The sequence below is a fragment of the Curtobacterium sp. MCBD17_032 genome (assembly GCF_003234855.1).
In the GTDB taxonomy this organism is placed as follows: Bacteria; Actinomycetota; Actinomycetes; order Actinomycetales; family Microbacteriaceae; genus Curtobacterium.
Genome location: NZ_QKTO01000003.1, coordinates 173,015 through 285,345, shown reverse-complemented (window position 1 = coordinate 285,345; position 112,331 = coordinate 173,015). Strand labels below are relative to the sequence as shown.

The window sequence follows — 112,331 nt, the reverse complement described above, 5'->3', positions numbered from 1 at the left end:
GGCGGCGTCTCGACGTGCTGGGGGAGTCTCGGCGTGGACGCCAGTGTCTGCGGGTACGCGCGGCTCGTGGCTTCCGAGACGCCCCTGTCTGCACTGGACGCCGCGCTGTCGTCGAGACGCCGCCGGATGTGGCGGCGTCTCGACGTGCTGGGGGTGTCTCAGCCGGACGCCGGCGTCTGCCGCCGCGCCGCCGTCAGCGGGGGAGCAGCGACGCGAGGTGCGCCACGGCCAGCCGGTACCCGTCGGCACCCGCGCCGACGATGACGGCGGTGGCGGCCGTCGCGACGTGGTCGACGTGCCGGAACGGCTCGCGCTTCCACGTGTTCGACAGGTGCACCTCGACGACCGGGACGCTGAGCGCCTCGACGGCGTCGTGCAGCGCGACCGAGGTGTGCGCGTACGCGGCGGGGTTGACGACGACGCCCGCGAAGTCGTCGATCGCCTCGTGCAGCCACTCGACGAGCTCGCCCTCGCGGTTGCTCTGTCGGAAGTCGGCCTCGAGCCCGTGCACGGCGGCCTCGGTGTGGACGATCGCCTCGATCTCGGCGAGCGTCACCGTGCCGTACTGGTCCGGGTCCCGGCGGCCGAGGATGTCCAGATTCGGGCCGTTGAGGACGAGGATGCGCATGCCCCGAGCCTAGCGAGCAAGCGTGCGAGCGTCGCTCGGGCGGTTCCGCCACGGAACGGTTGCGCGAGCGCGGACGAGGGGTCAGGGTCGGTCTCGACGAAGGGACCCCACATGTCGACCATGGTGTTCATCAACCTGCCCGTCTCCGATCTGGACCGGGCCACCACGTTCTACCAGGCACTCGGCTACCCGCTGAACCCGGTGTTCAGCGACGACACCGCCTCGAGCATCGTGATCAGCGACACCGTGTACGTGATGCTCCTCACGCACGCGAAGTTCGCCGAGTTCACGGACAAGACGATCGCCACGCCGGACACGATCGAGGTCATCAACTCCCTCAGCGCCGAGACGAAGGACGAGGTCCACCGGATCGTCGACGCCGCGGTCGAGGCCGGCGGCACCGAGGACCGACCGGAGATGGACCTCGGCTTCATGTTCCAGCGGAGCTTCGTCGACCCGGACGGCCACCGCTGGGAGTACGTCTGGATGGACCCGGCCGCCGCCGAGGAGGGCCCACACGCCGACTGACCCACCCGTCGCAAGAGGCAACCCGGGTGGTTCCTCGCAACGGAGGAGCGCTGCGAGGAGTCGCCGACGTGACGTGTTGCGGAGGGGCGTCCGCCAGGATGGGACGATGACGGATCTCGTGACGGGGGAGGACGGCCGCGCCCGACCGCTGTGGGCATCGGTCGACCCGATGCTGCGTGAGTACTACGACACCGAGTGGGGGATGCCCGTCCGCGACGAGCGGGGCGTCTTCGAGCGCCTGTCACTCGAGGCGTTCCAGTCCGGCCTGTCCTGGCGGACGATCCTGGCCAAGCGCGCGGCCTTCCGGTCCGCCTTCGCCGACTTCGACCCGGACGTCGTCGCCGGCTTCGGGGAGGACGACGTCGCACGGCTGCTCGGCGACGCCGGGATCGTCCGCAACCGGGCCAAGATCGCCGCGACGATCACGAACGCCGGGGCGACGATCGCACTGCGGGCCGACGGCGGGCTGGCGGACTTCGTCTGGTCCTTCCGGCCCGACGACACCCCGCGGCCACGGACCGCCGCCGAGGTCCCGACCACCAGCCCGGAGTCGACCGCGCTGTCGAAGGCCCTGCGGAAGCGCGGGTTCGCCTTCGTCGGGCCGACCACCTTGCACGCGCTCATGGAGGCGCTGGGGATCGTCGACACGCACCTGGTCGGGAGCCACCGCCGGGGGACGTCGGGCGTCTGGCCGGACTGACCGGTCCTGGACCCCGGCGGTCAGGTGAGCGGGAGCCGCATCTGCAGCGAGGCGACCTCGTACCCGAGCTGTTCGTAGAGCTCCCGGGCGCCGGTGTTGTACCCGAAGACGTTGAGCCCGATGCTCGTCGCACCCTCGCTGCGCGCGACTCCGTGGGCGAGCTCGAAGGCACGACGAGCATGCCCCTGCCGCCGGTGGTCCGGGCCGACCTCGATGTCGAACACCCACCAGTCGCTGCTGCCCGGGGTGAACGGGCCGATCCAGAGGTGTCCGACGACGGTGTCGTCCGCCTCGGTCAGCTCCCACACGTGGTGCCCGGCCGCGGGCGAACCGCCCGGGAACCAGGTGTCGAGGGAGCGCTGCTTGTTCGCCTCGGCCTGCTCACGGCTCTCGCCGGACCGCATCCGGGACGCGACGTACTCCGCCATCGACCGGTCGAGCCAGCCGGGGAGCCGGTCCGCGGGCATCGGCACGAGGCGGACGGCGCTGCTCACCGGTTGCCCTTCGAGCCGCGCTTCGGCTTGCCGGACATGCCGCGCGGTGACCTGCCGCGGCCGGACGAGTTCTTCCCGCCGCCGCTCTTCGCGCCGGTGCCCTTCGTCGCGCTCCGCTTGGCGACCGTCTTGGCGTTCGACGCCGTCGCCTTGCCGCCGCCCTTCGCCGGACGGGACCGGTCGCCGGTGTCCGGATCCGGGCCTCCCGGCTGGTCCGCCTGGCTCCGGGAGCTGTTCGCGGTCCGGCCCCGGACCACGCCGATGAACTCCTCGGTCAGCTCCGAGGCGTCCTCATCGCGCCAGACCAGGGCGACCCGGGTGCCGGGGGAGCCGGCGAGCGGCCGGGACACCAGGTCCTTCCGGCTCGCCGCGCGGAAGAGCGACTGCGGCAGGACCACGACGCCCACGTTCGCCTCGACCAGGTCGAGCGCAGCGGACACGTCCGGCGGGACCGGCCCGGCGTCGAGGACGGTGACGCCCGCGAGGTCCGCCTCGGTCACCTCGTCGAGCTCGGCGAGCGGGGAGTCCTTCGGGGCCGCGACGACCGCGGTCTCGGTCCAGAGCGGGATCGCGTGGTGCTGCTCGGGCACGGGCATCCGGGCGAACACCATGTCCGCGTCGCCCTCGATCGCCGCGGTGACGCCCTCGGCGTCCACGGGCAGGAGCACCAGGTCGACGTCCGGACGACGCTCCCGCCACACCCGCACCCACTTGGCGGGGGAGACCCCGGGTACGAAGGCGATGGAGAGCGCGGTCATGCACCCGAGCATAGGGGCCGTACCCTTGTCACCATGGCCCAGGAACAGACCATGAAGCCCGAGACCGCTGCCAAGAAGCTCGGCATCCTCCTCTCGGCGACGCCCGAGTCGTTCCGCGCGGGCCCGATCGCTCGCACGACGTTCGACGAGCTGCAGAGCGAGCCGCCGACGTGGCTGCAGGACCTCCGTCGCGACGGACCGCACCCGCGCCCGGTCGTGGCCGCTCGGCTCGGTGTCTCGATCTCCGGACTGGCCCGTGCCGGCGTCGACGACGTCCTCACCACGGAGCAGATCAAGCAGCTCCTGCAGGAGATGCCGGAGTGGCTCGTCCGCGAGCGTTCGACCCAGGCCGCGGTCCGTTCCGAGAACGTGCGCGTGAAGCAGGAGCGCGCCGCCCGCACCGAGGGCTGACACCCGGATGCACGCGACCGTCGCCGACGCCGTGCTCGTCGTGCCCCAGTTCGCGTCGGTCTGCTGCATCGTCGGGGACCGGTACCGGCCACGGCCCGGCGTCATCGTGCCCGCCGCGGTCATGTTCGTCGCCATGCTCATGCCCGTGGTCCAGGCCGGGCCGTCGTGGACGATCCTCGCCGCGGCGCTGCTGCTGTTCCTCGCGCCGCTGCCCGTCGTCCGCCGGCGGCGCGGTGACGGGCGCCGGGCGGAGCCGATGGACGTCCACCGGGCGCTCTCGGCGGTCGTGATGGCCGGCATGCTCTTCATGGGGCACGCTGCCGGACTCGTCGGTGGGGCGGTGCACGCGCACGCACTCGTCCTGACCGCGGTGCTCGGCGCCGGGGTGATCGGGTACTGCGCCTTCAGCGGCTGGCTGCTCCGGTACGAGTCGGCCCGGGAGGACCGGCGCGCCGTGCGCAGCGGCGAGGTGTTCGCGATGACCGTCGCCGTGGTCGGGATGACCCTGGCGATGTGACGCCGCCGGCGACGGACCCGGGACTCCGAAGCCCGGGGCCCCGGCGTTACGGTGGTCCTGTGTCCGACCGCATCGTCCGCCCCGCCGGCCCGTCGCCCCGACTCGACGAGGTCGACGAGCGGATCCTGTGGGTGCTGGCGTCCGACGCCCGGATCCCGAACAACCGTCTGGCGGCGGCCGTCGGCATCGCTCCGTCGACGTGCCTGGTCCGGGTCCGCGCCCTCGAGGACGCCGGCGTCATCGCGGGCTACCGGGCCGACGTGGACATCGCCCGACTCGGGTTCTCGATCGAGGCGATGGTGTCCGTCCGCGTGCACGCCGCCGCCCGACACGAGTTGCGGGAGTTCGCGAAACGCCTGCTCCGGGTGCCCGTGGTGCTCGACGTGTCGTTCCTGGCCGGCGACAAGGACTTCCTCGTGCACATCGCCTGCACGTCGACGGAGCAGCTGCGGGACTTCGTCGCGGACGAGCTGAGCGGGGACCCCTCGGTCGCGACGACACAGACCTCGATCGTGTTCGAACGGTTGGTCGCCGACCGGGAGCACCAGGCCCGCTCGTACGGCGAACTGCGCCGCTGGCAGGCCTAGCCACAGCCACAGCCACAGCGGCAGCCGATGGCAGGCCGGGCCGCAGCCCGCAGCCCCAGTCGGCGCCGCAGCCGTCGGCTCAGCGCGTGCGGACCATCGGGGTGTGCGGGATCGCGTCCTCGAGGAAGTCCTCCCCGGAGCGGACGAAGCCGAACTGTCCGTACCACTCGCCGAGGTGTGCCTGCGCGTTGATCGCGATGCGCGGTGACCGGCTCTCGGCGATCGCGGCCGTCATGAGCGCAGCGCCGAGACCCTTGCCGCGGGCGTGCGCGGCGGTCGCGACCCGGCCGATGCGCTCGGTGCCGTCGGGCTCGCGGAGGAGTCGCAGCGTCGCGTCGACGGACCCGGTCCCGGCCCAGAACTGCAGCGTGCCCGGCTCCAGGTCGCGGCCGTCGATGTCCGGGTAGGCGCACTCCTGCTCGACCACGAACACGTCCTGCCGCAGGCGGAGGATCTCGTGCAGGGTGACGACGTCGAGGTTGCGAGTGGGGGCACTGAAGGTCGAGGTCACGCCGTTCCTGACTGTTCTTTGTGAATGAGGAGCACGGCAGCGGTCCTGGCGTACCGTGCCGGTCAACCACTCTACGTGCGCAGCCGAGATCAGGAGGTGAGCGCATGGACGCGACGATGCGTGCACCCTGGCGCGCGGTCCTCCGGTGGGCGCTCATCGCCTGCGGGACCGGCGCAGCAGTCGTGCTGCTCTCGGTCCTGCTCGGCGCACGCCCTGCGGCGGCAGCCGGTGGTCCCCTGCTCGGGGCCGGGTCGTCGACGGCGGTCGCACCGCGGTCCGACGGGCTGGTCGGCGGCGTCGTCTCCGGTGTCGGAGGCGCTGCCCAGCGGGTCACGAGCGGCGTCGGCGACGTGGTGGACCGTGCCGTGGCGCCGGTCCGCAGTGCTGTGCCTGCCCCCGCTGCGCCTGCTCTGCGGCCGGTCGCCCCGGCACCTGCCCCTGTCGCCCCGGCACCTGCCCCCGTCGCACCTGCCCCGGTCGCACCGGCGCCTGCCCCCGTCGCACCTGCGCCTGTCGCACCGGCACCGGTCGCCTCGGCCCCGGCGGCCTCCGCCGGCTCGGCGCCCGCCGCCCCGGCACCCGCGGGCCCGGCACCGACGGCTCCGACGCCCTCCGATCCCGCGGCGAGCGACCCCCGGCCCGCATACGTCGGCCCCTCGACCAGCGCTCCCGCGGAGCCCTTGACCCGCCCGGACACGCCGCTCATCGACGGCATCGTGTCGGGCGCGGCTGACGCCTCCCGGCCGGTCACCGACGCCGTCTCCGGGGGCCTGGTCCCCGTCACCGGGACCGCGCAGGCGATCACTGCCGGCGGTCCGGTGGCCTCGATCGTGGCCACCGTCGACCGGGTGGTCGGGAGCCTCCCGGTCGTCGGTGCGCTGCTCGGTGACGACACCGTCGGTGGCCTCACGGATCCGCTGACCGACGTGGTCGACGGGACCCTCGGCACGGTCGGCGACGTCGTCGCCGACGTGCCGGACGCGGTCGCCGAGGTGCCCGGGGTCATCGGCGGGCTGCCGTCCGTCGGTGGCGTCCTGCCGGGAGGCCCGCTCCCCGTCGTCGACCTCCCCGTCGGCCCGGTGCTCCCCGGCTCCGGCTCCGCGCTGCCCGAGGTCCCGGTCGTCGGGCCGCAGCTCCCCGGGACCCCGGTGCTGCCGGTCGACCGCGAGGTCGTCGTCCTCCCCGAGGACGGTCGGGGCCTCGGGGCGGACGCACGCCTGACGACGGACGACGCACCGACGACCTCCGCTGGCGCAGACCGCCGCGCGACGACCACGGCGGACGTCGCGTCCCGGACGACCGCCGAGCCGGTCACGACCGACGTGCTCAGCCCGGTCCCCGCGGTGGCCACGCTCGGCGGCGTGGCCCTCGTCCTCCCGGACGGCGGCGCCCCCATCCGGCTGCCGTTCGACAGCGCGACCGGAGGCACCGTCGGCGGCTCGGCCGCGGGTGGCTCCGCCGGCGCGAACGTCCTCGGTACCGTCGGTGCCGAGGTGCAGACCTCCCCCCTCGCCGCGGGCCTCCGCGGTCCGGTCACCGACGATGCCGTCCCGGCTTCGCTCGTCGGTGACCACGACGTCGCTCCCGATTGAGATCGGCGCACCTGCCCGTCACGGCAGGACGCGCCTCCGACCGCCTCTGTGTGCGGTCGACCATCCATCTCGATCAGGAGTGAACGACCATGAACAAGAACGTCTCCCGGGGGCTGTGGTTCGCCCTCTGCGTGGGCGGGCTGACCTTCGGCGGAGCCGTCGCGGCGAACGCGGCGACGACCACCGGCGAGGACGGCACCGCCTCCGGAACCCAGGTCGCGCCGACCGTCGACGCGCCCGTTTCCGTCACCCGCAACGCCTTCGGCATCGTCGGTGACGCGGTCGCGACCGCGGCCACCCCGGCCCCGGCCCCGGCACCGCCTGCACCGGCGGCACCGGCGGCACCTGCTCCCACCACCAGCGGGACCGACGGTCTTGCCTCCGGCACGCAGGTCGTGCCCGACGTCAGCGCTCCCGTCGCGGTGACCGGCAACGCCGTCGGTGTCGTCGGTGACGCGGTGGCCGCACCGGCCCCTGCGGCTCCGGCTGCGCCTGCTCCTGCTCCTGCGCCTGCGCCTGCGGCTCCGGTTCCTGCGCCTGCTCCGGCGCCTCCGGCCCCTGCGCCGGCGACGTCCGGCGAGGACGGGCTGCTCTCCGGCACCCAGGTCGCGGGAACGGTCGACGCTCCGGTCACCGCGACCGGCAACGCCGCCGGCGTCCTCGGCGACGCCGTCGCGACCACGCCCGGGTCGTCCCCGGCTCCGGCTGCTCCGGCCGGTGCCCAGACGAGCGGGTCGAGCGGGACGAGCGGGTCGAGCGGGTCGAGCGGGACGACGTCCGGGTCGGACGGTGTGCTCTCGGGCACCCAGGTCCTGCCGGACGTCACGGTCCCCATCACGGTCTCGGGCAACGGGATCGGCGTCCTCGGGGACGGAACGGCGACCGGACACGCCGCGTCGCCGGTCGCACCGACGGGTGGGTCGACGAGCGGTTCGACCTCCGGGTCGGACGGACTCATCTCCGGCACGCAGTTGCTCGGCACCGTCTCGGTCCCGATCACGGTGACGGGCAACGGGATCGGTGTCGTCGGTGATGGCACGAGCACCGGTGGCTCGACGGCGGGTACGACCCCGGCGACCGGGACCGGCACCGCTCCCGTGGCCGGTGGGACGACCTCGGGTGAGGACGGCATCGGTTCGGGGACGCAGATGGTCCCGGTGGTGAACGTCCCGGTGACGGTCGGTGGCAACGGGATCGGTGTCGTCGGTGACGGCACGAGCACCGGTGGCTCGACGGTGGGCGCGACCCCGGCGACGGGGACCGGCACCGCTCCGACAGCGGGTGGGACGACCTCGGGTGAGGACGGCATCGGTTCCGGCACGCAGGTGTCGCCGGTGGTGTCGATCCCGGTGACGGTCGGTGGCAACGGGATCGGTGTCGTCGGTGACGGCACGAGCACCGGTGGCGCCACGGCGGGCACGACCCCGGCGACGGGGACCGGCACCGCTCCGACAGCGGGCGGCACGACCTCGGGTGAGGACGGGATCGGGTCTGGGACGCAGATCGTCCCGGTGGTGAGGGTTCCGGTGACGGTCGGTGGCAACGGGATCGGTGTCGTCGGTGACGGCACGAGCACCGGTGGTTCGACGGCGGGCACGACCCCGGCGACCGGGACCGGCACCGCTCCCGTGGCCGGTGGCACGACCTCGGGTGGGGGCGGCATCGGTTCGGGGACGCAGATCGTCCCGGTGGTGAACGTCCCGGTCACGGTCGGCGACAACGGCATCGGCATCATCGGTGACGGCACCACGACCCCGGCCACCGGCACCACGCCGGGCACCACGCCCGGCACCGACCCCGGCACGGACCCCGGCACCACGCCCGGCACGGACCCCGGCACCGACCCGGGCTCGACGCCGGACACCGACCCGGGCTCGACGCCGGACAACGGCACCACGCCCGGTGGCACCGGCAGCACCCCGGGCACCGGCACGGTCCCGATCGTCGGCGTGATCCCGAGTGCTGGCACCACCCCGCTCGTCGATGCCGGCACGATCCCGGTCGTGACGGCGGACGTGGCCCGGTCGACCGCGACCCTCGCGTCCTCCGCCCCGGCAGCACGCGCAGCGACCGGTGCACCGGCGACGGTGGGCACCGCCGGCACCCTCGCGTACACGGGTGCGGGCAGCCCGGCGCTCCCGGCACTGGCGGCGGTCCTGCTGCTGCTCGCCGGTCTGGGGACGCTGACCCTGCGGCGCCGCCACTGACGGGCGGTCCGGAAGGGACGCGGTGCGGAGTGCCGGGAGACCGGCGCTCCGCGCCCGCCTGCCCGGACGCGCCGCTCACCAGCGCTCCTCGGCCCGCCGGACCGGCGCCACCGACTCGTCCCGTCGCCGACCCGTGTCCGGGCTGGCCACCGCCGCGCGACGCCGTGTGACGTCCGGTGCAGCGTCGGACGCGACGATCGGGGGCCTGGGGTATCGTCGGAGGCACGCAAGCGCTCCGGGGTCGGTGCAAGTCCGAACCGGTGGTGACAGTCCACGAGCGCCGAAGCGGGTCCGCCCGGTTCGGGGTTGACCTGGTGCGATCCCAGGACCGACGGTGAAAGTCCGGATGGGAGGAAGCGCTGACGGAAGGTGACGGTCGTCCCGTGACCCTGCCTCCCGTCCGCTGCCGACCGTCGCGCGCACCCGGAGTCCCGTTGAGAGGACACCAGTGTTCACCGGCATCATCGAGGAACTCGGCACCGTCACCGCCGTCGACGAGCGCGGCGACTCCGTCGCCCTGACCGTCCGCGGTCCGCTCGTCGTCTCCGACGCACGGCACGGCGACTCGATCTCGGTCTCGGGCGTCTGCCTGACCGTGGTCGAGCAGACCCCGGAGACCTTCACGGCGTTCGTCATGAGACAGACGCTCGACATGAGCGCGCACGGGTCGCTCCGAGCCGGCGACCGCGTCAACCTGGAGCGAGCTGCTTCGGTGGGGGACCGGCTCGGCGGGCACATCGTGCAGGGGCACATCGACGGCACGGCGACGGTGCTCGCGACCGACGACGGCGACGGATGGCGACGGGTGCGGTTCGCCCTGACGCCGGAGCTGAGCCCGCTCGTGGTCGACAAGGGCTCGATCGCGATCGACGGTGTCTCGCTCACCGTCAGTGCGGTGTCCCCGGAGTCGGTCGCGCCCGACGCCGCCTGGTTCGAGGTCAGTCTCATCCCCGAGACGCTCGCCGCGACGACCCTCGGCGCACGGACGCCCGGCGACCGGGTCAACGTCGAGACCGACGTCCTGGCGCGACACGTCCGCCGCATGCTGCGCCTCGACGCGGCTGCCGGTACCCCGACCGCGGTCGGCTCCGCGACGGAGGCCCGGTGATGGCCGCCGAGACCGCCCCCACCACGACTGACACCACCGGGCTGTCCACCGTCGAGGACGCCCTCGCCGCGATCGCCACCGGACGGCCGGTCATCGTCGCCGACGACGAGCGCCGCGAGAACGAGGGGGACGTCGTCCTCGCTGCAGAGCTCGCGTCCCCGGAGTGGATCGCCTGGACGGTGGCGCACTCGTCCGGCTTCATCTGCGCCCCGGTCAGTGCCGTGATCGCCGACGCCCTCGACCTGCCGCCGATGGTCGAGCACAACGAGGACGTCCGCGGCACGGCCTACACAGTGACCGTGGACGCTGCCGTCGGGGTCACCACGGGCATCAGCGCACACGACCGGGCCCGGACGCTCCGGGTGCTCGCCGACCCGGGCTCCGTGCGGGAGGACCTGCACCGCCCCGGGCACATCGTCCCGCTCCGTGCCCGACCGGGCGGGGTCCGGGAGCGCGCAGGACACACCGAGGCCGCGATCGACCTCGTCACGGCCGCGGGGCTGCGGCCGGCCGCGGCGATCTGCGAGATCGTCGACGAGCGCGGGGACATGATGCGCCTCCCGCAGCTCGTCGCCCTCGGGGCACGCGAGGGCGTGCCCGTCATCACCATCGCCGCGTTGGCAGCTTGGCTGGACGCGGCCGACCGGACGGCCGACGCCGCCCACACCGAAGGGAACCACGCATGAGCGGAGCAGGAGCGGCGGAGCGCGAGCACGTCGACGGCAGCGGCATCCGGGTCGCGATCGTCGCCGGGCAGTGGCACGACGTGATCGCGGGCGGGCTGCTCGCCGGAGCGGAGCGCGAGATCGAGCGCCTCGGCGCCTCGGCAGAGGTCGTACCGGTCCCGGGCAGCTTCGAGCTCCCGGTCGTCGCGAAGGTCGCCCTCGAGTCGGGCTTCGACGCCGTGGTCGCCCTCGGGGTCATCATCCGGGGCGGGACCCCGCACTTTGAGTACGTGTCCGACGCGGCGACGAGCGGCTTGACCCGGGTCGCGATCGACACCGGCAAGCCCGTCGGCTTCGGCGTGCTCACCCTCGACGACGAGCAGCAGGGCATCGACCGCGCCGGGCTGCCCGGGTCGAAGGAGGACAAGGGTGCCGAGGCCGCGCACGCCGCCGTCACCACGGCGGTCACCCTGCGCAGCCTGCGCGCCCGGGCCTAGACCCACCCTGCGGACGAGGCACCGCACGCAGAACGGCCCCGCACCGGTCAGGTGCGGGGCCGTCCTGCGTGCGGGAGGTGACTACCGCTTGCCGAAGACGTGGATCGGCAGGAAGAACGAGAGGCTCATCAGGAGCACACCGGCGACGAACACGAAGCCTTGGCCGGAGTCGACCTGGAACGCGAACCCGAACAGGTACATCGACACCAGCAGCAGCAGGATCGAGAAAACAGCGGCGAGGACGCGGCCCACGGTGGTACCTCCGGGAATCAGCGGGTGGATCGTCCTCAGTCTATCCCCAGGACCGGGCGCGACCGTTCACCGGGACGGTTTCGTCGCGATCAGGCGGTCGACGACCTCGAGCAGGGCGGCCATGTCGACGGTGCCGCGGTCCGGTCGGACCTCGCTCGCAGCCCCGAGTGACGCCGCGTGGTAGAGCCCGTCACCGAGCAGTTTGACGGCCTGCGCGGTGGGCACGTCGCCGAGGGCGTCGACGAGGGTGGCGAGCCACGCGTTCTCGGTCTCGTCGAGGGTCCGACCGGCTTCCTCGTACCCGGCCTGCTGGAGGCGGGACGCGGCCAACAGCGCGAGGTCGAGCTCGCTGCCGACGAACTGGCAGTTCTCCACGAAGTACCGGGCCGGTCCGTCCTCGGCCGCGCGCATGCGCTCGACGTCGAGTGCGGAGAGGTCCGCGAGTCGCTCGCACAACCCCTCGACCAGCGCGGCCTTCGACCCGAAGTGGTACAGGAGTCCGCCCTTCGAGACACCCGCGCGTGCGGCGACGGCGTCGAGCGTCGCGGGACGTTCGCCCTCCTCGCACACGATGGCGACGAAGCTGTCGAGGACGCGGTCGCGAGCACTGGCCATGCGCTGAGTCTAGGGACCCCCGGCCCTCCACGGCGTCCGGTGACGGCGAGGTGTCGTGGCCGTGCCGGTGCCGCGCGGGCTAGCCTCACCGAGACCGTCGAGGTCACCGACGAACAGGAGCCGCGCGGGCTAGCCTCACCGAGACCGTCGAGGTCACCGACGAACAGGAGCCGCATGTCAGCGCAGACCGCGACCACCCCGAGCACCACCCCGCCCGCGAGCCCCGGATGGGCCGTCCTCGGTCCGGGCGACATCGCCCGACGCTTCCTGGCCCAGTTGTCCGCGAGCGACGGTGTGCTCGTCGCCGCAGGGAGTTCCTCCGTCGAGCGTGCCCGGGCGTTCGCCGCCGAGGCCGGGGGGCACGGCTTCGCGGACGTGACCGCCGGCACCTACGACGAGGTCCTCGCCGACCCCCGTGTCGACGCCGTGTACATCGCGACCGTGCACACCGGGCACGCCGACCTCGTCCTCGCAGCGCTACGGGCCGGCAAGGCCGTGCTGTGCGAGAAGCCGCTCACGCCGGACCACGACACGACCGCGACGCTCGTCGACGCCGCGCGTCGGGCGGGGCTGCCGCTCGTCGAGGCCTTCATGTACCGCTTCCACCCGCAGACGGCGGCGCTGCTCGACCTCGTCCGGGACGGCGTGGTCGGCACGGTCACGCACGTCGACGCCGCGTTCGCATTCCGGGTCGAGGAGCGCTCCGGGCGCCTGTTCGACGTCGACACCGCCGGCGGCGGCATCCTCGACGTCGGGTGCTACCCGGTGACGATGACCGCGGCGATCGTGCAGGCCGCCACCGGGACCGCCGTCGCCGAGCCGGTGGAGCTCACCGCCACGGGGACGATCGGACCGACCGGCGTCGACGAGTGGACGGTGGCGAGCGCGACCTACGCATCGGGGATCACCGCGAGCCTCCGCACCGGCATCCGCGTCGAGGACCCGAACGCCGTCGTCGTGCACGGGAGCCGGGGCACCATCACGCTCCGGGACCCGTGGACCATCGGCGGGGAACCGGTCATCGTCGTCCAGACCGTCGACGCGGCGCCCGAGGAGCGGTCCTTCCCGGACGCAGCGCCCTACGGGCTCGAAGCCGCGGCCACCGTCGACGCCCTCCGCGCCGGCCGCGTCGACGCTCCGCAGATGACGACGGACGAGACCCTGGCGACGGCGCGGACCCTCGACCGCTGGCGTGCAGCGATCGGGCTGCGCTACCCGTTCGAGGCGCGTCCTGCCGGGTCCTCCCCGGCCGGCGCGCGCTGACGGGACGCTGACCCGTCCGACGCAGCCGTGCGCCGGGCGGGAGGCCCGGATCGGGCGGGAGCAGCGCCTCCAGGCCGCGATTGGTTGCATTTGCAACCGTGACCGTCCGGACGGTACACTAACGGGACCCTGACGGGACGCGTGACGACTTCCGCGTCCCGTCTCGTCTGCCCCGGCCCGGGAGGGCCAGCGGCGCGACACGCTCGAAGTCCTGGAGTCCGCCATGTCCGCACTGCTCACCAGCCCCGTCGCCACCCGGGTGACCGCGAGCCGCACTTCGCGGTTCGCCGCGCTCGCGGTGCTCATGTTGCCGGTGCTGCTCATCTCGGTCGACAACACCGTCCTGAGCTTCGCGTTGCCCTCCATCGCCCGCGCGCTGCACCCCGACGCGACCACGCAGCTCTGGATCGTCGACGCGTACCCGCTCGTCCTCGCCGGTCTGCTCGTCGTCATGGGCAGCATCGGGGACCGCATCGGACGCCGTCGGATCCTCGTGGTCGGCGCGACCGGGTTCGCGGTGCTCTCCGCGGCCGCCGCGTTCGCGACCGAGGCCTGGATGCTCGTCGCCGCCCGGCTCGCGATGGGCGTGTTCGGCGCGATGCTCATGCCCGCCACGCTCTCCATCATCCGGAACGTCTTCCCGGACGCGGGGGAGCGGCGCCTCGCGCTCGCCGTCTGGTCGACCATGTTCGCCGCCGGCAATGCCCTCGGGCCGCTCGTCGGCGGCGTCCTGCTCGCGCACTTCCACTGGGGCAGCGTGTTCCTCGTCGCCGTGCCGATCCTCGTCGTCATGCTCGTCGCCGTGCCGTTCTGCGTGCCGGAGTCCCGCGACCCCGAGCCCGGTCCCGTGGACGTCCCGAGCATGCTGCTCTCCCTCGGTGCGCTCGGCCCGCTCGTCTGGGCCATCAAGTCGCTCGTGCACCCGGAGGAGCGCGGGCTGGCCGTCGCCATGGTCGCGGTCGGCGTGCTCTGCGGCATCGCGTTCGTCCGACGGCAGCTCCGCACCCGGACGCCCATGCTCGACATGCGGCTCTTCCGCAGCACGGCCTTCACCGGCAGCGTGCTCATGAACATGGCCGCGATGTTCTCGCTCACCGGCTTCCTGTTCTTCATCGCCCAGCACCTGCAGCTCGTCGCTGGGCTGGACCCGTTCGCCAGCGGCTTGGTCCTCGTGCCGGGTGCGGTGCTCACCATCGTCGCCGGGCTCGTCGTCGTGCCGGTCGTCGCCCGGGTCGCACCGCGCTGGGTCGTCTCGGTGTCCCTGCTGTTCTCCGCGGTGGCGTACGCCCTCGTGGCGGGGCTCGGCCACCACGCGACGATCGCTGCGCTGGCGTTCGCGTTCGTGCTGCTCGGCATCGGCATCGGCGCGTCCGAGACGGTCACGAACGACCTCATCATCTCGACGGCGCCGGCGGACAAGGCCGGAGCGGCATCCGCGATCTCGGAGACCGCGTACGAGATCGGCGCCGTGCTCGGGACCGCCGTGCTCGGCACCATCCTCGCGTCGGCGTACCGGGCGAACGTCGTCGTCCCCGACGGACTGTCGTCCACCGCACACACCGCGGCGGGGGAGACCCTCGGCGGGGCGGTCGCCGCTGCAGCCGAGCTCGGCGGACCGGCGGGTCAAGCCCTGCTCGAGTCCGCGCGGGCGGCGTTCGACTCCGGCGTCACCACGACGGCCGGGGTCGCCGCGGCGCTCATGCTCGTCGCGGCGGCGGGCGCGGTCGTGATGCTCCGGCGTCACTGAGCCGACAGCCGGCGTGCCGACCAGGGCGTGCTCGACGGCGGGACGGCACGCCCGGGATGGGCCGAACCTGTGAATCATGGACCCGCACCATGCCGCAGGTCCTACGTTGGGAGGTGGCCGCGACGACCGCGGCCGTCCCCACGAACGAGGAACGACCACGACTGACATGCCCGACGCCGCCGATCTCCCGCAGGCAGACGTCCCCCAGGCCGACATGGCCGCCGCCTACAAGGCGGCCTTCCGTGGACACCCCGCGGGCGTCGCGGTCATCACCGCGGAGGGCCCGGACGGACCGACCGGGCTCACCGCCTCGAGCGTCGCCTCCGTCGCGGTCGACCCACCCGTCCTCGTCTTCTCGCTGTCCACGAACTCCGGGTCCGCCGGGGTCGTCCTCGGGGCCCCGCTCTTCGTGGTGCACCTCATGGACGCCCGCGGGGTCGCGCTGGCCAAGCGCTTCGCCTCGACCGGCAGCCCCGCCGCGGACGACCCGATCTGGGGGGCGCTGCCGAGCGGCGACCGCTACCTGCCCGACGCTGCGAGCGCCCTGCGCTGTCGGCCGCTGTCGACGACCCCGATCGGCAGTTCGACCGTCGTCGTCGCCGAGGTGCTCGACATCGTCGTCGGTCTCGACCGCGGTGAGCCGCTGGTCTACCACAACCGGGAATTCCACTCCCTGACCGATCGTTCCCGGCTCTCGTGAGCCGCGGGACCCCGCACCGCACATCACCGATCGAAAGGACCGCACATGGCTGAGTACACCCTGCCCGAGCTCCCCTACGACTACGCCGCCCTCGAGCCGCACATCAGCGGCAAGATCATGCAGCTGCACCACGACAAGCACCACCAGGCCTACGTGACCGGTGCCAACACCGCGCTGCAGCAGCTCGGCGAGGCGCGCGAGTCCGGCAACTTCGCGAACGTCAACAAGCTCGAGAAGGACCTCGCGTTCCACCTCGGTGGCCACGTCAACCACTCGATCTTCTGGACCAACCTCGGCCCGGACACGAAGGTCCCGGAGGGCGAGCTCGCGAGCGCGATCGACGAGTTCTTCGGCTCGTTCGAGAAGTTCCAGGCGCAGTTCGCCGCGGTCGCCAACGGCATCCAGGGCTCCGGATGGTCCGTCCTGGCCTGGGACGTCGTCGGCCAGAAGCTGACCACCTTCCAGCTGTTCGACCAGCAGGGCAACATCCCGTTCGGCCTCGTCCCGATCTTCATGCTCGACATGTGGGAGCACGCCTTCTACCTCGACTACCTCAACGTCAAGGCGGACTACGTGAAGGCCGTGTGGAACATCGTCGACTGGGAGAACGTCGCCGCCCGTTTCGAGAACGCCAAGTCGCAGAGCTTCGTCACGCTCTGAGCCCCATGCGATGGTGAGCGCCGAGACCTCGTGAGCCCCGTGCTCGCGTGACGGCGCGGGTCGCGGAACGCGGTCCACGGACGGACGGGAGGCCCGGTACCAGCTGGTACCGGGCCTCCCGTCCGTCGTCCACCAGCACACCGGACGTTCGTCAGCGGTCGCTCACGCCGAGCTCGGACGCGACCGGGACGACACCGGCCGGGTCGTCGCGGACGTCCGCGGGGCAGGCGGCGCCGATCTCGGCGGCCAGGCGCCGGGCGACGTCCCGGAGCGTCCCCTCCACAGGGGTGACGTCGCCGTCGAGGACGGCGCCCCACTGCGCGCCACGACAGGCGAGGACCGCCGCCTGCGCGGCGCGCAGCGCCGTGCAGGCGTCTGCTCCCCGCGCCCGACACCAGGCCGCGAGGGTCTCGATCTGCGCCCGGTGCTGGCAGCGGTGGCGGTCGTGACCCGTCAGGGGTTCCACGGCGCCGAGCTCGAACGTCAGCCGCGCCGCGAGGAACCGGTCCGGGTCGTCCAGGCCGCCGAAGACGGCGACCAGGTACCTCGTCAACGCCTGTTCGTCGGCGTCCGGGTCGAGGTGCACGCGGCCGGCGTGCCGGCTGAGGTGCTCGACCACGGCGTCGATGAGGCCGTCCCGCGACCCGAAGTGGTAGACGATCGGGTACGCGCTCGTCCCGAGGACACGGCCGAGGCTCCGGACGGACACGTCCTCGAGACAGGTCCCGCGCAGGTGCTCCGTGACCTTCGCGACGATCGCCGGCTTCAGGGACGGGTCCGGTTGACGAGGCATGGGTCTCTCCCGAGCGAGGAACAGGCTGACGACCGCCACACGAGCGGACATGCAGCATGTTACCGGACAGCTGACGGGATGGCTCCGCTCGATCAGGCCAGGTGCTCCGGGGGCGTCGTCGACGCGGGGGACGTCAGGGCCGGTTCGGCACGGACGACGAGGGTCTGGACGAGCCCGGACGCGAGCGGAGCGAGACGGATCTCCACGCGGAGCCGGCCTCGAGCGCCCGGCACCCACCAGCGCAGGTGCGTGGGGGCACCGGACCGCTCGGCCACCGGCGGAGCCGACAGGTCGGCGCCGACGGATCCGAGCGCGTCGGCGATCGCCACCCGACGACGCGTCCAGGGGATGTCCATCGGGACGTTCTCGGCACAGATCGCCGCAGCCGCTGCGTCGGACCAGTCCGTCAGCAGACGGGTCACCGAACGCTGCGCAGCACGTGTTGCCGGCAGGACGGGTTCGCTGCCCGGTGACCGCTCGTCGTCCCGCTGCTCGGTCGCCGGGGTGACCGGGCTGCTGACCGACACGACCGACGTCGCGGCAGTCGACCGGGCGTCCGCCAGGAGGAGGTCGAGGGCGCGGGTCGCGACCGCGGACACCTTCGCCTGCGTGGCGTTCTCGAAGGCGACGACCCCGAGTCCGGTCGACGTCGACCAGCGCATGTGCGCGGAGAACCCCGGGTACCCGCCGGAGTGTGACACGATCGGACCGACGTCGGGGTCGTGCTCGACGAACAGCCCGAACCCGTAGCCCGAGGTCCGCGTCGAGCCGGGGAGCGTTCCGGGCGGGATGATCCGCGTCCCCTGCTGCATCGCGCGGCGGTCCGTCGTCGTGAGGGGCCCGGCGCCGGTGGCGGCATCGCCCGCGACCGGGAAGGGTGCAGCGGTGTCGGCGAAGGCCGCGGCGAGCCAACCGCCCCACCGGGCCAGGTCGCGCACGGTCGAGAACAGGCCGCCGATCGGCGAGAACGCGCCCGGACCGGTCGTCGGGAGTGCCTCCCAGCCGTCATCGACCTGTCGATGGCCGGTGACGACGTGGCCGCGGGCGTCGGCGGCGGCGAACACGGTGGCGTCGAGCCCGAGCGGTCGGAGCACACGGTCCGTCGCGACCGTCGGGAAGGGCGCCCCGGCGACGAACGACACCGCTCGACCGAGCAGCGCGTACCCGAGGTTCGAGTAGGCGAACCCGGTGCCCGGCACGGAGTCGAACAGCAGGCCGGCGCGCAGTACGTCGTCGAGGTCCTGGTCGGTGATCGACTCCTGCCGGTCCGCCCACGGGTCGTCCGTGGGGAAGCCCGCGGACATCGTCAGGAGCATGCGGAGGGTCGGCACGGGGGAGTCCGCCGTGGGCAGCCGGACCGCCTCGAACGCCGGCACGAACGCGGTGATCGGGGCGTCGAGGGACACCAGGCCGTCCGCGACGAGGCCGAGCAGGGTCGCGGCGGTGACGCTCTTCGTGCACGACGCGATGCGGAACACCGTGTCGGCGTCGGGGGCAGCACCGTCACCGCGGTCCCCGTGCCCGCCGGAGGCGACGAGCCCGTGCCGGTCGAAGACGCCCCAGACGCTGCTCGGCGCGGTGCCGTCCAGCACCCGCCGCCGGTGCAGGGAGTCGACGGCGTCGAGCACCTCCGGGCTCGGCCGCCTCATACGCGCCGCATCTCGGCGTACGCGTCGAGTGCCCGCTGCCGACTCGTCTTCAGGTCGAGCATCGGCTCCGGTCGGTCCTCGTCGGCAGGCACCCACCGGCGCACGTACTCCCGGTGGGGGTCGAAGCGTTCGAGCTGCCGGTCGGGGTTGAACACGCGGAAGTACGGGGCGGCGTCGAAGCCCGAGCCGGCGACCCACTGCCAGTTGGCCGCGTTGTTCGCCGCGTCGGCGTCCACCAGCGTGTCCCAGAACCACTGCTCACCGACGCGCCAGTCCACGAGCATGTTCTTCACGAGGAAGCTCGCCGTCGCCAGGCGCACCCGGTTGTGCATCGCGCCCGTGTGCCAGAGCTCGCGCATGCCGGCGTCGACGAGGTCGAACCCGGTCGTGCCGTGACGCCACCGGTCGAGTTCGTCCTCGGACACCTCCCGCCACGGGAACGCGTCGAACTCCCGCCGCACGTTCGTCCGGGCGATGTCGTCGCAGTGGAAGTACTCGTTCCAGTTGAACTCGCGCCAGGCGAGCTGCCGGAGGAACGCCGGCGCGGCACGGCGCTGGTCGGGTTCGAGGGTCTCGTGCAGGCGGTGCCAGACCTGGTACGGGCTGATCTCGCCCCAGCGCAGGTGGGGGGAGAGGCTGCTCGTCGCCGCCTGCGCGGGCTCGTCCCGCTGGTCGTAGTCGGCGAGGGCCTCGTCGATGAACCGCTCCATGCGGTCCCAGGCGCCGTGCTCGCCGGGCGTCCAGGCGTCCCGCATCCCGCCGGCCCAGTCCGGGGTGGTGGGCAGGAGCGCCCAGTCGTCGAGCGCGTCCGACGTCACGTCCGCCGGCGGGGCGATCGTCTCCGGCTCGGGCCAGGGGTGCCGCGGCTCCGGCAACGCCTGCGCGGCGCGCCAGAACGGCGTGAAGACCTTGAACGGCTCACCCTTGCCGGTCAGGACGGTCCACGGCTCCCAGAGCAGGGTGCCGGCGGAGCTGTGCGCCTCGATGCCCGCGGCGACGAGGCCGGCCTTGATGCCCGCGTCGATCTCCCGCTCGACCCGGCCGTACCGCCGGTTCCAGAACACGGCGTCCGCACCGGACTCCTCGACGAGGTCGGCGATGACGTCGGCCGCTGCACCCCGTCGGAGGACGAGCGCGGTGCCGTGTGCGCGGAGGTCGGCGTCGAGCGCGGCCAGGGACTGGTGGAGCCACCAGCGGGCGGCCGCGCCGTGGGGACGGATCCCCTCGCTCTGCTCGTCGAGCACGTACACCACGGTGACGGGGCCTCCGCGGTCGACCGCCGAGCGCAGCGCGGGGTTGTCGGCGATCCGGAGGTCGTCGCGCAACCAGACGACCGAGCCGCTCATGCCGAGGCCCGATCCGGCACCGTCGCGACCGACCGACGGGTCGCGGGTGTCGCCGCCGTGGCGACCCGGAGCTTCGTGCAGAGCTCGGTGAGTGTCCGCAGTTCGGTGTCGTCGAGTCCCGCGCCGACCTGCGCCGCGATGGTGGAGGCGTGCTGCACGGCGACGGCGCGGTAGACGTCGTAGCCGTGCGCGGTGAGGGCGACGATGACCCCGCGGGCATCGGTCGGGTCGGGCTGTTTCTCGACGATGCCCTTCGACGCGAGGCGGTCGACCAGGCGACTGACGCTCGGCTGGGTCAGGAGGAGGTGCCCCGTCAGGTCGCGCATCCGGCACCGGCGACCGGGCTGGGTCGAGAGGTTGAAACAGACGTCGTACTCGTTGAACGAGATCTCGGCCGTCGGGAACTCGGCGTTGAGGTTCCGCATCACGGTGACCTGGGCCCGGAACAGGGACTCCCACGCCGCCACCGCTGTGGCCTTCTCGCTGCGGTGATCGCTCACGGGTGTGTCCCTCCGGTCGGTGGACCCCCACCCTACCGAGGGGCACCGAGGAAGAACGCGGGCCGGCCGTCCGAGTGGACGACCGGCCCGCTCCCTTGCACCGGGAGATTCCTGCAATCACATTCCACAGCCGATGCCACAGCAAACACCGACTGCACCACCGACTGTATAACGAAGCGGTAACGCCAGGGAAGGCGGCCACGCCGGCTGTTCCTGCGAGTTGCCCGAGCGCCGGACGAGAGCCGGTTCAGAAGAGGTCGGGCGAGGGCGTGGACGCGTAGCGCACCGAGACGTCGGCATGCCGGTCGAACCGGTACCCGACCCCGCGGACCGTGCGGACGATCTCCTCGAACGCGCCGAGCTTCGCGCGCAGGCGGCGGACGTGCACGTCGATGGTGCGTTCGTTCGGGGTCTCGTCGTCGCCGGCCGACCAGAGGCCCTCGATGATCGCCGAGCGGTCCACCGTCCGTCCTTCGCGGAGGACGAGGAACTGCAGCAGCTCGAACTCCTTGAACGTCAGGGGCGCCGGCTCTCCGTCGAGGACGACGCGCTTGCGCGAGATGTCGATGACGACCCCGGTCTCCTCCGGTTCGGGCTTCTCGGTCTGCTTGCGCGCGGCGACCGCCGACCGGTCCTGCAGCGCCAGCCGGACCACGTCGACGTCCCGTCCGCCGGACCCCTCCGCGGCGACGGCGACCGCGGCGTAGGTCTCGGCGGAGGGCACGAGCTGCGCGGTCAGGGCCTTCAGCTGCTCCACGACGGCCGCCAGGGTCGTGCCGGCCGCTGCGGCCGCGGCTTCGTCGAGCCCGACGTACAGCGCGAAGCCGCGCGCCTCGGTCCCCTCCGGCAGGCCACGGTTGCGCTGCGGCGCGACGGCGGGGCTGGTGGGCACGGCGGTGGCGTCGGCCACGGGACGGACAGGCTGTGCGGTCGGCACACGGCGTGCTCGGATCGGCGTCACGCTGCCGAGGTCGGTGGGTGCAGGCGCTGCCGTCCGGAGGCCCGGTGCGGTCCGGTCACGGGCGGGGTCGGTCAGGTCGGTGCGGGGCTGGGTGATGGTGAGCGACATGGTGCGGTCTCCGGGAGGGGCGGCCGAGCCAGGGTGGTGGGGCATCGGCCGGTGTCGAATGCGTCGGCCCGGATCGGCGTACGCCGAGGCGCCCTGCGGTCCCTGCGCGGGAACGGGGCTCGTCCGGGGGAACGGGATCCGACCTCGTGACGGTGGTGCGCGTCGTCGACGGGGTCGTCACCGGGGGATCACGCTCGCGCGACGGGGGTGGTGTCGCGGGGGATCCGGCTGGAACGGGTACCGATCAGGCACACATTCGACAACGCATGACCGCCGTGGTCGGCATCATGATGCCGACGGTCCCCTTGGCCTCGCGGAGGGCTCGGGTGGACGGGGTTGCAGTCATGGTCCGAGTATCGGCGGTATACCAACGCCGTGTCAACCGTCCGCTCGGACGGTCACGAGAGCGGACAGTCCCGACATGACGACGGACGGGAGGCTGCCCACCGGTCCGGTGGGCAGCCTCCCGTCCGGGGGTGGCGCGGTCGCTAGTCGGCGAGGCCGTAGAGCCGGTCACCGGCGTCGCCGAGCCCGGGCACGATGTACCCGTTCTCGTCGAGGCGCTCGTCGAGCGCGCCGAGGACGATCGTGACGTCACGGTCGCCGACCGCCTTCTCGAGAGCGGCGAGGCCCTCGGGCGCGCCGAGGATGCAGACGCACGTGACGTCGACCGCACCGCGGTCGAAGAGGAACTCGATCGCTGCGGCGAGGGTCCCACCGGTCGCGAGCATCGGGTCGAGCACGAAGCACTGGCGGTTCGACAGGTCGTCCGGCAGCCGCTCGGCGTAGGTCTGCGGCTCGAAGGTCTCCTCGTCGCGGGCCATGCCGAGGAAGCCGACCTCGGCCGTGGGGACGAGCTTGACCATGCCCTCGAGCATGCCGAGTCCGGCGCGGAGGATCGGCACGACGAGCGGACGGGGTTTCGCGATGGCCACGCCCATGGTCTGCGCGACCGGCGTGCTGATCGGCGTCGCCGTGACCCGGACGTTGCGCGTGGCCTCGTACGCGAGGAGCGTGACGAGCTCCTCGGTCAGGGCACGGAACGTGGGGGAGGGAGTGGTCCGGTCGCGGAGCACCGAGAGCTTGTGGGTGATGAGCGGGTGGTCGGCGACATGGACTCGCATAGGGTCGAGCGTACCGCGCCGCACCCCGACCGGCGGTCGCGGCCGTCGTCGGCGTCGGGGTGGAGGACGTGTGGAGCACCCGGCCGGACGACCGTTCGTCCCCGCCATGAAGCTGGCGCTGGCCGAGGCGCGGGCGTGCCTGGCCACCGGCGACGTCCCGGTCGGTGCCGTCGTGCTCGACGCCGCGGGGGACGTCGTCGCCGTGGGTCGCAACGAACGGGAGGCCCGTCAGGACCCGACCGCGCACGCCGAGGTCCTGGCGTTGCGCGCGGCCGCCGCGGTCACGGGGGACTGGCACCTGACCGCGCACACGCTCGTCGTCACGCTCGAGCCGTGCCCGATGTGCGCCGGGGCGCTGCTCGCCGCGCGCGTCCCCCGGATCGTGTTCGGCGCGTGGGACCCCAAGGCCGGAGCGAGCGGCAGCGTCTACGACATCGCCCGTGATCGTCGGCTCCCACACCGCGCCGAGGTCGTCGCCGGGGTGCTCGAGCAGGACTGCGCGACGCTCCTCGACGCCTTCTTCGCCGGGCGCCGCTGACGAGCCCGGGCGCCCGCTGAGGAGCCCGACCGCCCGCCGGGACCGGTCCGTCAGTCGGCGGCGCGGAGCACGATCGCCTCGGTCGACGGGTGCGGCCCGTCCCGTCGGACGTCCGGCTCGATGTAGATGACCCGGGCGATCGGCACCGCGGCGCGCACGCGCTCTTCGACCGTGTCGATGCCGGCGGCGACGTCCCCGAGACGACGGTCGCCGTCGACCGCCACCTTGACGCCGACCATGAGCTCGTCCGGACCCAGGTACAGGGTCTTCAGGTGGATCACCGAGTCGACCTCGGGGCCGTCGAGCACGGCTTGCTTGATCCGGGCGACGTCACCGGAGCTGGCGCCCTCGCCGACGAGCAGGCTCTTCGTCTCGACACCGAGCACGAGCGCGACGGCGATGAGCAGCACCGCGATGAGCACCGTGCCGATCGCGTCGAAGACCCCGTTGCCGGTGACGACCGTCAGGCCGACGCCGAAGAACGCGAAGACGAGGCCGGTCAGGGCAGCGGTGTCCTCGAGCATCACGACCGGCAGCTCCGGTGCCTTCGCCCGGCGGACGAACTGCACCCAGGACTGGTCGCCCTTGTGCGGCCGCGCCTCCTTCAGGGCCGTGCGGAGCGAGAAGCCCTCGAGCCCGATCGCGATGACGAGCACGGTCATCGGCAGCCACCAGTTCTCGAGCGGGTGCGGGTGCGCGAACTTCTCGATGCCCTCGTACAGCGAGAACACGCCGCCGACCGAGAACAGCACGATCGAGACGACGAAGGCGTACACGTACCGCTCACGGCCGTGACCGAACGGGTGCTCCTCGTCGGCGGCCTTCCTCGCCCGCCGGCCGCCGAGCAGCAGGAGCAGCTGGTTCGCGGAGTCGGCGAGGGAGTGCACGCCCTCCGCGAGCATCGACGCGGACCCGCTGATCGCCGCCGCGACGAACTTCACGATCGCGATCCCGACGTTCGCACCGAGTGCGGCGACGATCGCCTTGGTCCCTCCGGAAGCGCTCATGTGGCTGTCCGACCCCTTCTCGTACCGACCTCGACCACGATACTGGGCCGCCGGCCGTCGGGACGGTCCCGGTCGTCGGTAGGGTCGGGCCATGACCATCGCACTGCCCCGCGTCGCCATGCTCGGCGTCGGTTCCATGTCCGGCGCGGTCCTGCAGGGGCTCCTCGCCGCCGGGGTGTCGCCGGACTCCGTGGCCGTCACCACCCGGTCCGAGGCGTCCGCGTCGGCACACCGGTCCGCCGGGCTGCACGCCGTCGCGTCCGAGGTGGACCCGGACGCGAACCGGGCCGCCGTGCGCGGGGCCGGCGTCGTGGTGCTCGGCGTGAAGCCCTTCGGCGTCGCGGACCTGCTCGACGAGGTCGCCGCCGACCTCCAGCCGGACGCGGTCGTCGTGAGCGTCGCCGTCGGCGTGACCACCGCCTCCATGGAGGCCCACGTGCCTGCCGGCGTCCGTGTCGTCCGTGCCCTCCCGAACACGCCGATCGGGGTCGGCCTCGGGGTCACCGGGATCAGTGCCGGCGCGTCGGCCGACGCCGAGGCGGTCGCCCTCGCATCGTCCGTGTTCGCCGTGTCCGGGGACGTCCTCGACGTCCCGGAGGCGCAGCTCGACGCGCTGTCCGCGGTGTCCGGGTCGGGCCCCGCTTACGTCTTCCTGTTCGTCGAGCAGTGGCAGCGGTCCGCGGAGGCGCTCGGGTTCAGCCCCGACCAGGCACGGACGATGGTGCAGGGCACGGTCCGCGGGGCGGTCGAGCTCCTCGCGCGGTCCGGCAGCGAGCCGGCCGACCTGCGCCGCGCGGTGACCAGCCCGAAGGGCACGACCGAGCGTGCCGTGGCCGTGCTGCAGGACGCCGACCTGGCCGACGTGCTCGAACACGCCGCCCGGGCAGCGATGGCCAGGGCCGAGGAGCTGTCGCGGCTCTGAGCCCGACCCCCGGCGGGGCTACTCGAGCGCCGCGAACCGTTCGAGGTCCGTCTCCGTGCCCGAGACGATGATGACGTCGTCCTCGCCGATGACACTGTCCGGCGTCGCCGGCACGAACGCCTGACCGGGCGGCTTGATGCCGAGCACCGTCAGGCCGTGGCGCGTCCGGATGACCGTCGTCGCGAGGTCGCGGCCGCGGACGGCCCGCGGCGGGAACATCTTCACCACGGCGAAGTCGTCGTCGAACTCGATGAAGTCGAGCATCCGTCCGGACACCAGGTGCGCGGTCCGCTCGCCGGCCTCGCGCTCCGGGTAGACCACGTGGTTCGCGCCGATGCGGCTCAGGATCGTGCCGTGTGACCGGCTGATCGCCTTCGCCCAGATCTGCGGGACGCCGAGGTCGACCAGGTTGGCCGTGATGAGCACGCTCGACTCCAGGTCCGAACCGGTGCCGACGACCGCGATGGCGAAGTCCTGCGCGCCGATCTGCTTGAGCGCGTCCATGTCGGTCGCGTCGGCCTGGACGGCGTGCGTCACCCGGTCCGACCACTTCTGCACGAGGGCGGCGTCCGTGTCCACGACCAGGACGTCGCGCCCCTGCCGTTCGAGCTGCCCGGCGGTCGCAGCACCGAACCGCCCGAGACCGATCACGAGGACCGGGGCGTCGTGGCTGACGGGACCCTGCTGGGCGTGCGGACGGTGTCGGTCAGCCAACGATCGGCCTCTCCTCGGGACGGCGGAACAGCTGCCGGCTCTGACTGGCGGCGAGCGCGGCGGCGATGGTCACTGTACCGACACGACCGAGGAACATCGTGGCCGCGAGTACGTACTTGCCGGACTCCGGCAGGTCGGCCGACACCCCGGACGACAGCCCGCAGGTCGCGAACGCCGAGATCACCTCGAACAGGACGCGGTCGAGCGGCTCGTGGGTGATCTGCAGCAGCACGACGGTGGCGACGGCGACGATGGTCGCACCCCACAGGACGATCGCGACCGCCACGCGGAGGACGTCGCTCGGGATCCGCCGGCCGAACGCCTCCATGCTCTGCCGACCACGGGCCTCCGCGACGGCCGCGAGGAAGAGCACGGCCAGCGTCGTGACCTTGATGCCGCCGGCGGTGGAGGCGGAGCCGCCACCGATGAACATGAGCATGTCCGTCACGAGCAGGCTCGAGCCGTTCAGCTCGTCGAAGTCGACGAGCGAGAACCCGCCGGAGCGCGTCATGGTCGACAGGAACAGGGCCTGGAAGGCGGTGCGTCCGGCGCCCTCCTGGCCGAAGGTCTCGGGGTTCGACGCCTCGAGTGCGATGTAGGCGGCCGTGCCGCCGAGGAGCAGGACGAGGCTGGTCGCGAGCGTGAGCTTGACGTGGATCGGCCACCGGCGCGGGGAGCGGAGCTGCTTGGTCAGGGTCCGGATGACCGGGAACCCGATCGAACCCGCGACGACGCCGATCATCAGGAGGGTGAGGAACCAGTAGTCGTGCGCGTAGGGGTCGAGCCCGTCGGCGTTCGGAGCGAAGCCCGTGTTCGTGAAGGCCATCGCCGAGTAGTAGAAGGAGTCGCCGACCGCCGTCCAGAAGGGCACACCGGTGACGAGCACGCTCGGCAGGAGCAGCAGGCCGATGACGACCTCGATCGTCAGCGTGCTCACCGCGACGGTGAGCAGCAGCGTGCCGACGTCGCCGAGACGGACCGCCTGGCCCTCCGGCACGGCGCCGTGGTGCGTGCGCAGCGGGTTCGAGTCCCCGGCCGCGATGAGCTTGGCGCGCAGCCCGAGGCGGCGGGTGACCACGAGCCCGAGGATCGACGCGAAGGTGAGCACGCCGAGCGCACCGATCTGCGTCCCGATGACGACGAGGACCTTGCCGAACACCGACCAGTGCGTCGCCATGTCGACCGTCGCCAGGCCGGTGACACAGACGACGCTCGCCGCGGTGAACAGGGCGTCGGAGAAGTGCGTCACGGTCCCGTCCGCCGACGCCATCGGGGTCATGAACAGCGCCGTGAACAGGAAGATGAGCACGATGAAGACGAGGATCGCCAGCCGGGAGGGTGACGAGCGCAGGGCGGTCACGAGCTTCCCCGGGCGGCGCTGACCCGACAGGTCCCCGACGGTCGGGACCGGCTCGGTGCGGTCGAGCATCGTATGCCTCCGGGGACATGGGGCGGGACGGTTCGTCATGGTACATCCGCACGGCCGCCGTTAGCCTTGCCGCATGGCCGACATCTTCAGCGTCGTCGCGGACCCGACGCGGCGTGCGCTGCTGGGCGAGCTCCTCACCGCCCTCGGGGCCGACGCGACCGGCGGCGAGTTGAGCGTCGGGCAGCTCGTCCTGCGGCTCGGGGTCAGCCAGCCGACCGTGTCGAAGCACCTCCGCGTCCTCCGCGACATCGGACTCGTGACCAGCCGCGAGGAGGGGCAGCACCGCTACTACCGGCTCGACCCGGAGCCACTGCTCGGCATCGAGGAGTGGATCGCCCCGTTCACCCGTGCCGTGGACGCGGACGGGGCGCCGGCCACCACGTCGTGGACGCCGGACGGGCAGCCGGTGTCGGTCCGCAGGAGCGGCGCGGCCGGCACGGCGACCGTCGAGGTCGGCACCGAACTCGGCCGTGTGATGGCCGAAGCGTCGCACCGCGCGACGGTGGCGATCACCGGTGCCCAGCAGGGATGGGAGCGGGTCGTCGACCGCAGCCGGCGCCGCTTCACGAAGCGGTCCGAGGACGACTGAACCGCTGCTGGACACCGGGCTGCGCGCGCCCCTACAGTGACCAGGGACCACACAGGTCACACCACCAGCCAGCCCGAAGGCGGACCATGACCGGCAGTTTCGACGACGTGCGCTTCCTCACCGTCGCGGAGGTCGCCGAGATGATGCGCGTCTCCAAGATGACGGTCTACCGCATGGTCCACGCGGGTGAGCTCCCGGCGATCCGCTTCGGCCGGTCGTTCCGGGTGCCGGAGTCGGCGGTCGCGGAACTCCTGCGTGGCGGCATCGCCGACGTCGGCTGACCCCGACGCTCGCATCTCCGACCGTCGCCGCCCGATCCGACGCCGTTCGACATCGCAGCAGCCAGCCGGTAGACTCGGGCAGGTTGATTTTCCGCGGCTTCATCGGCCCGGTGTCCGTACATCAGCATCAGTCCGAGCGAGGTCCACATGGGTTCTGTCATCAAGAAGCGTCGCAAGCGCATGGCGAAGAAGAAGCACCGCAAGCTCCTTCGCAAGACGCGCCACCAGCGTCGCAACAAGAAGTAGGTCGAGAGACCCGCAGCAAGAGCCCCGGTCCGCCGGGGCTCTTGCGTTTCCGGGGTGGAGCCGACACGGTCGAACCGCGTCGGGTCGGCCCCGTCCTCCTACCCCGCCCGGCCCACCGCCTGGCCGGGCTGCAGCTGGCGACGACGCTCGCGAGCGCCTCGGGAGCGCCCGCACCGGCGCGGGTAGCCTGGTCGCATGACAGCCGTGACGCTCCTGACCAAGCCCGGATGCCACCTCTGCGACGACGCCCGTCCGATCGTCGAGCGCGTCGTCGCCGACCGGCCCGGCGTCACCCTCGAGGAACGGTCGATCCTCGACGACGACGCCCTCCGCCTCGAGTACGCGGAGGACATCCCCGTCGTGCTCGTCGACGGCCGCGTGCACAGTAACTGGCACGTCGACGCCGAACGACTCGCCCGGGCGCTCGATCTCGCGGAGGCTCGCGCATGATCCGTCACGTGGTCTCCTGGACGCTCCGCGAGGACCTCGATCGCGCGGCGTCCGTCGCCCGCGTGCGCGAGCTGTTGACCGGTCTCGTCGGTGTCGTCGACTCGATCCGCTCGCTCGAGGTCGTCGAGAACGTCGCCTACCCGGGGAAGAACCAGGACCTGGCGGTCGTGGCGACGTTCGACGACCTCGCCGGGCTCGACGAGTACCAGTTCCACCCGGAGCACCAGGCCGCCGCCGCCGAGATCCGCGCGATGGTCACGAGCCGCGCGGCCATCGACTGGCAGGACTGAGCCGGCGGCAGGCCGAGCATCGCGCACGACCGGCGCGACCCGGACGAGCGGGACCGGTGGGATCCGGACGAGCGCGACCGGCGCGACGCGGACGAGCACAACGGGAACCGGCTCGAACCACGGACGTCCGTGGTTCGAGCCGGTTCTCGTTGTGCGGTGCCGGTCGGTGCCGCGGCGGTCGGTGCCGCGGCGGTCGGCACCGCGCCAGTCGGCACCATGGCGGTCGGCACCGCGGCAGTCGGCGCCGGGCGCGCCGGAGCGATCCACCGACCCGGTCCGCCGCCCGGGGGAGGGGGCGACCTACGGCGTGAGGCGGGTCGGGCCGCGGAAGAGGTACGTGACCTCGCGGATGGACGGCTCGCCGAGCATGAGCATGAGCACGCGCGCCAGGCCCATGCCGAACCCACCGTGCGGCGGCACCCCGTACCGGAAGAAGTCGAGGTACCAGCCGAGCTCCGCCGGGTCCAGGCCCTTCTCCTCCGCCTGCGCGGTGAGGACGTCGACGCGGTGCTCACGCTGCGCGCCCGTGGAGATCTCGGCGCCGTTGAACAGCAGGTCGTAGCTGTTCGTGAGCGTCGGGTCGTCGGCGTGACGCATGTGGTAGTACGGGCGGATCGACGCGTCGTAGTCGGTGACGAAGACGAACTCGGAGCCGTGGTGCTCCTTCGCCCATGCGGAGACACGGCGCTCGCCCTCGGGGTCGAGGTCGCCGTCCGCACGGACGACCTCGTAGCCGCTGTCGGCGACGATCTTGCGCGCCTCGGCGAGGGTGACCCGGGGGAACGGCGTCGTCGGGACCTGCAGCTCGAAGCCGAAGACCTCTTCGATCGCGGTGCCGTACTTCTCCTTGACGGCCGTGATGCCGGCGACGAGGACCTCCTCGTGCATCGCCATGACGTCCGCGTGCGACTCGATCCACGAGAACTCGGCGTCGACGCTGGTGAACTCGGTGGCGTGCCGGCTCGTGAAGGAGGGGTCGGCGCGGAACGCGTCGGCGATCTCGAAGACGGCGCCGAAGCCAGCGGGCTGCGCCATCTGCTTGAAGTTCTGCGGCGACTGCGCGAGATACGCCGTGGTCTCGAAGTACTCGAGCTGGAAGAGTTCGGCGCGCGACTCCGACGCCGAGGCCATGAGCTTCGGGGTGTGGATCTCGATGTAGTCCCGCTCGACCCAGTAGGTGCGGAACGCGTGCTCGAGGGTGGTCTGGATGCGGAAGATCAGGTTCTGCTTGCGGTTGCGCAGGTCGAGGAAGCGCCAGTCGAGACGCTTGTCCAGCGAGGAGTCGTCGGCGATCGGGGTCTCCGGGATCGCGGCACTCACGACGGTCAGCTCCCCGACCTTGACCTCGAGCCCACCGAGCTTCACGCGCTCGTCGGCCTTGAGCGTGCCCGCGACGTGGATGAACGAACCGTGCGCGAGCCCGGAGATCGTCTCGGTGGTCGCGAGCGCAGCGGCCGATGCGTCGTCGCCCTCAGCGGCTTCGCGCGTCGCCGGGTTCACGAGCTGGACGGCGCCGGTCTCGTCGCGCAGCACGACGAACTGCACCTTCTTCTGATCGCGGACGGTCTCGACCCATCCGGCCACGGAGACGGGGCCGTCGGGGAGGCTTGCCAGGTCGGCGATGCGGGTGCGTTCGATCACGGTCATCGAGTCTACCGGCCGGGCGCGCGAACGGCGTCGCCTGTGGAGAACCCGGTTCCAGCCCACGGCAAGTCTCCACAGCCACCGCTGGTTCGCCGGCTGTCCACAGTCCGGCCGGGAGGCCCGCGGCGGCCCCGCCGCATCCGTAGCGTCGTCGTCGTGGCCAGGTCGCAGGACGAACGGGGCGGTACCCATGACGGAGGGTCCGGAGGGGTGCTGCGGCCTGGTCACGCCATGACCGCGAGGGGGAGACAGAGTGCGGAGGGCGGCCGAGCGGCGAGCAAGGAGGGGCGCCGGTTCAGGGCAACGACGCGCGCAACGACCCCAGGGTGCCGATGAACTCCTCGGCCATCGCGGCCCGTTCCAACAGCTTCGCGTGGCGGGCCGTCGCGTCCTCGAGGAACGCGTCGAGCTGCGCGGCGAGGGCGGGTGCCTCATCGGGGTCCCCGGCCGTCAGACCGTCGACCACGCGGAGGAGTCCCGCCATCTCCTCGAGCGTGAACCCGAGCGGCTTCATCCGACGGATGACGAGCAAGCGCTCCAGGTCGCCGGCCGTGTAGACGCGGAACCCGCCGGTCGTGCGGCCGCTCGGCACGAGCAACCCGACCTCGTCGTAGTGCCGGATGGACCGGAGCGACATCCCGGTGCGCTCCGCGAGCTCCCCGATGTGCATGGTCGCTGGGACGTCCGGATCGGTCATGTCCGTCATCGTGGCAGAGCGCGAGCCGCACGGGGCTGAGTGTGTCGAGCAGTGCCCGCTCACCCTCGCACGCGTGCATCCCTACCCTCACGTGAGGGTAGGGTTGCCCCCGATGTCGACCTCCACCGCTGCTCCTGCCACACCGAGCGTCCTCGCCGCACTGCGGTCCCCGCGCCTCCTCACGCGGGAGGTCCTGGCCGGTGTCGTGACAGCGCTCGCCCTGATCCCGGAGGCGATCTCGTTCTCCGTGGTCGCCGGGGTGGACCCCGCGGTCGGCCTCTTCTCGAGCGTCGTCTTCGCGGTCGTCATCTCGGTCGTCGGCGGCCGACCCGCCATGATCTCGGCTGCTGCCGGTTCGGTCGCGCTCGTCATCGCACCCCTCGTGCGGGACCACGGCGTCGCGTACCTCGTCCCGGCGATCGTGCTCGGCGGGGTGTTCCAACTCGTGCTCGGGTTCCTCGGCGTTGCACGGCTGATGCGCTTCATCCCGCGGAGCGTCAACCTCGCCTTCGTCAACGCGCTCGCGATCCTCATCTTCACCGCACAGCTGCCGAACCTCCTCGGCGACGACGTGCCGGTCGTGGTGTGGCCGCTCACCGCGCTCGGCATCGCGCTCATCGTCGGCGTCCCGTTCCTCACCAAGGCGGTCCCGGCGCCGCTCATCGCCGTCGTCGTCGTGACGGGGATCACGATGCTCTTCGGCATCGCCGTCCCCACCGTCGGCGACGAGGGTGCCCTCCCCACGGCCCTCCCCGGATTCGGCGGCATCACGGTGCCCGTCACCCTGGACACGCTGCGGATCATCGCGCCTTACGCGTTCGGGGTGGCGATCGTCGGCCTCATCGAGACGCTGCTCACCGCGCAGCTCGTCGACGCCGTCACCGAGACGCGCTCGAGCGCCTGGCGGGAGTCGTGGGGCCAGGGCATCGCGAACATCGCGTCGGGCTTCTTCGGCGGCACGGGCGGGTGCGCCATGATCGGGCAGACGGTCATCAACGTGAAGACCGCCGGCGCCCGCACCAGGGTGTCCACGTTCACGGCCGGCGCGGCGGTGCTCGTGCTGACGATCGTCCTGCACGACCTGGTCGCACAGATCCCGATGGCGGCCCTCACCGCGGTGATGCTCATGGTCTGCGTCGCCACGTTCGACTGGCACAGCATCCGGCCGCGCACCCTCCGCCGCATGCCCCTCGGCGAGACGGCCGTCATGGTCATCACCGTGCTGGTCGTCGTGGCGACCGAGAACCTCGCCACCGGGGTCCTCGTCGGGGTCGTCGTCGCCGCGCTGGTGTTCGCCCGCCGGGTCGCGCACGTCGTCGAGGTCGTGCGCGAACCGGTCGACGAGCGCACGGTCCGCTACCGGGTGCGCGGGGCACTGTTCTTCGCGTCCTCGAACGACCTCGTCAACCGGTTCTCCTACGCCGAGGACCCCGAGCACGTCGTCGTCGACATGTCCGAGGCGCACGTCTTCGACGCGAGCACCGTCGCCGCCCTGGACGGCATCGAGCAGCGGTTCGCGAAGCACGGCTCCACGGTCGAGGTGGTCAACCTGAACACCGGTTCGACCGCGTTGCACGGCCGCCTGTCCGGTCACCTCGACTGAACGGTCCCGAAGTCCGTGGATCCGCTGTGGGGCCGGTGGACGGGCATGACCGACCTACACTGGAACCCATGCCCGCGACCAAGATCCACCTCGTGCGGCACGGCGAGGTCCACAACCCCGACCGTGTCCTCTACGGGCGGCTCCCGGGCTTCGGTCTGAGCGAGCTCGGCACCCGGATGGCGCAGGCCTCGGCCACCGCCTGGAAGGACGCCGGCATCGACGTCCGGGCGATCGTCGCCTCCCCGTTGCAGCGCACCCAGGAGTCGGCAGCGCCCTGGGCAGCGGCCTACGACCTCGACGTCCGCCTCGACGAACGGCTCATCGAGCCGACCAACCGGTACGAGGGTCAGCCGCCCGGGTTCACCAAGCGCTCAGTCCGGCGTCCGGCCGAGTGGCCGTGGATCGCGAACCCGCTGCGCCCGAGCTGGGGCGAGGCGTACGAGTCGATCGCCAACCGGATGCTCGCCGCCGTCACGACCGCGTGGGAGAGCGTCGACGACGGCGACGTCGTCCTCGTGAGCCACCAGCTGCCGATCTGGATGGTGCACCGCCGGCTCGCGGGGGAGCCGCTCTGGCACGACCCGCGGAAGCGCCGGTGCGACCTCTCGAGCATCACGACCCTCGTGCGGACCCCCGACACCACGGCCGTCCGGTTCACCGAGGTCGGGTACGCGGACCCCGCGGCCGAGCTCCGTGCCACGGCCATCGACGAAGGAGCAGTGTGACGCGCACCACCCGCACCCGGACCGCCGGGGCCGCAGCGATCGTGATCGCGACGGCACTCGTCCTCGTCGGGTGCTCCTCGAGCAACGACTCCCTGTCGAAGCAGTACGGCAACGGCAGCACCCAGAACTACATCTCCGGGACCGGCGCCGTCACCGAGGTCGCCGCCGCGGACCGCTCCGACCCGATCGACTTCACCGCGGAGACGATCACGGGGGACGAGGTGTCGTCGAAGGCCATGCGCGGCGACGTGGTCGTCATCAACTTCTGGTACGCCGGGTGCCCGCCGTGCCGAGCCGAGGCGAAGCACCTCAACACCGTGCACGAGCGGTTCGCCGACGACGACGTGCAGTTCATCGGCGTCAACGTCCGCGACGAGGCCGGCACCGCGAAGGCCTTCGAGCGGAAGTTCGGCGTCGACTACCCGACGGTGCTCGACGCCGAGACCGGCACCATGCAGCTCGCGCTCTCCGGCGAGATCGCCCCGAACGCCGTGCCGACGACGATCGTCCTCGACGAGCAGGGCCGCGTCGCCGCGCGCGTCCTCGGCGCCGTCGACGGCCCGGGCATCCTCACCACCCTGGTCGACGACGAACTGTCCGGCAAGGCGTCCTGACCGGTGACCAGCGGCAACCCCTTCGCCGACGCGATCTTCAGCGGGCAGCTCCTGGTCGGGCTGCCCGTCGCGGCGCTCGCCGGGCTCGTCTCGTTCCTCTCGCCCTGCGTGCTGCCCCTCGTGCCGGGGTACCTCGGGTACGTGGGCGGGATCGCCGACGGCTCGCGGCACTCCCGCGGGCGCGTGCTCCTCGGCGTGCTCCTGTTCGTGCTGGGCTTCACGGTCGTCTTCGTCCTGGGGTCGGCGGCGGCGGGCGCGGTCGGCTTCTGGCTCGTGCGCTGGCGCGACCTCATCGTCCAGCTCATGGGCATCGTCGTGATCGCGATGGGACTGGTGTTCATCGGACGGTTCACGTTCCTGCAGCGGACCGTCAAGTCCTCCTTCACCCCACGTACCGGGTTGCTCGGTGCGCCGTTGCTCGGCATCGTGTTCGCGCTCGGGTGGACGCCCTGCATCGGCCCGACCCTCGCGGCGATCAACCTCATCAGCTTCCAGTCCGGCAGCGCCTGGCAGGGCGTCGTGCTCGGCATCGCGTACTGCGTCGGGCTCGGCGTCCCGTTCCTGCTCGTCGCGCTCGGCGCCGGGTGGGCCTCGGGTGCGATCGGCGTCGTCAAGCGGCACATGCGCACCGTCAACATCATCGGAGGAGCGATCCTGATCGTCATCGGTCTGCTCATGGTCACCGGCATCTGGTCGGCCGTCATGTCGAGCGTCGGGGCGGTGATCCAGAGCTTTGTCCCCGCGGTCTGACAGGAACGAGGACGACGTGGTCGACGAGACCGGGGTCGACCGGTCGTCGGACCCCCAGCGACCGTCCGACCACGTCGACGGCACCCCGGTCGCGTCGAGCGCACCGGACGACGGCATCGCGCAGCCGAAGCTCGGGGTCGTCGGGTACCTCCGCTTCGCCTGGCGGCAGCTGACGAGCATGCGGACGGCGCTCTTCCTGCTCATGCTGCTCGCGCTCGCGGCCATCCCGGGCTCGCTCGTGCCGCAGCGGCAGGCGGACCCGAACGGTGTCGTGCAGTACGAGAACGACCACCCGGCGCTGTTCCCGGTCCTCGACAAGCTGCAGGTGTTCGACACCTACACGTCGGTCTGGTTCTCGGCGATCTACCTGCTGCTCTTCGTGTCGCTCATCGGCTGCATCGTGCCGCGGACCCGCCACCACTGGCAGGCGCTGCGGACGCGTCCCCCGAGGACGCCGGCGCGCCTCGGTCGTCTCGCCGGGTTCCACTCGGTGGCGGTGACCCCCGAGACCGTCGGTGCCCGCGCGGACACCGCGACCGGCGTGACGGACGCCGGTGCCGCCGGGAACACCACGACCGGCGGGACGGACCGCGGTGCCCGTGAGGACTCCGCGACCGGCGGGGCGGACCCGACCCCGGGCCTCCCGTCCGTCGACCACGCCGTGACGAGCGCGATGGTGCAGCTGAAGCGCTCCGGCTACCGCGTCGAGCGGTTCGGGGACTCCGTCAGCGCCGAGCGCGGGTACCTGCGCGAGACCGGCAACCTGGTGTTCCACGCGGCCCTCGTGGGTGTGCTCCTGGCCGTCGGCCTCGGCGGCGGCTTCAGCTACACCGGGCAGCGCCTGCTCGTCGAGGGGCAGACCTTCACGAACGTCCTCGGCTCCTACGACTCCTTCAACCCCGGTCGTTGGTTCTCGCAGTCGGACCTCCAGGGCTACAACCTGACGCTCGACGACTTCGAGACGAAGTACGAGGAGACCAACCTCGACGCGCTCGGACAGGCCACCGACTACTCGGCGACCGTGACCGCACGGACGCAGGACGGTGCGGAGGAGACGAGCCGGCTCGGCGTGAACGAACCGCTCGCGATCGGCGGGACGAACGTGTACCTGCTCGGCAACGGCTACGCGATGCAGGTCACCGTGCGCGACGGCGAGGGCGACGTGGCGTTCCAGGACGTCGTGCCGTTCCTGCCCGAGGACGCGAACTACACCTCGACGGGTGTCATCAAGGTCCCGGACGCGTCGCCCGACCAGCTCGGCATGATCGGCTTCTTCTACCCGACCGCGGTCAAGCAGGGCTCCGGTGCGTTCGCGTCGGCCTACCCGGACACCGAGAACCCGATGCTGTCGCTGCAGGTGTACACCGGCGACCTCGGGCTCGACGACGGTGTGCCGCAGAGCGTGTACCAGCTCTCGACGAAGGGCCTGACGCAGATCGCCGGTCGGCAGTCGGACGCCCCGAGCATCTCGATGAAGCCCGGCGAGACGAAGCAGCTCCCGGACGGCGCCGGCTCGATCACGTTCGACGGTGTGAAGCGGTACGTCTCGCTCGACGTGCACCACGACCCGTCGCAGCTCTGGGTCGCCGCGTTCGCGATCCTGTCGGTGCTCGGCCTGCTCACCTCGCTGTTCGTCCCGCGTCGACGCGTGTGGGTCAAGGCCGTGCGCCGGACCGGGGCGGAGCACGGGGAGTTCGACCTCGAGTACGCGGGTCTGGCCCGCGGCGAGGACCCGAACCTCGAGCGGGCGGTTGCGGATATCGCCCAGCGGCACATGTCGGACCTCGGAGTTAGGATCGCCCAGTGAACACGACCACACTCGCCACCTACTCGGTGGTCCTGACGTACTCCGCGATGGCGGTCTACGTCATCGCGTTCATCTCGTTCGCGCTGGACATGGCCAAGCGCGCCGGCGCCGTCGGCACCGCCGGGTCGGCGGCAGGCACCGGTGCGCGGGACGGCGCGGCGACCACCGTCGCGACCGTCCAGGGCGGCACCGTCGTCCTCGAACGCGTCGAGCAGACGAGCCCGGGCGGCGGTCAGCGCGGGTCGCGCTTCGAACGCGTCGGCATGGCGATGACCGTGCTCGCCCTCGTGGTGCACGTCGGCGCGATCGTCCTGCGGGGCATCGCGGCCGAGCGGGTGCCGTGGGGCAACATGTTCGAGTTCTCGCTGACGGGGACCGGGCTCATCATCCTGGTGTTCCTGCTCGTACAGTTCTGGCAGGACCTCGAGTTCCTCGGCGTGTTCATCACCGGCCTGACGATCATCCTGCTCGGCATCGCCACCGTGAACTACTACGTGCCCGTCGTCCCGCTGCAGCCCGCGCTGCAGTCGTACTGGCTCGTCATCCACGTCTTCGTCGCCATCGCCGGCACCGGGTTCTTCGCCCTCGGCGCGGGGCTCGCGGTCTCGCAGCTCGTCCAGACGTACCGCCTGGGTCGACCGGAGTCGCGCGGGCTCCGCTTCATGGCGACGCTGCCCGACGCGGACCGTCTCGAGGTGCTCAGCTACCGCGTGATCCTGGTCGGCTTCGTGCTCTGGACCTTCACGCTCATCGCCGGTGCCATCTGGGCCGAGCGCGCCTGGGGTCGGTACTGGGGGTGGGACACCAAGGAGGTCTGGACCTTCATCATCTGGGTGCTCTACGCCGGGTACATCCACGCGCGTGCGACCCGAGGGTGGCGCGGCGCACGGTCGTCCTGGCTGGCCCTCATCGGCTTCGCGGCCGTGATGTTCAACTTCTCGGTCGTCAACGTCTTCTTCAAGGGCCTGCACAGCTACTCGGGGCTCTGATCCCCGCGCGTCGACGACGCGCGACGCCGGGACGGACGGGAGGCCCGACACCAGCTGGTGTCGGGCCTCCCGTCCGTCGTCCGGTCGCGTCGCGACTACTCGGCGGCCAGGACCGCGTGCACCCGCCCGAGCCGCGCCTCCCACCACGCGGTGCGCTCGGGGGAGGCCGCCCAGCGGTCGAGGAGTGCGGTGTCCGCCTCCACCCGGCGGACGGCGATCCGCCCGTCGACGGGCAGGAGCGGGTCGGCGGTGACGTCGCCCGTGAGCATCGCGCCCGTGCCGAGTCCGGCGGCGTAGCCGGGCGCCATCGCGGCCGCGGCGAGGAACGCGCCCATCCCGAGGCCGACGGAGGTGTCGAGCGCGCTGGAGACCACGCAGGGCAGGCCGGCCCCGGCGATCACTGCGCGGGCCGCAGTGACACCGCCGAGGGGCTGGGCCTTGACGACGAGGACGTCGGCGGCGCCGGCCCGGGCGACGGCCAGCGGGTCGGCGGCCTTGCGGACGCTCTCGTCCGCCGCGATCGGGACGCCGAGGCCGGCCACGCGGGTCCGGAGGGTGGCGAGGTCGGCGACCGACGCGACGGGCTGCTCGGCGTACTGCAGACGGAACGGAGCGAGCCGTTCCAGCGCGTGGGTCGCGGCGTCGAGCGACCACAGCCCGTTCGCGTCGACCCGCACGGCTGCGTCCTCGCCCATGCTGCGACGGACGGCCGCGACCCGGGCGACGTCGTCGTCGATGCTCGTGCCGGGCCCGGCGACCTTCACCTTCGCGGTCGTGCACCCGGGGTAGCGCAGGAGCAGGTCGGGGACGTCCGCCGCGGCGACCGCCGGGACCGTGGCGTTGACCGGGACCGAGTCCGCAGCCGGCTCGTGCCGCGTCCACCCGAAGTCGACGGCGGCACGGAGCCAGGCGGCGGCCTCGGCGTCGTCGTACTCGACGAAGGGGGAGAACTCGGTCCACCCCTCCGGACCGCGCATGACGACCGCCTCACGGACGGTGATGCCGCGGAAGCGGACCCGCATCGGCAGCGCGACGACCCGGGCGGTGGCGAGCAGGTCGTCGAGGTCGGGGAGCACGGGCCCGGCGGACGGCACCGGCTCGGACGACGGCGCACCGCCGCGGTCCTCGGACGACGGGAGACTGGTCGGCGGGGTCACATCGGGCACGCTGCCATCCTCCCAGCACCGTCCCGGGGTCCTCCCGGCTGTTCCGAGGGGACCGCCAGGGCAGCGCACTAGCATCGCTCCGGTCGACCACCGGTCGGCGGGTCGGCACCGTCTCCGGAGCCGACCGTGGGACCGACGAGGTGGACCGACGAGGAGGCCCGGTGGCGACCGACGAGTTCGCGCGGCTCATGCGCCAGGGCACCGTCGACGTCTCCCGTCCGACCGCCGCCCGACGCCGGAACCCCGCCGTCGGGAAGATCGCGCTCGGGCTGGCCGTCGTCGCGGCGGCCGTGGACGCGAGCGCCTTCGCGGTCTTCATGGGCGGGGACACCACCTTCGCGTTCGGCATCTGCTTCGTGGTCGTCTTCCTCACCCTGGTCGCTGCGGTCCTCGGGTTCATCTCGGCGGTCGGGTCGTTCGGCCGCTGGTACGGGGTCGTCGGGGTCGTGCTCGCCTTCTTCGCGAACCCGGTGATCCTCATCGTGCTCGTCGTCATCGTCGCGCCCGAGATGCTCGCCGGCATGGATCGCTAGCCCGGTCGGACCCGGCTGCAGGGGCCCGCGGTAGGTTCGGGACATGCCCTCTGCCGTCTCCGACCTGTTCGACCCCGACGTCTGGACCGCCGCTCCGATCGCCGAGCGGTTCACCGACATCACGTACCACAAGCACGTCTCCGGCGGCATCGTCCGGGTCGCGTTCGACCGCCCCGAGGTCCGGAACGCCTTCCGCCCGCGGACGGTCGACGAGCTGTACCGCGCGCTCGACGACGCCCGACAGGACCCGCGTGTCGGCGTGGTGCTGCTGACCGGCAACGGCCCGAGCCCGAAGGACGGCGGGTGGGCGTTCTGCTCCGGCGGCGACCAGCGCATCCGGGGGCGGAGCGGCTACCAGTACGTCGGTGACGAGGGGGCGCCGCCCGAGGGCGTCGACCCCGCCGCGGCGCAGGCGTCGATGGGGCGGCTGCACGTCCTCGAGGTGCAGCGCCTCATCCGGATGATGCCGAAGGTCGTCATCGCCGTCGTCCCCGGATGGGCGGCCGGCGGGGGGCACTCGCTGCACGCGATCTGTGACCTGACCATCGCGAGCGCCGAGCACGGGAAGTTCAAGCAGACCGACGCCGACGTCGGCTCGTTCGACGGTGGGTACGGCAGCGCCTACTACGCGAAGCAGATCGGCCAGAAGCTCGCGCGCGAGGTGTTCTTCCTGGCCGAGGAGTACTCGGCCCAGCGCGCGTACGAGATGGGCGCGGTGAACAAGGTCGTGCCGCACGAGGACCTCGAGCGTGAGGCGATCCGCTGGGGCGAGACGATCCTCGGCAAGTCGCCGACCGCGATCCGGATGCTCAAGTACGCCTTCAACGCGGTCGACGACGGCATGGTCGGCCAGCAGGTCTTCGCCGGCGAGGCCACCCGGCTCGCCTACGGCACGGACGAGGCCGTCGAGGGCCGCGACTCCTTCCTCGAGAAGCGCGCGCCCGACTGGACCGGCTTCCCCTGGCACTACTGATGCCCCGCCCGCTGGTCGCGACGAGCGCGGCCGACCCGTCGGTCGTGCTCCGCGGCCTGGAGGCTGCCCTCACCGGCGGCCCCGCACTGCTCCCCGTCGCGGTCGGCGCTCCGCCGCTGCCGACACGAGCGCCGGCGACCGTGCCGGAGCGGGTCGCCCTGGTCGTCGAGACGAGCGGCTCCACCGGGACCGGCAAGCGCGTCGCACTCTCGTCGGCGGCGTTGCTCGCCGGAGCCGCCGCCGCGGACGCGGCCCTCGGCGGGCCCGGTGGCTGGGTGCTCGCCCTGCCGACGCACTACATCGCCGGGCTCAACGTGCTGACCCGATCGGTCGTCGCCGGCACCACGCCGGTCGTCGTCCCGCCTGGGCACTTCGACCCGGGGGCGTTCGCCGACGCGGCCGACCGGCTCGAGGTCGGGCCGGCCGCTCCACGGCGGTACACGTCGCTCGTGCCGGTCCAGCTCGCGCGGGTGCTCGACGACCCTCGAGCCGCCGCGGCACTGGCACGGTTCGACGCGGTGCTGGTCGGGGGGCAGGCGACCCCGGCGACCCTGACCGACCGGGCGCGCGCGGCCGGCGTCCGGGTCGTGACGACGTACGGCGCGAGCGAGACGAGCGGGGGGTGCGTCTACGACGGCGTGCCGTTCGACTCCGTCCGTGCCGCGGTCGTCGACGGCGAGTTGCACCTGGCCGGGCCGATGCTCGCCGAGGGCTACCTGGACGACGACGAGCGGACCGCAGCCGTCTTCACCGAGCGCGACGGGCACCGCTGGTACCGCACCGGTGACGCCGCGACGGTCGTCGGCGGGCGGGTCCGGGTGTCCGGCCGTCTGGACGACGTGGTGGTCTCGGGTGGCGAGAAGGTCCCGCTCGGGGCGGTGGAGCGGATCGTGCGGGACCTCCCGGGCCAGGACGGCGCGGTCGTGACGCGTCGGGCGTCGGGGGAGTGGGGCGAGGTGCCGGTCGTGGTGACCGAGCACGCGGTGCCGCTCGAGGTCGTCCGCGCCCGCGTGGGGGACGTGCTCGGTCGGGCTGCCCGTCCCGCCGCAGTGCTCGTCGTGGACCGGATGCCGATGCTCCCGTCCGGCAAGCCCGACCGGTGGGCCGTCCGGACGTTGGCCGACCCCGGCGCCTGACACCGGCGGGCCCACGAGCCGCCCGGAGTCCGGACCGGCGGTGGCCGTCCGACGGACACGCCGTGCGCGGATACGATGGGCGGTCGTGGCAGGAGCGAAGAACACGACACGTCCCAAGGGCAGGTCCGGCAACCCCGCGAAGGCGGCAGCACCGCAGCGCAGCGCCCGTCGCGCGACCGCGCGCGACTGGATCGGCGGGGCACGGCTGCGGACCCTGACGCTCGGCGTCGTCCCCGTGGTGCTCGGCACCGGTGTGGCGTACGTCGACAGCCGCGTCCCGGGGGACTTCGGGTCGTTCCTGTCGACCGACGGGCGTCTCGCCGTCGCGCTGCTCGCCCTCGCCGTGGCGCTGTTCCTGCAGATCGGTGTGAACTACAGCAACGACTACTCGGACGGGGTCCGCGGGACCGACGAGTTCCGGGTCGGTCCGGCTCGGCTGACGGGGGCGGGCCTGGCCCGACCGCGGACGGTCCTGACGGTCGCCCTGACGTTCTTCGCCCTCGCGGCGGTCGCCGGCCTCGTCATCGTGGTGCTCACCCAGCTGTGGTGGCTGATCGCGGTCGGAGCGGCCGCGATCGTGGCCGCCTGGTTCTACACCGGAGGCAAGACGCCGTACGGGTACAACGCGCTCGGCGAGGTCTTCGTGTTCGTGTTCTTCGGGCTCGTCGCGGTGCTCGGCACCCAGTACGTGCTCATCGGTCAGGTCACCCTGAGCGGCTGGGCGGCAGCCGTTGCCGCGGGCTTGTTCGCGTGCGCCGTGCTCATGGTGAACAACATCCGCGACATCGACGAGGACACGGCGGCGGGCAAGCGCACCCTGGCGGTCGTGGTCGGACGGCCGGTCGCGCGGGTGCTGTTCGCGCTCTTCCTGATGCTGCCCTACGTGGTGCTCGTCTGGTTCGTGGTGCTGTACTTCCGCAGCGGGTACACGTACTTCTCCCTGCTGCTCGCGCTGCCGGCGCTGGCGATCGGCGTGTCCTCGCGGAAGCCGCGGGAGCTCATCACGGCGTTGCAGCTGTCGTCGTTCTCCGCCCTGGCGTTCGGCGTCGTGCTCGCCGCCACGCTGGCCGTCCAGCCGTAGCGGTCGGCCGCGGCCGGGTCGGCTACTGCTTCCCGGTGTCGATGCCCGCGGTACCGGCGGAGCCGTTGCGGCCCGTGTCGTGCAGGGGGTCGGTGTCGGCGGCGTCGACGAAGTCGTCCTCGAAGTCGCTGTCGGCGTCGCGCTCCGGACGCGCCCGGCGTTGGGCGATCGACGACGTCACCGCGCTCCGGAGGCCGGGCAGCGCGATGTACGACACGAGCAGGCCGATCAGTGCCGCGCCGATCGCCGCCCACCACCAGGGCAGGCCGACCAGGAGCAGCAGGAGGAGCGCCGCCGCGAAGATGCCGAGCCGGGCGAGGGTGTACACGAGCCACGCTTTCACCCTCCAAGTGTACGGACGTGGGGTCGACGGACGCCCTGCCGGACGCCAGGGGGGTCACAGACTGCCGACCTAGACTCCGGGGATGGTCAGACTGTGGCTCGTCATCGTCGTCGCCGCCGTGGCGTTCACGGTGTACGCGCTCATCGACTGTGCCACGATGCCCCGGTCCCGCGTGCGGTCGCTGCGCAAGGGCATCTGGGTCCTGCTCGTCGTCGTGCTCCCCGTCGTCGGCGGCGTGCTGTGGTTCCTGCTCGGTCGGACGCCGGCGCGCGGTCCACGCGGTGGCGGTGGCGGAGGTGCCGGGTACCGTGGTCCCGAAGACGACCCGGACTTCCTCGGGGGCACGACGCCTCCCGGACCGCAGAGCGATGACAAGGACCAGGACGACGCGACCCTCCGATCCCTCGAAGAACAGTTCCACGACGGCGACGACGACGGCCGCCCCGATCGCTGACGGCGCGCCCGCTGACGGTGTCCCCGCTGACGGACGGGCCGCCCCCGGCGCGTCCGGCAGTCCCGCGACGGACTTCGCACTCGCCTTCCTGCAGGAGCTCGCCCGCGCCGGCGTGACCGACGTCGTCGTCAGTCCCGGCTCCCGGTCGCAGGCACTGGCCCTCGCCGCGGTGGCGCTCGAACGAGCGGGTGGCATCAGCGTGCACGTCCGCCTCGACGAGCGGACGGCGGGGTTCTTCGCGCTCGGCCTCGCGGTCGAGTCCGGCCGGCCCGCCGCGGTCGTGACCACGTCGGGCACCGCCGTGGCGAACCTGCACCCCGCCGTGCTCGAGGCGCACCACTCCGGCGTGCCGATGATCGTCGTCTCGGCGGACCGCCCCGCGGAACTCCGTGGGATCGGGAGCAACCAGACCACCGTGCAGCCGGGCATGTTCGGGCCGGCCGTCGCGTTCGTGCGGGACGTGCAGGCGCCGAGTACGCACGGTGTGGACGACCGGGTCCGCGCCACGGTCCGGGCCCTCGTGCGGGAGGCCGTCGCCGCTGCCGCCGGTCACGCCGGGCAGCCCGGGCCGGTCCAGCTCGACCTCGCCTTCCGCGAGCCGCTCTCCGCCGGGCTCGACGGTGCCGAGGGGGTGCCGGACGCCGACATCGACCTCGAGTTCGCGCGCCGCCGCACCACCGCAGCGCTGCCGGAGGCCGTGCTCACCCCCGACGACGAACCGGCCACGGTCGTGATCGCCGGACACGACGCCGGTGTCGACGCCGAGCGCATCGCCTGGGAGCTCGGGGCGCCGCTGCTCGCCGAGGTGTCGAGCGGGGCGCGCTTCGGCCGGAACGCCGTCGCCGCCTACCGGGACCTCCTCAGGGACGCCTCCTTCGGCGGTCGGGTGCGTCGCGCCGTCGTCCTCGGACACCCGACCCTCAGCCGTGAGGTCCCGGCGCTCCTGCAGCGTGCCGACGTCGAGACGGTGGTGGTGCGCGGAGCGGGTGCCGACGTCTACGACCCGGCACGGGCCTCCCGGCCGACGGCGACCACGCAGGTCGTCTCCGGGGTCCGCGTGACCGGACCGACCGGGCCCGCGCACCGGGCCTGGGTGGGGCGGTGGGTGACCGCGAGCCGCTCGCTGCTCGGCGGCGGTGACGCCGGACCCGACCTCGAGGCGAAGCGGTCCGCGGACCGCGCCGAGCGGAACCGGTTCCTCAAGGACGAGGTCGCGCTGCGCCGCCGTCCGGTCGACCGGGCCATGCTCGCCGAGGCGGTGTGGGGCGCGACCTGGCCACATGACCGGCTGGTCTTCGGGGCGTCCCAGATCATCCGCGAAGCGGACATGACCGTTCCCGGCAAGAAGATCCGGGTGCACGCGAACCGGGGTCTGGCGGGCATCGACGGGACGGTCTCGACGGCCCTCGGCATCGCCACCGCGCTCGAGGCGACGGCCGGCACGGCGGGGACGACCCGCGTCGTCGTCGGGGACCTCACGTTCCTGCACGACCTCGGCGGCCTCGTCACCGGGACCGAGGAGCACCGCCCGCGGCTCCAGGTCGTCGTCGGGAACGACGGCGGCGGGGCGATCTTCCGGGGGCTCGAGGTCGCCGCGACCACGGCGCCGGAGGACATGCGGCGGATGATGACCACCCCGCAGGACGTCGACGTCGAGCGGGTCGTGACCGGGCTCGGGTGGGAGTACCGCCGCGCGGAGACGTGGGGAGACCTCGAGCGCGTGCTGACCGACCCCGCCGAGCGGGTGGTCATCGAGGTGCCGCTGGCGGACTGACCGGGCCGCTGCCGGCGGACGGCCGGTGCCGGCGCCCGGCCGGTGCTCAGGCCAGCGCGTCGGTGATCGGCCGGAACTTCAGCCGTGTCTCCGCGACCTCGCGGGCCGGGTCCGACCCGGCGACGATGCCGGCGCCCGCCCAGGCGCGCACCGACCCGTCGTCCCCGATCTGCGCGCTCCGCAGGGCGAGCATCCACTCGCCGTCCCCGGAGGCACCGAGCCAGCCGACGGGACCGGCGTACCGACCCCGGTCCACGCCCTCGAACTCCGCGACCAGGCGGACGGCGACGTCGGTGGGGGTGCCCGCGACCGCGGCGGTCGGGTGCAGCACGTCCGCCACGTCGAGTGCGGTGACGCCGGCGGGCAGCACGGCCTCGACGTCGCTGGCGAGGTGCCAGAGGTTCGGCAGCTGCAGTCGGAAGGGTTGCGGGTCGACGCGCAGGTCGGCCGCGATCGGGCGGAGCGACGCGACGAGGCTGGAGATCGCGAAGGCGTGTTCCTGCAGGTCCTTCGCACTGGCGGCGAGGGTCTCCGCGGCGATGCGGTCGCGCTCGGCGTCGGCCCCGCGGGCGGCGCTGCCGGCGAGCACCCGCGCGGTCAGGGTCCGGCCCTCGGTCCGGGCCAACGTCTCGGGGGTGGCGCCGACGAGCCCGTCGACCGCGAAGGTCACGCACGACGGGTACGCGGCGGCGAGGTCGAGCAGCACCGCCCGGCGGTCGGCACCGGCGGGCAGCGTCCCGACCAGGTCCCGCGCCAGCACGACCTTCTGCGCACGGCCGGCCGCGATCGCGCGGACGGCGGCGGCGACCGAGGCGGCGTAGGCGTCCTCGTCGACCGCTCCCGGGCGCAGCGGCACGGAGACGTGCGGGCCCACGCGGGGGACCGGGACCGACGTGCTCGAGAAGGGCAGGGGAGCGGGGGAGTCCGTCGTGTCGATCGCGGTGATCCACGCGCGCCCCCGTCGCCTGCCGACCACGACGCGCGGCACGATGAGCACGCTCGTCGCGGCGGAGTCGTTGGCGAAGGCGAAGGTCCCGAAGGCCACCAGACCGGTGCCCCGCAACCGCACCGGGTCGTCGACGGTGGCTGCGGCGGTGAGCTCGCGCCAGACGGCGGACGCGGCACGCATCCGGTCCGGGCCGGAGAACTCGAACCGGAGCGCTTCACCGATCCCGACGATCCCGTCCCCGTTCCGCACGAAGGCCAGCGGGTGTTCGGCGAGGGTGTGGCGGAGCACGGCGCCCGGGTCGTCGAGGATCCGGGTCGAGACCGTGAGCGGCTGCACCGCTGTGGCGGGACGGGTCACGGACCGATGCTACGCGCCGACCAGGACGGCGGTCGCCCGGTCCACGACGGGCCGGGGCGCCTGCCGTGCACGTCCGGGACGCGCCCGGGCTGGTGCGCTCCTGCACACCTGCCGGGAAGCGCCCGGCCGCGGGCTCTAGGATGACCGGGTGAGCAGAGCGGACATGCACAAGCGGCCGGACGAAGTGGCGGCCATGTTCGACGACGTCGCAGCGAAGTACGACCTGACCAACGACATCCTGTCGGCCGGCAACGCCCCGCTGTGGCGCGTCGCGACGGTCAAGGCCGTCGGCCCCCAGCCCGGCGAGCGCGTGCTCGACCTGGCGGCGGGGACGGGCACGAGCTCGGCGGCCCTCGCCAAGAAGGGTGCCGAGGTCACCGCACTCGACCTGTCGTCCGGCATGATCGCGGTCGGTCGTGAGCGCCACCCCGAGATCACCTTCGTCGAAGGGGACGCCGAGCACCTGCCGTTCGAGGACGAGTCCTTCGACGCGGTCACGATCTCGTTCGGCCTGCGCAACGTCAACGACCCGATGCAGGCGCTCACCGAGATGCTCCGCGTCCTCAAGCCCGGCGGCCGGGTCGTCGTCTGCGAGTTCTCGACGCCGCCGTTCGCCGCCCTCCGGTTGGGTTACACCACGTACCTCAAGCGCGTCCTGCCGGGCATCGCCAAGCTCTCCAGCAGCAACCCGGCCGCGTACCGCTACCTGGCCGAGTCGATCGAGGCGTGGCCGGACCAGCAGGTCCTCAGCCAGTGGCTCCGCGGCGTCGGGTTCACGATGGTCGCGCACCGCAACCTGACCGCCGGGATCGTCGCGCTGCACCGCGGTCGCAAGCCGGTCGCCGGCAGCGTCCGCGAATCGGCTGCCCGTCGTGCGAAGGCGCGTCGCGACCACCAGCCGACGGGCGAGCAGCCCCGCGTCGAGCCCGAGGCCCAGGCCTAGGCCCCGCGGCCCAGGTCCCCACCGCCACCTGCGAGTACGGAGCAGTAGTTGAACCCGAGTGTCCCGGTCGCACGACGCGCGCCGAGTCTCCGCGCCTCCCTGGGCATCGGGGAACGGCTGTTCGCCACCCCCGCGGACCGGCGCTTCATCGCCGCGGTCGACGACGGCCTCGAGCTCGTCGAGCAGGGGCTCGAGGACGCGATGCGCTCCGCCGACACCCTGGCGGACACCACGAGCCGCTACCTGCTCGCCGCGGGTGGCAAGCGCATCCGCCCGACCCTGACGCTCCTCATCGCGCAGCTCGGCGACGGCGTGACCGACCACGTCGTGAAGGCCGCGGTCAGCGTGGAGATGACCCACCTGGCGTCGCTCTACCACGACGACGTCATGGACGAGGCGCCGGTGCGTCGCGGCGTGCCGGCCGCCCACGTCACGTACGGCAACAACATCGCGATCCTGACCGGCGACCTGCTCTTCGCCCGTGCGTCCCTCATCACGGCGGACCTCGGGCCGGAGGGCATCCGCATGCAGGCCGAGACGTTCCAGCGTCTCTGCATGGGCCAGCTGCACGAGACCACGGGGCCACAGCCCGAGGACGACCCGGTCGAGCACTACATCCAGGTCCTCAGCGACAAGACCGGGTCGCTCATCGCCACCGCCGCCCGGGCCGGCGTGATGTTCTCCGGAGCGGACCGCTCGCTCCTCGATGCCGTCGGCACCTTCGGCGAGAAGGTCGGCGTCGCGTTCCAGCTCGTCGACGACGTCATCGACCTCGCCCCGGCGAAGGACAAGACCGGCAAGATCGCCGGCAACGACCTCCGCGCCGGCGTCGACACGCTGCCGCTGCTGCAGCTCCGGCGACGCGCCTCGGCCGACGCGGGCGCCTCGTCCCTCCTCGCCCGCATCGAGCGCGACGTCCGGGACGCCCCCGACGACGCCGTCCACTCGCCGGCCTACCAGAGCGCCGTCGCCGAGCTCCACGACCACGAGGCGACCCTCGCCACCCGCGCCCTCGCCGCCGGTTGGGCCGACGAGGCGGTGGCCGCCCTGGCCCCGCTCCCGGACGGCACGGTGAAACGAGCCCTCACCCGGTTCGCGGAGACGGTCGTCGACCGCAGCCGCTGACCCGCGGCGCCGGTCCCCGACCGCGTCCGCTGACCTGAACGAACTGGAGACCGATCAGTGCCCACCCTCCGACTCGCCATCGTCGGCGCCGGTCCGGCCGGCATCTACGCCGCGGACATCCTCCTGCGGGAGGCTCGCGGCTTCGACGTCTCGATCGACCTCTTCGAACAGCTCCCGGCCCCGTACGGGCTGGTCCGCTACGGCGTCGCGCCCGACCACCCGCGCATCAAGGGCATCGTCAACGCGCTCCGTGACGTCCTCGACCGCGGCGACATCCGCATCTTCGGCAACGTCCGGTTCGGTCAGGACATCACGCTCGACGACCTCAAGCGGCACTACAACGCGGTCGTGTTCTCGACCGGCGCGATCAAGGACGCCGACCTGGACATCCCGGGCATCGACCTGGACGGGTCGTACGGTGCGGCCGACTTCGTCAGCTGGTTCGACGGCCACCCGGACGTCCCGCGCACCTGGCCGCTCACCGCGGAGAGCGTCGCGGTGATCGGCAACGGCAACGTCGCCCTCGACGTCTCGCGCATCCTCGCCAAGCACGCCGAGGACCTGCTGCCCACCGAGATCCCGGCGAACGTGTACGAGGGGCTGCGGTCGTCACCGGTCACGGACGTGCACGTGTTCGGTCGACGCGGACCGGCGCAGGTCAAGTTCACGCCGCTCGAGCTCCGTGAACTCGGCGAGCTGCGCGACGTCGACATGGTCGTGTACGACGAGGACTTCGACCACGACGAGGCCTCGAAGCTCGCCATCCAGACGAACAAGCAGGTCACCGTGATCGACCGCGTCCTGCAGCAGTGGCGCACGCGTGAGGTCGGCACCGCCAGCCGCCGTCTGCACCTGCACTTCTACGCGAAGCCGCTCGAACTGCTCGGCGACGAGGACGGCAGGGTCCGTGCCATCCGGTACGAGCGCACGCGCCCGGACGGCCAGGGCGGCGTCGAGGGCACCGGCGAGGTCCGCGAGTTGCCGATCCAGGCGCTCTACCGCGCCGTCGGGTACGTCGGTTCGCCCCTGCCCGGCGTCCCGTTCGACGAGCGCTACGGCGTCATCCCGAACCACGAGGGCCAGGTGCTGGACGCCGACGCCACCCCGATCCCCGGGGTCTACGCGACGGGGTGGATCAAGCGTGGCCCGGTCGGCCTCATCGGGCACACCAAGTCCGACGCGATGGAGACCGTGCAGCACATCGTCACCGACCAGGGCAGCTGGTGGACGCCGGAGGACCCGTCGGAGGAGGCCGTCCCGGCGCTCCTCCGGGAGCGCGGTGTCGACTTCACCGACCTGGACGGGTGGCACGCGCTCGACGAGCACGAGATCGCGCTCGGCGAGGCCGAGGGCCGCGCCCGCGTGAAGGTCGTGCCGCGCGACGAGATGATCGACGTCTCGCTCCGCCGCAGCCACGCAGGCTCGCAGGGCTGACCGTGACCGGAACGCGCCCGGCACCCCGCACCGGGGTGCCGGGCGCGCCGTCGTCCGGGCGCCTGGTGGGGGTGGACGTCGCCCGGGCGGTCGCGCTGCTCGGGATGATGGCGGCACACGTCGGGGACGTGGCCGAGCAGGTCGACTGGGCCGACCCGACCAGCTGGAGCGCGGTGGTCAACGGTCGGTCCGCCGCGTTGTTCGCGGTCCTCGCCGGGGTGTCGATCGGTCTCGTGAGCGGTCGGGAGGCGCCTCCTGGCCCGCCGACGATCGGTCGGGTCCGCGCGCGCCTGGCGCTCCGGGCCGTCGTCGTGGTCGCCGTCGGGTTCGTGCTCATGGCGCTCGGCACGCCGGTCTACGTCGTCCTGCCCACGTACGGCGCCCTGTTCCTGCTCGCCCTGCCCGTCCTCCGGTGGCGGTCGTGGGCGTTGCTCGTGCTCGCCGCGGCCTGTGCCCTCGCATCGGCGCCCGTCGTCGTCGCGGTCCTGCCCGCGTACGCGGACGCGGGGATGACCGGTGTGCAGCTCGGGCTCGTCTACCCCGTCGTCACCTTCGCCACGTACGTGTTCGTCGGGCTGGCCGTGGCGCGGTCCCGGGCCGGCGCGACGGGCACCGACACGCTGCGGCAGGTCGCGCTGTTCGTCACGGGTGCCGTGGTCGCCGCGGCCGCCTACGTGATCGGTGCGGTGGCCGCGCCCGTCCCGGCGGACACCACCGGTGCGTTCCCCGGGGTGCCCTTCGTCCCGGCCGGTTCGGACACCGCGCAGGCGGTCGCGCAGGTCTTCCTGTCGCCGCGGGACCACTCGTCATCGATCGTCGACGTCGTGGGCACGGCGGCGGTCGCGGTCGCCGTGATCGCCCTGTGCCGCCTCGTGTTCGACGGGCACGGACCGGCCGTCGCACGGGTCGCGTTCCCCCTGGCCGCCGTCGGCTCGATGCCGCTCAGCGTCTACGCGCTGCACCTGGTCGTCATCGCGGCGTGGCCGGACCTGCCGCACGGACCGACGACGTGGTGGGCGTTCACCGTCGGGGCCGTCCTGTTCGCGATGGTCTGGCGCCGCTTCCTCGGCCGTGGACCGCTCGAGCGGCTCACCGCGGCGGTGGCGTCGGCGGTGCCCCTCCGACCCGACGGGGAACGGAGCGGGGTCCGGTCCTGACCGGCCGCCCCGTCGGGGACGCTCCGGCCGGACCCCGGGACGGCCGGGCCGACGTGCCGGACGCCGGAGGTGCCTCCCGGGCCACTACTGCAGCGCCGCGGTGAGCCGCGCGATGTTGTCGAAGACCCGCGACCGGCGAGGCCGGGCGAGCCACTCGTCGAGCGTGAGCTCACGGCTGGCCGCCCGGTAGTCGTCCTGCACCCCGCGCAGGGCCTGCACGAACGTCCTGCCGCGCACCATCACGGAGATCTCGAGGTTCAGCGTGAAGGAGCGCATGTCCATGTTGCTCGACCCGATCACGGCGACGTCGTCGTCGATCGTGAAGTGCTTCGCGTGCAACACCGTCGGCGCGCGGTAGAGCCAGATCCGCACGCCGGCCCGCAGCAGTCCCTCGTAGTAGGAGCGCTGCGCGTGCCAGGTCATGGCGTGGTCGCCGATCTCCCCGACGAACAGCTCGACGTCCACCCCGCGTTGGGCCGTCGTCGTGATGGCGTACAGCATCGAGTCGTCCGGCACGAAGTACGGCGAGGTGATCGTCACCCGGTCCTGCGCCGAGTACAGCAGCGCGTTGAAGAGGCGGAGGTTGTTCTCGCCGTCGAACCCGGGTCCGGAGGGCACGACCTGGCAGTCCAGGGCGTCGGCGCGGTCGGCGCGGTGCACGGGGTCGCTCTCGCGGAGCAGGAGCTCGTCGGTCTCGCTGTACCAGTCCGTGACGAACAGCGCGTTGATGCCGGCGACGACCGGGCCCTCGAACCGGGCGAAGAGGTCGCGCCAGCGCAGGCCGCGGTCGATGTTGGCCTTCAGGTCGTACGACCGGTCGATGAGGTTCTGCGAGCCCGTGAACGCCACGGAACCGTCGACGACCAGGATCTTCCGGTGGTTCCGGAGGTCCGGGCGCTGGAACTTCCCCTGCAGGGGCTGCAGCGGCAGCATCAGGTTCCACTCGATGCCCGCCGCGTCGAGGAACGCGAGCGTCTCCTTGAAGTGCGGGTAGCTCTTGCTCGCCCAGTGGTCCATGAGGAACCGGACGGTCACGCCGCGAGCCCGTGCCCGCGCCAGGGACTCGAAGAACGGCCGTGTGGTGGGGTCGAGCGAGGCGATGTAGAACTCGACGTGCACGAACCGTCGCGCGGCGTCCACGGCGTTCGTCATCTCGGCGAACGCGTCGTCGTAGTGCGGGTACAGCTCGGCCTGGTTGCCACCGACCAGCGGCATCGCCCCGAGCTGACGGTTCAGGCGGGTGATGCTCTCGAGCCACGCCGGCCACAGGTGGTCGCGGCGGACGCGCTCGATGCCCTCGGTCTGCTCGAGGATGTAGCGGTTGATCTCGGTTTGCTTCTCCCGACGGGAGCGGGGCAGCTTCGTCGACCCGAGGACGAGGAACAGGATGAACCCGATGTAGGGGATCAGGAAGATGGCGAGCAGCCAGCCGGTCGCGGTCTGCGGCTTGCGGTTGATCGGGACGTAGACGAGCGAGAACGCGCGGATCGCCAGGTCCAACAGGATGAGGACGACGACGAGTGCGACGACGAGCCAGTGCTCCACGGGGTCGGGTGTGCGGAGGAGCGGGCGGTCAGCGGAAGTTGATGAACTGGAGCGGCACGTCGAACTCTTCGCCCTTGAGCAGCTGGATCGTCTGCTGGAGGTCGTCGCGGCTCTTCGAGGACACGCGGAGCTCGTCGCCCTGCACCTGGCTCTTCACGCTCTTCGGCGCTTCTGCCCGGATGACGGCGCCGATCTTCTTGGCGACGTCCTGCTCGATGCCGTTCTTGAACGACACGTCGATGCGGAACTCCTTGCCGGACGGGTACGGGTCACCCGCGTCGAGGCTCTTCAGGCTGATGCCGCGCTTGATCGCCTTCGTCTGGAGCACGTCCAGGACGGCCAGGGCACGCTCCTCGGTCGAGGCCTTGATGAGCACGTCCTCGCCGCTGAACGCGACCGATGCACCGACGCCCTTGAAGTCGTAGCGTTGCTCGATCTCCTTCGCCGCCTGGTTGAGGGCGTTCTCCGCCTCCATCTTGTCGACCTTGCTGACCACGTCGAAGGAGCTGTCTGCCATGCCCGACAGCCTATCCGGCGGGACGTGGCCCCGTTCCTCGGCGGCCGTGGTCGCGAGCACTCCCGGACATCCGCTATGCTCTTCAGCGCGCCTTCGGTCGGTGACGACACGGGCCGGGTGCGCACATGGCGAGTTACCCAAGCGGCCAAAGGGATCTGACTGTAAATCAGCCGGCGTATGCCTCCGGGGGTTCGAATCCCTCACTCGCCACAGCCCAGCGAAGCTGGCGACACGGCCCCGTCTCCGGACGGGGCCGTTCTCGTTCCCCCGCCGGTCGCCGCACCCGGTCTCGGTCCACCCGGCCCAGAACCCGGCGTCCGGTCTCGTGCCCGCCCGGCCGGGTCCCGTTCCCGACACGGCGTCCGCGGACCGGGTGGGGCAGGATCGGGACCATGACCGATGCCCCGCTCGTCACCGATGCCCCTGACGCCCTCGCCGCCCTCGCCGAGTCGATCGCCCGGGAGGCCGCCGCGCTCGCGGTGCGCCGCCGTGCCGAGGGGGTCGAGGTCGCCGACCGGAAGTCGAGCATCGCGGACGTCGTCACCGCGGCCGACCGGGAGGTCGAGGCACTCGTCCGCCGACGCATCGCCGAGGCCCGGCCGGACGACGCCTTCCTCGGCGAGGAGTCCGGCTCCTCGGGCGGCGCCTCGGGCCTCACCTGGGTCGTCGACCCGATCGACGGCACGGTCAACTACCTGTACGGCAGCCCCGCCTACGCGGTGAGCATCGCGGTCGTGCGCGGTGTGCCGGACCCCGCGCTGTGGGAGCCCGTCGCCGGCGTCGTCATCGCGCCCGCGACCGGCCAGGTGTACCGCGCGGTCGCCGGGGGGCAGGCCACCCTCGACGGCCGACCCGTCACGGTGGCCGCGCCGGCGTCCCTGGCGGAGACGCTCGTCGCGACCGGCTTCGGCTACACCGCCGACCGACGGTGGGAGCAGGCCGCGGTGCTCGCCGGCCTCGTCACCGAGGTGCGGGACGTCCGCCGTGGGGGAGCGGCGGCGTTGGACTGTTGTGCGGTCGGGGCGGGGACCGTCGACGCCTACTACGAGCGGGGCATCAACCCGTGGGACATGGCAGCCGGGTCGGTCGTCGCCGCCGCGGCCGGGGCGGTCGTCCGGATCTGGGAAGCCGGGGACACGCGGTCCTTCCTGTTCGCCGCGCCGAGCATCGCGGAGGACCTCGTCACGCTCGTCCGCGCCCTGGAGGAGGACGTCCTCGGTGCCTGAGTGACGACACCCGCTCTGGGGGGCCTGCACGGACGTCCGCACGACTGGCGGGGAGCACCGACCTTTGCTACCGTTCTCGAGTCCCGTTACCTGCTCGTTACCGACGAGCGCCCGTGCCTCGAACTCAGGATCGCCACCGAACGCATGCTCGACTCCTCGCAGACGCCCACGACCATCGACCGCGACGCCGACCAGGCGACGCCGTCCGTGCACCTGACGAGACGAGCTCGGATCGAAGCCGAACGTGCTGCCGCCGGGACGAACCGTCGCCGGAGCGACGCCGCCCGACCCGCGGCGTCCGCGTCGCAGGGCCCGTCGCAGGACGGGGTGCCCGTCACGCCGCCGGCGCCGTCGTCCCCGGTGCTGCCCGCCTCGAGCGTGGCCCCGCGCACGCCGCCGGCGCCGGCGTCGCCGATCGTGGCGCCGCAGGCCGCGTCCGGCCATGCCGCCGACCGCGTGGCCGCCGACCGCGTGGCCCCCGCGGAGCGGTCCGCCGCCGCGGAGCGTCCCGTCCGCCCGCAGCGTGCGACCGACGCGAAGCGCCGTGGACGCGGCGAGCGGTCGACCGGACCGAAGCGTGCTGCGACCACGGCGGCCCGGTCCGCCGGAGGGACGCCCGCCGTACCGACGATCGCCGACGGACCGCGCGTCGACCGGGCCACCCGGCACATCGCGCGCGCGACCCCGACCGCCCGGACGGGTCACGGTGCGTCCTTCCGTCGCACGGCCTCCGGCGTCACGGTGGTCGGCGCACTCCTCTTCACCGCCGGACTCGTCGTCTCGACGTCGCTGCCCGCGCAGGCGCTCTACGTGCCGCAGCCCGGCGCCGTCACCGTCCGCGCGTCCGTGCAGGACGTCCAGTCGCTCTCCGTGGGTGACGCCGTGGAGGGCTCGGTCGACCGTGATGCCTACACGGTCTCGCAGGCGCAGCGCGTCGTGCTCCCGAAGCCGAGCGCGGCCACGAGCGGTGTCGCCGGTGCGGCCGGTGTCGGCACCGCGGCCGGTACCAGCGTCGCCGGTGCGTCGTCCGGCGCGATCCGCTGGCCGTTCCCCACGGCCGTGCCGATCTCGTCCGGGTTCGGTGGTCGGCAGGTGGCCGGGTGCTCGTTCTGCTCGACCTTCCACCAGGGCGTCGACTTCGCTCCCGGGGCGGGGACGCCGATCGGCGTCGTGGCGGACGGCACCGTGATCAAGGTCCAGGCGAACGACGGCGCGTTCGGCAACGACGTCTGGGTCGAGCACGACGTCGCGGGCAAGAAGTTCGTCAGCGTCTACGGGCACATGCTCGACAACTCGTTCGAGGTCGTCCAGGGCCAGCAGGTGAAGGTCGGGGACGTCCTCGGCCTCGTCGGCAGCACCGGCAACTCGACCGGCCCGCACCTGCACCTCGAGATCCGCATCGACGGCGTCCCCGTGGACCCGCTGGCGTGGCTCGAGGCCAACGCGGAGTAGTCCGCACCGACACCGGCCGCGCGCACGTGGTGCGCCGTGACGGTGTCGACGAGGACGGCGCGCCCGGGCGTCGCGGTCGGTTCCGGACCAGCGTCCGGGGTCTGCTATCCTCGTGTGGTGCCGCTCGCGGTACTCGCCCCGATAGCTCAGTGGTAGAGCACTTCCATGGTAAGGAAGGGGTCGTCAGTTCAATCCTGACTCGGGGCTCCGACTCGCAGTGTGATCACTCTCGCAGTGCTGATCACAGCGGATCCCTGGCGGGGTAGCTCAGTTGGTTAGAGCACACGGCTCATAATCGTGGTGTCGCGGGTTCAAGTCCCGCCCTCGCTACCAGCGGTACCGGATCGATCGGTACCCGTGCAAGCACGCAACGCAACGACGGAAGCCCGGCGCACCAGCGCCGGGCTTCCGTCGTTCCCGACTGTCCGGCCGCTCGCCGCCCCGTGCGGGTCCCGCGCGTCACCGGTCGCGGATCGCGATGCCCGAGGTGTCCAGACGGTCCGTCCGGTGGAGCAGGACTCCACCCTCGTGCAGGCTCGCCTCGACCAGGGCGGCTGTCCGGTGCCAGGCAGCGCGACGACGGCGGGCGCCGATCGGACCGCCCGCGACCGCGGCGCCGTGGTCGGCGTGCCGCAGCGTCAACACCGCGTGTCCCGGGACCGACGACAGCGCGACCTCGTACCGACGGTACTGCCGCGCGGGATGCACGAGGGCGCCGAGGAGCGCGGTGAGGACGCGGTCGCCGCCCGACACGAGCAGTCCGTCGTGCCGGTGTGCGACCCGGTGCCCGTCGGCGCGCAGAGCGGAACCCACGAGTTCCACGGCGGTGCACCGGTCGTCCTCGCGCACCGCGTACTCGGTCGTCGTCTCCATGGCCACTCCCGCCGGACGCTGTGCGGTCGCCCCCCGACCGGTCCTGACAGCATAACCGATGCAAACTCATCTACACCGGGGCGTCGGAGGGGCTCGGTAGACTGCCGTGGTGTCAGTGAACCCCGAGCTCGTCGGCAGGACGTTCCCGCCGGCCCCGCCGTACCTGGTCGGTCGCGAGAAGGTGCGTGAGTTCTCCCGCGCCGTCTTCGCGACGAACCCGATCCACACCGACCCCGAGGCGGCCCGTGCGGCGGGTCACGCCGACGTGGTCGCACCGGCGACGTTCGCCGTCGTCGTGCAGGAGGCGACGCTCGCGCAGCTCCTGGCCGAGCCCGACGGCGGCATCGACTTCTCCCGTGTCGTGCACGGTGCGCAGGACTTCTCCCACGAGCGTCCGATCGTCGCCGGGGACGAGCTGACCGCGACGCTGCGGGTGACGAGTGTCAAGACCCTCGGCGGCAACGCCATGGTCACCGCCGAGTCCGTGGTCGTCGACGCGGACGGCGCACCCGTCGTGACCGCCACGTCCACCCTGGTCGTCCGAGGAGATGACGCATGACCGACACCACGGCCGGCCTCGAGGTCGGTGCGATCGTCGCCGAGCGGCAGGTCCACCTCACGCGCGACTCGCTCGTCCGCTACGCCGGCGCATCGGGTGACTTCAACCCGATCCACTACCGGGACGACGTCGCGGCCGAGGTCGGGCTGCCCGGCGTCCTCGCGCACGGCATGCTCACCATGGGCCTCGCGGTCCAGCCGGTGTCCGAGTGGCTCGGCGACCGCGGATGGGTCGCCTCCTACGGTGTGCGCTTCACCCGCCCGGTGGTCGTCGACCCCCGGGACGGCGCCGACGTCGGCGTGGTCGCGAAGGTCGGCACACTCGACGAGCAGGGGCGTCCGAGCCGCATCGACCTCACCGTGACCGCCGCCGGGCAGACCGTGCTCGGCAAGGCGCAGGTCACGGTGGCCTTCCGCTGACCGTGGCGGAGACGACGCTCGCCGAGCTCACAACGCTCCGCGTCGGGGGCCCCGCCGGCCGACTGCTCGTCGCCGAGACGACGGAGGACCTCGTCGCGCACGTCGTCGACGCCTGGTCGGACGACGACTGGCTCGTGGTCGGCGGCGGGAGCAACCTGCTCGTGGCCGACGGCGGCTTCGCCGGCACCGTCGTGGTCGTGCGCACACGCGGCGTCACGCACGAGGCGGACGCCGACGGCGTCACCGTCCGGGTGGCGGCGGGGGAACCCTGGGACGAGTTCGTCGCCACCACCGTCGCGCGCGGGTGGACCGGACTGGAGGCCCTCAGCGGCATCCCGGGCACGGTCGGTGCGTCCCCCGTGCAGAACATCGGCGCCTACGGGGTCGAACTGTCCGACGTGCTCACCGCGGTCGAGTTCCTCGACGCCGAGACCGGAGAGCGGTCGTGGGTGCCCGCGGCCGAGCTCGCGCTCGGCTACCGCACGAGCACGCTCAAGCACGGACGGCGCGGCGCCGTCCTGACGGTCGAGTTCCGGCTCGGGACCGCGACCACGGAGGGTGTCCCGGTGCGGTACGCCCAGCTCGCCGGGTCACTCGGTGTCGAGCTCGGCACGCGGGTCGCGCCGGCCGACGTCCGGGCCGAGGTCCTCCGCCTGCGCGCGTCGAAGGGCATGGTCCTCGACGACGCCGACCCCGACACGTGGAGCGCCGGGTCGTTCTTCACGAACCCGACCGTCTCGCGGGGCTTCGCCGAGACGATGCCGCTCGACGCACCGCGGTGGCCGGCGGGCGACGACGTGAAGCTCAGCGCCGCGTGGCTCATCGAACACGCGGGCGTGCACCGCGGCTACGGCGTGCCGGGGTCGTCCGCAGCGATCTCCACGAAGCACACGCTCGCCCTGACGAACCGCGGGGGAGCGACGGCGGCGCAGGTCGCCGAGCTGGCCCGCTACGTGCAGGTGACCGTCGCGAACCGCTTCGGCGTGACGCTGGTGCCGGAGCCGGTCGTCGTGGGGGACCTGCTCGACTGACGACCGTCGGCGGTCGGCCGGTAGCCGGCGCCTCGGCACGCTCCCGGTCGGCGACGGGCGTCGGGCGTCGGCGTCGGCGTCCTGCGTCCCGCCTCCGGTGGTCTGCGCAGGGCACGGACCGCGCCGGGCAGCGGCGTGCCTCCCGTCCGGCCAGCCGCGTCACGTCGACGCGTGTCGGACGACGGGATCGCCGGGCGCACGACGGAGCCTGAACGGCGATGCGCCCCGTCGGGACGGGGCGCATCGCCGTTCCAGGACCGCGACGCCGCGCGGGCGGCGGGGCCGACGTCAGCCGAACAGGCGAGCCAGACGGGCCACACCCTCGGCGATGTCGTCGTCACCGAGCGCGTAGGACAGGCGGAGGTAGCCGGACGGACCGAAGGCCTCGCCGGGGACGACCGCGACCTCGGCGTGCTCGAGGACGAGGTCGGCCAGCTCGAGTGTGGTCGTCGGCGTCGAGCCGGCCCACTCACGACCGAGCAGCGCCGTGACGTCGGGGTAGACGTAGAAGGCTCCCTCCGGCTCCGGCGTGACGAACCCGGGGATGGCGTTGAGACCGGCGACGATGGCCTTCCGGCGCCGGTCGAAGGCGTCGCGCATCGCGGTGACCGGCTCCTGCGGCCCGGTGAGTGCCGCGATCGCGGCGCGCTGGGAGACGTTCGACACGTTCGAGGACAGGTGCGACTGCAGGTTCGACGCGGCCTTGACGGCGTCGGTCGGGCCGATCATCCAGCCGACCCGCCAGCCGGTCATGGCGTAGGTCTTGGCGACGCCGTTGACCAGGATCGTGGTGTCTGCCAGGGCGGGCACCTGCTCGAGGACGCCGGAGAACCGGATGCCGTCGTAGACCAGGTCCTGGTAGATCTCGTCGCTGATGACCCAGATGCCGTGCTCGAGCGCCCACTCGCCGATCGCGCGGGTCTGCTCGGCGGAGTACACCGCACCGGTCGGGTTCGAGGGGGAGCAGAACAGCAGCGCCTTCGTCCGCGGGGTGCGTGCGGCCTCGAGCTGCTCGACGGTCACGAGGTAGCCCTGGTCGCTGCCCGCGAACACGTCGACGGGCACACCGCCGGCGAGACGGACCGCCTCGGGGTAGGTGGTCCAGTACGGCGCGGGCAGCAGGACCTCGTCGCCCTCGTCCACCACGGTCTGGAAGGCCTGGTAGACGGCCTGCTTACCGCCGTTCGTGACGATCACCTGCGCGGGGTCGACGGTGACGCCGGAGACGCGCGCCGCCTTGTCGGCGATCGCGCGCTTGAGCTCGGGGAGGCCGGTGGCCGGCGTGTAGCGGTGGTTCGCCGGGTCCTGTGCCGCGGCGACGGCGGCGTCGACCACGTGCTGGGGCGTGGCGAAGTCGGGCTCGCCCGCCGCGAAGGAGATCACGGGGCGTCCGGCTGCCTTGAGTGCCTTGGCCTTGGCGTCCACCTTGAGGGTCGCCGACTCGGCGATCGCGGCGATCCGCGTGGCGATGCGCGGCCGATCGGTGGACGCGGCTGCGTCGGGAGTCGGTCGGTCGGTGGGCTGAGGGCTGACGGCGTCGGTGCTCACGGGGCCAGCCTAGCGACGCGCCGCGCCGGAGCATCCGTCAAGTGGACACCGTTGCCGCGACTCCCGTACACTGTCCTGCGGCGGTCGAAGTCCGCCGGATCTCGCGCACCGGCGCAGATCCAATCGGTCCACATCGGACTGACGGACTCGCCGCCAGGAACAGCCGACACCCTCGCGGGCGGGACGTTCCGAAGGGCGGTGGCTCAATTGGTAGAGCAGCGGTCTCCAAAACCGCAGGTTGCAGGTTCAAGTCCTGTCCGCCCTGCACATCGGGAAGGGTAGAAGTGGCGAGCAAAGAAGTGGAGACGACCGACGACGTCGTCGCCCAGGCGAAGGTCGACCGCGCACAGCGTCGCGGCCCGTTCGCCGCGATCGCACTGTTCATCCGCCAGGTCTTCGGCGAACTGCGCAAGGTCGTCACCCCGACCCGCAAGGAACTCTTCAGCTACACGGGCGTCGTGCTCGTGTTCGTCGTCGTCATGATGATCCTCGTGTCGGTCCTCGACTTCGTGTTCGGTCTCGGCGTCGGCTACGTCTTCGGCAACGGCCCCACGGCCTGACCCAGGCGGCATGAACCCCGGCGCACCGGATCCCTGGCGCGCCCGGACTGACCGCAGGTCCGACCGCTCCGGTCCTCCTCGGGGTACGGTCTCCCGGAGACGGCGACCCGTTCCCCGCCCGGGACGTGAGCGCCAACCCGATCCGCACCATCGAACGGAAAGAACCGACTGTGTCTGACTACTCCCGCGACGACATCGACCTCGCGACCGCTGCCGAGCAGTCTTCCGAGGTCGAGGAGAACCAGGAAGGCGACGTCGAGACGAGCGAGCTCCGTTCGACCGACTCCGCCGAGGAGCGTGCGATCTCCGTCGACGACGAGGACGACGAGTCCCTCGGCCTGAGCGACGAGCCGGACGACGGCACGGTCGCCGCCGAGCTCGACGAGACGCTGGACGCCCTCGCCGAGGCCCGTGACCCCGAGGCCGACGCCGTGGTCGACGACGCACTCGAGATCGACTCCGCCGACGAGGCAGAGGCCGCGGTCGAGGCGGTGGAGGACGAGGAAGAGTCCGAGCTCGAGGACGAGAGCGCCGCCGAGGCGAACGAGACCCTCGCCGCCGAGGAGTCGGCCGACGCCCTCGGCGCGATCGCCCCCGAGTCCGAGGTCGACCTGGCGGACGACACCGAGGTGACCACCGCGGTCGAGACCGACGACGAGCCGACCGAGAGCGACCCGTACGACGCCTTCAAGGCCGAGCTCCGGATGAAGCCGGGCAAGTGGTACGTCATCCACTCCTACGCGGGCTTCGAGCGCCGCGTGAAGGCGAACATCGAGAACCGCATGGTCTCGATGTCGATGGAGGACTACATCTACCAGGCCGAGGTCCCGATGGAGGACGTCGTCGAGATCAAGAACGGGCAGCGCAAGCTCGTCACCCGCGTGCGCATCCCCGGCTACGTGCTCGTCCGCATGGACCTCAACGAGGACTCCTGGTCGGTCGTCCGGCACACTCCGGGCGTCACCGGCTTCGTCGGCAACGCGCACAACCCGACGCCGCTCCGGTTCGACGAGGCGTTCGGCATGCTGAAGTCGCTGGTGCAGGTCGCCGAGGCCGCGCCGACCAAGGGCGGTTCGAAGTCCGGCGGTGCCGCCCAGGCACAGCCGCAGGCCGAGGTCGACTTCGAGGTCGGCGAGACCATCACCATCAAGGAGGGCTCGTTCGCGGGCCTGCCGGGTTCGATCTCCGAGATCAAGCCGGAGAGCGGCAAGCTCACCGTGCTCGTCTCGCTGTTCGAGCGCGAGACGCCGGTCGAGCTCAGCTTCGACCAGGTCACGAAGCTCTAGTACCGGCAGACGTCGAGTACACTGTCTGAGTTTGGGTCCGCGCGCCTCGTGCGCTGCGGACCCGTGACCGCGATCCGGATCCGCCGGAGACGCGGGAGAGTGCACGGATCCCCGTGCGTTCGAATCCAGGAGGAAACGGAACATGGCACCGAAGAAGAAGGTCACGGGCCTGATCAAGCTGCAGATCAACGCGGGCGCCGCAAACCCGGCACCGCCGATCGGTCCGGCGCTGGGTCAGCACGGCGTGAACATCATGGAGTTCTGCAAGGCGTACAACGCCCAGACCGAGTCGCAGCGCGGCAACGTCATCCCGGTGGAGATCACCGTCTACGAGGACCGTTCGTTCACGTTCATCCTCAAGACCCCGCCGGCCGCTGAGCTCATCAAGAAGGCAGCGGGTGTGAACAAGGGTTCCGCGACGCCGCACACGGTCAAGGCCGGGCGCATCACCGCGGACCAGATCCGTCAGATCGCCGAGACCAAGCAGGCCGACCTGAACGCCAACGACATCGAGCAGGCGGCGAAGATCATCGCCGGCACCGCTCGTTCGATGGGCATCACGGTCGAGGCCTGAGCCTCACCCCGCACACCCCAGTACTCACCGTGGGAGAGCCGCGCCGGCTCGTGAACCACGTATCTCGCAAGGAGACCACCATGGCGAAGAAGTCCAAGGCGTACCGCGCCGCGGCCGCGAAGATCGAGGCCGACAAGTTCTACACCCCGACCGAGGCCGTCGCCCTCGCGAAGGAGACCGGTTCGGCGAAGACCGACTCCACCGTCGAGGTCGCGCTGAAGCTCGGCGTCGACCCGCGCAAGGCGGACCAGATGGTGCGCGGCACCGTCATCCTCCCGCACGGCACCGGCAAGACCGCCCGCGTCATCGTCTTCGCGACGGGTGCAGCCGCTGAGGCCGCCATCGCCGCCGGCGCCGACGAGGTCGGTGGCGACGAGCTCATCGCGAAGGTCGCCGAGGGGTACACCTCGTTCGACTCCGCGGTCTCGACCCCGGAGCTCATGGGCAAGGTCGGTCGTCTCGGCAAGGTCCTCGGCCCGCGCGGTCTCATGCCGAACCCGAAGACCGGCACCGTGACGCCGAACGTGGCCCAGGCCGTGAACGACATCAAGGGTGGCAAGATCGAGTTCCGCGTCGACAAGCACGCCAACGTGCACTTCGTCGTCGGCAAGGCCTCGTTCACCCCGGAGCAGCTCGACGAGAACATCACCGCCGCGCTCGACGAGGTCGTCCGCCTCAAGCCGAGCGCTGCCAAGGGCCGCTACATCATGAAGGGCGCCGTCTCGACGACCTTCGGCCCCGGCATCCCGCTGGACGTCAACGTCCTGGCCTGATCCACGGCTCCACACGAACGGCCCGCACCGCACGGTGCGGGCCGTTCGTCGTTCCGTGACCCCTCCTCCTGCCCGCTACCGTGGAGGGGTGCGGACCTTCGTGAACAGCCTGCGGCTCGTCGTCGCCGTCGTCGCCGTCGCCGCGGTGACGACCGACCTGCAGTGGGCGCTCCGCGACGACTTCGTGTTCTGGGACTTCTTCGGGTACTTCACGAACCAGTCGAACCTGCTCGTCGCCGCCGTGCTCACCCTGACCGCCGTCGCAGCCTTCGGCGATCGTCCGACCGGCCGACGGCTCGACCTGTTCCGCGGTGCGGCAACGGTGTACATCGCGACGACCGGGTTGGTCTACAACACGCTCCTGGCCGAGGTCGGTCAGCCGCTTGGGGCCTCGTGGTCGAACGACGTGGTGCACCGCTGGGTGCCGCTGGTCGTGGTGCTCGACTGGGTGCTGTTCTCCGACCGGAGCCGTCTGCTGTTCCGTGACGTGTGGTGGTTCCTCGTCTACCCGGCGGTCTGGCTCGTCGTCGTCGTCACCCGTGGCGCCACCGATGGCTGGGTGCCGTACCCGTTCCTCGAGCCGGCTTCCGGGTACGGGGCCGTGGCGCTGTACTGCCTGGGCGTCGCCGTGTTCATCGGGCTGATGGGCGTCGTCGTCGTGGCGCTCAGCCGGGTCCGGGTGGTCCGGGTCAGCGGGTCTCCCGCAGCCGGTCGAGCACGAGGTCGGCGAGCGCGATGAGGCCGCGGATGGCGTCGTCGTCACGGTCGATCCAGCGGCACTCCGGCTCGTCGGCGACCGGCACGAAGTCGTCGTGTTGCTCCCAGACGAACAGGGTGCGGTCCGCCCCGAGGACGTACTGCTGCCACCAGATCTGCCGCATGTAGTGCCGCGGGACGCGCTTCCACCCGGACGAGGTCGTCTTGATCTCGGCGAGGAGGAGCCGGCCGTCGCGGTCCTGGCCGACACCGTCCGGTGTCGCGAGGTGCGCCCGGTTCGTGGCTGCGTGGAAGAGGTGGGCCGACGGCAGGATCCCGTGCGTGGCGGCGACCCAGGAGGCGATGACCGGCTCCCGCTCCTTGCCGTGCTCGGTGTAGACGTTGCCCGCGAACCGCGAGCCGTAGCGCTTGTCCGCGACGACGGCATCGACGGCGCGGAGGGAGGCGAGCCGGGCGACGTCGGTCGCGGTGATGCCCATCGCCCGCGCGCGGAGCCAGGCGACGCGGTCCGAGGAGTGCGCGACGATGCGCTCGGTGTGCCCGCGCAGGGAGGTGAAGGCGTTGCGGTCCGACCGTGTCGGAGCCGCTGGCGACGTGCCGGAGCCGGGCTGGGCCTCCCACCCGTCATCCAGGTCGCCCCAGAGGGTGGGCTGCACGATCGTCACCCGACGATTGTCCACCCGACCACCGGCACCGGCGAAACCGGCGCGCGGCGGTTCCGGGGCCGTCGGAGGCGGACGGTCAGGAGACGAGCTGCCGGCCCTCGGCCAGGGTGACCAGTTCGTCCACACCTGCGGGGGAGAGGGCGTAGGCGATCGCCAGGGCGGCCGCGCCCTGCAGTGCGGCGATCGACCCGGCTCGGGACTGCGCGATGACGAGGTGTTCGGTCGCGAGTGGCATGGACCGGGAGTAGACGACCTCCCGGACGCCGGCGAGCAGGTGCTCCCCGGCCCGGGTGATCGAGCCGCCGAGCGCGATGACCGACGGGTTCATGAGCGAGACGCAGGTGGCGAGCACCTCACCGATGTCACGGCCGGCTTGTCGTACGGCGCCGATCGCGTCGATGTCCCCGCGGCCCACCAGGTCGATGACGTCGGCGCTGGTGTGCACGTCGTGTCCCTTGGCCCGGAGTGCTCGGGCGATCGCCGGGCCGGAGGCGACGGCCTCGAGGCACCCGGTGTTGCCGCAGTGGCACGGCACGTCTCCGGCGCGGGACACCCGGACGTGCCCGATGTCGCCGGCGGTGCCCTGTGCGCCGCGCTGCAGGCGCCCTTCGGACACGATGCCCGAGCCGATGCCGGTGGCGACCTTCACGAAGAGCAGGTGGTCGAGGTCGGGCCAGCCGTGTGCCCGCTCGCCGAGGGCCGCGATGTTGACGTCGTTGTCGACGAGCACGTGTGCGCGGACGTGCTGCCGGAGCCACCCGGGCACGTCGAAGCCGTCCCACCCGGGCATGATCGGCGGGTTCGCGGGACGGCCGGTGGAGAACTCGACGGGTCCGGGCAGACCGATGCCGATCGCGATGACGTCGTCGCGGCCTCGGCCGACCGAGTCGAGGAGTTCGTCGACGACGCCGGTCAACCACTCGAGCGTCGGGACGGGGCCTGCCGCGATGTCGATGCTGGCGTCGCGCGTCGCGAGCGGGGTGCCGACGAGGTCGGTCACCGCGACGCGGCCGTGCGAGGCGCCGAGGTCGGCGGCGACCACGAGGCGCGCCGCGGGACGGAGGGCGATCTGCGCGGGCGGACGTCCACCGGTGGACGCGGCGGTGTCGACGGCGCCGACGAGTCCGACGTCGACGAGGGCGTCGAGGCGCACGCCGATGGTCGAGCGGGCCATGCCCGTCAGGGCGGCGAGCTCGCCACGGGTCCGCGGCACACCGTCACGCAGGATCTGGAAGAGCTCACTCGTCCCGACCGGCGGCGACGTTGCCGTCCGAGTCATGTCGACCATGGTCGGAGTGAACCACACATCTTCCGAGCCACGCAACGAAGGTCGTCGAACTCGTTCGAACTTCTGCTTGACCGCCGACAAAAGCACCCATAGTGTGACGATCGGTCAGTGACGACCACGTCTCGATGAGGAGAACACACGGTGACCCAACCGCTCTCGGTCCAGCTGTACACAGTGCGTGACGCGCTGTCGGCGGACCTCCCCGGAACCCTGGCGACGATCGCCGACATCGGTTTCACGAACGTCGAACTCTTCGGCTTCGTCGACCGTGCCGACGAGTACGCGGCCGCGCTGCAGCAGGCCGGACTGGTCGCGCCGAGCGGGCACGCACGTCTCCTCGACGCCGGCGAGGAGGACCTCGAGCGCATCCTCGCCGCGAGCGTCACGGTCGGCCTCGGCACGCTCATCGACCCGCACGTCGACGAGGCCCGGTGGACCACCCGCGAGGACGTCGAGGCCATCGCCCGTCAGTTCAACGCGCTGGTCCCGCGCGCCGCCGACCGCGGCCTCGTGCTCGGGTACCACAACCACGCCTTCGAGTTCTCGAACCGCATCGACGGCACGAGCGCCTTCGAGGTCTTCGCCGGGGCACTCGCCGACGACGTCGTGCTCGAGCTCGACACCTACTGGGCCAAGGTCGGCGGAGACGACCCGGTGGCCGTGCTCGGCCGCCTCGGCGACCAGGTCCGCTTCCTGCACGTCAAGGACGGCGACGGATCGCACGACGACAAGCAGCAGGTCGCCGTCGGCAACGGCATCATGCCGGTCCGGGACATCGTCGCTGCCGCGCCCCAGGCCCAGCAGGTCATCGAGCTCGACGACCACGACGGCGACGTCGTCCAGGCCGTCCGCGACTCGTACGCCTTCCTCGCGGGAGCGCACGCATGAGCGCCGGGGGGCGCGTCGGCGTCGGGGTCATCGGTGCCGGGGTCATCTCCGACCAGTACCTGTCGAACCTCACCGTCTTCCCCGACGTCGAGGTGCTGTTCATCGCCGACATCGACCTGCCCCGGGCAGCGGCCCAGGCCGAGAAGTGGGGCGTCGCGGGTTCCGGCACGGTCGAGGAGCTCCTGGCGATCGACGACATCGAGATCGTCGTGAACCTCACGATCCCGGCCGCGCACGTCGAGGTCGCGCTGCAGGCCCTCCGCGCCGGCAAGCACGTCTGGGGCGAGAAGCCCTACGCGCTCGACCGGCAGAGCGCGGCGGAGCTGCGCGACGCCGCGGTCGCGGCCGCCCGCACCGTGTCGGTCGCACCGGACACGTTCCTGGGGGCGGGCCTCCAGACCGCACTCCGGACGATCCGCGACGGCCGCATCGGCACGCCGCTGAACGGGCTGACGCTCTTCCAGAGCCCCGGCCCGGAGTCCTGGCACCCGAGCCCCGAGTTCCTCTTCGCTTACGGTGCCGGCCCGCTGTTCGACATCGGCCCGTACTACATCACGACCCTCGTGCAGGCGTTCGGACCCGTCGCGAAGGTCACCGCGACCGCGTCGAAGTCCCGCGCCACCCGCACGATCGGCTCGGGCCCGAAGGCCGGCACCGAGTTCCCGGTCGACGTCCCGACGAACCACTCGGCACTGATCCAGTTCGAGAACGGCGGCAGCGCACAGAGCGTGTTCTCGTTCGAGTCCGACCGCGGTCGCACCGGCTTCGTCGAGATCGCGGGGGAGACCGGCACGGTCGTGTTCCCGGACCCGAACGAGTTCGACGGCGACACCGAGCTGTACGCGCTCGGCGCCGAGGAACCCGAGACGATCCCGGCCGTCGGGTCCACCTACTCGCGGGGGACGGGCGTGGTCGACCTGGCCCGCTCCCTCCGTGCCGGCGAGGGGAACCGGGTCCCCGGCGCCCTCGCCTTCCACGTCCTCGACGTGATGGTCTCCATCGCCGAGGCCGCCGAACGTGGTGAGACCGTGCTCGTCGAGAGCACCGTCGAGCCCTCCCCGACCCTCCCCGAGGGTTGGGACCCCGCGGAGCAGACCCTGGTCTGACCAGCCTGCCCGACCTCCACAGCAGCACCCAGCACGATCCAGCACCACCCTCCTGCACCATCTCAACGACGAGAAAGTAGAGAGTCATGCGCACTGCCATCCGCGCACTGGCCATCACCGCGGCCGCGGCACTCACCGTGTCGGGCCTCGCCGCCTGCTCCTCCGGGTCCTCCGGCGCATCGGGCGACTCGAAGACGCTCACCTACTGGGCGTCGAACCAGGGCACCTCCCTCGAGCACGACAAGGAGGTGCTGACCCCCGTCCTCGAGAAGTTCACCGACGAGACCGGGATCAAGGTCGACCTCCAGGTCATCGGGTGGAACGACCTGCAGACGAAGATCCAGACCGCCGTCACCTCGGGCCAGGGCCCGGACGTCGTCAACATCGGCAACACCTGGGCGACCTCGCTCCAGGCCACCGGCGCCTTCCAGGAGTTCGGCGACGCCGAGATGAAGGCGATCGGCGGTGCCGACAAGTTCGGCAAGGTCGCGCTCTCCACCGGTGGCGCGCCCGGGCAGACCGTCACGAGCGTCCCGCTCTACGGCCTCGCCTACGGCCTGTTCTACAACAAGCAGATGCTCGCGGACGCCGGCGTCGAGCCGCCCACCAACTGGGAGGACCTCGTCTCGGCCGCCGAGAAGCTGACGACCGACGGCAAGTACGGCTTCAGCCTCGCCGGTGGTTCCTACACGGAGAACTCGCACTTCGCGTTCATCAACTCGGCGCAGAACGGCGGCGAGTGGTTCGACGGGGACGGCCAGCCGACCTTCACCTCGAAGGAGAACGTCGAGGGCATCAAGCGCTACCTCGACCTCATGCAGGAGAGCAAGGCGGCCAACCCGTCGAACGCCCAGTACGACAACGCGAACCAGTCGGTCGCGGACTTCGCGAACAAGAAGGCCGCGATGATCCTCAACCAGAACAACGCGAACACCACGATCGAGTCGCTCGGCATGAAGGCCGACGAGTTCGGCGTCGTGCCGCTCCCGGCGCCGACCGGTGGCGAGGACATCGCCAGCTTCCCGGCCGGCATCAACCTGTCGATCTTCAAGAACACCGACAACAAGGACGGCGCGCTGAAGTTCGTCAAGTACATGACGAGCATGGACACGCAGACGACGCTCGACAAGCCGTACTCGGCCCTGCCGGTGCTCGCCGAAGCTGCTGACTCCGTCTCGGACGAGCAGACGAAGACGTTCCTCGACATCTACAACAACAAGGCGAAGCCGCTCCCGCTGGTCCCGGCCGAGGACCAGTTCGAGTCCACGGTCGGCAAGGCGATGAACGAGATGTTCGCCAAGATCGCCACGGGTTCGACGGTGTCCGAGAAGGACATCAAGGACGCCCTGCAGACGGCTCAGGACCAGGTCTCCCAGGCCGCAGGTTGACCTGACGGGAGGCCCGGCACGCGTCCGACAGGTCGCGTGCGGGCCTCCCGCCCCCCTTCTCGAACCCTCCAACCCAGCCGGAAGGCCTGCCCATGTCCACGACGGTCCTGCCAGACTCCGAGGCCATCGACCTGACGCACACCAAGGCGCCGACCCTCTCGGGCCCGTCGCCCCGCGGGAAGCGTCGCATCACGTGGCTCCCGTACGCGCTCGTCGGTCCCGCGATCCTCTTCGAGCTGCTCATCCACATCGTGCCGATGCTCGTCGGCATCTGGATCAGCTTCGTGCAGCTCACCAAGTACTTCATCGCGAACTGGGGCGCCGCACCGTTCGCCGGCCTCCGGAACTACTCCGTCGCGGTGGACTTCGACCAGGCCATCGGTCGTGGGCTGCTCAACTCGTTCCTCATCACCTGCGCGTTCACGATCCTCGTCGTGGGACTCTCGTGGGCGTTCGGCATGGCAGCCGCGGTCGCACTGCAGAAGCCGTTCGCCGGCCGCGGGCTCTTCCGCACGCTGTTCCTCATCCCGTACGCGCTGCCGATGTACGCCGGTGTCATCACGTGGAAGTTCATGTTCCAGCGTGACTCCGGCGCCATCAACCACATCCTCGTGGACCAACTGGGGCTGTTCGGCAGCAGCGCACCGTTCTGGCTCATCGGCAACAACGCCTTCGTGGCCGTCGTCGTCGTGGCGATCTGGAAGACCTGGCCGTTCGCGTTCCTCATGCTCATGGCGGGCCTCCAGTCCGTGCCGGCGGACGTGTACGAAGCCGCCTCGGTCGACGGTGCCAAGCCCTTCCGGCAGTGGCGCTCCATCACGCTGCCGATGGTCCGACCGGTCAACGTCACGCTCGTGCTCGTGATGTTCCTCTGGACGTTCAACGACTTCAACACGCCGTTCGTGCTGTTCGGGTCGACCGCCCAGCCGCCGGCCGCGGACCTGCTGAGCTTCCACATCTACAACGCGTCGTTCATCACCTGGAACTTCGGCTCCGGTGCCGCGATGAGCGTGCTGCTCCTCCTCTTCCTGCTCGTCGTCACGGGCATCTACCTGGCCGTCACCAACCGGAGGTCCGTCCGTGCGTGAAACAGTGGGCGCCAAGTCCTTCAAGATCGTCGTCCTCGTGCTGCTCACCGTCTTCACGGTCGTGCCGCTCTACGTGATGATCACCACGGCGATGAAGCCGCTCGGCGACGTGCAGGACGACTTCACGTGGATCCCGTCGAACATCACCATCCAGCCGTTCATCGACATGTGGTCGACGGTGCCGCTCGGTCGGTACTTCGTCAACTCGCTCGTCGTCTGCACGATCGCGACGGTGTTCTCGCTGATCATCGCGACGTTCGCCGCCTACGCGGTCTCGCGGTGGAACTTCCGGGGCAAGAGCGCCTTCACCACCACGGTGCTCTCGACCCAGATGTTCCCCGGCGTGCTGTTCCTGCTGCCGCTGTTCCTCATCTTCACGAACCTCGGCAACTCGCTCGGCATCCAGCTCGTGGGCAGCTGGCTCGGGCTCATCATCACGTACCTGACGTTCACGCTCCCGTTCTCGATCTGGATGCTCGCGGGCTACTTCGAGACGATCCCGCGTGAGCTCGACGAGGCCGCGATGGTCGACGGGTCGGGGCCGATGGGCGCCCTGTTCCGGATCATCCTGCCGTCGGCGCGTCCGGGTCTCGTCGCGGTCGGCATCTACTCGTTCATGACCGCGTGGGGCGAGGTCCTCTTCGCCTCGGTCATGACGAACGGCCTCGGGTCGACGCTCGCGGTCGGTCTGCAGCAGTACTCGACGCAGACGAACGTGTACTGGAACCAGATCATGGCGGCCTCGCTCGTCGTGTCGATCCCGGTCGTGATCGCGTTCCTCGTGGTCCAGCGCCAGTTCGTCGCCGGCCTGACGGCCGGCGCGGTGAAGTAGCCGCGACCCCCCTTGACGGGAGGTGCTGTGCGGGTCGGACCCGCACCGCACCTCCCGTCCGTGTTGCCCGACGAGACGACAGGATGGACGCATGACGGAGACCCGGGGGCGGCAGCTGCTGCCCGGACAGACCAGCCGCGTGCATGTGTACGACGTCGCGGGACGGAACACCCGCCTCGTCTTCGAGTCCCGCTCCGTACTCGTCGAGGCGCCGAACGTCCTCGACGCGGACACCCTCGTGCTGAACGGCGACGGCGACCTGTGGCTCCTCCCGGTGCCGCCGCCCGGGACGGTGCTCGACGAGACCGCACTCGTGCCGGTGCCGATGGACGGTGTGCCGGAGATCAACAACGACCACGTGCTCGATCCGTCGGGGGATTCGGTCGTGGTGAGCGCCCGCGACGGTGAGCTGTACCGCGTGCCGCTGCCGGCGGGCGGTCCCGGTACCCGGATCACCGACACGGCCGCGGCCCTGCCCGTGGTGCGGAAGTACTACCTGCACGGCATCGCTCCCGACGGTTCCGCCCTCGCCGCGATCGTGGGCGAACGGACCGAGGACGGCGTGTGGACGACGGACGTCGCACTCGTCGACCCGGTCACCGGTGCGACCACCTTCGTGACCCGTGACGAGCACCCCGACGACGGCTGTGCCTGGACGCCGGACGGTCGGACGCTCCTGTTCAACACCGAGCGGTTCACACCCGGCACCGCACAGCTCGCGGCGCTGCGGACCCGACCGGACGGAGCCGGAGCGACCGATCCCGTGCCGATCACCGGCGACGAGCGGGTGAACTGGTTCCCGCACGTCTCCCCGGACGGCGCGCACCTGCTGTACCTGTCGTACGAGCCGGGCGTGCAGGGACACCCGGCCGACCACCGCGTGGAACTCCGGCTGCTGCCCGGGGTCCTGGCCTCCGGGGCACGCATCGCGGTCCTGCCGGAGACGCTCGTGGCACTCGACGGCGGCCAGGGGACGGTCAACGTCCCGCCGTGGGCGCCGGACTCGTCGTGGTTCGCCTACTGCGACTACCCGGTCGCCGACTGAGCGCCAGCCGCCGCCGTCGCCCGTCGGCCGCCTGCCGAGTGGGCACGACACCCCGCTCAGGTCCGTCGAGGTGTCACGTCCTGTCGCTCGCGGCGCGCCGGGGACGACAGGACGTGACACCTCGACGAGCGGCCCCGGGCGGGTCCGGCCACGCCCGGACCGGCCCGGGGACGACAGGACGTGACACCTCGACGAGCGGCCCCGGGCGGGTCCGGCCACGCCCGGACCGGCCCGCTCGGCTACACGTCGCGCACGCGACCCTGCGTGATGTGCAGCCGTCGCTCCGCGCGCCGGGCCACCGCCGAGTCGTGCGTCACGATGACGACCGTCAGGCCACGGTCCCGCCACTGCCGCTCGATGAGGCCCATGATCTCGTCGCGCGTCCCTTCGTCGAGTGCCCCGGTCGGCTCGTCGGCGAGGAGCACGCTCGGGTCCTTGACGAGCGCGCGGGCGATCGCGACCCGCTGCTGCTGCCCGCCGGAGAGCTCCGCCGGTAGGTGGTCGAGGCGCTCGCCGAGGCCGACCCCGTGCAGCGCAGAGGCCGCCCGCTCCCGGACCTCGGCCCGTGACCGGTTCGCGACCGACCCGGCGAACGCGGTCTCCACGTTCTCGAGCGCCGTCAGCGTCGGGATGAGGTTGAAGCCCTGGAACACGAAGCCGATCTCGGTCGCCCGAACGTCGGTGAGTGCCCGGTCGCCGAGCGTCGCGAGGTCCCGGTCGCCCAGCTGCACCGACCCGGTGCTCGGCCGGTCGAGCGCGCCGAGCATCTGCAGCAGCGTCGACTTGCCGCCACCGGTCGGCCCCTGCACGGCGACGAGCTGCCCCTGCGGGATCTCGAGGTCCACCCCGGCCAGGGCGGTGACGGTCCGGTTCTTCTGCCGGTAGGTCTTCGTCACGCCCGACAGTCGGTACGCGGGCCGGGAGGCGGTGGGCACGTCGCCCCGGGTGGGCGCGCTCTCGGTGGTGGTCATGGGTGCTCCTGGGGCAGTCGTCGCGGGTGCTGGTGTCGATGTCGGGGAGGTGGGACGTCGCGGCATCACGCCACGCTCCGCAGCGCTTCCGCGGGGCGCAGACGGGAGGCCCGCCACCCCCCGACCGCGCCGGCGAGCAGCCCGCCGAGGACCGCCAGTCCGATCGCGAGCAGGACGACCTCGACGGTGACCGGAGCGTGCAGGACGACGTCCGTGGTCGCCGCCGTCTGCCCGCCGCCGCCGAAGCCGCCCGCGGGGGCGCCTCCGGTCGTGCCGCTGCCAGCCGCTGCCGTCGCTGCGGCACCCCCCGCGCCGGGTCCACTCCGGGTGCTGCTGGCGGCGCTCGCCGAGACCGTGGGGGCGATCACGTTCACGACGAGGATGCCGACGAGTCCGGCTGCTGCGCCGATCACGCCGCCGATGAGCCCCTGGACGAGGGACTCGCCGGCGACCTGACGGGTGATGCGGCCGTTCGACCACCCGATCGCCTTGAGCGTGCCGAACTCACGGGTGCGGCGGGTGACGCCGGAGATGGTGAACAGGATCGCGATGAGGAAGGCCGCCGCCAGGACGACGATCGACAGCCACCGACCGAGGTTCGACACGAGGGTCGACGCCGTCGCGAGGGAGCCGGACACGCTCGAGGCGAGGTCGGACTCGGTGGAGACGGTCGCGTCGGACAGCTCGTCCTGCAGCGCGGTCTTCACCGTGGCGACGTCCGAGGACGACCCGGCGGAGACGTACACCGAGGTCACCTCACTGTCGAGGTCGGCGAGGTCCTGCGCGGTGTCGAGCGGGACGTACGTGTTCGATCCCGTGGTCGACGCGGAACCGGTCGAGGCGACGATCCCGATGACGTCGAAGTCCTCGCCGCCGATCGAGATCGTGTCGCCGACGGCCTTCGACTCGCTCGTCGCGTACGCGGAGTCGAGCACGACGACGTCCTCGCCGGCGTCCGCCTCGGTGAAGGTGCGGCCCTTCGTGGTCTCGGTGCTGGTGAGCGGGCCGACCGTGTCGCCGGACACCGGGATGCCGGTCACGGTGAACGATTCGACGCTGAACGAGCCGCCGCCGAACCCGCCACCGCCCTGGCCACCGTCACTCGGCGGGGCACCCTGCGCCGCACCGCTGCTGCTGCTGTCGCTGCCGTCGGTCTGCTGCACCTGACCGGAGAACGTGCTGTTCTCGAGTGTGAGCACGCCCGTCGCGGCCGCCACGCCGTCGGTGCCGGCGACCGTCTCGACGTCCGTGGCGCTCAGGGTCCCGGCTCCACGGGAGACGGCCAGGCGGGACTGGGACAGGTCCGTGGAGCCGTCGTCGTCGGTCGAGCCGCCGTCGGACGAGTTCCCGCCCGACGGGTCAGCGCCGAAGTCGAACGACGGCCGTCCGGTGCTGCTCGACGTGGGGGTCTCGGTCTTCGTGACGGTGATGTCGGTGCCGACGCCGTACACGGACTGCAGGACGCTCGCCTGTGCGGACTGCACACCGCTCGCGATGGAGGACACGATCACGACGAGCGCGATGGCCAACGCCATCCCGACGGCGATGACGACCGTCTGCTTCCTGCGGTTCGTGAGCTCGCGCCTGAGGTAGGTCAGGAACATGGTTCTCCTCGGTGGGGGCCGGCTCGGGACGCCGACCGCGCGGACCGCGCGGCGGGGCCGACGAGGAGAACCTAGGGAGGGACGCCATGCGTGCCCGTTCCGTTCCCTATGAGGTCCGCAAGTCGTTCAGGACGCGTCGCCGTACGTCCGCCGCAGGTGCTCCGCGTACCCGCCGGGCGTCCGGCCGTCGAACCGACCGCTCGTCACGACCGGGAGGACCGTGGTCGCGTCCACCCGCAGTCCGAGCGTCCGGGCACGGGCGACGAGCCGGACGTCCTCGTGCTCCCGCACCGGGTCGAAGCCGCAGACGGTCCGGTAGGCGTCGGCACGGATCCCGAGGTTCGCACCGTGCACGTGCCCGAGCGCCGCGCCCGGCGGATGCGTCGCCTGCCACCGGGCGAACACGACCGGGTCGAGGTCGACCGGGTCCGGGACGACGGCCCCGACCAGGAGGTGCGCGCCGTCGGCGAGGGCGTCGACGTGCTGGACGAGCCACCCGGTCGGCACGCGGGAGTCGGCGTCGGTGTGTGCGAGCCAGTGCCGGTCGGCCGCCGCGTCCTCCGCGCCCGTCCGGGCGAGCGCGTGCGCGGTCCCGAGCGCGCGGGCACGGCCGACTCCGACGTGGTCGGTGCGCAGCGCGTCGAGCCACGTCGCGCTCCCGCCGCGCGCAGCGGCGTGCACGAGGGCCGGGGTGTCGTCGGTGCAGCCGTCCAGGACGACCGTGACGTGGGCCCGCGTGCCCGGACGCGTCCGGTGCAGCAGTGTGACGGCCGTGGACAGGGCCTCCAGGCAGGCGGCGATCCGCTCCGCCTCGTCGTGGGCCGGCACGACGACGTCGAGCCGGGTCGTCACCGGACGAGTCCCTCGGCGCGCGCGACGCTCGTGACGGCGGCGCCGGGCAGCACGCTCAGGACGAAGTCATCCTCGACGTGCCGGACGAGCGCCGGCCGCGGCCACCGGGCGGCGAGCTGCGCGTCGACGGTGTCGCCGTCGGACACCGCGTCGTCATCCGGGTGCCGCCAGTGGCAGGCGAGGAGCACGCCGTCGTCATCGAGGGACGCGAGGACCCGGTCGACGGTCGCGTCGAGGTCCGCGGGGGAGAGGTAGTACCCGACCTCGGAGACGACGACGAGGTCCCACCGGCCGGACGGCCACTCGGCGGGCATGGCGGCCTGCACGAAGCGGGCGGCGGGTGCCCGCAGGCGTGCTCGCTCGAGCGGCGCGGCCGAGATGTCGGTACCGAGCACCACGTCGGCACGCTCGGTCAGCGCTGCGGTGAGCACGCCGGTCGCGCACCCGAGCTCGAGGGCGGACCGCCAGCGCCGTCGGGGCAGCGCGGCCAGGGTCACGGCGCGCTTGCGCTGTTCGTACCAGGAGCCCTCGAAGTCCCACCCCTCGGGCTTCCGGTCGTAGTGCGCGTCGAACGAGGCCCGGGAGCGAGACGCGGTGCTCCCGACCGTGTCCGCGACGAACCACTCCTCGGCGCGGAGGTGGTGCCGGGCGTGCCGGTCGTCGACGACGGCCTCGTCGTCGGGGATTCCGGGTGCGACCCCTCGCCGCGGCTGACGAGGACGACGTGCACGGGGAGCCCGCGGTCGGCCGCGATCGCGATGAGACCACCGGCACCGAGGGTCTCGTCGTCCGGGTGCGGTGCGACCACGAGCACGGACGCGACACCGCCGAGGTCGAGGTCGAGCGGCGCGGCTCCGGTCCGGTCGAGCACGGGCGACCAGTCGTCGGGGTCGGTGCCGGGGGCCCGGTGGTCGAAGCTCACCACGCGACGCCGCCCCGCTCGAGCACCATCCGGCCGATCCGGGCGAGGTCGCGGTCGCCGTGGTCCTGCAGCACGTACAGCTCGAGGTCGGCGACCCGGGCGGCGACGGCCGGGTCACCCGCCAGCGGACCGGGGCCGATCGTGTGGACGACGCGGGTGCGGACGGCGTCGACGGCACGGCGGACCCGGGAGCGGACCACCTGTGCGAGGAGGGACCAGTCGGGCTCGGCGGAGGTGGTGTCGTCCGCACGCGCGTCGATCCGTCGCGCGGCGCCGGCGAGGGCGTCCTCCGCCTCGGCGAGGTCCGCGACGACGGCGCCGAGCGCGGCCCGGAGCAGGTCGCTGTCCGGTCGTGCGGCGGCGTGCGCACGGAGGACCCGCGCGAGCCCCACCGCGCCGCCCCACCAGCAGGCGGCGACACCGATGCCACCCCAGGCGAAGCCGGGACGACGGAGGTACCAACCGGCGTCGCCGACCTGCCGCGCGGGCACGCCGGAGAAGTCGACCGGACCACTCGGCACGTCCGGCAGCCCTCGGGCAACCCAGGCCTCGTCGTGCGCGCGGACCCCGTCCTGCCGGAGGTCCACCGCGACGAGTTGTCGGTCGTCCCCGACGTGCACCGTCACGAGGGCGTGGGACAGGGTCGAGGCGAGCGAGCACCACGGCTTCGTGCCGTCGAGCACGAGGGTCCCGTCCGCCGTCGGGCCCGGACGGGCTTCGAGGCGGAGGCCCGGGGCCTCTGCCGCGAACACACCCCACGTCGAGCCCGGGGGAGCGTCCACCCCGGCCTGCGCCAGGATCGACAGGGCGTCGAGGTGCGGCTCGACCGTCCGTGCCGTGGCGACGTCGGTGGCGGCGACGACCGCGAGGGTCGCGAAGACGCGTCCCGCGGTGCCCGCCGTGAGCGGCGGGGTGGCCGACGCGACCGCACGCGTGAGGGCGAGGCGGTCCGTCGGGGCCGGGTCGGGCCTCCCGCGGAAGTCGTCGCCGGGGCAGCGACGACGGCGGCGATCGCCTCGGTGTCGACGCGGCGGGCGTCGACGGGCCAGGCAGGGGAAGCCAACATCGGAGGTCACGGTAACGACGTATGATCCGGATCGCGAGGTCGATCCACAGTGCGCACTGGGACGCACCACAGACGGCTCATAGGAAGCTCTCGATACTCGAAGTCGTGACGATCTCCCAGCCCTCCGCAGCACCACGCCTCACCCGCGCCGACGGTTCTCCGTTGCGCATCCTCGTCGTCGACGACGAAGCGAGCCTCACCGATCTGCTCTCGATGGCGCTCCGCTACGAGGGCTGGGACGTCCGGAGCGCGAACGGCGGGCAGGACGCCCTCACGACGGCCCGCGAGTTCCGGCCCGACGCCATGGTGCTCGACGTGATGATGCCGGACCTCGACGGGCTGCAGGTGCTGAGCCGACTGCGGCAGAACAACGACGACACCCCGGTGCTGTTCCTCACCGCGAAGGACTCCGTCGAGGACCGCGTCACCGGGCTCACCGCGGGCGGGGACGACTACGTCACGAAGCCGTTCTCGCTCGAGGAGGTCGTGGCGCGCCTGCGCGGACTCATCCGTCGGTCCCAGATCTCGATCAGCGAGGCCGGGGACTCACGCATCGTCGTCGGCGACCTCGTCCTCGACGAGGAGTCGTACGAGGTGTCCCGCGCCGGTCGTCCGATCGAGTTGACGGCGACCGAGTTCGAGCTGCTCCGGTTCCTCATGCGCAACCCCCGACGCGTGCTGTCGAAGGCGCAGATCCTGGACCGCGTGTGGTCGTACGACTTCGGTGGCAAGTCGTCGGTCGTCGAGATCTACATCTCCTACCTGCGGAAGAAGATCGACGCCGGCGAGCAGCCGATGATCCACACCGTGCGCGGTGTCGGGTACGTCATCAAGCCGACCGCCTGACGCGGGCCCGCGCATGACCCTCCGGCGTCGCCTCGTCCTGAGCATCGTGGCACTCGTCGTCGCCGTCAGTGCCGTGATCGGGGGCGGCAGCATCATCGCCCTGTTCTCCATCCAGCGCTCCGCGATCGACGAACAACTGCAGTACGCGACGAGTCGCGCCCAGCGGTCCGTCGAGCAGGAGGGGCCGAACGGCGCCGAGTTCGGTCGCCCCTCGGGCCAGGCGGCCGGCACGTTGACCGTGTACGTCCTCGACGGCAACGTCGTCGTCGGCAACGTGCTCGACAACGCCGGACGGGTCGACCGGCTGCGGGCGGACGTGGTCGACCCCCTCGGCGCCCTCCGGCTCGACGGACGGGCGCACACGATCGACCTCGGTGCCGACCTCGGGCGCTACCGGGTCACGGCCGCCACGGTCGGGCCGGCCGTCCTCGTCGTCGGGCTGCCGCTCGGCCCGGTCTACGAGAGCGTGTGGAAGCTGTTCGGGGTGGTTCTCGTGGTGACCGGGCTCGCGCTGCTCGCCGCGACCCTCGTCGCCACGGCCGCGGTCCGCCGTGCCCTGCGGCCGCTCGACCGCGTCGCCGAGACCGCCTCCGCCGTCGCCGGGATGCCGCTCGACCGCAGTGACGCGCTCGTCGGCGTCCAGGTGCCCGACGCTGACCCCACCACCGAGGTGGGCCGCGTCGGCACGGCGTTCAACCGGATGCTCGGACACATCGCGGCCGCGATGCAGGCGCGCGAGCGCTCCGAGCAGAAGGTGCGCCAGTTCGTCGCCGACGCCTCGCACGAACTCCGGACGCCGCTGGCGTCCGTCCGCGGGTACGCCGAACTCACCCGACGGATGGGCGGGGACCTCCCGCAGGACGTCGTGTACGCGATGAGCCGCATCGAGTCCGAGTCGATCCGGATGACCTCCATGGTCGAGGACCTGCTGCTCCTCGCCCGGCTCGACGAGGGCCGGGAGATCCAGTTCACGGACGTGGACCTGACCGGCCTGGTACTCGACGCGGTCAACGACGCCCACGCCGCGTCGCCCGACCATCCGATCGAGGTCGACCTGCCGGACGAACCCGTCGAGGTCGTCGGCGACGCTGCCCGGTTGCACCAGGTGATCGTCAACCTCGTCACGAACGCCCGCACCCACACACCCGACGGCACGCGCATCACCGTGGGCCTCGCTCCGGTACCGCCGGCGGACGGTGGCGGCGTCGACCTGACGGTGCGCGACGACGGGCAGGGCATCGACCCGGCCTTCCTGCCGAAGCTCTTCGAGCGGTTCGCGCGGGCGGACAGCTCGCGCTCCCGGACCGCCGGGTCGACGGGACTCGGCCTCGCGATCGTCGACGCGGTCGTGCAGGCCCACGGCGGACGGGTCGACGTGACGAGTCAGCCGGGGGACACCGTGTTCACGGTGCACCTGCCGGCCCGGACGCGGACGTCGACGGTCGCACCTGCGGGTTCCGGGACGTGACCCTGGTGTGGTACGGTCTTCTCAGCCAAAGACCGCTGGTCGTCGCTGCCGTGCTCATGCATGGACAGTGACCGAAGGTCCTCGTCACGAGGCAGCCCGCGCAGGTGTTCAGAACCACTCCCACACATCGTGCGGGAGCAGCTCCGAGCCTGTGCGCCGGAGCTTTCTTCATGTGCGGGTTGTGTTCACCACAGCCATGGGACCCGGGGCTGCCAGCAAGAACCCCAAGGAGAACCATGGCGAACAAGGAAGCTGCGGTCGCCGAGCTCACGGAGTCCTTCCGTAGCTCGAACGCCGTTCTGCTCACCGAGTACCGCGGTCTCACGGTCGCGCAGCTCAAGGAGCTCCGCAACTCGATCCGTGAGCACGCCACGTACGCCGTGGTGAAGAACACGCTGACCAAGATCGCGGCCAACGAGGCAGGCATCACGTCGTTCGACGACGAGCTCGCCGGTCCGTCCGCTCTCGCCTTCGTCCACGGTGACACCGTCGCCGTCGCGAAGTCGCTGCGTGCATTCGCCAAGGCGAACCCCGAGCTCGTGGTGAAGGGTGGTTACTTCGACGGTAACCCGCTCTCCGCGACCGAGGTGGACAAGCTCGCCGACCTCGAGTCCCGTGAAGTGCTGCTCGGCAAGCTCGCCGGCGCCTTCAAGGCCTCGCTGTTCGGTGCTGCGTACCTGTTCCAGGCACCCCTCTCGCAGGCCGTCCGCACCGTGGACGCCCTCCGCGAGAAGCAGGAGTCCGCGGCCTGACCAGGCACGCGTTCCACAACCACACCACGCATCAGTAAGTAGTAGGAGAAAATCATGGCGAAGCTTTCGCAGGACGAGCTCATCGAGGCCTTCAAGGAGCTCACGCTCATCGAGCTCTCGGACTTCGTGAAGAAGTTCGAAGAGGTCTTCGAGGTCACCGCTGCTGCCCCCGTCGCGGTCGCCGCGGCCGGTGGCGCTGCTGCCCCCGCCGAGGAGGTCGAGGAGAAGACCGAGTTCGACGTCGTGCTCAAGTCGGCCGGTGACAAGAAGATCCAGGTCATCAAGGAGGTCCGTGGCCTCACGTCGCTCGGCCTGGGCGAGGCCAAGGCGCTCGTCGAGACCGCCGACGCGAAGATCCTCGAGGGTGCGAACAAGGAAGCTGCCGACAAGGCGAAGGCTGCCCTCGAGGCCGCTGGCGCCACCGTCGAGCTCGTCTGAGTCCGACCGTCTGGTCACGAAGGCCGCTGCCCCCCGGGGCGGCGGCCTTCGTCGTGTGCGGGGCCGCGGCGCCGGCGGCGCCGAGCCTCGGCTGGGCGGACACTTCGCGCTTCCGTTCTGCCCGAGGACGTCCGCCTGGCCGAGCCTCGGGTCGTCGTGGTATCAGATGGTGATGCCGTGCTGACGGAACAACGTGCGGAGGCGCTCGGGATCGGCGAGGTGCCACCACGTGACCCGGATGACGGTCCTGACCTGCGGGAGGGCGCGCAGCTGGTCCTCACGGATCTTCTCCTGCCAGAGGACCTGTGCCCCGTCCCGGCCCGCGAGCATCGTCGGGTCGACGTACTTCTGTCGTCCGTCGAACTCGAGCACCACGCCGAGGCTCGGGATCCAGAAGTCGACGCGCCGGATCGAGCCGTCCGGCAACCGGAACTCGTGTTGCGGCGCGAGCGGTCCGACGCCCAGTTCGACCAGGCGGATCGCCGTGTAGGACTCACCGACCGATTCGTGCCGGGCGTCGAGCGCCGCGGCGACCAGACGCGCCCGGCGCGACCCCCGTGCGGGCGGCGGAGGAAGGGCGCGTCCGAACTCTGCGGGATCGACCGTTCCGCTCCGGACGCCGTGGTCGATCGTCACCGCGGCGGTGCTCGGGACACACGTCGTGGCGACGAGGACCGCCGTCACCATCGGACTGGTCACCCTGATGTCGCAGAACCGATGTGTCGACTCGAGTGGAACGGCCCGCTGCGGTGCATGCCGGACGAGGCCTTCGCGATGGGTGGTCGACGTGGCGTCGAGGTCGATCACGTGCACGCGGTCCGGCGCGGCCCCGAGCATCGGCCAACCGTACAGGACCGCCGCGGTCATGTGGGAGAACACGTCGCTCGCCCTGAGTTCCGGGATGATCGCCCGGGCGAGCATGCGGTGCCGAGCGGCCGGGGGAAGTGCCTCCCACTCGCTGGTCCGCACGTACACTCCGGGCCGGAGACGGACGAGTCTCCCGGCGGCGCGCTGCCGTCGGAGTGTCCTCGCGGCCGAGGGGTCCGTCGGGAGGGCTCGGAGCAGGGTGGGTTCCTCGGTGGCGTTCACGGACCCGAGACTCGCGCTGCCGGATGCGCCTCGGGCCTCCGAACAGTGCCCTGTGGAGCGTCCTGACGATCCACAGCTGCCGGTGCGGTGCCGAGGCTCGCCCTGCCGGGCACATTCGGGCTGCGTTCACGCTGGAAGTGTCCGCAGGGCCGAGGCTCGGCTGCGCCAGCGCGCCAGCGCGCCAGCGCGCCAGCGCGCCAGCGCTACGCCAGCGTGCTGTGGCGGCGACCGTAGGCCAGGTACAGGACCGCGCCGGCGGCCATCCAGATGCCGAAGGCGATCCACGTGCCCGCGCCGAGCGTCACGGCGAGGAACAGGCAGAACAGCACGCCGAGCACCGGCACGACGGGGAAGAACGGCACGCGGTACGAGCGGTCGAGGTCCGGCTGCGTCCGACGGAGCACGATCACCGAGACGTTCACGAGGGCGAAGGCGATGAGCGTCCCGATGCTCGTGGCGTCGGCGAGTTCACCGAGCGGGACCAGCGCCGAGACGATCGTGACGACGACGCCGACGATGAGCGTGTTCGCGATCGGGGTGCCCGTCCGCGGCGACACCCGTCCGAACACCTTCGGCACGAGCCCGTCCCGCGCCATCGACAGCAGGATGCGGGTCTGCCCGTACAGCACGGTGAGCACCACGCTCGCGATCGCGACGACGGCCCCGATCGAGAACACGAGGGCGACGACGGGCTGCCCGGTGACGTCGACGACGATGCGGACGAGCGAGGCCTCGTCCGCCGAGAACGACGTCCAGGACCGTGCACCGATCGCGGCGACCGCGACCAGGATGTACAGCGCGGTGATGAGGGCGATCGACCCGATGATCGCGCGCGGCAGGTCCCGTCGGGGGTCCTTCGCCTCCTCCCCGGCGGTCGAGGCGGCGTCGAAGCCGATGTACGAGAAGAACAGCCGGGACGCCGCAGCGCTGATGCCGGCCGCGCCCATCGGTGCCAGCGGCTCGAAGTTCCCGGCCCGGAACGCAGAGAACGCGACCACGACGAAGAACACGAGCAGGGCGATCTTCACGAGCACCATGACGGTGTTCACCCAGGCGCTCTCCTTCGCCCCGGGCAGCAGGACCAGCATCGCGATGACGACGAGCGCCGCCGCGGGCAGGTTCACGAGGCCGCCGTCACCGGGAGGCGCGGACAGCACGGTGGGCAGGTGCAGGCCGAAGACCCGCAGCGTCTCGTCGACGTACTCGCTGGCACCGACGGCGACCGCCGCGACCGACACCGCGTACTCGAGGACCAGGCACCACCCGCAGACCCAGGCGATCCCCTCGCCCATGGTCGCGTAGGTGTAGGAGTAGCTCGACCCGGACGTCGGGACGGCGCCGGCCATCTCGGCGTAGGACAGCGCCGACAGGAGCGCCGCGACACCGGCGATGACGAACGAGATCCAGACGGCGGGCCCCGCGAGTGGCACGGCCGTGCCGAGCACGACGAGGATGCCGGTGCCGAGCGTCGCACCGACGCTGATCATCGTGAGGTGCCAGACCCCGAGGGTGCGCCGGAGCGGCTGCCCGTCGACGCCGTCGGCGGCCTCCGCGCGGAGCTGGTCGACCGGCTTGCGCCGGAGGAGCTGGTGGGTGAGTGACGGCGCGGACGACATGGGACCTCACGAGAGCGCTTGCGGGGGACGCGACATCGTCCCACGGCCCTCGGAGGGGGTCCAAACCCAGCGGATCCGTCCCTCCACACGGGAGGCCCGGATCACCTCCGTCCACAGCCCTCGGCGAACGCGTCGGGCCGGGTCCGTCCGCGGGCGTACATTCGTGCGAGGACGGCGCCGGTCGGCGCGGGAAGGGTTCGGATGAGTCGGATGGACGCGGTCGCGGGCGGCGGCGGCATGCGGGGTGGTGGCGGCGGCGGTCCCCGTGGCCGGATCTCGAGCGGTGACCCGGAGGCGCAGCGCGCGGCGAACGCCGAGGCGCCGCAGATCCCGCACCTGGTCCGTCGCATCGCCGGACTGTTCGTCCCGCACCGTCGGGCCATCGTCCTGACGGTCGTGCTCGTCCTGGTCGGGGCGGCCCTCTCGGTGGTCCCGCCACTGCTGACCCAGCAGGCGTTCGACCGCGGCCTGTTCCCGGGGGGTGGCGGACCGGACGTGCCGGTGCTCGCCGAACTCGTCGGCGCGATGATCGGGCTGTGGGTCCTGAGCGCCGGGATCGGTGTCTGGCAGACCTACCTGACCGCCACCGTCGGCAACAAGGTCATGGGCGCGATGCGGATGCGGCTCTTCGGGCACCTGCAGCGCATGGAGCTCGCGTTCTTCACCCGGACGAAGACCGGCGTCATCCAGAGTCGTCTCCAGAACGACGTGGGCGGGGTCGCGAGCGTCCTCAACAACACGATCTCGTCGGTCCTCGGCAACACGGTGACGGTCATCGCCGCCGTCGTCGCCATGCTGCTCCTGAGCTGGCAGATGACCCTGGTGGCGGTGGTGCTGCTGCCACTGCTCGTCATCGCGCAGCGCAAGGTGGGCAAGGTCCGTGCCCGCATCGCGGCGCAGACGCAGGAGTCCCTGTCCGACATGACCGCGATCACGCAGGAGACCCTGAGTGTGTCGGGGATCCTGCTCGCGAAGAGCTTCAACCAGCAGCGCGCCGAGATCCACCGCTACGGGGACGAGAACCGCAACCAGATCGGCCTGCAGGTGCGGCAGCAGATGTCGGGCCAGTGGTTCTTCGCCATCGTGCAGATCTTCCTGTCGATCATCCCGGCGGTCATCTACCTCGTGGCCGCGTACCTCATCATCGGCGGCGTCCCGGTCACCGCCGGCACGATCGTGGCCTTCACGACCGTGCAGTCCCGGCTGCTGTTCCCGACCGTGGGCCTGCTGCGTGTGGTGCTCGACCTGCAGACGTCGGGCGCGCTGTTCGCCCGCATCTTCGAGTACTTCGACCTGGAGCCGGCGATCACGGACGCGGCCACCGCGAAGCCGGTCGACGAACGACGGGTGGGGCACGTGGCGTTCGACCACGTCTCGTTCTCCTACCCCGACGGCGAAGCCGACAAGCCCACCCTGCGCGACGTCTCGTTCGAGTTGCAGCCCGGACAGTTCGCGGCCTTCGTCGGACCGTCCGGTGCGGGCAAGACCACGATCTCGTACCTGGTCCCGCGGCTGTACGAGGCGACCGCCGGCTCGGTCCGGTTCGCGGGGCAGGACGTGCGCGACGTCGTGCACGAGGACCTCATGGCGCACATCGGCATCGTCAGCCAGGAGACCTACCTGTTCCACGCGAGCATCGGTGACAACCTCCGCTACGCGAAGCCGGGGGCGACCGACGCCGAGATCGAACGTGCGGCCCGTGCGGCGAACATCCACGAGACGATCGCCTCGTTCCCGGACGGGTACGACACCATCGTGGGGGAGCGCGGCTACCGGCTGTCCGGCGGCGAGAAGCAGCGCATCGCCATCGCCCGCGTCCTGCTCAAGGACCCGCCCGTGCTCGTGCTCGACGAAGCGACGAGCGCACTCGACTCCATCTCGGAGCGGGTGGTGCAGGCCGCGCTGGACACCGCAGCCCGGGGGCGGACGACGATCTCGATCGCACACCGCCTGTCGACGATCCGCGACGCCGACGTCGTCTTCGTGGTCGACCACGGGCAGATCGTCGAGCAGGGGACGCACGACGAACTGCTCGCCCTCGGCGGCACCTACGCGACCCTGCACGAGCAGCAGAGCGACCCCGTCGTGGCCGCTCGGGAGTGACCCGGCGACGCCGTAGTGCGCGAGATCTGTTCGCCCTGCGCTGACACCGCGGAGGTGTTCGTCACCAGAGGTCGCACATCGTGGCGGCCCGCCTACACTCGTGAGGTGCGTTACGCGAACTCCGTCATCGACCTCGTCGGCGACACCCCGCTCGTCAAGCTCAACCGGGTCACCGAAGGGGTCCGGGCGACCGTCCTGGTGAAGGTCGAGTCCTTCAACCCGGGTGGCTCCGCCAAGGACCGCATCGCGACGCGGATCCTCGACGCGGCGGAGGCGTCGGGCGAGCTGCGCCCCGGCGGCACCATCGTCGAACCCACCTCCGGCAACACCGGCGTCGGCCTGGCACTCGTCGCACAGCAGCGCGGGTACCGCTGCGTCTTCGTGCTGCCCGACAAGGTCGGCGAGGACAAGCGCAACGTCCTCACGGCCTACGGCGCCGAGATCGTCGTGACGCCGACCGCGGTCGCGCCCGACGACCCGGAGTCCTACTACTCGGTGTCCGACCGGCTCGTGCGGGAGATCCCCGGCGCCTACAAGCCGAACCAGTACGCGAACCCGAACGGCCCCCGCAGCCACTACGAGACGACGGGCCCGGAGATCTGGCGCGACACCGAGGGGCGCCTGACGCACTTCGTCGCGGGCGTCGGCACCGGCGGCACGATCTCCGGTACCGGCCGCTACCTCAAGGAGGCGTCCGACGGACGGGTCCGCATCGTCGGCGCCGACCCCGAGGGCTCCGTGTACTCCGGTGGGACCGGACGTCCGTACCTGGTCGAGGGAGTCGGTGAGGACTTCTGGCCCGCCGCCTACGACGCGGGCGTCCCGGACGAGATCATCGCCGTCTCCGACGCGGACTCGTTCGCGATGACCCGCCGCCTGGCGCGCGAGGAGGGCCTGCTCGTCGGCGGCTCGAGCGGCATGGCCGTCGTCGCCGCGCTCCGGGCCGCCGCGGACCTGACCGAGGACGACGTCGTGGTGGTCCTGCTGCCCGACGGCGGACGCGGCTACCTCGGCAAGATCTTCAACGACCGCTGGATGCGCTCCTACGGCTTCGCGGAGACCGAGGACGAGCGGAGTGTCGGCGACCTCATCGCGGGCAAGGACGGACGCCTGCCGGACCTCGTGCACGCCCACCCGTCGGACACCGTCCGCGACGTCGTCGACATCATGACGAAGTACGGCGTCTCGCAGATGCCGGTGCTCAGCGCCGAGCCGCCGGTCGTCATGGGGGAGGTCGTCGGGGCCGTCGAGGAGAAGGCGCTGCTCGAGCACGTGTTCACGGGTGCCGCGCAGATGGCCGACGCGCTCACCCCGTTCGTCGGCGACCCGCTGCCCCTCATCGGGATCGGGGAGTCCGTGTCGGCCGCACGCCGGGCCCTCGAATCCGCGGACGCCCTGCTCGTCGTCGGCGACGGCAAGCCGGTCACGGTGCTCACACGTCACGACCTGCTCACCTACCTCTCCGAGTGACGGCGGGCAGCCCCGCCGCGGCGAGACGACCCACCCAGACCGCACCGAGCCTCCAGGAAGGGGCACCCGCGACATGACCGAGTTCAGCACCCGCGCCATCCACGCCGGCCAGGAGCCCGACGCCGCCACCGGCGCCGTCATCCCGCCGCTGTTCCTGACGTCGACCTACGTGCAGGACGGGATCGGCGGCCTCCGCGGCGGGTACGAGTACTCCCGCTCCGGCAACCCGACGCGCGACTCGCTGCAGACGCTGCTGGCCGACCTGGACGGCGGCGTCGCCGCGTTGTCGTTCTCCTCCGGGCTCGCCGGCGAGGACGCCCTCCTCCGCGCGTACCTGGAGCCGGGCGCCCGGATCGTGATGGGCAACGACGTCTACGGCGGCACGCACCGCCTGGCGAACCGGCTGCACGTGCCGTGGGGGATCGACCTCGTCACCGTCGAGATGAGCGAGCCGGACCGGGTGCGCGCCGCGCTCGCCGACAGCCCCGCGAAGACCGTGCTGTGGGTCGAGACGCCGACGAACCCGCTCATGAAGATCGCGGACATCGAGACCCTCGCGGAGATCGGACACGACGCCGGTGCACTCGTCGTCGTGGACAACACCTTCGCCTCGCCCGCGTTGCAGCAGCCGCTGTCGCTCGGCGCCGACGTGGTCGTGTACTCGACGACGAAGTACCTCGGGGGACACTCCGACGTGGTCGGCGGCGCGGTGGTGCTGCGTGACCAGGAACTGGCCGACGCGGTGCAGTTCGTGCAGTTCGGCGGCGGCGCGATCTCGTCGCCGTTCGACGCCTGGCTGACCATCCGCGGCATCAAGACGCTCAGCGTCCGGATGGAGCGCCACTCCTCGAACGCGCAGGCGGTCGCCGAGGCGCTGCTCGGGCACCCCGCGGTGGAGCACGTGTACTACCCGGGCCTGCCCGAGCACCCGGGGCACGACGTCGCCGCGAAGCAGATGCGCGGGTTCGGCGGGATGCTCTCGGTGGCGCTCACCGGTGGCCCCGAGGCGGCCAAGCGCTTCGCGGAGTCCACGGAGCTGTTCGCCCTGGCGGAGTCGCTCGGCGGTGTGGAGTCGCTCATCGGGTACCCGAGCGAGATGACGCACGCGTCGGTGAAGGGCACCGAGCTCGCGGTGCCCGAGAACGTCGTCCGACTGTCGGTCGGCATCGAGGACGCCGGGGACCTCGTCGCGGACGTGCAGCAGGCGCTCGACCGCTGACCCGGAGCCCCGGCACCGCTCCGGCACGCACGCCGGGCTCCCTCGGCCCCGGGACCGCTACCGCACGCACACCGGGCTCACTCGGCACCGGGTCCGCGCTGGCACGGACGCCGCGCTCCCGCGGTCCCGGCGGGGCCCGGCGCCCGTGAGCCCGGCGTCCTACGATGACCGGGTGACCTCGACGACGGCGACCCGGGTGGGCGTGTTCGCGCCGCGGTACCTCGTGGCGACGGTCGGGATGGTCGCGATCGTCGCGGTGTCCGCGTTCCAGAACCTGGCGATGACGACGATCATGCCGGTCATCTCCGCGGACCTGCACGGCGAGACGCTGTACTCCCTGAGTTTCGCCGCGCCCCTCGCCGCGGGCGTGCCGGGCATGGTGCTCGCCGGGAACTGGACGGACCGGGCCGGCGGACGGGTCGTCGCATGGGTGTCCGCGTCCCTCTTCGCGATCGGCACCGCGGTCGTCATGCTCGCCCCGACGATGCCGGTCTTCCTGGCCGGACGGCTCGTCGAGGGGTTCGGCGCCGGCGCGATCGACGTCGTGCTCTACGTCCTCGTCGCCCGGGTCTTCCCGGCCGACCTGCACGGTTCGGTCTTCGCCGGGTTCGCGGCCGCCTGGGTCGTGCCGGCCCTCATCGGCCCGGCCGTCGCCGGCGTCGTGACCGACGCCGTCGGCTGGCACTGGGTCTTCGCCGGTGCCCTCGGGATCGCCGTCGTCGCGTTCGCCTGTCTGGTCCCGACGCTGCGGCACCTGCGTCCGCCCGCACCGGAGGCCCGGCCGCCCTGGCAGGGTCGGCGCATCGCCTGGTCCGGAGGCGCGTCCGCCGCCGTGCTGCTGCTCAACCTCGCTCCCGACCTGCCCGTGATGGTCCGGTTCGCGGCCGTCGGTGTCGGGTTGTCCGGTGCCTGGGTGGCGCTCCGGCCGCTCCTGCCCCGGCGGACCTTCACGGGCGGTGCCGGCCTGCCGTCGGTGGTGCTCCTCCGCGGCGTCCTGGCCGCGGGCTTCTTCGGCAGCGAGGCGTACGTGCCCTTCCTGCTCCAGGCGCAGCACGGCCTGGAACCCTCGACTGCCGGCCTGGCCCTCACGGTGGCCGCGCTGAGCTGGGCCGGCGCGAGCTGGTTGCACGGCCGCCTGGGTGAGGAACGCCTGCCGGCGACGCGGGCGTTCGGGGCCGGGCTCGCGCTCGTCCTGGTGAGCCTGCTGTCCGCGCTCGCGGTCGCCCTCGTCGACCTGCCGGTGTGGGTGCTCGTCGCCGGGTGGTTCGTCGGCGGCGCGGGGATGGGGGTGGCGTACCCGCGGACGTCGATGCTCACCCTCCGGTTCTCGCGCGAGGGCGACGACGGCTTCGCGAGTTCGGCGCTGACGATCGCCGACGCGTCGGGCAGCGTCGTCGGGTTGGCCGTGGCCGGGCTGCTCTTCACGACCGCCGGCGGTCGGGAGGAGCCGACGGCCTTCGCGCTCGTGTTCACCGCGATGACGGTGATCAGCCTCGTCGGGCTCGTCGCGGTGCGTCGCCTCGGTCCGGTCCCGGCACCGCCCGCGTCCGACGGGTAGCCTGGCAGACCCGGACCGAGGAGGACCCGTGCGCCGCACCGCCGCAGTCGCGCTGACCGCATCGCTGGCGGTCGGTGGCCTCGTGCTCACGGGGTGCACCGCGACGACGACGACGGCCCCGACGCCGGTGCGCAGCACGGACCTGACGAGCTCGGACGGCGGCTTCGCCGAGGACGCGGTGATCGGGGTCGTGCTGACGGCTGACGCGGCGACGCCGACCGACTCCGGCGACGGCCGCTCGTTGGCCACCCGGTTCCGCGAGGAACTCACCGAGGCCGGCTTCCGCCCCGACGTCCGGGTCGCCGGGGCCGACCAGCCCGCCCGGCAGCGCTCGGCCGTGCACGACCTGGTCCGGACCGGCGCGAAGGCGCTCCTCGTGCGGGCCGCCGACCCCGACGCGCTCCGGGCGGAGCTCCGGGACGCACACGACGCGGGCGTCGTGGTCGTGGCCCTCGGCGGTGCCCTGCCGTCGTCGGGGGGCGGCAACGACGGACTCGCGTCGGACTACCGCGTCGACGGCACGGACTCGGACGCCGACCTCGTCAGCCGGAGCGTCGACATGGTGTCGTCACTGCAGCGCGGCGAGGAGCCGCGGGACGGCGAGGACCCCGCGCAGTAGCGCAGCGGACGGGCCCGCCCACGCGGTGCGGCCGGGAGGCCCGTGGCCGGCCCGGAACGCCGGTGCGGCTCAGCGCCACCAGGCCGGGAACGACCGCGTGATCGTCTCGACGAGGGCCTTCCGGGAGTGCCGCGGACCGGCGAGCCACGCCTCGATCGCGCCGACGAACCCCTGTGCGACGAAGCCCGCCGCGACCGCGTCGATGATCTCCGGCTTCACCGCGGGGTCGAGTTCGCGGATGTGCAGGGCGCTCGAGACGGTGAAGTGCTCCACCAGCAGGCGGTGCAGGGAGGCGTCGTCCGGATCGGGGAGCGCGCGGGCGTAGATGTCCCGGTGCGTCGTGACGTGGTCGATGACGGCCTCGATGCCGCGGCGGGTGATGGTCGCCAGCTCGTCCGGTCCGGCGCCCCGCTCGACGGCGAGACGGTGCGCCTCGGCGTCGTCGGCGCGGATGCGGTCGAGTTCGGGCGTGAGCACGTCCGCGAGCAGCGACCCGGGGGAGACGGCGTGCGAGTAGAACGTCGCGCGGTTGATGCCGGCGGCGCGGGTGACGTCCGACACCGTGAGCTGCGACACCGGTCGGTCGGCGGCGAGACGGAGCACGGCCTCCCGGAGGGCGGCCGTGGTGTGCAGGATCCGAGCGTCCACCATGACGCTCCTCCCATCTCGTTCGCGGTGCTGCCGTCCCGTCTCGGTCGGCAGTCCGACGGTACCGCACCGCCGGGCGGGGTCACCGGTCCGCCGCACCGGCCTGCGCGGGGAGGACGGGCCTCCAGGCCGGCGACCGGGACCGGCGTGCCGCCCGAGCGTCCGGTGCGCGCGGAGCGCGGGGGCCGCGGTTGTCGTCCCGTCGGGCAGACCCGTACCATGGTGGAACGGACCGAATCGATTCGAGCGGCCGATCCCACCCCACTTCTGCCCTTCGGAGGACCTCGTCGTGTCCGCGCCTGCGACCACCGGCTCACTCAGGATCGTCCTGCACCCGGGTGACTCGCTCACCCGCGCGCAGCGGCTCGTCTACGTCTTCGTGCTCGGCGCGCTGACGGCGCTCGGACCCTTCACGATCGACCTGTACCTGCCGGCGTTCCCGTCGCTCGAGCGGGACCTCGGCATCTCGGCGGGCGCGGTGCAGCTCACGCTCACCGCGACCACGATCGGCTTCGCGATCGGGCAGCTGCTGGTCGGGCCGTGGAGTGACAAGGTCGGCCGCCGTCTCCCGCTCATCATCGCGACGAGCCTGCACGTCACCGCCTCGGTCTGCGCCGCCCTGGCGCCGAACGTCGAGGTCCTCGCGCTGTTCCGCGTCCTGCAGGGCATGGGCGCCGCGGCCGGTGGTGTCGTCGCGATGGCGACGGTCCGCGACCTGTTCGGCGGCAAGCCGCTCGTCCGGATGCTGTCCCGCCTGGCGATGGTGAACGGGCTGGCCCCGATCCTCGCGCCGCTCATCGGCTCGCAGATGCTCCGGTTCTTCCCGTGGCGCGGCATCTTCGTGTTCCTCGCCTGCTACGGCCTCGCGGTCGTCATCGCCTCGATCCTGCTCATCGTCGAGACGCTGCCGAAGGAACGCCGACAGGAGGCCGGGCACTCGACCATCGGGCAGCGGTACCGCGCCCTGTTCTCCGACCGCATCTTCGTCGGCGTCGCGCTCATCGGCGCGATGGTGTTCAGCGGGTTGTTCTCGTACCTCAGCGCGTCGCCGTTCCTGTTCCAGGGCGTCTTCGGTCTCGACGCCCAGCAGTACGGCCTCCTCTTCGCGGTCAACTCCGTCGGGGTCGTCCTCGGCGTGCAGATCTCGTCGCGGCTCGCACAGCGCGTCGGACCGCAGTGGATCCTCGCCTGCTCGACCGCCACGCTGTTCCTGGCCGCGCTGGCGATCGTCGTGCTCGACCAGCTCGGTGCGGGGCTCGTCGGGGTGCTCGTCCCGCTGTGGTTCTACATCGCGGCCTGCGGGTTCTCGTTCCCGCTCGTGCAGGTGATCGGTCTCGCGTCGCACGGCAAGGAGGCCGGCACCGCGGCATCGCTGCTCGGGGCGCTCAACTTCGGAGTCGCCGGGATCATCTCGCCGGTCGTGGGCCTGCTCGGCATCTCCACCGCCACGCCGATGGCCATGGTGATGGGGACGACCGCGTTCGTCGCGATCCTCGTGCTGTGGTTCGTCGTGCGGCCGAAGACGGTCCCGGCCCTCACGCACTGACGTGCGGGGGCGGTTCCGGCCTTCTCGCACTGCCGTCCGGGGGCGGGCTCAGCCGTCACGCGCTGACGCGCGGGGCGGCTCGCTCGGCCGTCACGCACTGACGCGCGGGGCGGCTCAGCCGTCACCGGCGGACGAAGCCGACCGTCTCGGCGACGAGGAGTCCGCCCACGGCCAGCACGGCGGCCCCGCCGACGAGGAGCATCGCCGCCGGTCGCTCGTACCAGTGGCGGAGTCGGGGCCAGCGACGCGCGAACTCCCGTGTCGACATCGAGCCGTCGAGCCGGTCGGTCCGGAGGTCGAGCCGGTCGACCAGTCGTTCGACGCCGTCGTCGCCCCACACGTCACCGCGGATGCGGAACAGCGCCTCGCCCGCGGCGTCCAGCGCGACGACGTCCCGGCTCGCCCGTTCGGTGGACGCGCCGTGCCGGGTGACGAGCAGCAGTCGGTGCACCCGTGGGCGGGCGAACGTCCGGGTCCCGGTGAGGACGCCGCGGATCGTGATGCTGTCCGGGTGCACCGCGACGAAGGCGGTGCGGAGTCGCAGGTACGCGGCGAGGACCGTCGCGGCGAGCAGGAGCACGACCGCGGCGACCAGCAGCCCGAGCCCGGTCGGGACGGCCGACCAGACGACCGCGACGGCGATCGGCAGGGCGGAGAACCCGATGCTCAGACCGGTCGAGCGGACGAGGGCCGCCCGCGGTCCGACGAGTTCTTCGGCCGTGCTCGTGTCGAGCGGTGTCGCTCGCGCTGTCGTGTCCCCCACGGCAGGTCTCCTCTTCCCCGGAGTGCACGGGCGCGGCGGAGCGCCGGGCCCGCGACGGCGCCCCTGCCGTCCGATGCTGGTCGAGTGCGTCGGGTCCCTCCGGCGCGCTCGTCCGGTCAGCATAGGGGAGCGGTCGGTGCGGGGACAGGTTGCCTCCCGCTTTCCGGAGGGTCCGGTGGAGACGGGGTGCGGAAACGTCCGCAGGGTGGGGGACCAACGAGGCCGATGCGTCGGACGCCGCTGGTGCCGGCCGCAACGACCGGACCCCCGCCGTGGCGGGGGTCCGGTCCGTGATGCGGAGGATGGGGGATTCGAACCCCCGAGGGCTTGCACCCAACACGCTTTCCAAGCGTGCGCCATAGGCCACTAGGCGAATCCTCCGGGCGTCACCTCACGGTGACGACACCCCATGGTACAGGTCCCCGGGGGTGCTCACGACCACACCTGGCAGTGCCGGTCCGGCCTGCCTCCACCGACACCGCACGCCCCGGGTCCGCCCGGGTGCGAGGGCTACCCTGGAGGACGTGTCGAGCCGCATCTACATCACGTCAGCAGAAGGACACACCGGCAAGAGCACCGTGGCACTGGGGGTGCTCGAGACCCTCGCCCGGACCGTGGGGCGCGTGGGGGTCTTCCGCCCGGTCGCGCGGTCGGTCGACGAGCCCGACTACGTGCTCGAACTGTTGCTCCAGCACACCGCCGTCGACATCCCCTACGACGATGCCGTCGGTGTCACCTACGACGACGTGCACGCGGACCCGGACGCCGCGCTCGCCACCATCCTCACCCGCTTCTCCGGGGTCGAGCGCCGGTGTGACGCCGTGGTCGTCCTCGGCTCGGACTACACCGACGTCGGCAGCCCGACCGAGCTGTCGTTCAACGCCAAGGTCGCGGCGAACCTCGGTGCCCCCGTGCTGCTCGTGCTCGGCGGGCGCGACTCGGCCGAGCGGGCAGCGCGCACGGCGGACGCCATGGCGCAGGTGGCCGACGTCACGACGAGCGAACTCCGCGCCGAGCACGCCCAACTCCTCGGCGTCGTCGTCAACCGCGCCGAGCCGGACGCCCTCGACGCGATCGTCGCGAGCGTCACCGCCGCCGTGCACGACCACCACCCGGACGCCCCGGTGTGGGCGATCCCGGAGGACGCGGTCCTGGTCGCCCCGACCGTGCGGGCGCTCCTCGCGGCCACCGACGCGACGCTCGTCCGCGGTGACGAGGCGCTGCTCGACCGCGAGGCCCTCGGCACCGTCGTCGCCGGCATGAGCATGGAGAACGTCCTGCCACGGCTCATCGAGGGCGGCATCGTCGTCGTGCCGGGCGATCGGAACGACGTCCTCATCGCCACGCTGCTCGCGAACCAGTCGGAGACGTTCCCGAGCCTGGCCGGCGTCATCCTCAACGGGGGTTTCGCGACCGCCCCGCAGGTCTCCCGGCTGCTCGAGGGTCTGTCGAGCTCCCTGCCGATCGCGCAGAACGCCCTGGGCACCTACGACACGGCGATGCGGATCACCCAGACCCGGGGCCGTCTCGCCGCCGACTCGCCGCGGAAGGCCGACCTCGCGCTGGCGCTGTTCGAGCGACACGTCGACGGCGAGGCCCTCCGCGCGCGACTGCAGCTCACGCCCTCCGGCGTCGTCACACCGCTCATGTTCGAGCACGGGCTCATCGACCGGGCCCGCGAGCACCGGAAGCACATCGTCCTGCCGGAGGGCGACGACGACCGCATCCTCCGCGCGGCCTCCACGCTCCTGCAGCGCCAGGTGTGCGCGCTCACGATCCTCGGCGACCCGGGTGCGATCCGGGCACGGGCGACCGAACTCGGACTCGACCTCGAGGGTGCGCAGCTGCTGTCCCCGTTCGACCCCGAGCTCCGCGAGCGGTTCGCGCAGGAGTACACGGCGCTGCGGGCGCACAAGGGCATGAGCGTCGAGCTCGCCCGCGACACGGTGACCGACGTGTCGTACTTCGGGACGATGATGGTGCAGCTCGGGCTCGCCGACGGCATGGTGTCCGGTGCGAAGCACACCACGGCGCACACCATCCGGCCGTCGTTCGAGATCATCAAGACCCGTCCCGACACCTCCATCGTGTCGAGCGTGTTCCTCATGGCCCTCGCCGACCGGGTGCTCGTCTACGGCGACTGCGCGGTCATCCCCGACCCGACGAGCGAGCAGCTCGCCGACATCGCGATCTCGTCGGCGGAGACCGCCACCCAGTTCGGCATCGAGCCCCGCGTCGCGATGCTCAGCTACTCGACCGGCGACAGCGGCACCGGCGCCGACGTGGACAAGGTCCGCGCGGGCACGGCGTTCGTGCGCGAGCGTCGGCCGGACCTGCTCGTGGAGGGACCCATCCAGTACGACGCCGCCGCCGACCCGACGGTCGCGAGCGCGAAGATGCCGGGATCCCCGGTGGCCGGCCAGGCGACGGTGTTCGTCTTCCCGGACCTGAACACCGGCAACAACACGTACAAGGCCGTCCAGCGGTCGGCCGGCGCGGTCGCGGTCGGACCCGTCCTGCAGGGCCTCCGCAAGCCGATCAACGACCTCTCGCGCGGCGCCCTCGTCAGCGACATCGTGAACACCGTCGCGATCACCGCCATCCAGGCCGGCACCGCGGCCACCGCATCCAGCACAGAAGGTGACCCCTCGTGAGCGCAGCCCTCGTCGTCAACTCCGGCTCGAGTTCGTTCAAGTACCAGCTCATCGAACTCGAGGACGAGCGCACCCTCGCCTCCGGCCTGGTCGAACGGATCGGCGAGTCGACCGGCTCGTGGAAGCACACGAACGCGCTCACGGGGGAGACCTCGTCGAACGACAGCGCCGAGGTGCCCGACCACGCCGCGGGGTTCCAGGCGATGATCGACGCCTTCCGGAAGGTCGGCCCGTCCTTCGACGAGCACCCGCCGGCCGTCGTCGGGCACCGCGTCGTGCACGGCGGCACCCGCTTCGACGCCGCCACGGTCGTCACCGACGAGGTCGAGCAGCAGATCGACGACCTGTCGAGCCTCGCCCCGCTGCACAACCCGGCCAACCTCGAGGGGATCCGGGCCGCGAAGCAGGTGTTCTCGGACGTCCCGCACGTGGCGGTCTTCGACACCGCGTTCCACCAGACGATGCCGCCGCACGCCTACACCTACGCGATCCCCGCCGACCTCGCCGAGCAGTACCAGATCCGCCGCTACGGCATGCACGGCACGAGCCACAAGTACGTGTCCGAGCAGGTCGCGGTGTTCCTGGACCGGCCACTGTCCGAGCTGAAGACGATCGTGCTGCACCTCGGCAACGGCGCCTCGGCTGCGGCGATCGACGGCGGGCGGTCGATCGAGACGTCGATGGGGCTCACCCCGCTCGAGGGCCTCGTCATGGGCACCCGATCCGGCGACCTCGACCCCGCCGTGCTCGTCCACCTGCACCGCGAAGCCGGCATGTCCTTCGAGGACCTCGACACGATGCTCAACAAGCGGTCCGGTCTGCTCGGCCTGACCGGCAGCGGGGACATGCGTGACGTCCAGGAGGCAGCGAGCAACGGCGACGAGACCGCCGAAGCGGCGCTCGCCGTGTACCGGCACCGCATCCGCCGCTACGTCGGCGCCTACACCGCACAGCTCGGCGGGCTCGACGCCGTCGTGTTCACCGCGGGCGTGGGCGAGAACAACGCCCTGCTGCGACGGCGCGTGCTCGCGGGCCTCGAGCACCTCGGCATCGAGGTCGACCCGGACCGCAACGAGCTGCGCGCCGAGGAGGCACGGCGGATCTCCACCGACGCGTCCCCTGTCGCGGTCCTCGTCATCCCGACGAACGAGGAGCTCGAGATCGCCCGGCAGTCGGCGGCCGTCGCGCTCTGACGCGCGTCGCCTGCGCACCCACCTGCCGGACGGGAGGCGCACCACCGGTCCGGCGGTGGGCCTGCCGTCCGTCGTCCGGTCGGTTTGGTCAGCCGAGCGCCCGCAGGGCGGCCGGGATGGGGGTGTCCCCACTCGTGACCTCGAACTGCTTGCCCACCGCACTGTCGTCGAGGAGCGCGTGCAGGGCCACCGCCGCCACGTCGGCGCGGGGGATCGAGCCGCGCGGCACCGTGCGGCCGACCGTGACGGTGCCCTGCGGTGGGGTGTCGAGCAGTGCCCCGGGACGGATGATCGTCCAGCGGAACCGGCGCATCCGGACGTTCGCGTCCGCCTCGGCCTTCGCACGGAGGTAGACCTGGAAGACACCGTCCTCGTCCTCGGCGGGGAGCTTCGCTGCCTCTGGGTCGTAGGCGTCGGCCCCCATCGCCGAGATCATCACGTAGCGGTCGATGTCGAGGCGGACCGCGGCCTCCGCGAGCAGCACGGCGGCGTCCCGGTCGACCGAGAGCTTCCGCTCGGCGCCGCTGTTCGGACCGGCACCCGCGGCGAAGACCACCGCGTCGAAGCCGCGGAGGCGGAGGGCGAGGTCCTCCTCCGACAGCTGCTCGAGGTCTGCGACGAGCGCCTTCGCGCCGGTCTGCTCGACGTCGGCGACGTGTGCTGGGTTGCGGACGATGCCGACGGCGTCGTGGCCGGCTTCGGTGATGAGGCGTTCGAGGATCAGGGCGATCTGCCCATGACCTCCGGCGATGGCGATCTTCATGCGTTCGATGCTGCTCCTCGCGTCCGGTAGAGTGTTCAGCGGCTCCTCACGTGACGCCATCCAGGCCAACTCCCCCAGGGCGGAAACGCAGCAAGGGTAACCGGGCTCTGGCGGGTGCGTGAGGGGTCTTCTTCGTGTACGGACCTGTTCCTCCGTGTCGGAGACCTGTTCCGGCGCTGTGGAGAGCGGTGTCGAGGTGTCGGCGGTGCCGACTACCCTGGTCGCGTGGTCACCGCCCTGTATCGCCGTTACCGGCCCGAGAACTTCGCCGAACTCATCGGGCAGTCGCAGGTGACGGACCCGCTCCGCACGGCGCTCCGGACCAACCGCGTCAACCACGCCTACCTGTTCAGCGGCCCGCGCGGCTGCGGCAAGACCACGTCGGCACGCATCCTCGCCCGCTGCCTGAACTGCGCCCAGGGACCCACCGACACCCCGTGCGGCGTCTGCCCCAGTTGCGTCGAACTCGCCCGCGGTGGCGGTGGATCGCTCGACGTCATCGAGATCGACGCCGCGAGCCACAACGGTGTCGACGACGCCCGCGACCTCCGGGACCGCGCGGTCTTCGCCCCGGCGCGGGACCGCTACAAGATCTTCATCCTCGACGAGGCCCACATGGTCACGCCGCAGGGCTTCAACGCGCTGCTCAAGCTGGTCGAGGAGCCGCCGGAGCACGTGAAGTTCATCTTCGCGACGACCGAGCCCGAGAAGGTCATCGGGACCATCCGCTCGCGCACCCACCACTACCCGTTCCGGCTGGTCCCGCCCGCGACGATGCTCGAGTACATCGAGCAGCTCTGCGCGCAGGAGTCGGTGTCGGTCGCGCCGGGCGTCCTGCCGCTCGTCGTGCGTGCCGGCGGTGGGTCGGTCCGCGACACGCTCTCCCTGCTCGACCAGCTCATGGCCGGCAGCGAGGACGGTGCGATCGCGTACGAGCGGGCCGTCGCGCTCCTCGGTTACACCGATGCGGCACTGCTCGACGACGTGGTCGACGCACTCGCCGTGGCCGACCCGGCATCGGCGTTCTCGGCGATCGACCGTGTCGTGCAGACCGGGCAGGACCCGCGGCGCTTCGTCGAGGACCTGCTCGAGCGCCTCCGCGACCTGATCGTCGTCGCGGCCACCAACGAGGGCGCGGGTGCCGTGCTGCGCGGCGTCTCGCCGGAAGAGCTCGACACCATGTCCCGGCAGGCGGGTGTGTTCGGTGCGACGGCGCTGTCCCGCGGAGCCGACATCGCCAACCGCGCCCTGACCGAGATGACCGGTGCGACCTCACCGCGCCTGCACCTCGAGCTCATGGTCGCCCGCATGCTCGTCCCGGAGTCGGACGACACCCAGCGCGGTGCCCTCGCCCGCGTCGAACGGCTCGAGCGTCGGGTCGGTGTCGGCGATGCCGGCGGACACCAGGCCGGGCCGGCCGAAGTGCCGGTGGCCGCTCCGGCCCCCACCGGGACGACCGGTGCCCCGGCCAGCCCGGTGACGACTGCACCGACGACGGATGCACCCGCGCCGCCTGTGCGGGAGGCAGCCGCGCCCGCCACGGCTGGACCCGTTGCGACGACCGGTACGGATGCCCTGGCGGACCCGGCCGGCCGGCCGGTCGCGGGGTCCGCCCCGGCCGGACCGACATCCGAGCCGGCCGCCCCGAGCGCTCCGACCGGCGACGCTGCCCGCAGTGCCGCAGCCTCGTGGGCCGCCGCCGTGCCGGAGAGCACCCCTGCGCCAGCAGCGTCCCCGTCACGGTCCTCCGGACCGGACGACGGGCAGGCGTCGCCGTCGTCCACCGGGGTGGGCACCGTGATCGGGGACGAGCCTGCCGTCCGGTCGGTCACCCCCGTCGGCCTGCAGCAGATGCGCGACACCTGGCCGCAGATCGTCGAGCACGTCCAGCGGGCGAAGCGCTCCGCGTGGGCGGTCGTCGCGACGGCGCAGGTCACCGCGCTGAAGGACGACGTCCTCACCCTGACCTTCCCGAGCCAACAGGACGTCGCCTCGTTCAAGGAGATGAGCGACCCGAACACGAGCGTCAGCGAACACCTGCGCTCCGCGATCAACGACGTGCTCGGCTTCCGCGTGAAGTTCGTCGCCCGCGGGCCCGGCGGTGGTCCTGCCGGAGCCGGTGCCGCACGAGCGCAGACCACGCCCGCGCAGCCCGCTCCGGCGCAGGCTCCGTCGGCCCGAGCCGGTTCGACGCAGGCCGCTCCGGTGCAGGCCGCTCCGGTGCAGGCCGTTCCGACGCAGGCCGCGCCGGAACCGGACCGCTCGAGCGGTGGCCCGGCCGCACGCACCCAGCAGGGGTCGGGCGCTGCCGGTGCTCCGGCACCCACCACGGCGGACCCGACCACTCCCCGGGAACGACCGACGGCAGACCCTCGCTCGGGCTCGGGAGCCGGTCCAGCGCCGAGCTCCGGCAGCTCGGCGGGACGCACCTCCCCGCAGGCCGCGAGCGCGCCTCCGGACTCCGGCCCGGTCACCGAGTGGGCCGTCGCCACCATCCCCGCCTCCGACCCGACGGCCGACGCCGTCCCCGAGGACATCGAACCCTCGTGGGCCGCGCCGTTCGGTGCCGTGCCGGCCGACGCGGCCGTCGCCCCGGCGGAGCGAGCGCAGCCGCGGTCGGCGCCGCAGGCTGCCCCGGATGCCTCCGGTCCGGCTGCGACGCCGTCCCCGGACGGGAGCGACCGCCGGTCGACCGGTCCCGGCGCGGTCGCGCCGGGCGGGCCTGCCGGTCGGGTCGTCGCCCAGACCGGACACGGCGTTCCGTCGGACGCCGTGCCGGTCGACGACTACCCGCTCGACGACGAGCCGTTCGACGACGGCGCCCCGTTCCCGGACCCCGGGCCGGGCGGTGGCCGTCCTGCTCGACCGGTCCCGCACCAGACCGCACCCGGTCAGCAGTCCGCACCGCCTCGTCCGGCGCAGCCGTCGGGCGGGCCGCAGCTGCAGGGCGCACCGCAGCAGGACGCCCCGCAGGCGCGGCAGCAGGGGCAGCAGGCCGGGGCTGGCGCACCGGGCGTCCGCCGCACCGCCGTGCCGGGAAGGTACGGCGAGGCGGTCGTGCGCGAGATCCTCGGCGCACAGTTCATCGAGGAGACGTCGCTGACCGAGGGGAACGTCTGATGTACGACGGCATCGTCCAGGACCTCATCGACGAGTTCGGCCGCCTGCCCGGGATCGGGCCGAAGTCGGCACAGCGCATCGCCTTCCACATCCTGCAGACCGAGTCGTTCGACCCGACGCGGCTGTCCGAGCTCCTCGGTACGGTGAAGGAGAAGGTGCGGTTCTGCGAGGTGTGCGGGAACGTCACCGAGAACGTCCGGTGCAGCATCTGCCGCGACCCACGCCGGTCGCCGAGCACGATCTGCGTGGTCGAGGAGGCCAAGGACGTCGCCGCGATCGAGCGCACGCGGGAGTTCCGCGGGCTCTACCACGTGCTCGGCGGCGCGATCAGCCCGATCGACGGCGTCGGACCGGACGACCTGCGCATCCAGCAGCTCATGGTCCGACTCGCTGACGGCACCGTGGACGAGGTCATCATCGCCACCGACCCGAACCTCGAGGGTGAGGCGACGGCGACCTACCTCAGCCGGCTCCTCGTGCCGATGGGCATCCGGACGACCCGCTTGGCGTCCGGCCTGCCGGTCGGCGGCGACCTGGAGTACGCCGACGAGGTGACGCTCGGCCGCGCGTTCGAGGGCCGACGGGTCGTCGGGGGCTGACCGGCCGCGCGGGATCGTTGCGTCGCATGCCGGTCCGACGCAACATCCGAGGAACACCGGCTACGATCGTCGAGCCGCGTGACGTCGCGGTGAACCGTCCCCAGGAGTGCGTGCCCGTGGCCTTGATCGTGCAGAAGTTCGGTGGCTCGTCCGTCGCGGATGCCGAGAGCATCAAGCGCGTCGCGAAGCGCATCGTCGAGACGAAGAAGGCCGGCAACGACGTCGTCGTGGCGGTGTCCGCGATGGGCGACACCACCGACGAGCTCGTCGACCTGGCGCACGAGGTCACCCCGATCCCCGCCGGCCGCGAGCTCGACATGCTCCTGACCGCGGGGGAGCGGATCTCGATGGCACTCCTCGCGATGGCCATCAAGAGCCTCGGTGTCGAGGCCTCGTCGTACACGGGCAGCCAGGCGGGCATGCTCACCGACGCGCAGCACGGCAAGGCCCGCATCGTGGACGTCACGCCGAAGCGGGTCCGTGAGGCGCTCGACTCCGGCCACGTCGCCATCGTCGCCGGCTTCCAGGGGTTCAACCGGACCACCGGTGAGATCACCACGCTCGGCCGCGGCGGTTCGGACACGACCGCCGTCGCCCTCGCCGCTGCGCTCGACGCCGACGTCTGCGAGATCTACACCGACGTCGACGGCATCTTCACCGCCGACCCGAGGATCGTGCCGAAGGCGCGGAAGATCGACCGGGTCACGACCGAGGAGATGCTCGAACTCGCAGCATCCGGCGCGAAGGTCCTCTACATCCGTGCCGTCGAGTACGCCCGGCGCCATGGCGTCACCCTGCACGTCCGTTCCTCGTTCAGCAACGCCGAGGGAACCATCGTCTACAACCCTGCCGAGGGGGAAACCGTGGAAGAACCGATCATCACCGGCATCGCCGGCGACCTCTCCGAGGGCAAGATCACCGTCGTCGGCGTGCCCGACCAGCCCGGGAAGGCGGCCGAGATCTTCACGATCGTGGCCCGCGCCGGAGCGAACATCGACATGATCGTGCAGAACGTGTCGGCAGCGTCGACCGGGCGGACCGACATCTCCTTCACACTGCCGAAGGACCAGGGTCAGAGCGTCCTCACCGCGCTCGAGGTCTCGAAGTCCGACATCGGCTACGAGGGCATCCAGTACGACGACCAGATCGGCAAGCTCGCCCTGGTCGGTGCCGGCATGCGGACGAACGCGGGCGTCTCCGCGCAGCTCTTCCGTGCCCTCCACGACGCGTCGATCAACATCGAGATGATCTCGACCTCCGAGATCCGCATCTCCGTCGTCACCCGCGCGGACACCCTCAACGAGGCGATGCGCGTCGTGCACGAGGCGTTCGGCCTGGACGCCGACAACGAAGCCGTCGTCTACGCCGGCACCGGCCGCTGAACCGAGCAGGAGCACGACCATGACCGACACCCAGCTCACCGTCGCCGTCGTCGGCGCCACCGGCCAGGTCGGCGGCGTGATGCGCCGCCTGCTCGAGGAGCGCGGCTTCCCGGCCACCACCGTCCGGTTCTTCGCGAGCGCTCGCTCCGCCGGCACGACCCTGCCGTTCCGCGGGCAGGAGATCGTCGTCGAGGACTCCGAGACCGCCGACCCGTCCGGGATCGACGTCGCCCTCTTCTCCGCCGGGGCGACCGCCTCGCGGACCCTCGCCCCGCGTTTCGCCGCGGCCGGTGCCCTGGTCATCGACAACTCCAGTGCCTGGCGGATGGACCCGCAGGTCCCGCTCGTCGTGAGCGAGGTGAACCCGGAGGCGATCGACGACGCCGAGAAGGGCATCATCGCCAACCCGAACTGCACGACGATGGCGATCATGCCGGTCCTCAAGGTGCTCGACACCGAAGCGGGACTCCGTCGCCTCGTCGCGACGACCTACCAGGCGGTCTCGGGCAGCGGTCTCGCCGGCGTCGAGGAACTGCTCGGTCAGGCCCGCGCGGCGCTCGAGCAGGACACCGCGGGACTGACCCACGACGGGTCAGCCGTCACGTTCCCGGAACCGGTCAAGTACGTCCGCCCGATCGCCTTCGACGTGGTCCCGCTCGCGGGGAGCATCGTCGACGACGGCGAGGGGGAGACCGACGAGGAGAAGAAGCTCCGCAACGAGAGCCGGAAGATCCTGGGCCTGCCGGACCTGCTGGTCGCCGGGACCTGTGTCCGCGTCCCGGTCTTCACCGGCCACTCGATCTCGGTCAACGCCGAGTTCGACCGGCCGCTGTCGCCGGAGCGCGCGACCGAGGTGCTCGCCGCAGCTCCCGGTGTCGAGCTGTCGGACGTCCCGACGCCGCTGCAGGCCGCCGGTCAGGACCCGTCCTTCGTCGGCCGCATCCGTGCCGACCAGTCCGCTCCCGAGGGCCGTGGCCTCGCACTCTTCGTGAGCAACGACAACCTCCGGAAGGGCGCCGCGCTCAACGCGGTGCAGATCGCGGAGACGGTCGTGGCGAGGCGGTCGGTCGCCGTCTGATCCGACGAGCGCGAGACCTCCGGGAGGCCCGGTACCGGTCGGTACCGGGCCTCCGGTCGTGTATCGGGTCCGATCGGCCGGGCGCGTTGGGCGCGTCGGGTGCTCTGGGTGCGCCGGGCGGGCTGGGGCGCTGGCCGCACCGGCGGCCCTCTCGGCACCGGCCGTGCTGCCGACGCTGCCCCTGCGCGCGGTGGCCGGCACGGGCCTCCCGACCGGACCGTGTGTCGTCAGGACCGGCGCGGGCCTCCCGACCGCACCGGGTGTCGTCAGGACCGGCGCGGGCCACCCGACCGGACCGTGTGTCGTCAGGACCGGCGCGGGCCTCCCGACCGCACCGTGTGTCGTGAGGACCGGCGCGGGCCTCCCGACCGGACCGTGCGTCGTCAGGACCGGCGCATGCGACGTCGGAGCAGCTGCAGGGCCGTGCCCAGTCCGATGAGGCCGGCCGCCGCGGCACCGGTCCGGGCGACCTCAGCTCCCGTGTACGCGAGTCGGCCCGGGAGGTGCGCGCTCGTGGAGCCGGATGCTGTCCGACTCGTGTCGGTCGTGGGTCGGGTGTCGGCCGTCGGCGCGGGACGTGGCGCCGGACCCGATCCCGATCCCGATCCCGATCCGGTGCCGGTGCCGGCGCCGGGATCCGGTTCGGGCGCCGGGGTGGTGGGGCCGGTCCCGGGATCCGTCCCCGTCGTGACCGTGACGTGCGCGGACCGCGGACCCGCCGGCTGCCCGGCGGCGGAGACCCCGTAGAGGTCGAGGTCGTGCTCACCGGCGACGAGACCGTCGGGCACACACGACCAGCTGCCGGGGTGCGCGTCGTCCGCGCCGCCGGCCTCGGTCTCGCACAGGACGTCGGTGCCACGGGTCACCACGACGTGGGCGCCCGGCTGCGCCGTCCCGGCGAGCGGGTCGCCGACGCTGATCGTCGTCGTGGTGAGCTCGGGAGCGTCGAACTCGCCCCGGGTGACGATCTCGAAGTCGGAGCCGATGTCACCGAAGCGCAACGCAGTCGAGTCCGGCGCCTGCTCGAGCGTCAGTCCGTCGACGAGGGAGAGCGGGTCTGCGCCGACCACCCGCAGGCCGCCACCGGCCGTGGCCACCGTTCGGACCGCGAGGCAGCGGGACGGGTCTGCGGCGTCGACGAGGAGGGCGAAGGGCAGGCCCGGCCCGTTCGCGGGGCTGAAGCAGCGGTCCCTGATGATGATCGGCCCGGTCGTGCCCGGGGCGGGCAGGCGGACTGTGTCGGCGACCGTTGCGTCGGTGTGGGCCTGCTCGGCTCCGTCCGCAGTGCCGATGCCGACGAAGCCGGCAGCACCTGGGATGCGGAGCGTGACGATCGTGGTCTCGGCGGCGGACGACACAGGCGTCGGCGTGACCGCCCCGGCCGGCGTGCTGACGGCGAGGAGGGGGACGGTCGCGAGGAACGGGACGGTGATGAGTCCGGCGACACGGGCGGATCGGCGCATGGTCTGCTTTCTCTGGAGGACGCGGAGAGCCTGATGGTATTCCGTGTTCCAGATGCGATACGACCGACGGTCGCGAGGGGAACGGCGTCGGCCAGGCGGCGGCGGTAGGCTCGACGGGTGGCAGAGAAGCAGGTGGACCCCATCGATGTCGTCCTCGTCGGCGGAGGGATCATGAGCGCCACGCTCGCCGCGATCATCCACCGGCTCGAGCCGGACTGGACCATCCGCGTGTACGAGCGACTGGGCGGTGCGGCGCAGGAGTCCTCGAACCCGTGGAACAACGCCGGGACCGGGCACTCGGCTCTCTGTGAGCTCAACTACACGCCGGAGCTGCCGGACGGTCGCGTGGACATCGCGAAGGCCGTGACGGTCAACGAACAGTTCCAGGTGTCCCGCCAGTTCTGGTCGCACCTCGTCGAGGACGGGACGCTGCCCGACCCGACGAGCTTCATCAACCCGACGCCGCACATCTCCTTCGTCTGGGGTGCGGAGAACGTCGCCTACATGCGTGCTCGCTACGACGCCATGAAGGACCACCCGCTCTTCGCCGGACTCGAGTACAGCGAGGACGCCGAGCAGATCCGGAAGTGGGCACCGGCACTCATCCCGGGCCGGAAGAAGGACCAGCCGATCGCCGCGACGTACTCGGCGGCGGGGTCCGACGTCGACTTCGGGTCGCTCACCCGGCAGCTCTTCGACCAGCTGGAGATCGACGGGCTGCAGTTCGAGCCGTCGCACCGCGTGACGAAGATCGCGCGGTCGAAGGTCTCCGACGGCTGGGTGCTCGACGTCCGCAACGAGGTGGGGCGCTCGAAGCAGCGCATCGCGGCGGAGTTCGTCTTCGTCGGAGCCGGTGGCGGCGCGCTGCAGCTCCTGCAGAAGTCCGGCATCCCGGAGATCCGCGGGTACGGCGGGTTCCCGGTGTCCGGCGAGTTCCTGCGCACCGACGACCCGGAGGTGGTGCAGAAGCACGCGGCGAAGGTCTACGGCAAGGCGAGCCTGGGGGCCCCGCCGATGTCGGTGCCGCACCTCGACACCCGCATCGTCGACGGGCAGGCGTCGCTCATGTTCGGGCCGTACGCGGGCTTCAGTCCGAAGTTCCTCAAGCAGGGGTCGATGCTCGACCTCGTCACGTCGATCCGCCCGCACAACCTCCGTCCGATGCTCGCGGTCGCGTTCTCGAACTTCGACCTCGTGAAGTACCTGGTTGGGCAGCTCCTCGCCTCGAAGCGCACGAAGTTCGACGCACTGCGCGAGTTCATGCCCAGTGCGCGACCGGAGCACTGGCACCGCATCACGGCCGGACAGCGGGTGCAGGTCATCAAGCCCGACCCGGAGAAGGGTGGCGTCCTGCAGTTCGGCACGCAGGTCATCACGTCCGCGGACGGCTCCATCGCCGGCCTCCTCGGCGCCTCCCCGGGGGCGTCCACGGCCGTCCCGATCATGCTCGGCCTGCTGCAGCGGTGCTTCCCGGACCGGTGGGACGGCTGGCAGGCGTCGGTGCGCGAGATGGTCCCGACGTACGGTCGGGACCTCGGGGACGACCCCGCCCTGGCGAGCGCGACCCTCGATCGCACGGCGGCCGTCCTGGGCCTGCATCGCTGACGCGCCCTGCTTGCGCCCTGTTCGAACGTGTGTTCGAATGAGGGCATGCGATGGGACGGGCAGGCGATCACGGCCGAGCGGAGTGACATGCTCCCCGAGCTCGAGTCGAACAGCGGGTTCGTCCAGAGCGTGACCACGCCGGAGTTCGCCGGGGTCACCTTCCACGAAGTCCTGGCGAAGTCCGCGTTGAACAAGGTCGGGGGAGCTGACGGCGGCACCTGGGGCTGGACGATCAACCCCTACCGGGGCTGCAGCCACGCCTGCGTGTACTGCTTCGCTCGGCCGACCCACACCTACCTGGAGTTCGACGGCGGGGCGGACTTCGACCAGCAGATCGTCGTGAAGACGAACGTGGCCGATGTCCTGACCCGCGAACTCGCCAAGCCGAGCTGGGACCGGCATCCCGTCGCCCTCGGCACGAACACCGACCCGTACCAGCGGGCGGAAGGCCGCTACCGGCTCATGCCGGGCGTCATCCGCGCACTGGCGGAGTCCGGTACGCCCTTCAGCATCCTGACCAAGGGGAGCCTGCTCCGTCGGGACATCCCACTCCTGGCGGAGGCGGCGGAGTCGGTGCCCGTCGACATCGCCATGTCCATCGCGGTCTACGACGACGACCTGCAGCAGTCCGTCGAGCCCGGTACGCCGACGACCGCCGCCCGCCTCGCGACGGTGCGGGCGGTACGGGACGCCGGGCTCGACTGCTCGGTGTTCCTCATGCCGGTGCTGCCGTACATCACGGACACCCGCGCGTACCTGCAGGACGCGGTCGGGCGGGCGGCCGCTTCCGGGGCGACGAGCCTCATGTACTCGGCGTTGCACCTCAAGCCCGGCATCAAGCCGTGGTGGTACGAGTGGCTCGGTCGGACGCACCCCGACCTCGTGGGGCGCTACCGGGCCATGTACCTGGACAACACGTACGCGCCGAAGGACTACCGACGCTGGCTCGCGGAGCGGGTCCGGCCGATCCTCCGCGAACACGGGTTGTCCCTCGGCGCGGTCGATCCGGCGACCGGCTCGATGGGGTTCTCGGACGACGCCGTGCCCCGGACGTCCGACCAGTCGCCGCTCAAGCGCGCGGACCCCGGGTACGCGCACCGCGCCGAGTACCGGCCGTCGAACGGGCAGGGTCCGGCTGTCGGTGGTGGCGGCGGCGGTCCCGCCCTGGCGACGGTCACGGCCGGGGCAGCCCGCCGGTCGGACGCCTCCGCGGGAGCCTCGCCGGTCCGAGGGACTCCGCCGGTGCGCGCGGCACGACCCGTCCGTGCGACGAGGGGCTCCGCCGGGACGGAAGCAGGGGTGACGGGCGCAGCAGAACCGCGGCTCTTCTGACCGTCGATCCCGCTTCCGGGGGACAGTGGACCGTCGGTGGTCGCCGCTATCATGGTCCAGTCCGCCGCCTCGCCGATCCGATCGGGGTACACACCGACACCGATCGTGGTTGGATCAGAGACGGCGCCCCGCCGCTGACGGACCACCCCGCGGTCCGGTGTGGTGGTGGGCACTCGGCGTCCGGGTGCCCAGTGACCCGCGACCGCACGGAAGGACAGCCCCGGTGCTCGGCATCCCCACGCATCTCGCCCCACGGGTGAACGCGTGGTCGACGGTGCGCGCCTTCCACGCGGCCGCGATCGGGTCCCTCGTCGCCGCCGCGCTCCTGCTGCTCGTCTACCGCATCGACGCTCCGTCGGACCACGTCCTCGGGGCGGTGCTCGCCGTCGTCCCCATGCTCGTGATGATCGGCGTCCACGTGCACGTCGGCACCTGGCGGTCCGCGGCGGCGTTCCTCGTCGTCGGAGGGATCTGCTCGTACTGGTTCGCGACCGTGGTGCAGCGCGAACTCAGCGAGGTCCCCTGGGTGGCCTCGTACCTGCTGTCCCTGGTCGTCGTCCCGCTCGTGCTGATCGGCGGGACCGGCAGCGGGACCCTCCGCGTGGTGCTCTGGTCCGTGTCGGGTTTCATCGTCGGGCGGCTCGTGACCTCGGTCGTCGCCGCTCAGGCCGGCGGCCCCGACCACCCGCTCGTGCTCGCCTGGGTGACGCTCGGGTTCGTCATCGGCCTCGTGGTGGCCGTGAACCGTTCGACGACCAGATCCGAACGGGTCCAACCGGAGCTCCTGCGGTCGGCCCGTGAAGAGCACGTGACGGCCTACCGGGCCGGGATCGAGGCCGAAGCCGCGGCGATCCTGCACGACACCGTGCTCAGCCACCTCAACGCGATCGCGCTGGCACCGGCCGGACCGATGGACGAACACCTCGTGCAGACGATGGAGGCGGACGTCGCCGTGCTGACGGGCCGCGCCTGGCTCACGCCGGTCGACCCGACGACGGACGACGGCGTCGCCGGCGCGACGGCGGTCGCGGTCGCGGCCTTCGACCGCATGCTGGACGAGCAGCGGTCGACGGGGTTGCGGATCGCCGTCACCGGCGACCCGATGTCGGTCGCCAGGCTCGATCCGCAGGCGATGACCGCGGTCCTGCGCGCGGTCGCCCAGTGCCTGACGAACGTCCGGAAGCACGCCGGCACCGACGCGGCCGAGGTCAGCGTGTTCGACGACGGCCTCACCTGCACCGTCATGGTCGTGGACGACGGACGAGGCTTCGACGAGCAGGCCACCGGCGCCGACCGCATGGGGCTCCGCAACTCGGTCCGGGAGCGCATCGGCCGCGTCGGCGGCGACGTCCAGGTCTGGTCCTCGCCCGGCTCCGGCACGAGCGTCATGATGAGCGTGCCCTACGCGGCGGCCGACGCGCCCGTTCCCCTCCGACCGCAGGACGACGTGGAGCGTGCCTCGTGAAGCGCCGGCGGACAGGCGGGGCGGGACGGCGGACGGCGCAGCAGTACGACCCGCTCGGCGCGATGGGGTCCCGGCCCCTCGCGGTGGTGCTCGGTGCGGGCGGCGTGGTGTGGGCCTCCCTCGTGTCCCTGCTCGACCGCGACGTGGTCGGAGCGCCGACGTTGAGTGCGCTGACGGTCCTGTTGCTCGCGGCGTCCGCGGTCGTCGTGGTCAGTGCCTCCAGTCCGTTCCGTGCCCCGTTCGCGCGGTGGGCGTTCGTCGCGCACGTGGCACTGCTCGCACTCGCGACGGTGACCGCCGCGGCCGCGCAGTGGGGGCCGGACCGGTCGCTCGTGAACGACTTCATGGTGCTGCTCAGCGCGATCGGCATCGTCGCCGTCGCTCCGTACCGGCCGTGGACCGACCTGGTCGTCGGTGGCGTCGCCCTCGCTGCCGTGAACGCCGGCACCGGTGGGACGGTGGCCTTCGTGCACCCGGCGGGCGTGCCCGTCCCCGTGGCCGCGTTCCTCGCAGCCGCGCCGACCCTCGTCCTCACGACAGCATCCGCCGTGTTCGCGCACACCTTCGCCGGACTGGCGGAGCGCGTGCAGATCCGGGCCGGGTCGTACTCGGTGGAGCGTGCCGAACGCGACGGGATCACGTCGAGCGTGCAGCAAGACCGCTCGACGATCCTGGCGCGGGACGTCGCTCCCTTCTTCGCCGAGCTCCGTACGCGGGCGACGTTGACGGACGCGGACCGGGCGCGGGCGCGGGACATCGCCGACGGCATCCGGCAGGTCATGGTCGCCGAGGCGGACCGCACCTGGCTCGAGTACGCGGTGCGGATCGCCGGGGACGCCGCCGCCACGGTCGTCGACCCGCTCGGCCTCGCCGCGGCGATGGACGCCGACCAGCGCACCGTCGTCCGGACCTTCGTCCGCGCCCTGCTCGCCGCCGACACCGTCGACCCGGCGGGTGTCCGCGTCCGGGTCGCGCCACCGGACCCCGCCAGCACGTCCGCGACGCACCCGGTGACGATGACCTTCGAGGTCGCCGTGGCCGACTCGGACGTCGGCATCCACCGGACGTTCGACCCGTACTTCGCCGTCCTCCGCGTCACGTTCCCG

General features: G+C 72.1%; 110 protein-coding genes, 5 tRNA genes, 1 other RNA gene, 1 pseudogene and 1 riboswitch (1 of these 118 cut by a window edge). Of the genes and pseudogenes, 78 read left to right on the top strand and 39 right to left on the bottom strand.

All coding sequences use genetic code 11. From position 1 onward, the window contains the following. Positions 1-193: 193 nt before the first annotated feature. Positions 194-628, bottom strand: coding sequence for a type II 3-dehydroquinate dehydratase (aroQ, locus tag DEI91_RS06835; RefSeq protein ID WP_111051551.1), 435 nt, complete (start codon positions 626-628; stop codon positions 194-196). 111 nt (positions 629-739) lie between these two features. On the opposite strand from aroQ, the gene DEI91_RS06830 reads away from it, so the two are divergent. Together DEI91_RS06830 and DEI91_RS06825 are read left to right on the top strand one after the other, a co-directional pair. Continuing rightward, positions 740-1,156 (top strand): VOC family protein, encoded by a 417-nt coding sequence (locus DEI91_RS06830; RefSeq protein WP_111051550.1) that lies wholly within the window; start codon positions 740-742, stop codon positions 1,154-1,156. Positions 1,157-1,262: 106 nt separating this feature from the next. After that, on the top strand, positions 1,263-1,856 hold the full coding sequence (locus DEI91_RS06825; RefSeq protein ID WP_111051549.1) for a DNA-3-methyladenine glycosylase I: 594 nt from the start codon (positions 1,263-1,265) through the stop codon (positions 1,854-1,856). Between the two features lie 20 nt (positions 1,857-1,876). On the opposite strand, the gene DEI91_RS06820 is transcribed toward DEI91_RS06825, so the two are convergent. Next, entirely contained in the window at positions 1,877-2,350 is a 474-nt protein-coding gene (locus DEI91_RS06820) for a GNAT family N-acetyltransferase (RefSeq protein ID WP_111051548.1), read from the bottom strand. After that, a complete protein-coding gene (locus tag DEI91_RS06815) occupies positions 2,347-3,108 on the bottom strand; it encodes a LysR family transcriptional regulator substrate-binding protein (protein ID WP_220038056.1) in 762 nt (253 codons plus the stop codon). The genes DEI91_RS06820 and DEI91_RS06815 overlap by 4 nt, the downstream gene beginning before the upstream one ends. 33 nt (positions 3,109-3,141) lie before the next feature. Here DEI91_RS06815 and DEI91_RS06810 point away from each other — a divergent pair, with 33 nt between their 5' ends. The 3 genes from DEI91_RS06810 to DEI91_RS06800 are packed head-to-tail and all read left to right on the top strand — an operon-like array spanning position 3,142 to position 4,623. After that, positions 3,142-3,519, top strand: coding sequence for a DUF5997 family protein (locus DEI91_RS06810; protein ID WP_111051546.1), 378 nt, complete (start codon positions 3,142-3,144; stop codon positions 3,517-3,519). Between the two features lie 7 nt (positions 3,520-3,526). Beyond that, positions 3,527-4,036 carry a hypothetical protein gene (locus tag DEI91_RS06805; RefSeq protein ID WP_111051545.1) on the top strand — a complete coding sequence of 170 codons (510 nt, stop codon included), beginning with the start codon at positions 3,527-3,529 and terminating at the stop codon, positions 4,034-4,036. Positions 4,037-4,095: 59 nt separating this feature from the next. Then, positions 4,096-4,623 carry an Lrp/AsnC family transcriptional regulator gene (locus DEI91_RS06800; protein WP_111051544.1) on the top strand — a complete coding sequence of 176 codons (528 nt, stop codon included), beginning with the start codon at positions 4,096-4,098 and terminating at the stop codon, positions 4,621-4,623. Positions 4,624-4,702: 79 nt separating this feature from the next. On the opposite strand, the gene DEI91_RS06795 is transcribed toward DEI91_RS06800, so the two are convergent. Next, a complete protein-coding gene (locus DEI91_RS06795) occupies positions 4,703-5,134 on the bottom strand; it encodes a GNAT family N-acetyltransferase (RefSeq protein WP_111051543.1) in 432 nt (143 codons plus the stop codon). 104 nt (positions 5,135-5,238) lie between these two features. Between DEI91_RS06795 and DEI91_RS06790 the strand changes: the two genes are divergently transcribed. The 5 genes and pseudogenes from DEI91_RS06790 (at position 5,239) to ribH (ending at position 11,203) form a co-directional block, all read left to right on the top strand. Continuing rightward, entirely contained in the window at positions 5,239-6,726 is a 1,488-nt protein-coding gene (locus tag DEI91_RS06790) for a hypothetical protein (RefSeq protein ID WP_111051542.1), read from the top strand. Between the two features lie 89 nt (positions 6,727-6,815). Then, the gene (locus DEI91_RS06785; protein ID WP_111051541.1) at positions 6,816-8,933 is read left to right on the top strand and encodes a chaplin family protein; all 2,118 of its coding nucleotides are present in this window, start codon (positions 6,816-6,818) and stop codon (positions 8,931-8,933) included. A 228-nt stretch (positions 8,934-9,161) separates the two neighbouring features. Beyond that, positions 9,162-9,295, top strand: a riboswitch (FMN riboswitch). A gap of 86 nt (positions 9,296-9,381) precedes the next feature. Beyond that, positions 9,382-10,041 carry a riboflavin synthase gene (locus tag DEI91_RS06780; RefSeq protein ID WP_111051540.1) on the top strand — a complete coding sequence of 220 codons (660 nt, stop codon included), beginning with the start codon at positions 9,382-9,384 and terminating at the stop codon, positions 10,039-10,041. Continuing rightward, positions 10,041-10,685 (top strand): annotated as a pseudogene (gene ribB / locus DEI91_RS06775) (3,4-dihydroxy-2-butanone-4-phosphate synthase); the annotation flags it as partial. The gene DEI91_RS06780 and the pseudogene ribB, both read left to right, overlap by 1 nt. 38 nt (positions 10,686-10,723) lie before the next feature. After that, positions 10,724-11,203: a 6,7-dimethyl-8-ribityllumazine synthase gene (ribH, locus tag DEI91_RS06770; RefSeq protein WP_111051538.1), complete on the top strand. Its 480-nt coding sequence runs from the start codon at positions 10,724-10,726 to the stop codon at positions 11,201-11,203. A gap of 81 nt (positions 11,204-11,284) precedes the next feature. Here the strand turns inward: ribH and DEI91_RS16225 are convergent, their stop codons facing one another. After that, on the bottom strand, positions 11,285-11,455 hold the full coding sequence (locus tag DEI91_RS16225; RefSeq protein WP_181431071.1) for a hypothetical protein: 171 nt from the start codon (positions 11,453-11,455) through the stop codon (positions 11,285-11,287). Positions 11,456-11,521: 66 nt separating this feature from the next. Further along, a complete protein-coding gene (locus tag DEI91_RS06765) occupies positions 11,522-12,070 on the bottom strand; it encodes a TetR/AcrR family transcriptional regulator (protein ID WP_110824668.1) in 549 nt (182 codons plus the stop codon). A 174-nt stretch (positions 12,071-12,244) separates the two neighbouring features. Here DEI91_RS06765 and DEI91_RS06760 point away from each other — a divergent pair, with 174 nt between their 5' ends. The 4 genes from DEI91_RS06760 to DEI91_RS06745 all read left to right on the top strand — a co-directional run bounded on the left by DEI91_RS06760 (position 12,245) and on the right by DEI91_RS06745 (position 16,440). Then, complete coding sequence (locus tag DEI91_RS06760; RefSeq protein WP_111051537.1) at positions 12,245-13,333, top strand: Gfo/Idh/MocA family protein; 1,089 nt, start codon at positions 12,245-12,247, stop codon at positions 13,331-13,333. A gap of 223 nt (positions 13,334-13,556) precedes the next feature. Next, entirely contained in the window at positions 13,557-15,080 is a 1,524-nt protein-coding gene (locus DEI91_RS06755) for an MFS transporter (RefSeq protein WP_111051536.1), read from the top strand. A gap of 166 nt (positions 15,081-15,246) precedes the next feature. Next, on the top strand, positions 15,247-15,780 hold the full coding sequence (locus tag DEI91_RS06750) for a flavin reductase family protein (RefSeq protein ID WP_258374315.1): 534 nt from the start codon (positions 15,247-15,249) through the stop codon (positions 15,778-15,780). A 45-nt stretch (positions 15,781-15,825) separates the two neighbouring features. Then, complete coding sequence (locus tag DEI91_RS06745; protein ID WP_111051535.1) at positions 15,826-16,440, top strand: superoxide dismutase; 615 nt, start codon at positions 15,826-15,828, stop codon at positions 16,438-16,440. 151 nt (positions 16,441-16,591) lie between these two features. On the opposite strand, the gene DEI91_RS06740 is transcribed toward DEI91_RS06745, so the two are convergent. From DEI91_RS06740 to upp, 6 genes are all read right to left on the bottom strand, one after another. Continuing rightward, positions 16,592-17,233: a hypothetical protein gene (locus DEI91_RS06740; protein WP_146244227.1), complete on the bottom strand. Its 642-nt coding sequence runs from the start codon at positions 17,231-17,233 to the stop codon at positions 16,592-16,594. Between the two features lie 92 nt (positions 17,234-17,325). Further along, positions 17,326-18,882 (bottom strand): serine hydrolase, encoded by a 1,557-nt coding sequence (locus tag DEI91_RS06735; protein WP_111051533.1) that lies wholly within the window; start codon positions 18,880-18,882, stop codon positions 17,326-17,328. After that, positions 18,879-20,228 carry a deoxyribodipyrimidine photo-lyase gene (locus DEI91_RS06730; protein ID WP_111051532.1) on the bottom strand — a complete coding sequence of 450 codons (1,350 nt, stop codon included), beginning with the start codon at positions 20,226-20,228 and terminating at the stop codon, positions 18,879-18,881. The genes DEI91_RS06735 and DEI91_RS06730 overlap by 4 nt, the downstream gene beginning before the upstream one ends. After that, positions 20,225-20,728, bottom strand: coding sequence for a MarR family winged helix-turn-helix transcriptional regulator (locus tag DEI91_RS06725; protein ID WP_181439512.1), 504 nt, complete (start codon positions 20,726-20,728; stop codon positions 20,225-20,227). Before DEI91_RS06725 ends, DEI91_RS06730 begins: the two co-directional genes overlap by 4 nt. Before the next feature lie 247 nt (positions 20,729-20,975). Then, complete coding sequence (locus DEI91_RS06720; protein WP_258374314.1) at positions 20,976-21,797, bottom strand: winged helix-turn-helix domain-containing protein; 822 nt, start codon at positions 21,795-21,797, stop codon at positions 20,976-20,978. 488 nt (positions 21,798-22,285) lie between these two features. Then, positions 22,286-22,921, bottom strand: a complete 636-nt coding sequence (gene upp / locus DEI91_RS06715; protein WP_110890048.1) for a uracil phosphoribosyltransferase — start codon at positions 22,919-22,921, stop codon at positions 22,286-22,288. A 106-nt stretch (positions 22,922-23,027) separates the two neighbouring features. Between upp and DEI91_RS06710 the strand changes: the two genes are divergently transcribed. Continuing rightward, positions 23,028-23,459 (top strand): nucleoside deaminase, encoded by a 432-nt coding sequence (locus DEI91_RS06710; RefSeq protein WP_111051709.1) that lies wholly within the window; start codon positions 23,028-23,030, stop codon positions 23,457-23,459. Between the two features lie 50 nt (positions 23,460-23,509). Here the strand turns inward: DEI91_RS06710 and DEI91_RS06705 are convergent, their stop codons facing one another. Beyond that, entirely contained in the window at positions 23,510-24,466 is a 957-nt protein-coding gene (locus tag DEI91_RS06705) for a cation diffusion facilitator family transporter (protein ID WP_111051531.1), read from the bottom strand. Between the two features lie 91 nt (positions 24,467-24,557). Between DEI91_RS06705 and proC the strand changes: the two genes are divergently transcribed. Further along, on the top strand, positions 24,558-25,388 hold the full coding sequence (gene proC / locus DEI91_RS06700; protein WP_111051530.1) for a pyrroline-5-carboxylate reductase: 831 nt from the start codon (positions 24,558-24,560) through the stop codon (positions 25,386-25,388). Between the two features lie 18 nt (positions 25,389-25,406). Here the strand turns inward: proC and DEI91_RS06695 are convergent, their stop codons facing one another. Further along, positions 25,407-26,102: a TrkA family potassium uptake protein gene (locus tag DEI91_RS06695; protein WP_110824659.1), complete on the bottom strand. Its 696-nt coding sequence runs from the start codon at positions 26,100-26,102 to the stop codon at positions 25,407-25,409. Then, complete coding sequence (locus DEI91_RS06690; protein ID WP_111051529.1) at positions 26,095-27,531, bottom strand: TrkH family potassium uptake protein; 1,437 nt, start codon at positions 27,529-27,531, stop codon at positions 26,095-26,097. Before DEI91_RS06690 ends, DEI91_RS06695 begins: the two co-directional genes overlap by 8 nt. 73 nt (positions 27,532-27,604) lie before the next feature. Here DEI91_RS06690 and DEI91_RS06685 point away from each other — a divergent pair, with 73 nt between their 5' ends. The 5 genes from DEI91_RS06685 to DEI91_RS06665 all read left to right on the top strand — a co-directional run bounded on the left by DEI91_RS06685 (position 27,605) and on the right by DEI91_RS06665 (position 29,387). Next, positions 27,605-28,120 (top strand): helix-turn-helix transcriptional regulator, encoded by a 516-nt coding sequence (locus tag DEI91_RS06685; RefSeq protein ID WP_111051528.1) that lies wholly within the window; start codon positions 27,605-27,607, stop codon positions 28,118-28,120. A gap of 86 nt (positions 28,121-28,206) precedes the next feature. Next, entirely contained in the window at positions 28,207-28,401 is a 195-nt protein-coding gene (locus tag DEI91_RS06680) for a helix-turn-helix domain-containing protein (RefSeq protein ID WP_058729786.1), read from the top strand. A 147-nt stretch (positions 28,402-28,548) separates the two neighbouring features. Continuing rightward, positions 28,549-28,647 (top strand): 30S ribosomal protein bS22, encoded by a 99-nt coding sequence (locus DEI91_RS06675; protein ID WP_003792170.1) that lies wholly within the window; start codon positions 28,549-28,551, stop codon positions 28,645-28,647. A 195-nt stretch (positions 28,648-28,842) separates the two neighbouring features. Then, positions 28,843-29,097, top strand: a complete 255-nt coding sequence (locus DEI91_RS06670; RefSeq protein ID WP_111051527.1) for a glutaredoxin family protein — start codon at positions 28,843-28,845, stop codon at positions 29,095-29,097. Then, the gene (locus DEI91_RS06665; RefSeq protein WP_111051526.1) at positions 29,094-29,387 is read left to right on the top strand and encodes a Dabb family protein; all 294 of its coding nucleotides are present in this window, start codon (positions 29,094-29,096) and stop codon (positions 29,385-29,387) included. Before DEI91_RS06670 ends, DEI91_RS06665 begins: the two co-directional genes overlap by 4 nt. 300 nt (positions 29,388-29,687) lie before the next feature. On the opposite strand, the gene aspS is transcribed toward DEI91_RS06665, so the two are convergent. Both aspS and DEI91_RS06650 read right to left on the bottom strand, forming a co-directional pair. Then, positions 29,688-31,034, bottom strand: coding sequence for an aspartate--tRNA(Asn) ligase (aspS, locus tag DEI91_RS06655; RefSeq protein WP_111051525.1), 1,347 nt, complete (start codon positions 31,032-31,034; stop codon positions 29,688-29,690). Between the two features lie 292 nt (positions 31,035-31,326). Beyond that, a complete protein-coding gene (locus DEI91_RS06650) occupies positions 31,327-31,728 on the bottom strand; it encodes a MerR family transcriptional regulator (protein WP_111051708.1) in 402 nt (133 codons plus the stop codon). Positions 31,729-31,840: 112 nt separating this feature from the next. On the opposite strand from DEI91_RS06650, the gene DEI91_RS06645 reads away from it, so the two are divergent. The 6 genes from DEI91_RS06645 to ccsB all read left to right on the top strand — a co-directional run bounded on the left by DEI91_RS06645 (position 31,841) and on the right by ccsB (position 38,216). After that, positions 31,841-33,331 carry a SulP family inorganic anion transporter gene (locus DEI91_RS06645; protein WP_111051524.1) on the top strand — a complete coding sequence of 497 codons (1,491 nt, stop codon included), beginning with the start codon at positions 31,841-31,843 and terminating at the stop codon, positions 33,329-33,331. A gap of 68 nt (positions 33,332-33,399) precedes the next feature. Further along, a complete protein-coding gene (locus DEI91_RS06640) occupies positions 33,400-34,056 on the top strand; it encodes a histidine phosphatase family protein (RefSeq protein ID WP_111051523.1) in 657 nt (218 codons plus the stop codon). After that, the gene (locus tag DEI91_RS06635; protein ID WP_111051522.1) at positions 34,053-34,670 is read left to right on the top strand and encodes a TlpA disulfide reductase family protein; all 618 of its coding nucleotides are present in this window, start codon (positions 34,053-34,055) and stop codon (positions 34,668-34,670) included. Before DEI91_RS06640 ends, DEI91_RS06635 begins: the two co-directional genes overlap by 4 nt. Positions 34,671-34,673: 3 nt before the next feature. After that, entirely contained in the window at positions 34,674-35,420 is a 747-nt protein-coding gene (locus DEI91_RS06630; protein ID WP_111051521.1) for a cytochrome c biogenesis CcdA family protein, read from the top strand. A 16-nt stretch (positions 35,421-35,436) separates the two neighbouring features. Then, entirely contained in the window at positions 35,437-37,227 is a 1,791-nt protein-coding gene (locus DEI91_RS06625; protein WP_111051520.1) for a cytochrome c biogenesis protein ResB, read from the top strand. Further along, a complete protein-coding gene (gene ccsB, locus DEI91_RS06620) occupies positions 37,224-38,216 on the top strand; it encodes a c-type cytochrome biogenesis protein CcsB (RefSeq protein WP_375537672.1) in 993 nt (330 codons plus the stop codon). Before DEI91_RS06625 ends, ccsB begins: the two co-directional genes overlap by 4 nt. A gap of 95 nt (positions 38,217-38,311) precedes the next feature. Here ccsB and DEI91_RS06615 read toward each other — a convergent pair whose 3' ends face one another. After that, complete coding sequence (locus DEI91_RS06615) at positions 38,312-39,292, bottom strand: o-succinylbenzoate synthase (protein WP_258374345.1); 981 nt, start codon at positions 39,290-39,292, stop codon at positions 38,312-38,314. Between the two features lie 251 nt (positions 39,293-39,543). On the opposite strand from DEI91_RS06615, the gene DEI91_RS06610 reads away from it, so the two are divergent. The 4 genes from DEI91_RS06610 to DEI91_RS06595 all read left to right on the top strand — a co-directional run bounded on the left by DEI91_RS06610 (position 39,544) and on the right by DEI91_RS06595 (position 43,105). Then, positions 39,544-39,915 (top strand): hypothetical protein, encoded by a 372-nt coding sequence (locus DEI91_RS06610; RefSeq protein ID WP_111051518.1) that lies wholly within the window; start codon positions 39,544-39,546, stop codon positions 39,913-39,915. Between the two features lie 43 nt (positions 39,916-39,958). Further along, positions 39,959-40,888, top strand: coding sequence for a 1,4-dihydroxy-2-naphthoyl-CoA synthase (locus DEI91_RS06605; RefSeq protein ID WP_111051517.1), 930 nt, complete (start codon positions 39,959-39,961; stop codon positions 40,886-40,888). Beyond that, a complete protein-coding gene (locus DEI91_RS06600) occupies positions 40,888-42,024 on the top strand; it encodes an AMP-binding protein (protein WP_111051516.1) in 1,137 nt (378 codons plus the stop codon). Before DEI91_RS06605 ends, DEI91_RS06600 begins: the two co-directional genes overlap by 1 nt. A gap of 85 nt (positions 42,025-42,109) precedes the next feature. After that, complete coding sequence (locus DEI91_RS06595; RefSeq protein ID WP_258374313.1) at positions 42,110-43,105, top strand: 1,4-dihydroxy-2-naphthoate polyprenyltransferase; 996 nt, start codon at positions 42,110-42,112, stop codon at positions 43,103-43,105. Positions 43,106-43,127: 22 nt separating this feature from the next. Here the strand turns inward: DEI91_RS06595 and DEI91_RS06590 are convergent, their stop codons facing one another. Then, on the bottom strand, positions 43,128-43,448 hold the full coding sequence (locus tag DEI91_RS06590) for a DUF4229 domain-containing protein (protein WP_111051515.1): 321 nt from the start codon (positions 43,446-43,448) through the stop codon (positions 43,128-43,130). Positions 43,449-43,530: 82 nt separating this feature from the next. On the opposite strand from DEI91_RS06590, the gene DEI91_RS06585 reads away from it, so the two are divergent. Both DEI91_RS06585 and menD read left to right on the top strand, forming a co-directional pair. Then, positions 43,531-43,902: a PLDc N-terminal domain-containing protein gene (locus tag DEI91_RS06585; protein ID WP_111051514.1), complete on the top strand. Its 372-nt coding sequence runs from the start codon at positions 43,531-43,533 to the stop codon at positions 43,900-43,902. Further along, a complete protein-coding gene (gene menD / locus DEI91_RS06580; protein WP_111051513.1) occupies positions 43,817-45,676 on the top strand; it encodes a 2-succinyl-5-enolpyruvyl-6-hydroxy-3-cyclohexene-1-carboxylic-acid synthase in 1,860 nt (619 codons plus the stop codon). The genes DEI91_RS06585 and menD overlap by 86 nt, the downstream gene beginning before the upstream one ends. 46 nt (positions 45,677-45,722) lie before the next feature. Here the strand turns inward: menD and DEI91_RS06575 are convergent, their stop codons facing one another. Continuing rightward, complete coding sequence (locus tag DEI91_RS06575) at positions 45,723-46,982, bottom strand: isochorismate synthase MenF (RefSeq protein WP_111051512.1); 1,260 nt, start codon at positions 46,980-46,982, stop codon at positions 45,723-45,725. A gap of 148 nt (positions 46,983-47,130) precedes the next feature. Between DEI91_RS06575 and DEI91_RS06570 the strand changes: the two genes are divergently transcribed. Genes DEI91_RS06570 through DEI91_RS06555 form a run of 4 tightly spaced genes read left to right on the top strand, consistent with a single transcriptional unit; the run spans position 47,131 to position 51,641 of the window. After that, the gene (locus DEI91_RS06570) at positions 47,131-47,925 is read left to right on the top strand and encodes a demethylmenaquinone methyltransferase (protein ID WP_111051511.1); all 795 of its coding nucleotides are present in this window, start codon (positions 47,131-47,133) and stop codon (positions 47,923-47,925) included. Between the two features lie 48 nt (positions 47,926-47,973). Then, positions 47,974-49,050 (top strand): polyprenyl synthetase family protein, encoded by a 1,077-nt coding sequence (locus tag DEI91_RS06565; protein ID WP_111051510.1) that lies wholly within the window; start codon positions 47,974-47,976, stop codon positions 49,048-49,050. Positions 49,051-49,107: 57 nt separating this feature from the next. After that, positions 49,108-50,484, top strand: coding sequence for an FAD-dependent oxidoreductase (locus tag DEI91_RS06560; RefSeq protein ID WP_111051509.1), 1,377 nt, complete (start codon positions 49,108-49,110; stop codon positions 50,482-50,484). A 2-nt stretch (positions 50,485-50,486) separates the two neighbouring features. Further along, a complete protein-coding gene (locus DEI91_RS06555) occupies positions 50,487-51,641 on the top strand; it encodes a heparan-alpha-glucosaminide N-acetyltransferase domain-containing protein (protein ID WP_146244226.1) in 1,155 nt (384 codons plus the stop codon). Between the two features lie 84 nt (positions 51,642-51,725). Here DEI91_RS06555 and cls read toward each other — a convergent pair whose 3' ends face one another. Both cls and DEI91_RS06545 read right to left on the bottom strand, forming a co-directional pair. Continuing rightward, on the bottom strand, positions 51,726-53,186 hold the full coding sequence (gene cls, locus DEI91_RS06550) for a cardiolipin synthase (protein WP_111051507.1): 1,461 nt from the start codon (positions 53,184-53,186) through the stop codon (positions 51,726-51,728). A 28-nt stretch (positions 53,187-53,214) separates the two neighbouring features. Beyond that, a complete protein-coding gene (locus DEI91_RS06545; RefSeq protein ID WP_111051506.1) occupies positions 53,215-53,703 on the bottom strand; it encodes a YajQ family cyclic di-GMP-binding protein in 489 nt (162 codons plus the stop codon). 127 nt (positions 53,704-53,830) lie between these two features. Between DEI91_RS06545 and DEI91_RS06540 the strand changes: the two genes are divergently transcribed. From DEI91_RS06540 to DEI91_RS06520, 5 genes are all read left to right on the top strand, one after another. Beyond that, a tRNA-Tyr gene (locus DEI91_RS06540) sits at positions 53,831-53,913 on the top strand. A gap of 182 nt (positions 53,914-54,095) precedes the next feature. After that, positions 54,096-54,929: an inositol monophosphatase family protein gene (locus DEI91_RS06535; RefSeq protein WP_111051505.1), complete on the top strand. Its 834-nt coding sequence runs from the start codon at positions 54,096-54,098 to the stop codon at positions 54,927-54,929. A 144-nt stretch (positions 54,930-55,073) separates the two neighbouring features. After that, complete coding sequence (locus DEI91_RS06530) at positions 55,074-56,381, top strand: M23 family metallopeptidase (protein WP_111051504.1); 1,308 nt, start codon at positions 55,074-55,076, stop codon at positions 56,379-56,381. Between the two features lie 135 nt (positions 56,382-56,516). Beyond that, positions 56,517-56,588 (top strand) — tRNA-Thr (locus DEI91_RS06525). 49 nt (positions 56,589-56,637) lie between these two features. Beyond that, a tRNA-Met gene (locus DEI91_RS06520) sits at positions 56,638-56,714 on the top strand. Between the two features lie 126 nt (positions 56,715-56,840). Here the strand turns inward: DEI91_RS06520 and DEI91_RS06515 are convergent. Then, positions 56,841-57,254, bottom strand: coding sequence for a hypothetical protein (locus DEI91_RS06515; RefSeq protein ID WP_146244225.1), 414 nt, complete (start codon positions 57,252-57,254; stop codon positions 56,841-56,843). Between the two features lie 109 nt (positions 57,255-57,363). On the opposite strand from DEI91_RS06515, the gene DEI91_RS06510 reads away from it, so the two are divergent. The 3 genes from DEI91_RS06510 to DEI91_RS06500 are packed head-to-tail and all read left to right on the top strand — an operon-like array spanning position 57,364 to position 59,263. Next, on the top strand, positions 57,364-57,813 hold the full coding sequence (locus DEI91_RS06510; RefSeq protein WP_111051705.1) for a MaoC family dehydratase N-terminal domain-containing protein: 450 nt from the start codon (positions 57,364-57,366) through the stop codon (positions 57,811-57,813). Further along, positions 57,810-58,232, top strand: a complete 423-nt coding sequence (locus tag DEI91_RS06505) for a MaoC/PaaZ C-terminal domain-containing protein (protein ID WP_111051502.1) — start codon at positions 57,810-57,812, stop codon at positions 58,230-58,232. The genes DEI91_RS06510 and DEI91_RS06505 overlap by 4 nt, the downstream gene beginning before the upstream one ends. A gap of 2 nt (positions 58,233-58,234) precedes the next feature. Continuing rightward, entirely contained in the window at positions 58,235-59,263 is a 1,029-nt protein-coding gene (locus DEI91_RS06500) for a UDP-N-acetylmuramate dehydrogenase (RefSeq protein WP_111051501.1), read from the top strand. A 288-nt stretch (positions 59,264-59,551) separates the two neighbouring features. Here the strand turns inward: DEI91_RS06500 and DEI91_RS06495 are convergent, their stop codons facing one another. Continuing rightward, entirely contained in the window at positions 59,552-60,733 is a 1,182-nt protein-coding gene (locus DEI91_RS06495) for a pyridoxal phosphate-dependent aminotransferase (RefSeq protein ID WP_111051704.1), read from the bottom strand. A gap of 270 nt (positions 60,734-61,003) precedes the next feature. Between DEI91_RS06495 and DEI91_RS06490 the strand changes: the two genes are divergently transcribed. From DEI91_RS06490 to DEI91_RS06465, 6 genes are all read left to right on the top strand, one after another. Beyond that, positions 61,004-61,076, top strand: a tRNA-Trp gene (locus tag DEI91_RS06490). Positions 61,077-61,095: 19 nt separating this feature from the next. After that, the gene (gene secE, locus DEI91_RS06485) at positions 61,096-61,371 is read left to right on the top strand and encodes a preprotein translocase subunit SecE (protein WP_110824628.1); all 276 of its coding nucleotides are present in this window, start codon (positions 61,096-61,098) and stop codon (positions 61,369-61,371) included. Between the two features lie 170 nt (positions 61,372-61,541). Beyond that, positions 61,542-62,657 (top strand): transcription termination/antitermination protein NusG, encoded by a 1,116-nt coding sequence (nusG, locus tag DEI91_RS06480; protein ID WP_111051500.1) that lies wholly within the window; start codon positions 61,542-61,544, stop codon positions 62,655-62,657. Positions 62,658-62,799: 142 nt separating this feature from the next. Continuing rightward, on the top strand, positions 62,800-63,231 hold the full coding sequence (rplK, locus tag DEI91_RS06475; protein WP_111051499.1) for a 50S ribosomal protein L11: 432 nt from the start codon (positions 62,800-62,802) through the stop codon (positions 63,229-63,231). Positions 63,232-63,311: 80 nt separating this feature from the next. Next, complete coding sequence (gene rplA / locus DEI91_RS06470; RefSeq protein WP_110824625.1) at positions 63,312-64,004, top strand: 50S ribosomal protein L1; 693 nt, start codon at positions 63,312-63,314, stop codon at positions 64,002-64,004. An 88-nt stretch (positions 64,005-64,092) separates the two neighbouring features. Beyond that, entirely contained in the window at positions 64,093-64,743 is a 651-nt protein-coding gene (locus DEI91_RS06465; protein WP_111051498.1) for a Pr6Pr family membrane protein, read from the top strand. Here the strand turns inward: DEI91_RS06465 and DEI91_RS06460 are convergent. Together DEI91_RS06460 and DEI91_RS06455 are read right to left on the bottom strand one after the other, a co-directional pair. Further along, positions 64,694-65,386 carry a YqaJ viral recombinase family protein gene (locus tag DEI91_RS06460; protein ID WP_111051497.1) on the bottom strand — a complete coding sequence of 231 codons (693 nt, stop codon included), beginning with the start codon at positions 65,384-65,386 and terminating at the stop codon, positions 64,694-64,696. The genes DEI91_RS06465 and DEI91_RS06460 overlap by 50 nt on opposite strands. Positions 65,387-65,462: 76 nt before the next feature. Further along, positions 65,463-66,674, bottom strand: a complete 1,212-nt coding sequence (locus DEI91_RS06455; protein WP_375537671.1) for an ROK family protein — start codon at positions 66,672-66,674, stop codon at positions 65,463-65,465. Between the two features lie 141 nt (positions 66,675-66,815). Between DEI91_RS06455 and DEI91_RS06450 the strand changes: the two genes are divergently transcribed. The 6 genes from DEI91_RS06450 to DEI91_RS06425 all read left to right on the top strand — a co-directional run bounded on the left by DEI91_RS06450 (position 66,816) and on the right by DEI91_RS06425 (position 73,021). Then, positions 66,816-67,562: a sugar phosphate isomerase/epimerase gene (locus tag DEI91_RS06450; protein WP_111051496.1), complete on the top strand. Its 747-nt coding sequence runs from the start codon at positions 66,816-66,818 to the stop codon at positions 67,560-67,562. Next, entirely contained in the window at positions 67,559-68,668 is a 1,110-nt protein-coding gene (locus tag DEI91_RS06445; RefSeq protein WP_111051495.1) for a Gfo/Idh/MocA family protein, read from the top strand. Before DEI91_RS06450 ends, DEI91_RS06445 begins: the two co-directional genes overlap by 4 nt. Before the next feature lie 86 nt (positions 68,669-68,754). Continuing rightward, on the top strand, positions 68,755-70,056 hold the full coding sequence (locus DEI91_RS06440) for an ABC transporter substrate-binding protein (protein ID WP_111051494.1): 1,302 nt from the start codon (positions 68,755-68,757) through the stop codon (positions 70,054-70,056). 92 nt (positions 70,057-70,148) lie between these two features. Then, positions 70,149-71,144 carry a carbohydrate ABC transporter permease gene (locus DEI91_RS06435; RefSeq protein ID WP_111051493.1) on the top strand — a complete coding sequence of 332 codons (996 nt, stop codon included), beginning with the start codon at positions 70,149-70,151 and terminating at the stop codon, positions 71,142-71,144. After that, complete coding sequence (locus tag DEI91_RS06430) at positions 71,137-71,976, top strand: carbohydrate ABC transporter permease (protein WP_111051492.1); 840 nt, start codon at positions 71,137-71,139, stop codon at positions 71,974-71,976. The genes DEI91_RS06435 and DEI91_RS06430 overlap by 8 nt, the downstream gene beginning before the upstream one ends. A 91-nt stretch (positions 71,977-72,067) precedes the next feature. Beyond that, positions 72,068-73,021 (top strand): PD40 domain-containing protein, encoded by a 954-nt coding sequence (locus DEI91_RS06425; protein WP_111051491.1) that lies wholly within the window; start codon positions 72,068-72,070, stop codon positions 73,019-73,021. 239 nt (positions 73,022-73,260) lie between these two features. Here DEI91_RS06425 and DEI91_RS06420 read toward each other — a convergent pair whose 3' ends face one another. The 6 genes from DEI91_RS06420 to DEI91_RS16635 form a co-directional block, all read right to left on the bottom strand. Continuing rightward, on the bottom strand, positions 73,261-73,992 hold the full coding sequence (locus tag DEI91_RS06420; RefSeq protein WP_111051490.1) for an ABC transporter ATP-binding protein: 732 nt from the start codon (positions 73,990-73,992) through the stop codon (positions 73,261-73,263). Between the two features lie 65 nt (positions 73,993-74,057). Further along, entirely contained in the window at positions 74,058-75,596 is a 1,539-nt protein-coding gene (locus tag DEI91_RS06415) for an ABC transporter permease (protein WP_111051489.1), read from the bottom strand. 126 nt (positions 75,597-75,722) lie between these two features. Next, positions 75,723-76,448 carry a glycosyltransferase family 2 protein gene (locus tag DEI91_RS06410; protein ID WP_111051488.1) on the bottom strand — a complete coding sequence of 242 codons (726 nt, stop codon included), beginning with the start codon at positions 76,446-76,448 and terminating at the stop codon, positions 75,723-75,725. Beyond that, positions 76,445-76,945 carry a class I SAM-dependent methyltransferase gene (locus DEI91_RS16645; RefSeq protein WP_258374312.1) on the bottom strand — a complete coding sequence of 167 codons (501 nt, stop codon included), beginning with the start codon at positions 76,943-76,945 and terminating at the stop codon, positions 76,445-76,447. Before DEI91_RS16645 ends, DEI91_RS06410 begins: the two co-directional genes overlap by 4 nt. After that, complete coding sequence (locus DEI91_RS16640; RefSeq protein ID WP_258374343.1) at positions 76,942-77,256, bottom strand: PIG-L deacetylase family protein; 315 nt, start codon at positions 77,254-77,256, stop codon at positions 76,942-76,944. Before DEI91_RS16640 ends, DEI91_RS16645 begins: the two co-directional genes overlap by 4 nt. Before the next feature lie 110 nt (positions 77,257-77,366). Next, on the bottom strand, positions 77,367-78,446 hold the full coding sequence (locus tag DEI91_RS16635; RefSeq protein WP_258374311.1) for an acyl-CoA dehydrogenase: 1,080 nt from the start codon (positions 78,444-78,446) through the stop codon (positions 77,367-77,369). Positions 78,447-78,541: 95 nt separating this feature from the next. On the opposite strand from DEI91_RS16635, the gene DEI91_RS06400 reads away from it, so the two are divergent. From DEI91_RS06400 to rplL, 4 genes are all read left to right on the top strand, one after another. Beyond that, positions 78,542-79,282, top strand: a complete 741-nt coding sequence (locus DEI91_RS06400) for a response regulator transcription factor (RefSeq protein ID WP_181439510.1) — start codon at positions 78,542-78,544, stop codon at positions 79,280-79,282. 13 nt (positions 79,283-79,295) lie between these two features. After that, positions 79,296-80,750 (top strand): HAMP domain-containing sensor histidine kinase, encoded by a 1,455-nt coding sequence (locus DEI91_RS06395; protein ID WP_111051487.1) that lies wholly within the window; start codon positions 79,296-79,298, stop codon positions 80,748-80,750. Between the two features lie 236 nt (positions 80,751-80,986). Further along, positions 80,987-81,502: a 50S ribosomal protein L10 gene (gene rplJ, locus DEI91_RS06390; protein ID WP_111051486.1), complete on the top strand. Its 516-nt coding sequence runs from the start codon at positions 80,987-80,989 to the stop codon at positions 81,500-81,502. A gap of 54 nt (positions 81,503-81,556) precedes the next feature. Next, positions 81,557-81,940: a 50S ribosomal protein L7/L12 gene (rplL, locus tag DEI91_RS06385; protein ID WP_110824614.1), complete on the top strand. Its 384-nt coding sequence runs from the start codon at positions 81,557-81,559 to the stop codon at positions 81,938-81,940. 162 nt (positions 81,941-82,102) lie between these two features. Here the strand turns inward: rplL and DEI91_RS06380 are convergent, their stop codons facing one another. After that, the gene (locus DEI91_RS06380) at positions 82,103-83,029 is read right to left on the bottom strand and encodes a hypothetical protein (RefSeq protein ID WP_146244224.1); all 927 of its coding nucleotides are present in this window, start codon (positions 83,027-83,029) and stop codon (positions 82,103-82,105) included. A gap of 203 nt (positions 83,030-83,232) precedes the next feature. Continuing rightward, on the bottom strand, positions 83,233-84,645 hold the full coding sequence (locus DEI91_RS06375) for an APC family permease (RefSeq protein ID WP_111051484.1): 1,413 nt from the start codon (positions 84,643-84,645) through the stop codon (positions 83,233-83,235). 210 nt (positions 84,646-84,855) lie between these two features. On the opposite strand from DEI91_RS06375, the gene DEI91_RS06370 reads away from it, so the two are divergent. The 5 genes from DEI91_RS06370 (at position 84,856) to DEI91_RS06350 (ending at position 91,614) form a co-directional block, all read left to right on the top strand. After that, complete coding sequence (locus DEI91_RS06370; RefSeq protein ID WP_111051483.1) at positions 84,856-86,748, top strand: ABC transporter ATP-binding protein; 1,893 nt, start codon at positions 84,856-84,858, stop codon at positions 86,746-86,748. Between the two features lie 105 nt (positions 86,749-86,853). After that, positions 86,854-88,218, top strand: coding sequence for a cystathionine beta-synthase (locus DEI91_RS06365; protein ID WP_111051482.1), 1,365 nt, complete (start codon positions 86,854-86,856; stop codon positions 88,216-88,218). A 73-nt stretch (positions 88,219-88,291) separates the two neighbouring features. Next, positions 88,292-89,437, top strand: a complete 1,146-nt coding sequence (locus DEI91_RS06360; RefSeq protein WP_111051481.1) for a cystathionine gamma-synthase — start codon at positions 88,292-88,294, stop codon at positions 89,435-89,437. A 172-nt stretch (positions 89,438-89,609) separates the two neighbouring features. Further along, positions 89,610-90,995 carry an MFS transporter gene (locus DEI91_RS06355; RefSeq protein ID WP_111051480.1) on the top strand — a complete coding sequence of 462 codons (1,386 nt, stop codon included), beginning with the start codon at positions 89,610-89,612 and terminating at the stop codon, positions 90,993-90,995. Positions 90,996-91,023: 28 nt separating this feature from the next. Further along, positions 91,024-91,614, top strand: coding sequence for a substrate-binding domain-containing protein (locus DEI91_RS06350; RefSeq protein WP_181439509.1), 591 nt, complete (start codon positions 91,024-91,026; stop codon positions 91,612-91,614). Positions 91,615-91,683: 69 nt separating this feature from the next. On the opposite strand, the gene DEI91_RS06345 is transcribed toward DEI91_RS06350, so the two are convergent. Continuing rightward, positions 91,684-92,265, bottom strand: a complete 582-nt coding sequence (locus DEI91_RS06345) for a TetR/AcrR family transcriptional regulator (protein WP_111051478.1) — start codon at positions 92,263-92,265, stop codon at positions 91,684-91,686. A gap of 286 nt (positions 92,266-92,551) precedes the next feature. Here DEI91_RS06345 and DEI91_RS06340 point away from each other — a divergent pair, with 286 nt between their 5' ends. Further along, on the top strand, positions 92,552-93,808 hold the full coding sequence (locus DEI91_RS06340; protein WP_111051477.1) for a multidrug effflux MFS transporter: 1,257 nt from the start codon (positions 92,552-92,554) through the stop codon (positions 93,806-93,808). Positions 93,809-93,929: 121 nt separating this feature from the next. Here the strand turns inward: DEI91_RS06340 and DEI91_RS06335 are convergent, their stop codons facing one another. Next, positions 93,930-94,571, bottom strand: a complete 642-nt coding sequence (locus DEI91_RS06335) for a hypothetical protein (RefSeq protein WP_111051476.1) — start codon at positions 94,569-94,571, stop codon at positions 93,930-93,932. A 296-nt stretch (positions 94,572-94,867) separates the two neighbouring features. Then, positions 94,868-94,952 (bottom strand) — tRNA-Ser (locus tag DEI91_RS06330). 143 nt (positions 94,953-95,095) lie between these two features. Here DEI91_RS06330 and pta point away from each other — a divergent pair. Continuing rightward, positions 95,096-97,225: a phosphate acetyltransferase gene (pta, locus tag DEI91_RS06325; RefSeq protein ID WP_111051475.1), complete on the top strand. Its 2,130-nt coding sequence runs from the start codon at positions 95,096-95,098 to the stop codon at positions 97,223-97,225. Then, positions 97,222-98,418, top strand: coding sequence for an acetate/propionate family kinase (locus DEI91_RS06320; RefSeq protein ID WP_111051474.1), 1,197 nt, complete (start codon positions 97,222-97,224; stop codon positions 98,416-98,418). Before pta ends, DEI91_RS06320 begins: the two co-directional genes overlap by 4 nt. An 88-nt stretch (positions 98,419-98,506) precedes the next feature. Here the strand turns inward: DEI91_RS06320 and DEI91_RS06315 are convergent, their stop codons facing one another. Next, a complete protein-coding gene (locus DEI91_RS06315; RefSeq protein WP_111051473.1) occupies positions 98,507-99,181 on the bottom strand; it encodes an NAD(P)H-binding protein in 675 nt (224 codons plus the stop codon). Between the two features lie 37 nt (positions 99,182-99,218). On the opposite strand from DEI91_RS06315, the gene ffs reads away from it, so the two are divergent. The 5 genes from ffs to DEI91_RS06290 all read left to right on the top strand — a co-directional run bounded on the left by ffs (position 99,219) and on the right by DEI91_RS06290 (position 105,360). After that, an RNA gene (gene ffs, locus DEI91_RS06310) (signal recognition particle sRNA small type) lies at positions 99,219-99,315 on the top strand. A 91-nt stretch (positions 99,316-99,406) separates the two neighbouring features. Beyond that, on the top strand, positions 99,407-102,301 hold the full coding sequence (locus DEI91_RS06305) for a DNA polymerase III subunit gamma and tau (protein WP_111051472.1): 2,895 nt from the start codon (positions 99,407-99,409) through the stop codon (positions 102,299-102,301). After that, positions 102,301-102,900 carry a recombination mediator RecR gene (recR, locus tag DEI91_RS06300; protein ID WP_110890002.1) on the top strand — a complete coding sequence of 200 codons (600 nt, stop codon included), beginning with the start codon at positions 102,301-102,303 and terminating at the stop codon, positions 102,898-102,900. Before DEI91_RS06305 ends, recR begins: the two co-directional genes overlap by 1 nt. Before the next feature lie 116 nt (positions 102,901-103,016). Continuing rightward, positions 103,017-104,282: an aspartate kinase gene (locus DEI91_RS06295; protein WP_111051700.1), complete on the top strand. Its 1,266-nt coding sequence runs from the start codon at positions 103,017-103,019 to the stop codon at positions 104,280-104,282. 19 nt (positions 104,283-104,301) lie between these two features. Next, positions 104,302-105,360 carry an aspartate-semialdehyde dehydrogenase gene (locus DEI91_RS06290; protein ID WP_111051471.1) on the top strand — a complete coding sequence of 353 codons (1,059 nt, stop codon included), beginning with the start codon at positions 104,302-104,304 and terminating at the stop codon, positions 105,358-105,360. Positions 105,361-105,743: 383 nt separating this feature from the next. Here the strand turns inward: DEI91_RS06290 and DEI91_RS06280 are convergent, their stop codons facing one another. Continuing rightward, on the bottom strand, positions 105,744-106,823 hold the full coding sequence (locus tag DEI91_RS06280; RefSeq protein ID WP_111051469.1) for a hypothetical protein: 1,080 nt from the start codon (positions 106,821-106,823) through the stop codon (positions 105,744-105,746). A 117-nt stretch (positions 106,824-106,940) separates the two neighbouring features. Here DEI91_RS06280 and DEI91_RS06275 point away from each other — a divergent pair, with 117 nt between their 5' ends. From DEI91_RS06275 to DEI91_RS06260, 4 genes are all read left to right on the top strand, one after another. After that, positions 106,941-108,428, top strand: coding sequence for a malate:quinone oxidoreductase (locus tag DEI91_RS06275; protein WP_111051468.1), 1,488 nt, complete (start codon positions 106,941-106,943; stop codon positions 108,426-108,428). Between the two features lie 45 nt (positions 108,429-108,473). Further along, positions 108,474-109,760 (top strand): Rv2578c family radical SAM protein, encoded by a 1,287-nt coding sequence (locus DEI91_RS06270; RefSeq protein WP_375537670.1) that lies wholly within the window; start codon positions 108,474-108,476, stop codon positions 109,758-109,760. 223 nt (positions 109,761-109,983) lie between these two features. Beyond that, the gene (locus DEI91_RS06265) at positions 109,984-111,225 is read left to right on the top strand and encodes a sensor histidine kinase (RefSeq protein WP_111051467.1); all 1,242 of its coding nucleotides are present in this window, start codon (positions 109,984-109,986) and stop codon (positions 111,223-111,225) included. Next, a protein-coding gene (locus DEI91_RS06260) for a hypothetical protein (RefSeq protein WP_111051466.1) crosses the window boundary here: on the top strand, positions 111,222-112,331 show its 5' portion. Its footprint extends 63 nt past the window's final position; the window shows 1,110 of its 1,173 coding nt (coding positions 1-1,110); the start codon lies at positions 111,222-111,224; its stop codon lies beyond the right edge, outside the window. The genes DEI91_RS06265 and DEI91_RS06260 overlap by 4 nt, the downstream gene beginning before the upstream one ends.

What these genes read in the sequence shown, in the direction of transcription:
- DEI91_RS06740 (WP_146244227.1), bottom strand. Translation starts at nt 17,233, where the DNA reads ATGCCTCGTCAACCGGACCCGTCCCTGAAGCCGGCGATCGTCGCGAAG.
- DEI91_RS06680 (WP_058729786.1), top strand. Translation starts at nt 28,207, where the DNA reads ATGACCGGCAGTTTCGACGACGTGCGCTTCCTCACCGTCGCGGAGGTC.
- DEI91_RS06665 (WP_111051526.1), top strand. Translation starts at nt 29,094, where the DNA reads ATGATCCGTCACGTGGTCTCCTGGACGCTCCGCGAGGACCTCGATCGC.
- DEI91_RS06505 (WP_111051502.1), top strand. Translation starts at nt 57,810, where the DNA reads ATGACCGACACCACGGCCGGCCTCGAGGTCGGTGCGATCGTCGCCGAG.
- DEI91_RS06395 (WP_111051487.1), top strand. Translation starts at nt 79,296, where the DNA reads ATGACCCTCCGGCGTCGCCTCGTCCTGAGCATCGTGGCACTCGTCGTC.
- DEI91_RS06455 (WP_375537671.1), bottom strand. Translation starts at nt 66,674, where the DNA reads ATGGTCGACATGACTCGGACGGCAACGTCGCCGCCGGTCGGGACGAGT.
- DEI91_RS06545 (WP_111051506.1), bottom strand. Translation starts at nt 53,703, where the DNA reads ATGGCAGACAGCTCCTTCGACGTGGTCAGCAAGGTCGACAAGATGGAG.
- rplL (WP_110824614.1), top strand. Translation starts at nt 81,557, where the DNA reads ATGGCGAAGCTTTCGCAGGACGAGCTCATCGAGGCCTTCAAGGAGCTC.
- DEI91_RS06440 (WP_111051494.1), top strand. Translation starts at nt 68,755, where the DNA reads ATGCGCACTGCCATCCGCGCACTGGCCATCACCGCGGCCGCGGCACTC.
- aroQ (WP_111051551.1), bottom strand. Translation starts at nt 628, where the DNA reads ATGCGCATCCTCGTCCTCAACGGCCCGAATCTGGACATCCTCGGCCGC.
- DEI91_RS06280 (WP_111051469.1), bottom strand. Translation starts at nt 106,823, where the DNA reads ATGCGCCGATCCGCCCGTGTCGCCGGACTCATCACCGTCCCGTTCCTC.
- DEI91_RS06730 (WP_111051532.1), bottom strand. Translation starts at nt 20,228, where the DNA reads ATGAGCGGCTCGGTCGTCTGGTTGCGCGACGACCTCCGGATCGCCGAC.
- aspS (WP_111051525.1), bottom strand. Translation starts at nt 31,034, where the DNA reads ATGACCGTGATCGAACGCACCCGCATCGCCGACCTGGCAAGCCTCCCC.
- rplJ (WP_111051486.1), top strand. Translation starts at nt 80,987, where the DNA reads ATGGCGAACAAGGAAGCTGCGGTCGCCGAGCTCACGGAGTCCTTCCGT.
- DEI91_RS06315 (WP_111051473.1), bottom strand. Translation starts at nt 99,181, where the DNA reads ATGAAGATCGCCATCGCCGGAGGTCATGGGCAGATCGCCCTGATCCTC.
- DEI91_RS06710 (WP_111051709.1), top strand. Translation starts at nt 23,028, where the DNA reads ATGAAGCTGGCGCTGGCCGAGGCGCGGGCGTGCCTGGCCACCGGCGAC.
- DEI91_RS06270 (WP_375537670.1), top strand. Translation starts at nt 108,474, where the DNA reads ATGCGATGGGACGGGCAGGCGATCACGGCCGAGCGGAGTGACATGCTC.
- DEI91_RS06790 (WP_111051542.1), top strand. Translation starts at nt 5,239, where the DNA reads ATGGACGCGACGATGCGTGCACCCTGGCGCGCGGTCCTCCGGTGGGCG.
- proC (WP_111051530.1), top strand. Translation starts at nt 24,558, where the DNA reads ATGACCATCGCACTGCCCCGCGTCGCCATGCTCGGCGTCGGTTCCATG.
- DEI91_RS06530 (WP_111051504.1), top strand. Translation starts at nt 55,074, where the DNA reads ATGCTCGACTCCTCGCAGACGCCCACGACCATCGACCGCGACGCCGAC.
- DEI91_RS06585 (WP_111051514.1), top strand. Translation starts at nt 43,531, where the DNA reads ATGGTCAGACTGTGGCTCGTCATCGTCGTCGCCGCCGTGGCGTTCACG.
- DEI91_RS06760 (WP_111051537.1), top strand. Translation starts at nt 12,245, where the DNA reads ATGTCAGCGCAGACCGCGACCACCCCGAGCACCACCCCGCCCGCGAGC.
- DEI91_RS06515 (WP_146244225.1), bottom strand. Translation starts at nt 57,254, where the DNA reads ATGGAGACGACGACCGAGTACGCGGTGCGCGAGGACGACCGGTGCACC.
- DEI91_RS06805 (WP_111051545.1), top strand. Translation starts at nt 3,527, where the DNA reads ATGCACGCGACCGTCGCCGACGCCGTGCTCGTCGTGCCCCAGTTCGCG.
- DEI91_RS06735 (WP_111051533.1), bottom strand. Translation starts at nt 18,882, where the DNA reads ATGAGGCGGCCGAGCCCGGAGGTGCTCGACGCCGTCGACTCCCTGCAC.
- DEI91_RS06670 (WP_111051527.1), top strand. Translation starts at nt 28,843, where the DNA reads ATGACAGCCGTGACGCTCCTGACCAAGCCCGGATGCCACCTCTGCGAC.
- ribH (WP_111051538.1), top strand. Translation starts at nt 10,724, where the DNA reads ATGAGCGGAGCAGGAGCGGCGGAGCGCGAGCACGTCGACGGCAGCGGC.
- DEI91_RS06675 (WP_003792170.1), top strand. Translation starts at nt 28,549, where the DNA reads ATGGGTTCTGTCATCAAGAAGCGTCGCAAGCGCATGGCGAAGAAGAAG.
- upp (WP_110890048.1), bottom strand. Translation starts at nt 22,921, where the DNA reads ATGCGAGTCCATGTCGCCGACCACCCGCTCATCACCCACAAGCTCTCG.
- DEI91_RS06445 (WP_111051495.1), top strand. Translation starts at nt 67,559, where the DNA reads ATGAGCGCCGGGGGGCGCGTCGGCGTCGGGGTCATCGGTGCCGGGGTC.
- DEI91_RS06370 (WP_111051483.1), top strand. Translation starts at nt 84,856, where the DNA reads ATGGACGCGGTCGCGGGCGGCGGCGGCATGCGGGGTGGTGGCGGCGGC.
- DEI91_RS06705 (WP_111051531.1), bottom strand. Translation starts at nt 24,466, where the DNA reads ATGAGCGCTTCCGGAGGGACCAAGGCGATCGTCGCCGCACTCGGTGCG.
- DEI91_RS06830 (WP_111051550.1), top strand. Translation starts at nt 740, where the DNA reads ATGTCGACCATGGTGTTCATCAACCTGCCCGTCTCCGATCTGGACCGG.
- DEI91_RS06825 (WP_111051549.1), top strand. Translation starts at nt 1,263, where the DNA reads ATGACGGATCTCGTGACGGGGGAGGACGGCCGCGCCCGACCGCTGTGG.
- rplA (WP_110824625.1), top strand. Translation starts at nt 63,312, where the DNA reads ATGGCGAAGAAGTCCAAGGCGTACCGCGCCGCGGCCGCGAAGATCGAG.
- DEI91_RS06360 (WP_111051481.1), top strand. Translation starts at nt 88,292, where the DNA reads ATGACCGAGTTCAGCACCCGCGCCATCCACGCCGGCCAGGAGCCCGAC.
- DEI91_RS06375 (WP_111051484.1), bottom strand. Translation starts at nt 84,645, where the DNA reads ATGTCGTCCGCGCCGTCACTCACCCACCAGCTCCTCCGGCGCAAGCCG.
- DEI91_RS06810 (WP_111051546.1), top strand. Translation starts at nt 3,142, where the DNA reads ATGGCCCAGGAACAGACCATGAAGCCCGAGACCGCTGCCAAGAAGCTC.
- DEI91_RS06420 (WP_111051490.1), bottom strand. Translation starts at nt 73,992, where the DNA reads ATGACCACCACCGAGAGCGCGCCCACCCGGGGCGACGTGCCCACCGCC.
- DEI91_RS06605 (WP_111051517.1), top strand. Translation starts at nt 39,959, where the DNA reads ATGCCCTCTGCCGTCTCCGACCTGTTCGACCCCGACGTCTGGACCGCC.
- DEI91_RS06345 (WP_111051478.1), bottom strand. Translation starts at nt 92,265, where the DNA reads ATGGTGGACGCTCGGATCCTGCACACCACGGCCGCCCTCCGGGAGGCC.
- rplK (WP_111051499.1), top strand. Translation starts at nt 62,800, where the DNA reads ATGGCACCGAAGAAGAAGGTCACGGGCCTGATCAAGCTGCAGATCAAC.
- DEI91_RS06415 (WP_111051489.1), bottom strand. Translation starts at nt 75,596, where the DNA reads ATGTTCCTGACCTACCTCAGGCGCGAGCTCACGAACCGCAGGAAGCAG.
- DEI91_RS06425 (WP_111051491.1), top strand. Translation starts at nt 72,068, where the DNA reads ATGACGGAGACCCGGGGGCGGCAGCTGCTGCCCGGACAGACCAGCCGC.
- DEI91_RS06750 (WP_258374315.1), top strand. Translation starts at nt 15,247, where the DNA reads ATGCCCGACGCCGCCGATCTCCCGCAGGCAGACGTCCCCCAGGCCGAC.
- menD (WP_111051513.1), top strand. Translation starts at nt 43,817, where the DNA reads ATGACAAGGACCAGGACGACGCGACCCTCCGATCCCTCGAAGAACAGT.
- DEI91_RS06690 (WP_111051529.1), bottom strand. Translation starts at nt 27,531, where the DNA reads ATGCTCGACCGCACCGAGCCGGTCCCGACCGTCGGGGACCTGTCGGGT.
- DEI91_RS06785 (WP_111051541.1), top strand. Translation starts at nt 6,816, where the DNA reads ATGAACAAGAACGTCTCCCGGGGGCTGTGGTTCGCCCTCTGCGTGGGC.
- DEI91_RS06685 (WP_111051528.1), top strand. Translation starts at nt 27,605, where the DNA reads ATGGCCGACATCTTCAGCGTCGTCGCGGACCCGACGCGGCGTGCGCTG.
- DEI91_RS06640 (WP_111051523.1), top strand. Translation starts at nt 33,400, where the DNA reads ATGCCCGCGACCAAGATCCACCTCGTGCGGCACGGCGAGGTCCACAAC.
- DEI91_RS06755 (WP_111051536.1), top strand. Translation starts at nt 13,557, where the DNA reads ATGTCCGCACTGCTCACCAGCCCCGTCGCCACCCGGGTGACCGCGAGC.
- DEI91_RS06650 (WP_111051708.1), bottom strand. Translation starts at nt 31,728, where the DNA reads ATGACCGATCCGGACGTCCCAGCGACCATGCACATCGGGGAGCTCGCG.
- DEI91_RS06435 (WP_111051493.1), top strand. Translation starts at nt 70,149, where the DNA reads ATGTCCACGACGGTCCTGCCAGACTCCGAGGCCATCGACCTGACGCAC.
- DEI91_RS06600 (WP_111051516.1), top strand. Translation starts at nt 40,888, where the DNA reads ATGCCCCGCCCGCTGGTCGCGACGAGCGCGGCCGACCCGTCGGTCGTG.
- DEI91_RS06815 (WP_220038056.1), bottom strand. Translation starts at nt 3,108, where the DNA reads ATGACCGCGCTCTCCATCGCCTTCGTACCCGGGGTCTCCCCCGCCAAG.
- DEI91_RS06745 (WP_111051535.1), top strand. Translation starts at nt 15,826, where the DNA reads ATGGCTGAGTACACCCTGCCCGAGCTCCCCTACGACTACGCCGCCCTC.
- DEI91_RS06290 (WP_111051471.1), top strand. Translation starts at nt 104,302, where the DNA reads ATGACCGACACCCAGCTCACCGTCGCCGTCGTCGGCGCCACCGGCCAG.
- DEI91_RS06765 (WP_110824668.1), bottom strand. Translation starts at nt 12,070, where the DNA reads ATGGCCAGTGCTCGCGACCGCGTCCTCGACAGCTTCGTCGCCATCGTG.
- DEI91_RS06535 (WP_111051505.1), top strand. Translation starts at nt 54,096, where the DNA reads ATGACCGATGCCCCGCTCGTCACCGATGCCCCTGACGCCCTCGCCGCC.
- DEI91_RS06645 (WP_111051524.1), top strand. Translation starts at nt 31,841, where the DNA reads ATGTCGACCTCCACCGCTGCTCCTGCCACACCGAGCGTCCTCGCCGCA.
- recR (WP_110890002.1), top strand. Translation starts at nt 102,301, where the DNA reads ATGTACGACGGCATCGTCCAGGACCTCATCGACGAGTTCGGCCGCCTG.
- DEI91_RS06720 (WP_258374314.1), bottom strand. Translation starts at nt 21,797, where the DNA reads ATGTCGCTCACCATCACCCAGCCCCGCACCGACCTGACCGACCCCGCC.